Genomic DNA, 115,343 nt, shown 5'->3' on the forward strand with positions numbered 1-115,343 from the left:
GCGCCACCGGATCGAGAGCGTCGAGCAGGACGAGACCTCGGTCACCGTGCTCGCCCGGGGCCCGGGCGGGCCGGTCAGGTTCCGGGCCCAGTGGCTGGTCGGCTGCGACGGCGCCCGCTCGGTGGTGCGCCGCGCGGTGAACGTGCGCTTCCCGGGCCGGCCCCGGGTGGACCGGCTGTTGTGCGCCGACGTCAAGGTACGGCTGCCGCGCCGGATCACCGCGACCGCGCTGGTGCCGCCGGACCCCTCGCTCGCCGACGAGCCCGCGAGCCCGGACCTCGGCGAGCCGGCCACGCCGTGGTTGTTCGTCGACCCGCCCTTCCACCGCGGCGGCACCGTGCTGGCCCAGCCGCTGCCGGACGACGTGTGGCGGCTGACCTGGCAGTTGCCGATGGCACACGGGGTGGCCAAGGCCGCCGAGGAGACCCGGGTGATCCCGGTGACGGGCGATCCGGCCGACCCCAAGCGGATCGCCGCGCGGGTGCGTTCGGTGCTGCGCACCCTGGACGCGCTCTCGCCCGAGCCCGACGCGTCCGAGGATCCCGCGCACGACCTGCTGTGGAGTGGCGAGTACGAGGTGCATCAGCGGCTCGCCCGACGATTTCGGGTCGGCCGGGTGCTGCTCGCCGGCGACGCCGCGCACCTGGTCCATCCCTCCGCCGCCGACGCGGTCGAACTCGGCTTGCAGGACGTGCGCAACCTGGCCTGGAAGCTGGCCTTCACGCTGCGGGGCTACGCGCCCATCCGGCTCCTGGAGACGTACCACGGCGAACGCCGGGGCGCCGCCCGCCGTCGGCTCGCGCTCGGGGAGGACGCGCTGCACTTCCTCGCGCCCGCGAGCCCGGCGCAGAAGGTCGGCCGCCGGTTGACCCTGATGGGCGCGCGCGGCAAGGGCACCACGCTGCGCCGGCTCGACCCGCGCGGGCCGGCGGCGAACCCGTCCGGCCCGGACTACACCGGCTCGCCGCTGCTCACCCCCGGCCCGGGCGTGGGCGAGTGGATCCGCGACGTCGAGGTGTTTCGCGCGGACGGCGCCGAGGGGTGGCTGAGCGAGTGCCTGGACCGCGGGCTGGTCGTGCTGCTGATCGCCCCCGGCATACAGGTGTGGCACGGCGACGGCTGGCGCGAGGCGGGCCTGATGCCGAGGCTGCGCGGGCGGCTGGACAAACTCGCGGCGCCCGCCGAACTGGTGGTCACCCCGGACTACCCGGGCGCCACCGCCCACACGATCCTGCTGATCCGCCCCGACGGCTACATAGCCGCCCACCTGCCCCCCGACCACCTGGACATCCTCGAGGAATCCATCGACCGGGCCCGCGGAGCCGGCCACTGACGCCGCCCCGGCCCCCAGCCCGCGAATCGGCCGCAAAAAGGCCCCCTGACCTGCATGTTCGCAGATCGGAGGGCCTTGGTTCGGCCGGCCGGCGGATGAGTCGGCCTTTACGCCGGGTTCTGTCTCCCGGGAGCCTTGCGGCGCCCGGGGAGGCGGCCATCCATCTACGACTGCCGTTGCCGACAGCCTCCAGCGGTCTACCCGCGAACTCGGGCGGGCCGCCCTCGAACGTTCGCGCAGAGCACGTTTGACGGTGCTCCTCTTGACCTTGCTCCGGGTGGGGTTTACCTAGCCGCCCGAGTCACCTCGGGCGCTGGTGGTCTCTTACACCACCGTTTCACCCTTACCGGTCGTCCGAGGACGCCGGCGGTCTGTTTTCTGTGGCACTGTCCCGCGGGTCGCCCCGGGTCGGTGTTACCGACCACCCTGCCCTGTGGAGCCCGGACGTTCCTCGGCGGAACCCTCCGAGGAGGAATCCCGACGCGGCCGCCCGGCCGACTCATCCGCCGTGTCGTCCATCCTAGCCGGGGCGAAGCGAACCCTTCGCCGGGTGTCGTCGGCCTCGGTGAGCCGCACCCGCACCCGCTCGCCCAGGCCCAGGCCCGGCCCGTCGAAGCGGGCCCGGACGGCCGGCTCCGCGAGTTGGACCGTGCCGCCGTCGCCGCGCTCGTTGAGATCCACCACCACCGCGTCGAACACGTCGCCGACGTGGTCCGCCAGCACCACCGCCTCGACCAGCGAGACCGCCTCGCGCTCGACCTCGTGGGCCCGGCGGTCACCGGTCTCCATCGCCTTGGGCAATTCGTGCAGCCGCGCGCCCACCCACTCGGGCACCTCGACGCCGGCGACCAGCGAGACGCAGATCTCGCCCGCGTACCGGTCGACCAGGCGCCGCAGCGGCGCGGTCACGTGCGCGTACTCGTCGGCGACCGCCGCGTGCCCGGCCTGCTCGGGCGCGCCCGTGTCGAACGCGGTGTAGCCGGCTCCGCGCAGCAGCCCGGTGGCCTCCTCCAGGAACGCGGCGTGCCGGGGGTTGTCGGGATCGAGCGAGCGGATCACCGCGCCGTAGGTGGCGCCCTCGGGCCACGCCACGTCGAGCGCGCGCCCGACCCGGCGGACCCGGTCGAGCGCCTCGGGCGCCGGCTGCGGCAGAGTGCGCAGGACACCGATGCCGGCCCGGGTCATCAGGTCGGCGGCGGCGATCCCCGTGAGCAGCGAGATCTGCGCGTTCCAGCCCTCGGCGGGGATCGGCGCACGGTACTCCAGCCGCCACGAGTCGCCGTGCTCGACGATCTCCTGCTCCGGGATCGGCAGGCTCACCCCGCCGCGTTCGATCTCCAGCCCCTCGCGCAACCGGCCGATCTCGGCGAGCAGCGCCAACGGCTCCGCCGCGGATCCGCTCTCGATCGCCCGCTGCACACCGGGATAGTCGTATCGGGCCCGACTGCGCACCAGCGCGCGGAAGACGTCGGTGCCGACCAACTCGCCCGACGCGTCCAGGTCGAGCACCCACACCAGGGCCGGCCGGTCCCGCCCCGGAAGCAGGCTCGCCGCCGCCTCGGACAGCGCCGGCGGATGCAGCGGGATGCGCTCGTCGGGCAGATACAGCGTCTCCACCCGGCGCATGGTCTCCGCGTCCAGCGCGCCGCCCGGGGTGACCCACGCCGCGACGTCGGCGATCGCGTAGTGCACCCGGTAGCCGCCGTCCCGACGGGCCAGGTGCATCGCCTGGTCCAGGTCCATCGACTCGGCCGGGTCGATGGTCAAAAACGGCGACGCGGTCAGATCCCGCCGGGTGTGCGTGGGCCCGCGCCGCACCGCCGCGTCGGCCTCCGCCAGCACCTCCGGGGAGAACGCGCCCGGCAACGCCAGATCGGTGCGCAGGCGGGCGAAACCCGCCCGCAGGAGATCACCGTCGGCTGACCTGATGTGGAGATGGCGACGAGGCACGCACCGAGCTTAGGAAAGATCCGCTGCGCCGAGAAGGACTTTCCCGGCTTTTCGCCCGCGCGCCCAAAGCGCCGGCGACACGTTCGGTCGGGGTCGTCCCCATAAACTTGGTCGGTCGCCCCGCCGTCCGCCAACCCGGTCGGCCACCCTGCCGTCCGCGTCGCTTGGAGTTGCGCCCGTGCTCGTGTTGTTGCCGCCCTCCGAGGGCAAGGCCGCTGCGGGGACGGGCCCCGCGCTCGATCTCGCGGGTCTTTCGATGCCGGAACTGAACTCCGTGCGGCGGCAGGTGCTCGACTCGCTGATCACCCTGTGCGAGGGCGACGAGCGCAAGGCTCTGGAGGTGCTCGGGCTCGGCCCGAAGCTGCGCGGCGAGGTACTGCGCAACCTCGACCTGCGCGAGGCCGCGACGCTGCCGGTGGCCGGGCTGTACACCGGAGTGCTGTATGACGCGCTGGACCTGTCCTCGCTCACCGGCGCGGCGGCGGCGCGCGCGGCCGGTTCGATCCTGGTCTTCTCCGGACTGTGGGGCGTGCTGCGCCCGACCGACCGGGTGCCGCCCTACCGCTGCTCGATGGGGGTACGGCTGCCCGGTATCGGCGCGCTCGCCGGCCAGTGGCGCACGGTGACCGCGCCCGTGCTGCCCAGACTCGCGGGCGACGACCTCGTCCTGGACCTGCGGTCGGCGGCGTACGGCGCGGCCTGGAAGCCGGTCGGGGCGGTGGCCGAACGCACCGCGACCGTGCGGGTGCTGCACGAGCGCATCGTGGACGGGGTGGCCAAGCGGTCGGTGGTCAGCCACTTCAACAAGGCGACCAAGGGCCGGATCACCCGCGACCTGCTGGTCTCCGGCGCCGAACCGCGCAACCCGGCCGAACTCGCCGACGCGCTGCGGGAACTGGGCTGGACCGTGGAGGCCGCCGAACCGAAGCAGGCGGGCACCCCCTGGGCGCTGGACGTCGTGGTCGCCGCGGTCTGACCCCTCACCCCGCCGCCGGTCCGTCCCCGGTCTCCCGGGTGTCCTGCTCGACGACCTTCCTGGCATCGTTTCCGGTGCACCCCACGACAAGTGGCACGAGGGCGATCGTGATACGCCGTCGGTCCCACCTTGACAAAACCGGGGAGCTTCATGATCCTGACGCTTCCTCCGCAGACGAAAAACAAAGCATTTCGTCCTACTTTCGGACGATCCGCGCGTCACGTCAGACGGAGTGGACGACCCGACATCCATGGGGGATGAGTGAGTTACCCGCCGCCGCCCGGCCAGGACCCTAACCAGCCGTACGGCCAGCCCCAGTACGGGCAACCGCCCTATCCGGGTCAGAGCCAGGGCCAGGGCCAGTACCCCGGTCAGTACCAGCAGCCCCAGTACCCGCAGGGGCAACCGGGCCCGTACGGACAACCGCAGTATCCCGGCGCCTATCCGCAGGGCGGCGGCTACCCGCCCCCGCCGAACCAGAGCCGCAAGGGTCTGTGGATCGGCGTCTCGGTGGTCGCCGTGCTCGCGATCGTCGGCGTGCTCGTCGCCGTGGGACTGTCCGGTGACGACGACGACAAGAAGTCGACGGCCTCCTCCACGTCGTCGGCCACCGGCACGAGCGCCCCGAAGTCGGGTTCGCCGACCCCGTCGACCAAGGCGACCAAGCGCACCGTCGCGCCCGAGCCGTCCGACGACGACGCGACCACCGGCCCCGGCCCCGGCACGCGCGGGCTGGGCGAGGACAACTTCCTCACCACGATGCACCGCCTGATCCCGGGCACGAAGTCGACGGCGGACGCCGAACTGGTCTCGCAGGGCAAGCAGGCCTGCTCCGACCTCAAGTCGGGCAAGTCCCTGCTCGACACCGCGATGAAGGTGACCGCGGTCAGCGGCGTGTCGGAGAAGGGCATGCTCGTCGGCGGCGCCATCGCGGCGTTCTGCCCGGAGCAGTCGGGCAAGGTCTCCTGACCCGCCCCGCCGCCCGAACGCCGGCCTGAAAACCGGCCCGGACACCTGCGATCCCGGCCCGCGATACGCACGAGTGAATCTCGCGGGCCGGGCGTTTCCCCTTCACGATCACGTCGTTGACCAGCCTGCCGAACCTGGTCGGCACTACGTGGAGGAACGAACGCAGTGAAGAACATGAAGAAGATCGCCGCCGTCGCGGCCCTGGCCGGCGGCATCGCGGCCATGGGCGCCGGAATCGCCAACGCGAGCGCCGACGCGGACGGCGCGGCGGTCGGCTCGCCCGGTGTGATCTCGGGCAACAACGCCGAGGTCCCCGTGCACGTGCCGGTCAACGTCTGCGGCAACACGGTCGACATTCTGATCGCCGTGCTCAACCCGGCGTTCGGCAACGTCTGCGTCAACGCCGGCTGACCCGCCGCCCCGGCCCGCCTCCTTGGCCGGTGGCGGCGCAACCGCCCCGTTCCCGGTGTTCCGGGAACGGGGCGGTCGTCGTTGTGAGCGCCGCACCGAACACAAGCGCTCCGCGATGTACATTTCTCGCAGGCTCGCGGCGTCTTACTCGTGCCATTCCGTGCCGTTCCGCGCTGGTCCGGTCATCTCCGAACCCGGTCGGCAGAGGGACGCGGGCGACCCGCGATGATGGGGATTGCCCGGACGGGTCTTTCGCGTTGTATACGCAGAGGCGCCGTGTGGGGCGCGCACGAAACGCACGCGGAAGAAGGGGTTCCATGGAGCGAATGGGCAGAATGGCCGGATGGCTGCGCCGTCGACCGCGCGAGGATCCGGACACCGTTCGCGACCGGCGGGCCGGACTGCTCATGGACGTGGTGGAGCGCGGTTGGCCCGTCTGTCCGGCGGCGCACCCGGTGGGCTTCGGCTGCTCCTGCGATCGGGTCGGCTGTCCGTCGCCGGGCATGCACCCGGTCTCCTTCGCCTGGCAGACCCAGGCGTCCACCGACCCCGTACAGGTGGCGCGCTGGCTGGAGCTGTATCCCGACGCCAACTTCGTGACCGCGACCGGCACCGGCCACGACGTGCTCGACGTGCCCGCGCGGGCCGGGGAGATCGCCCTCGCGGTGTTCGCCGAACAGGGCATCGAGATCGGCCCGGTGGCCTCCTGCGGCCCCGACCGCACGCTGTTCTTCACCGCGACCCGAGGCACCCCCGCCGACGAGGACGAGTGGTGGCCCTGCGAGTTGGACTGCCACCCCGAGACGCTGGACGCCCACCCGGGGCTGCGCTGGCACTGCCGGGGCAGCTACGTCCTGGTGCCGTCCTCGCAACATCCCTCGGGACAGCCGGTGCGCTGGATCCGGGGCCCCGAACTCCCGCTGCCCGACCCGCTGCGGGTGCTCGACGCCCTCACCGACGCGTGCGACACCGTGGGCGCCGCGGCCGCCGACGGACACTGGTCCTAGCGACCGACACGGCGGCCCGCGGTCGGCGGCCGTCCCGCTCACTCCCCCTCGGCGCCGACCAGGCCGTACACCCAGCCGACCAACTGCACCTTGCCACCGGCCTTCGGGACCACCGCGACATACTCCGAGAGCCGGTGCTCGGTGACCGACCGGCTCGGCTTGCCGGCCAGGAACGCCAGCGTCGACGGGTCCACGTCACCGAGTCGGCGCGGAGGTTGCACGGTGAGCTTGATGCTGTGCTGGAGCGCGAACAACACCAGCGCGCCACCGTCCGCGGTACGCACCGCCAGCGGCGGGAACTGCGCCGCCGGGCTGTCGACGGCCTGCCGGACGTAGCCGTCTCCGATCGGCTCGTCCCGCTGCTTGCGCAACTGCGCGGTGTACGGGTCGGGCCCGAACAATTCGGCGCGGGTCTTGCCGTCCTTGAGGAACTCGGCGAGCACGGGGGCCAGTTCGCCGGGCGAGGCGGCGAGTCCGGCGGCGGTCGGCGAGACCTGCTCCAGGTAACCGGACGAATCCCGCTTCAGCGCGGGCAGTTCGCTCTGCAGCGTCGGCCCCCACGCCGCCTGCCACACCGCGTCCGGGCCCGCCCGGAGGAAGACCAGGAACTGCGGCTTGGCGTTGTTGAAGTTCGGGGTGTTCCGCACGGCGAACCACTTGGGCCAGCCGACCACCTTGGGGATCAGGAACTCCGGCCGCTCGTGCAGGATCGGGGCCCGGCCCAGATTGCCGTTCGGGTCGGTGAAGGCGAGGATGCGCAGACCGGCCTGGTCGAGCGCGCCGAGCGAGCCCGTCTCGGCCCGCGCGTTGAGCGGGAGATCGCGGTTCGCGTACGCCTGGTTGTTCTGCACCTCGTAGTCGTGCAGCACCTCGGCGGCCTCGTGCTTGTCCAGCGCCGCGACGGGCGTGCTCGCGCCGCTGACGGTGACACAGCCGGTCGCGGCGAGCGCGGTCGCGAGCAGGGCGGCGACCGCGGCCGGCATGCGGGATATGCGCATCGGTAGTCGGCAACTCTTCCGGGGGAGCGGGCAGGAGGAGATCTCGCGAAACCATACTGCCCGCGCCCCGGCACACACCGCGCCCAGGGCCTAGGCCAGGGTGAGCACCTCGGCCCCGGTGTCGGTGACGACCAGCGTGTGCTCGAACTGGGCGGTGCGCCTGCGGTCCTTGGTGACCACGGTCCAGCCGTCGTCCCACATGTCGTAGTCGTGGGTGCCCAGGGTCAACATCGGCTCGATGGTGAAGGTCATCCCCGGCTCCATCACGGTGGTCGCCCGCTCGTCGTCGTAGTGCGGGATGATCAGGCCGGAGTGGAACGAGGTGTTGATGCCGTGGCCGGTGAAGTCGCGCACCACGCCGTAGCCGAAGCGCTTCGCGTAGGACTCGATGACCCGACCGATCACGTTGATCTGCCGACCCGGCTTGACCGCCTTGATGCCCCGGTTCAGCGCCTCGCGGGTGCGCTCGACGAGCAGCCGCGACTCCTCGTCCACGTCGCCCACGAGGTAGGTCGCGTCGGTGTCGCCGTGCACGCCGCCGATGAACACGGTGACGTCGATGTTGACGATGTCGCCGTCCTCGAGCCGGGTGGTGTCGGGGATGCCGTGGCAGATCACCTCGTTGATCGAGGTGCAGATGGTCTTCGGGAAGCCCCGGTAGCCCAGGCAGGACGGGTAGGCGTGGTGGTCGAGCACGTACTCGTGGGCGACCTTGTCCAGCGCGTCGGTGCTCACCCCGGGCGCGATGTGCGCGGCGGCGGCCTCCATGGCGCCCGCCGCGATCCGCCCGGCGATCCGCATGCGCTCGATGGTCTCGGCGTCCTGCACCTCGGGCCCGGTGTACGGGGTGGGGGCCGGCTTGCCGACATACTCCGGCCGCGGGATGTCGGCGGGTACGGAGCGGATGGGGGTCGGCTTACCGGGTACGAGAATCGCCATAACCAGCGAGTGTAGCCGGCGCCGCGACCGAGCCGGCGGGTGATCCGGTCGGCGACGGCATCGAGTGGGTGGAGGACGGCCGTGAGGTTCAGACTGTGGCGCAGGCCCGAGGGTCGCGCCGGCGAGTGGTACTACTGCGTCAAACACGGCAAGGTCGAGGAGGGACCCGACTGTCCGGCCCGCGACCGGCTCGGCCCGTACGCGACCCGCGCCGAGGCGGCGAACGCGTTGGAGACCGCCAAGACCCGCAATCAGGCGTGGGAGAACGACCCGAACTGGAACGACCCCGGACGCCGCTGAGCGGGCGGGCGGCCGGCGGCGGGCGGGTCACTCGGCGGGTTCGGGCACCCGCCCGCCGCCGACGGTGAGCACCCCGGGCAGTTCGGACAGGCCCGACACCAACTCGCCGGGCTCGCCCGCCCCTTCCAGGAGCAACACCACCGCCGCGGCCCTCGGCTCGGTCGCCGGCGCCTCGCCGGCGTCCTCGGCCGGCTCGCGCTCGCGGTTGTGCACAGAGACGTCCACCACGGTGAATCCGGCGCCGGTACAGGCGACCAGGACCGCGGACAACACGCCGTGTCCGGGCAGGTAGGAGACCCGGATCTCGGCCGCCCGGTCCCGGGGGCCGCCGATCCGGCGGATGATCGGCGGATAGCCGTAGACGACCACGAAGTGCAGCGTGGTGACCCCGATCGCCAGGTACGGCAGGCCCGCGCCGCAGGCCATGCCGATCGCGCAGGTGAGCCAGACCACCGCGGCCGTGGTGAGGCCGCGCACGGTGTCGCGGCGGACGAAGATCAGGCCGCCGCCGATGAAGCCGATGCCGGAGACCACCTGCGCGGCGATCCGGGAGGGGTCCCAGCCGACGTGACCCGCGGGCAACACGTCGGCGAAGCCGTATTTGGAGATCTCCATGAACAGCGTGGTGCCGACCCCGACCAGCGCGTGGGTGCGCAGTCCCGCGCTCTTCTGCCGCACCTCGCGCTCGACGCCGATGACGCTGGAGAGCACGAAGGAGAGCAGCAACTCGGAGAACTGGGTCCACCCCTGACTCGCGCCGATCCCCTCCGACCACGCCGCCAGGGTCGTTCCGGAATGCACGCGCCCACCTCCTCCGCCCGGGACCGGGGTCCCGGGGCTGCTCGATCTTCTTCCTCTGCTCGCACGCTATGACTCCATACGGAGCGATGGGTCACGGACGAGGTTCGGATACCGCGATCGAGGGAGGGGTGGGCGAGGAAACGTCAGGCGCGCGAGCGAGTCGCGGTGCGCGTGCGAGTCGCGGTGCGCGTGCGAGTCGCGGTGCGCGTGCGCGAGGCGGTCGTCCTGGCCACGGCCTTGCGCGGACGCGACGTGGCCGTCTTGGATACGGCCTTTCGAGGACGCGAGCCGGCCGTCTTGGAAACGGCCTTTCGCTGGGACGCGGCCTTTCGGGGACTCGATACCGCCTTTCGGGTACCGGATACCGCCTTTCGGGGACGCGAGGCGGCCGGTTTGGACACCGGGCGCTTTCGCGTGGCCGCGGCCGACGCGAGCGCCGCCGCGGTGTCGACCGTACGGTCGTCGACCGTTTCGGTGTCGCCGTTGCGCTGGATGTAGCGAAGTGCGGTCAGCGCCTCGCGCTTCGTCTCATAGGGCGCGGACTTGATGACGGTCGCACCGTTGGCGGCGGTCAACACGAATCCGAACTTGCCGGAGCGTCCCTTGGTGACGATGAATTTGGCCGGCACGACATCTCCTTGGGAGAGAAGAGAAAGTTTTCTCCTCCACGGAAACATGGTTCGTCCCGGTTGTCATATATAAGGGGTATTTAGGGGTGAATCGACCTCCGCAGCCGAAAACCACTGTGACCTCGACTGCATCCGGGCGCGGACCCCGTGTTCTCTTCGGTTTCGGCCGGCAGGATCGCGCCCATGACAACCCCCTCGTCCCCCAAGCGTGACCCGCGCGACCTGCCGAACATCGACGATCTGGTGGTCGGCGTCCTCGGCGGCACCGGTGAGCAGGGCCGCGGCCTCGCGTACCGCCTGGCCGTCGCCGGCCAAAAAGTGATCATCGGCTCGCGCAGCGCCGACCGTGCCGCGTCCGCCGCGGCCGAACTCGGTGCCGGAGTGCGCGGCGCCGACAACGCCACCTGCGCGGCCGAGAGCGACATCGTGATCATCGCCGTGCCCTGGGAGGGCCACCGCGATCTGCTGCTCTCCCTCACGGGCGAGCTCGCGGGCAAGATCGTGGTCGACTGCGTGAACCCGATGGGCTTCGACAAGCAGGGCGCGTTCGTGCTCGACGTCGAGGAGGGCAGCGCCGCCCAGCAGGCCGCCGCCGTGCTCCCCGACTCGACCGTCACGGCCGCCTTCCACCACGTGTCCGCGGTGTTGCTGCTCGACCCGAACGTGGAGTCGCTCGACACCGACATCATGGTGCTCGGCGACAAGCGCGAGGCCACCGACGCGGTGCAGGCGCTCGCGTCGCGGATCCCCGGCATGCGCGGGGTGTACGCCGGCCGGCTGCGCAACGCGCGGCAGGTCGAGGGGCTGACCGCCAACCTGATCTCGACCAACCGCCGCTACAAGGCACACGCCGGACTGCGCGTCACCGACGTGTGAGCCGGCCCGGCCACGCCCGCCCGACGCACGAACGGCGTGCGGCCCCGCGCATCCGAGGATGTGGGGCCGCACGCCGTTCGTGCCTTTCGGGGCCGGAGCCGAGGGCGCCGGGGGGCGCCCGGGGATCAGACCTGGGCGGCGCTCCAGGTCTGGAGCGGGCGGGTGACCAACTCGCCGGCGCCGTTGTCGATCGCGTCCCGCAGACCGCCGAGCACGTGGGAGACCATGCCGGCGGTGACCGGGTCGGTCAGCACGTGCTGTACGTCGGCCTCGACGCCGAGCCGGGTGTGCACCTCGGGCACGGCGATCTCCGGGCCGGAGACGACGAAGTTGCCCAGGTCCCGCAGCAGCGCCTTGAGCTGGATCAGCGCGCGGATGCCGCCCTGGGGACCGGGCGAGGCGGACATCGCGACGATCGACTTGCCGGTCAGGACGCCCTGGGCGTACGGACGCGAGGCCCAGTCCAGCGCGTTCTTCAGCACGCCCGGCAGGCTGCGGTTGTACTCGGGGGTGGAGATGATCAGGCCGTCTGCCTCGAGGATCGCCTCGCGCAGGCGCACCACGCCGGCCGGCGGGTTCGGCTCCAGGTCCTGGTTGAAGTGCGGCAGTTCGTCGAGACCCTTGAACACCTCGATCTGCATGCCCTTGGGCGCGAACGGCTGGAGGGCGTTCAGCAGTGCCGTGTTGAAGGACTCGGCGCGCAGCGAACCGGAGATGGCAAGGATGCGGGACATGGGTTCCTCCGTGGATGGAGAGAGGGTGCCGGGTGGGGCGGGAAGCGATGTTGTTGAACGTTTAACAATGTAGCGCGCGCTTGTTGTGGATTCAACTTCCGGTCGTGGGCCGCCTCCCGGGTCGCCCCGCGGGCCGTCCCCGGGTCGTCGTCCCGAGCGGCGGCGGGTGGTGCGGCGAGGTGCCGGGTGGGTGCCGGCCGGGTGGTCGTCGGGAGCGACAATGGAGCCGCGTCGCGCCGGAAAGCGCCGCGACCGAGGTCCGTCCGCACCCGTCTGGAGCCCCCGCCATGCCCCGCATCGTCGTCCTCGCCGTGATCGTGTGCGTACTGGCGCTCGCCGCCGCCGTGGTGGCCTTCGTCAACGGGAGCTGGCTCGGCCTGCCGTTCGTGCTCCTCGCCGCACTCGACGGCAACATCGCGTTCTACTACCTGCGCAGGCAGCGGGTGCGCCGCGCGCGCGACCTCGCCGCGCGGGCCTGATCCCCGCTCCCGCCGCCCACTGGCCGTCCCCCGTACGGGTGGATGCCGGAGCCGGATGGTGTGTCGGCATCGAATTCGAACAAAAGTTCGGGCTACGCTTCGATCCGACGTTGTCCACAGGCGTGCGCCGGTCGTGCCTCCGTGTCGGTGCGACGGGTTAGCGTTCAAGGTGTGAAGCGAACACCACAGACCGGCAAGGCGGCATCCATGGCTGGACAGGATCGCGAGAAGGCGCTCGAAAACGCCCTCGCCCAAATTGAACGACAGTTCGGGAAGGGCTCGGTGATGCGCCTCGGCGACGAGGTGCGCGCACCGATCGAGGTCATTCCCACCGGCTCGATCTCGCTCGACGTGGCGCTGGGCATCGGCGGACTCCCGCGTGGCCGGGTCGTCGAGGTCTACGGCCCGGAAGGCTCCGGCAAGACGAGCCTCGCGCTGCACGCGATCGCCAGCGTCCAGCGAGCCGGCGGCATCGCGGCGATCGTCGACGCCGAGCACGCGCTCGACCCGGAATACGCCAAGAAGCTCGGGGTCGACACCGACGCCCTCCTGGTCTCCCAACCGGACACCGGTGAGCAGGCGCTGGAGATCGTCGACATGCTGACCCGCTCCGGCGCGGTCGACATCATCGTGATCGACTCGGTGGCGGCGCTCGTGCCGCGCGCCGAGATCGAGGGCGAGATGGGCGACTCGCACGTGGGTCTCCAGGCCCGACTGATGAGCCAGGCGCTGCGCAAGATCACCGGCGCGCTCAACCAGACGAACACCACCGCGCTGTTCATCAACCAGCTGCGCGAGAAGATCGGCGTGATGTTCGGTTCGCCGGAGACCACGACCGGTGGCCGGGCGCTGAAGTTCTACGCCTCCGTCCGCCTCGACATCCGGCGGATCGAGACGCTCAAGGACGGCACCGAGGCGGTCGGCAACCGCACCCGGGTCAAGGTCGTCAAGAACAAGCTCGCGTCGCCGTTCAAGCAGGCCGAGTTCGACATCCTCTACGGCATCGGGATCAGCCGCGAGGGCGGCCTGATCGACATGGGCGTGGAGCACGGCTTCGTGCGCAAGTCCGGCGCCTGGTACACGTACGAGGGCGACCAACTCGGTCAGGGCAAGGAGAACGCGCGCAAGTTCCTGCGCGACAACCCCGACCTCTCCGACGAGATCGAGAAGAAGATCAAGGAGAAGCTGGGAGTCGGCCCGCGGGTCGACGCACCGGCGGAGGCGGAACCCGAGGAGGGCTGAGTCCGTGGTTCGCCCTGCCGGCGAGTGGTCGAACACGTGGGGAGACGGGTCCGCCGACGGATCCGTCTCCCCAGCGGCCCGGCCCCCCGTCGACGCCGCCGAACTGCGAGCCGCGATGGCCGCCATCGAGGCCGCCGCACCCTCGGGCGCCGACACCGGGGCCGGCGGCACACGCGGTGGTGGCGGCGGGCGGCGGGCCCCGGGAGCCGGCACCCGCCGGACCCGCGCGGCGCGCCGTGACCCGGAGCAGCACGAGGCGGGCGAACAGGATGCGGTCGACGACGGCTCGGGGGCCGACGTCACGGGCACGGATCGACGCGCTCGCGGTCGTGGGACCGGGAGTGGTCGGGCGAAACGCGACAGGCGGGCCGGGACTCGGGGCCGGGCCCGTCGTGACACCGAGGACTCGGAGCGGCCGGCCGACGAGGACGCCGACGTGGCTCCGGAACCGCTCGCCGATCCGGAGGCGACGGCGCGGGCGATCTGTCTGCGGCTGCTGACCGGGCGCGCGCGCACCCGGGCCCAACTGGCCGACGCGCTGCGCCGCCGGGAGGTGCCCGACGAGGTCGCGGAATACGTACTGGGCCGCTTCACCGATGTCGGTCTGATCGACGACACGGCCTTCGCCGACGCGTGGGTGAGCACCAGGCATACCGGCAAGGGGCTGGCCCGACGGGCACTGGCCCAGGAGCTGCGCCGACGCGGGGTGGACGCGGTCGTGGTCGACGAAGCGGTCGCGCGACTGGAACCCGAGCAGGAGTTGGAGACCGCCCGGGCCCTGGTCGCCCGCCGGTTGCCGGGCACGCGCGGCCTGGACCGGGACAAGCGAATCCGCAGGTTGGCGGGCATGCTCGCGCGCAAGGGATACGGCGAGGGATTGGCCGTGCGGGTCGTCCGCGAGGCGCTCGACCACGAGGCCGAGGCCGACGAGAACGACGACGCGGCCGAGACTCCGTGGCGCGCCTGGGACGGACCGGCTTGATCCCGCCCCCCGCCACGTCGTCCGGTGACCTAGCCTGGGAGCGTTGTCCGAGCCGTCGGGCCGTCACAAGCGTGTCCGCCGGCACCGTTGCGCTCCAGCCGTCCGCTTGAAGGGCCATCCGCCTTGGCGATCAGTGTGTTCGACATGTTCTCGATCGGGATCGGCCCGTCGAGCTCCCACACGGTGGGTCCGATGCGCGCCGCGCGGATGTTCGCGCAGCGGCTCAAGAGCGAGGGCGTCCTCGACCGGGTCGCCTCGGTCCGGGTCGAGCTGTACGGCTCCCTGGGCGCGACCGGGCACGGGCACGGCACCCCGCGCGCGGTGTTGCTCGGACTGGAGGGCTACTCGCCGCGCACGGTCGACCCGGAGGAGGTCGAGCCGGAGTTGGCCCGGATCCGCGAGTCGGGGATGTTGCGGCTGCACGGCGTGCACGAGATCGCCTTCGACGGCGACCGCGACCTGGTGCTGCACCGCCGCAAGGCGCTGCCGTACCACGCCAACGGGATGACCGCGTGGGCCCGGGACGCCGACGGCGCCGAACTGCTGAGCAAGACGTACTACTCCGTCGGCGGCGGCTTCGTCGTGGACGAGGACGCGGTGGGCGCGGACCGGGTCAAGCCCGACGACACCGTGCTGCGCCATCCCTTCCGCACCGGTGACGAGTTGTTGCGGCTGACCCGGGAGACCGGGTTGTCGGTGTCCGCGCTGATGCTGGAGAACGAGAAGGCCTGGCGCACCGAGGCGGAGATCCGGGCCGAACTGCTCGAGATCTGGCAGGTGATGCGCGGGTGCGTCGAGCGCGGCCTGGCCACCGAGGGCATCCTGCCGGGCGGTCTCAAGGTGCGCCGTCGCGCCGCCCGTACCGCCCGCACGCTGCGCGCCGAAGGGGACCGGCCCACGCACGCGATGGAGTGGGTCACCCTGTGGGCGATGGCGGTCAACGAGGAGAACGCGGCGGGCGGCCGGGTGGTCACCGCGCCCACCAACGGCGCCGCCGGGATCATTCCGGCCGTGCTGCACCACTACGTGGAGACCGTCCCGGGCGCCGACGACGACGGTGTGGTGCGCTTCCTGCTCGCCGCGGGCGCGATCGGCATGTTGTTCAAGGAGAACGCCTCGATCTCCGGCGCGGAGGTCGGCTGCCAGGGCGAGGTCGGCTCGGCCTGCGCGATGGCCGCCGGCGGTCTGGCCGAGGTGCTGGGCGCCACCCCCGAGCAGGTGGAGAACGCCGCCGAGATCGGGATGGAGCACAATCTCGGGCTGACCTGCGACCCGGTCGGCGGCCTGGTCCAGATCCCGTGCATCGAGCGCAACGGCATGGCCGGGGTCAAGGCGGTCACCGCGGCCCGGCTGGCGCTGCGCGGCGACGGCCGGCACCACGTGTCGCTGGACAAGGTCATCAAGACCATGAAGGAGACCGGCGCCGACATGAAGACCAAGTACAAGGAGACCGCCCGGGGCGGCCTCGCGGTGAACATCATCGAGTGCTGAGTCTCGTCGCGTGCCCGCTCGCGCGGTACACGATCGTATCGACGGGGTCAGGTGTGCTTCCGGAGACGAGGGGTAGGCGTGCGCCCGTGAATGACGAGAGTGGTCCCCTCCTGGTGCAGGTGTCGGCGGTTGGAGCCGGTCATACGTTGGTGACCGTGCACGGCGAGATCGACATGGACAGCGGTCCGATCCTGGACGACGCGCTGAGTCGACAGGTGTCGGCCGAGCCGAGCCGTCTGCTTCTGGATCTGTCCTCGGTCGCCTTCATCGACTCCTTCGGCCTGCGGATCCTGGTCCGCGCGGAGCGGCGCGCACGGGAGGCGGGCGGCTCGCTGCGGTTGATCGCGCCGACGCGCGCGGTCGAGCGGGTGTTGCGGCTGACCGGCTTCACGCTGATGGTCGCCGTACACGAGACGGTGCGCGAGGCGCTGGACGCCGAGGAGGCCCCGGTCGGGCGCGAGTAGGCCGCGCCACTGTCCGATACGCGCTGCGCTGTGAGCGGAATCGGTACCTGGCATGATCAAAGTCCGGTCGAGGGGTGGCCGGATTCGATCATGCACGCCACACTTGGAATGTCCGCGCGCCGGATGTTTCTGCTGTCGCCCGAAGGCCGTGGACCTGTGGCCGTCCCGTCGAGCGCGAGCCCGACGGGACGGCCGCCGCATGTCCGGGGCCGGGGCGGGGGCGGGTGAGGCGACCCCGCGCCGGGATCAGCCCAGGGTGCGTTCGAGGAACCGAGCCATCGTCGAGCGATACTCGCGCGCCTCGGGGAGCAGTGCGGTCAACTCGCCGGCTCCGTGGACGAAACCGTCCCAGCGCTTGCTCTCGACCGCGACGCCGGCTTCCTCCAGGCGCTTCGCGTAGGCCTCGCCCTCGTCCCGCAGCGGGTCGTACTCGGCGGTGAGCACCAGCGCGGTGGGCAGCCCGGCCAGGTCCTCGGCGTGCAGCGGCGAGGCCAGCGGGTCGGTGGCCTCGCTGCGCGGGCTGGACAGGTACTGCGCGACGGCGAACTCCAGGCCGGCGCGGGTGAGCAGGTAGCCCTCGCCGTTCTCCGTCACCGACGGCTGCGCCAGGGTCAGGTCCAGGATCGGGCAGTCCAGCACCTGGGCCACCGGGGTCGGCTGGCGGCGGTCGCGCAACATCAGGGCGCAGGCGGCGGCCAGGTTGGCCCCCGCGCTCGTCCCGCCGATGGCGACCTTGTCCGCGTTGACACCCAACTGGAACGCGCGCTCCTGGACCCAGATCCACGCGGCGTACGCGTCCTCCAGGGGCCAGGGGAACTTGAACTCGGGGGCCGGGCGATACTCGACCGAGACCACCACCGCGCCGCTCTCCGCGGCGATGTGCGCGCAGTGGCTGTCCGACGCGTCGACCGAGCCCAGCCACCACGCGCCGCCGTGGAGGTACACGTAGCCTGGACGACCGCCCTTCGGCGCGGGTCCGGCCGGCGTGTACACGCGGGCGGTGATCTTCCCCGGCTCGGGCTCCTTGACGGTGATGCTCACTTCCCGCGTCGTCACATCTTTCGGCGCGGGCTCGACGGACGCGAGGATGGTCGTCTCGAGACCTTTGTTCGACGCGGCACGACGCTCCGCCAGGGGCAGGTCGGCCGGAAGGGGCGGCGCGGCGGCGACAGCGTCGAGGATCGGCTGGATCTGCGGTGCGACGGGCATGCGACTCCTCCGAACGGAACTACGAAGCAGCACAGTAGAACTTCACGCCCGGAGTTGACAGAGCGTCAGAAGCCGAGCGCGTGACATAGGCCACACAGAAACGGAACGAAGGGCGTCAACCGTCCCAGTTGCCCCCAGCGTTCAATAGACGAACCCAACGAGGAGTACGTGTTGACCGTCATCGACGAACCCCGGATACCGGGCGCGCCCCCGTCCGGACCGGGCCGGGGCGCATCCGACGAGCGCGTGTCGGGAGCCCTGTCGTTCGTGGAGCGCGGCCTTCGCCTCCTGTGGCGACCGCTGGCCGTCTACGCCGCCACCGCGCTGGCGCAACTGCTCGTGCTCTCGTGGATGATCCCGCCGGGCGGACCGAGTCTGCGGGATCGGCTGTTGCAGTGGGACGCCCACTGGTACGTGGACGTCGCCGCGCACGGCTATCCGGACAGCTTCACGTACACCCCCGAGGGCGACCTCACCGGGAACACGCTCGCGTTCTTCCCGCTGTATCCGGGCCTGGTCCGGATCGTGCACTACCTGACCGGCACCGACTACGAGACGGCCGGTCTGATCGCCGGGCACCTGGCCACCGCCGCCGCGATGTGTGTGCTGTACGTGTTCATGACGCGCCTGTACGACCGGCGCGCGGCGTTGGTGATGGTCGTCCTGGTAGGCGGCGCGCAGCCGATGTCCGTGGTGTTCTCGATGGCCTACAGCGAGACGCTCTTCCTGGCGCTCGCGGTGGGCACGCTGCTGGCCGCGCATCGCCGGGCCTGGCTGACCGCGGGCCTGCTCGCGTGTCTGACCAGCGTGACCCGACCGGCGGGCATCGCGGCGATCGCCGCGCTCGGGGTGGCGGCGCTGATGGAGATGTGGCGGCATCGGCGACTGATGTCCGCGCCGATCGCGGCGTGTGCGATCGCGTGCATGGGGATGCCGCTCTACCTGTTGTGGGTGGGCGAGCGGTTGGGCGAGATCGACGCCTGGTTCACCATCCAGGACGCCGGGTGGGGCACCAAGTGGGACAACGGGGACGCGGTCCGGCACTTCCTCACCGACACGCTGCGCAACGGCGACCAGTGGATAGCGGTCAGCACCGCGGTGCTGATCATCGCCGCGGTGGTCGGCTCGCTGGTCGCGCTGAACCGGCGCATCTGGCCGCCGCTGGCGGTGTACGGGTTGTCGATCCTGGTGATGACCCTGTGTCAGAGCAACTACTACCACTCGAAGTTGCGGCTGATGATCCCCACGCTGCTGTTCTTCGTACCGTTGGCGACGGTGTTGGCGCGGGCGCGGACGCGCACGGCGGTGCTGGTGCTGGGCGGGGCGTGCCTGTTCGGGATGTGGTACGGCGCGTACATGCTGACCACGTGGCACTACGGAATCTGACCGTCCCTCGACCCGCCCGCGGCCGGCGCGTGCCGTGCGGGGTGCCGGTCGCCTCGGAGTGCGCCGATCGACCCGGGATTTCGCTGCCGCGACTGTTGTGACCGGCATTCGGGTGATGGCCGAATGGTTGGGCATTTACCGACGATTAGCATCCATTCCCGTGACAGAACACCACAGTGCCCGGATGTTTCGGGACACGACCGACGTGGTCGTCCTCGGCGCCGGGCCCGCCGGACTCGTCCTGGCGAACGCCGGTCCCGGCGCGGGCGCTGATCGCGGACCTCGTGCACGCCGACCCCGAGCCGCCGGCCCGCTATTCGGCGCGCTGCCTGGCGTACATCCGGCGGACGCGGGAGTTCTCGCTGTGGATGACCCGGCTGCCGCACCGCATGCCCGGCTCGGACGACGAGACGTTGTTCCGGGACTGGTCGCGCCGCTCGCGTGTCGAGTCGCTGCGCACCTACGGGCGCGGCAGGACTGGTTCACCGAGAACCGCGTCGGCGTGTGACGAGATCCATCACGACGAGGGAGTCCCTTTGACGACCACGCAGCCGCCGGCGAGGACGAACGGTCGTGACGACACGGCCCGCCTGAGCGCGGCGATCGACATCGTCCGACACCAGGACACCGCGACGCTGCTCGCGCTGCTGTTGCCGGACCTGGCCGGCCCCGAGTTGCGCGCGCTCGTGGGTCGTTGCCGTTTCGCGCACGCCGGGCTGCTGGTCTGCCCGCCGAGCGTGGCGGAGGTGCGCGCGGAGCTGGCGGCGCACGGACTGGACGCGGACGAGCCGCGGCGGCCCAGCGTGGTGGTCCGCGAACGGCTGGCGTTACGACACCGGCGCGACGTCGCCGATCTCGACGTGGGCATCCTGCGCCCCGCCGTGCGGGGTCTCGACGGCGAACGCCGGGCGGTCGAGGTGTTCGTGCTCCCCGTGCCGCCGGGGTCGGGGTTGGCGGACATCGCCGCCCACGAGCGGGATCGCGAGCACGAGGCGCATCTGGCGTTCGAGGTCGAGCGGCCCGATCCGCTGGTGCTGCGCGGCCTGTGTGCGACGTTCGCCCGGCACGGCGCGTTCGCCGACGGCGGCGGGTACAACCCGCACGAGGACGGCACGGTCTTCTACTTCACCGCTCCCGCCGACTCGAAGGCCGGGTACGGCCGCCTGGAGCTGTACGCGGGCGGCGACCACCGGCAGGTCCTTGCCGCCCACCTGGCGGAGTTCCGGGCCCGGCAGCCCGCCGAGACGCCGCTGCGGCTGTCGACCGGCGCCTAGCCGACCCGGGCCCTGGCGACGGGTACGCGGCTGGTCGGCCGACGGCTCCCCGGGGCCGGTCGTCGCCTGGGACCTGCACAACACATGATGTGCGATGTCGGGGGGCCGGGCTGCGGCTCGTCGACGCCTCGCCGCTGCCGTCGAGCGCGAGTGTGCTGCACGTCCGCAGGGCCGACGCGTCACACCCCTGAGACCGGGGACGGGCCCGGGTACGGCGAAAGCCCCGGCCGGGATCGGCTCGGGGCTTTCGGAAGCTTGGTCCTCCGCGTGGTCCGCCCGGATTCCACTGGCGGGCACGCTGAAGGCACTCGCTACTATGCCACACCCTCGACGCCGGGGTCAAACCTTTGTTCGATCCGGGGTCGGGCGGCCTGCTCCCGGGGCGGGTGCCGGCGGGGCCGCCCCCCGTCAGCGCAGGTGTGCCGTCTCGTTGAAGACGCGCAGCGACGCGTTGCCGTCGGACCACCACTGGACCGCGCTGATCGCCGCCGCCGACAGCTCCATCCGGAACATCGACTCCGCCGGTGCGCCGAGGGCGATCCGGACCAGGGTCTTGATCGGCGTCACATGGGTGACCACGAGCACGGTGCGGCCGGCGTACCGGGCGATCGTCTTGTCCCGGGCCACCTCGACCCGGCGCGCCACCTCGGTGAAGCTCTCGCCGCCGGGCGGGGCCGCGTCGGCCGAGGTCAGCCACGCGTCCAGGGCGTCCGGGGTGCGCTCGCGCGCCTCGGCGAAGGTCAGCCCCTCCCACGCGCCGAAATCGGTCTCCCGAAAGCCCGGCTCCTCGCGCACCTTGAGCCCGAGCCGCTGCGCCACCGCCTCGGCGGTCTGCCGGCAGCGGCCGAGCGGCGAGGACACGATCGCCTCGACGGTGCCGCGTTCGGCCAGCGCCTCGGCGGCGCGCGCCGCCTGCCACCGGCCGCGCTCGGACAACTCCGGGTCGGCGCCGGTGCCGGAGAAGCGCTTTTGCGGAGTGAGCGCGGTCTCGCCGTGGCGCAGCAGGACCAGGGTGGTCGGGCGGCCCAGGTCCGGACCCCAGCCGGGAGCGGTCGGGCGCACCTTGGCGGACGCGGTCGGCACGGTCGGCCCCGGTTCGGTGGCCGGCGCGGCCTCGGCCGGCCCGGCCGCCGCGAACGCGGTGGAGTTCTGCGGGGTCCAGGCCCGGCCCTTGGCGGCCGCGTCCATCGCCTCGTTGGCCAGGCGGTCGGCGTGCTTGTTCCGCTCGCGCGGGATCCACGTGTAGGTGACCTGCCCCGGCGGGTGGATGCCCCGGGCCTTGGTCGCCAGGTCGCGCATGTCGGCGTGCTTGATCTTCCAGCGGCCCGACATCTGCTCGACCACGAGCTTGGAGTCGGCCCGCACCTCCACGGTCGCCGTCGGGTCGATCGTGTGCGCGGCGGTCAGCCCCGCGATCAGGCCCCGGTACTCGGCCACGTTGTTCGTGGCCACTCCGATCGCCTCGGCGATCTCGTGCAGCACCTCGCCGGTGTCCGCGTCGCGCACCAGCGCGCCGTAGGCCGCCGGGCCCGGGTTGCCCCGGGAGCCGCCGTCGGCCTCGACAACGAGCCTCACAGGCCCGACTCGGCGGTGCGGACGAGGATGCGCCGACAGTTCTCGCAGCGCACGATCGCGTCCGGTGCCGCGGCCCGGATCGCGCCCAGGTCGGTGATCCCCAGCTCCAGCCGGCAGCCCTCGCAGCGGCGCTGGAACAGCGGGGCCACCGCCACGCCGTGCGACTGCTCGCGGATGCGCTCGTACAGCTTGATCAGGTCGGCCGGGATCGCGCTCGCGACCACCGTGCGCTGCTTGCCGGCGGCGTCCGCCTCGGTGTCGATCTCCGCCTCGGCGGCACCCCGGCGGGCCTCGGCGGCGTCCCGGGCGGCCTGCGCCTCGTCCCGCTCGGCGACCAGCCGGCCCAGCCGGCCCTGGATCTCCTCGCGGCGCTCCATGACCTCCAGGACGACCTCCTCTAGGTCGCCCTGGCGCTTGGCGAGCGAGGTCACCTCGCGCTGCAGGTTCTCCAGGTCCTTGGGTGAGGTGACGTGGCCGGAGTCGAGCCGCTTCTGGTCGCGCTCGGCGCGGGTGCGGACCTGGTCGACGTCCTGCTCGGCCTTGGCCTGGTCGCGGGCCGCGTCGCTCTCCTCGGTCTCGGCGGCGACCACGAGGTCGCGCAACCGGGCGAGCTGCGAGCCGAGGCGGTCGATCTCCTCGTTCTCCGGCAGCGTGCGCTTCTTGTGGGCGAGCAGGTCGATTCGCGAGTCCAGGGCCTGGAGGTCGAGCAGGCGGAGCTGGTCGGCGGGCGCGGCGTTCAGCGGGGGCTCCTTGGATACGGCTCGGGTGGATACGGCTCGGGTGGGCGGGAGGTCGTGTTCCCACCCGGCCACCCGGTGCGTGCGGTGGGTGGGTTCGGGTGCTGCGGGTGCGGGTGCGGGTGCCGCGGAGGACGGACGGGTCCGGGTGGGCCCGATCATGCGCGTCGCGGTGCCCGGTCGCGGTGTGGCGGTGTGTACGGCGGTGTTCAGGGATGCGGTGTGTGGAACGTCCATGGGTCGGTGACTAGTTCCGAGACGTGGGTTTCCACCGTAGTACCGCCGGCGGTCAGTGCACGGGTGAGTTCGTCGGCCGCGTAGCGCAACCACGGCCACTCGGTGGCCCAGTGTGGGGCATCGAGCAGCGCGGGGCCGCCGGCCTCCAGCGCCTCGGACGCCGGGTGGTGGCGCAGGTCGGCGGTGACGTAGACGTCGGCGCGGCTGCGCCGGACAGCGGCGAAGAGGCTGTCGCCCGCGCCGCCGCAGACCGCGACGGTACGCACGAGGCGATCCGGGTCGCCGGCCACCCGCAGGCCCGTCGCGGTGGCGGGCAGCGCTCGGGCGGCCCGGGCGGCGAACGCGGCCAGCGTCTCGGGGGCGGCCAACTCGCCGATCCGGCCGATGCCCCGGCACTCGCTCGGATCCGCCGGGGCCGGGTCGAGCGGCGCGGTGACGGTCAGCCCGAGGGCCGCGGCGAGTGCGTCTGAGACCCCGGGGGCGGCCGAGTCGGCGTTGGTGTGCGCCACGTGCAGCGCGCAGCCGCCGGTGATCAGCCGGTGTACGACGCGCCCCTTGAACCCGGTCGCGGCCACCGAGTGCACGCCGCGCAGGAAGAGCGGGTGGTGGGTGACCAGGAGGTCGGCGCCGCGCGCGAGCGCTTCCTCGGCGACCGCCAGGGTCGGGTCGACGGCGAACAGCACCGAGCGCACCTCGGCGTCCGGGTCGCCGCAGACCAACCCGACCGCGTCCCAGGCTTCGGCCCAGTCGGGGTGGTAGATCCGTTCGAGGGTGGCGACGACGTCGGAGAGCTTGGGCACGAAGGGAGGTTACCTCTCCGCGTCCACCGCCCCGATTCGGGCATCCCGGACGAACGGCAACGGAGCACACCGGAATGCCTGTCGGTTGGGTGAAGTCGGCCCCATCCGAAGCGTTTGTGCGGTATGCAGGCTCGCACTGTCGTACGACGCGAGGGGGACGACGACGATGCTGCACTGTCTGCTGTGCGGTACGCCCTATCTTGAGACGGACGCGTACTGCCCGGGCGAACAATGCGGCACCGACCTGCACGGTCAGCGGATGGGCGATCCGGCCTGCGCGGTACAGGCGTGGTGCGAGCCCCGTCGGATCACCGCGGCTCCCGGCGAGACGGTGATGGTGACGCTGACCCTGCGCAACACGGGCAGCGTGTCGGACGTCTACGACCCGGAACTGCCCCGCGACGCCGCCCGGCGGATCGGCCTCGATCGCCCCGGGCCGCCCGAGTTGCAGCCGGGCGAGGTCCGGACCTGGACGATCGTGTACACGGTGCCCCCGGACGTGGCGGACCAGCTCGCGCCGAACGGGATGTTCGGCCTCGGCGAGGTCGGCGCGGACGGCGGCGGCAGCGCGTTCGAGGAGGACTCCCGGGTCGTCGAGGAGAACGACGTGCCGGTGCGGGTGGTCTCCGCCCGGGACATGCGGGTGGCGGCGTGCGCTCCGTTCTCGGTACGGGTGGTCGCCGCCTGCGCCGGCGCGGGGGCGTGGGGCGCGGCGGGGGCGGCCGCGGGCGCGTCGGTCGACCGCGAGCACCGGAACGGGAATCGGCGGACGAAGGTCGTCGCGGCCGTGTTCGCCACGGTGGCCGCGATCGTGGTGGCCGTGGTGGTGGGCATGGCGATGGCGGATTCGGACGACGCCTCGCCGGCGGCCAAGACGAGCCCGACCACGTCCGTGCCGGAGTCGACGGGCCCGACGCCGACCGCCGGGCCGACCACCGAGGCGCCGGTGACCGGCACGCCGGACGCGAGCGAGTCGGCCGCGCCGAGCACGAGCGCGCCCACCAGGCTGACCGTGCCGAACGTGGTGGGGATGAGCGAGGCGCAGGGCGTCGCGCTGCTGCGCGAGAAGGGCTTCCGGGGCAGCGTCCGGGGCAGCGGCGGCACGATCGTGTCCACCGATCCGGCCGCCGGGACGAAGGTGGACCGAGAGCGGGCGGAGATCGTGGTGGTGATGTCGGGGGCCAGGACGACCCCGCCGCCGACCGGCTCCGCGCCGATCTCCTCCCCCACGGCAACCGCGCCGGCGACGGCCACGGTGCCGCCGCTGATCGGCGCGTCGTCGTCCGAGGCCGAGTCCCGGCTGCGCGGGGCCGGCCTGGTGGCGGACATCGTGCGGGTGCCGACCGCCGATACGCCGGAGGACACGGTCGTCGACTGCGCTCCGGGCGAGGGTTCGAGGGTTCGGCGCGGCTCGACGGTGACGGTGAAGGTGGCGACGGCACCGAGCACGGGGTCGCCGGCGCCGCGCTGACGGCGGGGCGATCCGGGAAGGGTGGACTCGGCCCGGTGGACACGGCGGGCCCCTGGCCGCGTCCCTGCGCCATGCAATAGCTTGCTTCAGTCAAGAACAGGTGAAAGGAGCTTGCTCATGCTGGATCTCACCGGCGCGTCCGCGATCGTCACCGGCGGGGCCTCCGGACTCGGCGAGGCCACCGCCCGCCGGCTCGCGGCCGGCGGCACCTCCGTGGTGATCGCGGACAGGAACGAGGAACGCGGCAGGGCGGTCGCCGCGGAGATCGGCGGGATCTTCGTCGCCGCCGACGTCACGCAGGAGGAGCAGGTACAGGCCGCGGTGGACGCGGCGGTCGCCGTCGCGCCGCTGCGCGCCCTGGTGTCCTGCGCGGGCACCGGCATGGGCGCGCGCACCGTGGCCCGGGACGGCACCCCGCACGCCCTGGCCGCGTTCGAGTTCATCGTCCGGCTGAACCTGATCGGCACGTTCAACGCCGTCCGCCTGGCCGCGGCCGCGATGGCCTCGGTCGAACCGCAGGCCGACGGCGAGCGGGGCGCGATCGTGTGTACCGCCTCGGTGGCCGCGTTCGACGGGCAGATCGGCCAGGCCGCGTACGGCGCCTCCAAGGCCGGCGTGGTCGGTCTGACCCTGCCGGTGGCGCGCGATCTGTCCGCGATCGGCGTACGGGTCAACACCATCGCGCCGGGCACGATGGACACCGCGCTGTTCGCCGCCGCGCCGCAGGCGGTCAAGGACACCCTGGGCGCGCAGGTGCTCTTCCCCAAGCGCATGGGCGTGCCCGACGAGTTCGCCTCGCTCGCGTACGAACTGCTTACGAACAGCTACCTCAACGCCGAGGTGATCCGGCTCGACGGCGGGATTCGCTTTCAGCCGAAATAGCGGTAATCACTGCGAACCGGGAGGATTCGCACGCCGATCGGCATCAATGGTCGGCACGTCCGTCCCCATGGTGTTGGGATGGGGTCGTGAGCGATCAGACCTCCGCGTGGCAGCGCCCCCTGCCCCTGCACCTGCCCGGCCTGGCGCCGCCGATCCGCCGCGACTGTGCGCTCGGCGGCGTGGTGCTCGCGGGCGCGTTCGTCCTGCTCTTCACCCGTTCGTATGTAGTCTGGAGCGTGTGGGACCCGAGTCCGTGGCTGCGGCTGGCGCCGCTGCTGCTGCTCGCCGTCGCCCAGTGCCACCGCAGTTCGTCGCCGCGCTTCGCGCTCGCCCTCGGGCTTGTCGGCGAGGGGGCGGACACCGTGCTCGGGCCCTCGATCGGCGGCCTGATCATGTGGTCCGACGTGCTGTACGCGGTCAGCGTGTACGGCAGTTCGCGGCTGGCCTGGCGGTTGTTGTACGGCAACCTGGCGTTCCTGGTGGTGAGCACGATCACGATCTGGGCGACGACCCGCAGCTTCCGGGTCTTCGTCCTCGCCGTCTTCTACATCGGCCTGGTCGCCATCTCCCCCGCGCTCACCGGGTTCTCGGTGCGCGAGCACCGGGAGAAGGCCGAGGTGGAGCGGCTGCGCTCCGCCCAGACGGCGCGGCTGGCCGAACTCGACCACCAGGCCGCCGTGATCGCCGAACGTGCCCGGATGGCCCGCGAACTGCACGACGTGATCGCCAATCACCTGAGCGCGGTCGCGGTCCAGTCCACCGCCGCGCTGTCCGTGAAGAGCCTGGACGAGGCGCGGCTGCGCGAGACCCTGGAGGTGATCCGGGAGAGCAGCGTGCAGGGGCTCACCGAGATGCGCCGGATGATCGGTCTGTTGCGCTCGGAGAACACCCCCGAGGAGCCGGTGTCGGTGCCTCGCCTGGCCGAGACCGATCGACTGGTCGAACACGTGCGCCGGGCCGGACTGGTGGTGGACATCGAGATCGTCGGCGTGGTGCGCGAGTTGCCCACCCCGGTCGACCTCGCGGCCTATCGGGTGGTCCAGGAGACGCTGACCAACGCCCTCAAGCACGCCACGCCGCAGCGGTTGCGCCTGGTCTTCGCCTATCGCGCCGATGATGTGGTGATCACCGGCGAGAACGGGATCGACCCCGAACACGTCACCGGGCTGCCCGGCGCGCGGGCCGGTCTGGTCGGCATGTCGGAGCGGGTGTCGTTGCTCGGCGGCCTGTTCGAGGCGGGCCCGCGCGACGGCCGGTGGCATCTGCGGGCCGAACTGCCGTGCGGTGACGACGTGGTGCTCGATGCCGGAATCGACAACGCCCCGACGGGGCCGAAGGGTGGGACCGGGTGAGCGACGCCGAGACGCTGCGGGTGCTGGTCGCGGAGGATCAGGCGGCGGTCCGGGCGGGGCTGGTCCTGATCCTGGACGCGGCGCCGGGCATCGAGGTGGTCGGCGAGGCCGCCGACGGCGAGGACGCGGTGGCGCTGGCCCGGACGTTGCGCCCGGACGTGGTGCTGATGGACGTACGGATGCCGCGCCTCGACGGGATCAGCGCCACCCGGGAGTTGACCGCGGCGGGCTTGGACGTGCTCGTGCTGACCACGTTCGACCTGGACGAGTACGTATTCGGCGCACTGCGCGCGGGCGCCGCCGGGTTCCTGCTCAAAACGGCCGACGCCGCCCGCCTGGTCGAGGCGGTCCGCCTGGTCGCGCGCGGCGACGGCTTCGTCGCGCCGGAGGTCACCCGTCGGCTGATCCACGCGTTCGCGAGCCCGCCCTCGACCCGGCCGACGGACGGCCCGGAAGTCCCCGCCGAGGCCCTGGCCTCCCTCACCCCGCGCGAAAGCGACGTCCTGGCCTGCCTGGGCCGAGGCATGTCGAACCAACGCATCGCCGCACACCTGGACATGGCCGAGGCCACCGCGAAGACCCACGTGAGCCGCATCCTCACCAAACTCGGCCTCAACAGCCGAGTCCAAGCCGCCATCCTGGCCCAACAGCGCGGAATCGCCGAGTAGGCCCCACTCGACACCGAGTTCTGCCTTTCATGGCTGCGGGACGCCGGTACGGGGCCGCCTGGGCACCGGGGGCGGGCCGCCGGCGGCGTGCGGGGCTTCGGGCTTGGGGTTCCCGGCGAGACGGGCGCGTTGGTCGGCGAAAGCCGGCCGGCCGGCAGCGGGGGCGGGGAGGGGACTCGGGACGAGTCCTCCGGGCAGCCTTCGCAAATGGGCCGGGCGTTCCCGGCGGGCGCCGCGCTTTGGGTTGCGGGTGGCCGGTGCGGGGTGTGTCCGAGTCGGTGATGGGCCGCCGCCAGCGTTCGGGGCTCCAAGACTTGGGCCTTCGGCGAGACAGGCGCGTTGGTCGCCGAAAACCGGCTGGCAACGGGGGCAGGGAGGGGACTCGGGTCGAGTCCTCCGAGAAGGCTTCCCGAATGGGCCGGGAGTTCCCGGCGGGCGCCGCGCTTTCGGTTGCGGGTGGCCGGTGCGGGGTTTGTCCGAGTCGATGATGGGCCGCCGCCGGCGTTCGGGGCTCCAAGACTTGGGCCTTCGGCGAGACGGGCATGATGCTCACCGAAAACCGGCTGGCAACGGGGGCAGGGAGGGCGCTCGGGTCGAGTCCTCCGGGCAGCCTTTCCGAGTGGGTCGGGCGATTCCGGCGGGCGGTGGCATGTGGGTGGCGAAGGTTCACGAACCCGGATTGCGCGGGGTGCCGGAGCCTCAACGTGAGAGAAAACCGCAGGTCAGTGCCAGCGGTGGCTGTTTCGGGCGCCTCGGGATCCGGTTTCGGCGCTCGTTGGCCTCTGTGTGGTCGCAGTACCCGAAGCCGAGCCCGACCGGGCAGTTTCGGCCTCCTCACCGGCACTGAGGGGGCCAGCGCACGCGAAACCGGCACTCGACGCCCGCTTTTCCATCCCGACACCACAAAACCGCAGGTCACCGAAGCTCGAAGCCCCGCAACCACCCATCGCGATCCGGTTTCGAGCCCCAACCCCTCCCCACACCCCCTCGAAGGGCCCCGACCCACCCGAAGGCTCCCCGGAGGACTCGACCCGAGCGCCCTCCCGCTCCCCCGTTGCCAGCCGGTTTTCGCCGACCAACGCGCCCGTCTCGTCGGGGGCTTCGGGTCTCGGAGCCCCGAACGCCGGCGGCGGCCCACCACCGACTCGGACAGACCCCGCACCGGCCACCCGCAGGCAAAAGCGCAAGCCTCGGTAGTACCGGCTCGCGATCGGACCGGTTTCCGCTCGCCTGTGCGCACCTGCGGCCCGAACTTGCTGCTCGCTCGATTGGGCCAACCTCTGGCGTGTGGGGGTGGGTCGGTGGGTGGGCTGAGCTGTGGGGATGGTGCCCGGACGGGAATATGCAGATGAACTGACCAACCGGTCCTCAATGTGGGTCACTTCACTCAATTGGGTGAAGGGAGTCGCAACCCGTTGAGGTGGCCCGAATGCCCTGCGTACGGTCATGCCGTCCCGTCGGGGGGAGTGATCCGAGGCGGGGCGGCCGCGTCGGCGACCGGGGCACCCGGTCGCTCGACAACCGTTTCCGGGCATCGGTCGACGGGCGCGTGACGCGTCGTCGGCCGGGGCGCGAGGGCACTGTCGAGGGGGGAAGTCCAGGGATGGCGACGACGACTCGTGGGAACCGGGCGGAGCGCACCGGCGGTCACGACGCGCCGGGTACGAACCTGGTCGACCGCGTCCGTGCGGCGCTCGATCGCGATGCGGTCGGTGCCCGGGAACAGGGAACCGGCCGGGCCGCGGCCGATGCGTGGGACGTGCGCTCCGACGACTTCTGGTGCACCGTACGGCCGCCGGGCCACGCGGCTCGCGCACAGGGCTGGAAGATCCATGTCAGCGCGCGGACCGGGGACGCCTCGCACGTGCTCGGCCGGGTGTGCGACGTGTTGTTGCCGCGCCGGGTGGCGTTCAGGTTCGCCGGTGACCTGGAGCGGCTGCGGATGCTCAACTCCCTTGAGGCGGACCGGGCTTCGGCGGGCAAGTTCATCACCGTCTATCCCGACGACGACGAGCAGTTCATGGAACTGGTGGACGCGCTCGACGAGGTCACCCGCGAGCTGACCGGCCCGGGCATCCTCTCCGACCGGCCGTGCCGACCCGGCAGCGTGGTGCACTACCGCTACGGCGGGTTCGGCCGTCGGGCGGTGCTCGGCAACGACGGCGGCTATCGCGCGGTGCCGACCGATCCCGGCGGGTCGGCCGTGGACGACGCCCGGGAGGCGTGGTTCACTCCGCCGTCGTGGGCGCCCGATCCGCTGGTACAGCGCGCCCGTTCGGCGCCGGTCGTCGCGTCCGCGCCGGTGCCCCGGCGGGCCGAGGTGCTGATCGGCGGTCGATTCGCGGTCACCTCGGCGCTGCGGCACTCCGCCAAGGGCGGCGTGTTCCTGGGCAAGGACACCACCGACGACGCCGACGTCGTGGTCAAGCAGGCCCGCGCGCACATCGAGGTGGACCGCTCCGGGCGGGACGCGTGCGCGGCGTTGCGGCACGAGGCGGTGCTGATGCGGCGGCTCGAGCACACCGGCGTGACCCCTCGGCCCATCGCGCTGCTCGAAGAGGCCGAGACGATCTTCCTGGCCCAGGAGCGGGTGCCGGGCGAACCGTTACGTGCCTGGGTGGTTCGGCATGCCGCGGATCCGGACGTACCGTGGGCGCTCGCTCGGCCCCTCGTCGAGGACCTGGTCGGGCTGGTCCGGACCGTGCATGGCGAGGGTCTGGTGATTCGTGACCTGTCGCCGACGAATGTGCTGGTCGGGCCGGACGGCGCACTGCGGCTGGTGGATCTGGAGTCGGCCGCCGAGATCGGCGCACCGGCCGGCGCTGCGGGTACGCCCGGCTATCGGGCGCCGGAGCAGCGGCCGGGCGTCGACGGCAGTCATCGCGCGCATCCCTCGGCCGACCTGTACAGCCTCGGCGGCCTGTTCTTCCTGCTCGCCACCGGCGCCGACCCGGCCCTGCCCGAGGACGTGGGCACCACCCGCGACACGGTGGAACGCCTGGGCGCGTGGCTGGAGTTGGCTGCCCGACACGGCGCAACCGCACGGCGCCTGGCCCCGGCGATCCGCGGCCTGTGGCACGGGGACCCGGCGCAACGCTGGTCGGCGGAGCGGGTGTCGTCCTTCGTGGCGGGACTCGGGGGCGGGGTTGGGGCGGACGCGGTCCACAATGTGCGCTCGGGCTCGGGCGACGGGCCGAGCGGCGGCGCGAGGAGCGGGCCGACCGACGGCACGAGTGGCGAGCCGCACGACGGGGCGAGCCCCCAACCGAGCGACGGGACGCCGCCCGGCGCGGGTGGCGTCCCTCGTTGTGGGGGCGGCCTCGCCGGCGGCGGCGCCGAGGGGCGTACCGGATGTGCCGCTCGGCAGGATGTGCCGGATGGGCCTCGGCCGCATCCGGATACCGAGGGTGACAAGGTGCCGCCGCATCCGCAGCCGCCCGAGGACGATGTGCTGCTTCGGGACGGGCTCGCGCACCTGGTGGCCACGATGACGCCCGGGCGGGAAAATCGGCTGTGGCCGATGACGGCCGGCGCGGCGGCGATGGATCCGTGCAGCGTGCAGTACGGCGCGGCCGGCGTGCTCGGCGTACTGGCCCGGGCCGCGCACACCACCACGCTCGAACCTCGCCTGCGCTACACCCTGCACCGCGCGGTCGAGGACGGCGCCCGCTGGCTGCGCGATCGGGCGGCGGCCGAGCCGGTGGTATTACCCGGGCTGCACTTCGGGCGTTCCGGCACCGCCTGGGCGCTCCACGACGCGGCGGCGCTGCTCGGCGACGCCGAACTGGCCGCCGGTGCCGCCGACCTCGCCCTGCGCGTACCGATCGCCTGGCCCAACCCGGACGTGTGCCACGGCGCCGCCGGGGCCGGTCTGCTCCAGGTCCGGATGTGGCGGGCCACCGGCGACGAACGTTTCCGGCAGCGCCTCGTCGCGTGTGCCGACACGCTGCTCGGCGCCGCCCGGCAGGCCGGCGGCCTGACGCTGTGGCCCGTGCCGAAGGACTTCGACTCGCGCCTCGCCGGCGCCGCGCACCTGGGTTTCGCGCACGGCGTCGCCGGGGTGGGTACGTTCCTCCTCGAAGCGGCCCTGGCCACCGGCCGCGAGGGCTACCTCGACGGCGCCCGGGCGGCGGCGCACAGCCTCGCCCGCAGCGTGCGCGTCGACGGCGACGGCGCGTGGTGGCCGCAGGGGCCGGGCGATCCGGCCGGGGTGCGGCCGGCGTACTGGTGCAGCGGCTCGGCCGGCGTCGGTACGTTCCTGATCCGGCTGTGGCGGGCCGACCACGATCCGCTGCACCGCGACCTGGCCGAGCGGGCCGGCGCTGCCGTACATCGCGCCCGGTGGCATTCGGGCACCACCGCGTGCCACGGCCTCGCGGGCAACGGGGAGTTCCTGCTCGACCTGGCCGAGGCGTCGGGCGAGCCGATCCATCGGGCGCGGGCCGCCGAGCTCGCCGATCAGCTGCGCGTCCGGACCGCGATCGTCGACGGCCTGCGGGTGCCGGCCGACGAGACCGCCACGGGTGTGTCCGCCTCGTACGGCACCGGCACCGCCGGTGTCCTCGGCTTCCTGCTCCGGCTCGGCCACGGCGGAGCGCGGTTGTGGTTGGACGGTGAGGAAGCGTGAGCACCATGGTGACGACTCGACCACTGCGCCGGATCGGTTGGTCGTTCGCGGCCGACGGCGGGCACGCCGCGTGCCTGGCCACGCCGGGCGACGGCACGTGGCGGGTCGAGTCGTGGTCGTTGCGGCCGGGGCGGGCCAGTGGCGCGATCCCGGTCGGCACCGGCACACCCGAGCGGCTGCACACCCAGTTGCTCGCCCTTCCCGACGGTCGGGTGCTGGCCTGCCGACACGAGCCCGGGCGGCACGAGTTGGCCCTGCTCGAAGCCGACGACGCGGGCAGCGAACGGCACGTGACCACGGTGCGGCTGCCGGGCCTGCGGCTGCTCCCCTATCCCGGTACGGACGCGCTCGCCCTCGCCCTCGGAGCGGACACGACCCCGTCGACGACGGTGTGGCTGGTGCGCGAGGACGGGCGGTTGGACCCCGTCGCCGAGCTGTCGGGGCTGTACAGCGGCGGAGTCTGGCTCGACCCGAACGGCGGCCGGCTCGCCCTGGACGAGGTGCGCGGTGGCCGGATCAAAACCGTCGCGCTCGACCTGGCAACGGCGACCGTGCGCCCGTTCCTGGAGCTGACCGACGAGAGCAACGACCGGCTCCTGCTCGCCGATCCGGTCGGCGGCCTGCTGGTGATCGCGAGCGACGCGCCGGGCTCGGACCGGCTCGGCTGGATCCGGCTGCCCGCCGATCGCACGCAGGCACCGGGCCGGGTGCGTTTTCCCGAGGTCGTACACGTGCCCGACGCGCAGGTACGCCCGATCGCGATCGCGCCGGACGGCCGCCGGGTGGCGGTCCAGCTGGACCGGGGGGCGATCTCGCGGCTGGCCGTGTGGACCCCGGAGGAGGGCGAGCTGGTCGAGGCGCCCACGCCGGACGGGTGTCTGGGCGCGGTCGGCCGGTGGACCGAACAGGGGTTGCGGATCCCGTTCTCCGCCCCGGATCGGCCCAGTTGCCTGGCCCGGCTCGACCCGTCCCGGCCGGGGTCGTGGCGCCAGGACGGCGAACCTGGCCCGTTCGTCGGGTTCGACGACGCGGACCGGCCCCAGTGGCGCCCGGCCCATCTGGAGCTGCTGGTCGGCGGGACCGGTCCGGTCGAGTCGATCGTCTACGGCGGCTCCGACTGGCGGTGCGCCGAGCACGTCCTGCTCGCCCTGCACGGCGGCCCGGCGGCGGCGTGGCGGTTCGAATTCGATCCGCTGCTGCAACGGCTCGCGGCGGCGGGCATCGCGGTGGTGGCGCCGAACCAGCGCGGCAGTACCGGATACGGTGCCCGCTTCGCCCGCGAGCCGCACGGCGCGTGGGGCGGCCCGGACTTGGCCGACATCACCGCGATCGGCCGCACCCTGGCCGCCGAGCGGGCCGCCTTCGGCCGCGCGCCGGCCGCCCTGTTCGGGGTCGGCTACGGGGGCTACCTCGCGCTGCTCGCCGCGTCGCTCGCGCCGGGTGCGTGGTCGCGCTGCCTCGCGGTCGCGCCGTTCCTGTCCGGGCCGAGGCTGATCGCCGAGGCGTCGCTGCCGATCCGCGCGCTGATGACCCGGCTCGGCGGCGACACCGAATACGTCGACGACCAGGGGCCGCGCGACGTGCTCGCGGTGTGCGCACGCATCGCCGTACCGCTGCTGTTCGTGCACGGCGACCGGGACGACACGATCCCGGTCGGCCAGTCCAGGGCGCTGCGCCACACGCTGCTCGCGCACGGCCGGGTCGAGGGCGCCGACTTTCGCTATCTGGAGCTTCCCGGTCTCGGCCACGAGGCCCTGGCCGGGGACGGGGCACCCGATCTCCACGCCCACCTCGCCGATTTCGTACAAACCGGCCGGTTGTGACGACAGGGGGAATCGCCCCGCACCACCCGTCGCGAGCAACCGCTCGCGGCGGCACGTCCCGAAGGAGATTCACCATGGAGCACGTCGAGACCGACCTCGCCGCGCTGCAGCAGCTTCCCGAGACCGAGTCGGTCGAACTGGGCGGGCACGGCGGCAACGGGTGTCAGGTCACCTGCCTGCTGATCACCTGACTGCGTCCCGCCCGCGGATTCGATCGGGTCGGCGGGTTGTTCGACGAGTTCGGCCGGCTCGATCGGATCGGCAACTACAAACCCGGGGCCGGGAGTTCCTGTCGAGATCAGGAACTCGCGGTAGCCGCGCTCCGATCAGCACCGCAATCCGGGCGACCGACGCCCGGCGGGCACGCCGCTCGCCCGCGGTTTTCCTCCGCGACGGCGACGGCGGAGGCGGGGGCGCGGCTGCCGCGCCGGTCCGCTGCGCTCGACGGTTCCGCGCAACCGAGGAGGCACGCCGTGGTCGACGTCCCGATAGCCGCGCAGGCGCTCCCGGCGGGCGCGCCGCGGCCGACGCCGACGGATCACACCGGCACCGGGATACGCGGGGCGCTGCGGGCGGCGCCCGGGGCGACGGTGACCCTCGCGCTCGCCGTACCCGCCGGATCGATCGCCGCGCTGTTGTTGCCGGCGGCGGTGGCCGGCTCGGTGGACGCGGTGGTGCGCGGCGACTCCGCCTCGGGGCCGACCGTACGGCTGATCGCCGTCCTGGTTCTCGGGCTGCTGGCCGCGTTGCTCGCGGAGATCGCCGGTTCGGGGCTGACCGCCGAACTCACCGCGCGCCTGCGCCGCCGGCTCGCCGTGCACGTCATCGACCTGGGCACCGGGTCGCGGAATCCTTTGCCCGCCGGTGACGTCACCTCGCGGCTGGTCGGCGCCGCATCCGACGCGGCCGGGCTCGTCCCGTCGCTGCTCGGCTCGCTCGGCGCACTGGTCACCTCGCTCGGCGGCATCGTCGCGCTGGCCCTGATCGATCCGTGGCTCGCGGTCGGCTTCCTCGGCGGGGTGCTGCCGGGGCTGCTCGTGGTGCGGGTCTTGATGGCACGTGCGACCGATCCGTTCACCCGCTATCAGGCGCTACAGGGCGCGTTGGCCGGTCGGTTGACCGATGCGCTCGCGGGGGCGCGGACGATCCGCGCGTGCGGCACGCGCGATCGGGAGATCGCCCGGATCCTGGCCCCGCTGCCGGACCTCTCGACCGCCGGACGCGGCATGTGGCAAGCCCAACGCAGCGCCGCCGTCCGAGTGTTGCTGCTCGCGCCGCTGGTCGAACTGGCGGTGCTCGCGACGGCGGGTTGGTTGCTCGCCGAGGGGCGGATCCTCCCGGGGCAGTTGGTCGCGGCGGTCGGATACGCGGCGCTCGGTCTGGGATTCCTGGAGCAGATGGAGGCGCTGGTCGGGGTGGCGCATGCCCGCGCGGGGCGGGTACGGGCGGCCGAGTTGCTGGCGATCGAGCCCGCCGGGTACGGCACCGCACGCACTCTGCCGCCGGGGGCGGCGAACTGGTCTTCCGGGGCGTGCGGGTGCGGGTGCCGGAGGGGGAAGCCGGCTCGGGTGAGGGTCGGGCGGTGCTCGACGGGATCGACCTGACGGTGCCGGCGGGGGCGTGTGTGGCCCTGGTGGGGGCGTCCGGGTCGGGCAAGTCGACACTGGCGGCGTTGGCGGGGCGGCTGCGCGAACCGGACGAGGGCGAGGTGCTGCTCGACGGCCTGCCGGTGACCCGGTTGGCGCGCGGCGAGTTGCGGCGGGGCGTCGCGTACGCGTTTCCGCGCCCGGTCCTGATGGGGGCCGATCTGGCGGAGGCGCTGTCGTACGGACGGCCCGGGGCGGATCCGGAGGCGGTGACCGGGGCGGCCCGGACGGCCCACGCGGACGACTTCGTCCGCCGACTGCCGGCCGGCTACGCGACCCGGACCGACGGCCTGAAGCTGTCCGACGGCGAGGTGCAACGACTCGGCCTGGCACGTGCGTTGATCCAGGACGCACGGGTCCTGGTGCTGGACGACGCGACCGGCGGCCTGGACACGGTCACCGAACACCACATCCACGAGGCCTTCCGCACGGGTCTGGCCGACCGCACCCGAATCGTCGTCGCCCACCACGCCACGGCAGCGGCCGACGCCGACTTCGTGGCCTGGCTCGAAAGCGGCCGCATCAAGGCCCTCGGCCCCCACACGGAGCTGTGGAGCGACCCGGCATACCGCGCGGTATTCGCCAGGGAGGAGCGGACGTGACGGGGGCGACGGAGGACGGGACCGAGGCCCGGGCCGAGGCGGAGCGCGAGACACGCACGGGGGCAGGACCGGGGTCTTGGGACGGGACCGAGGTCGAGGTAGAGGCCGGATCCGGGACGGGCGACCGGGGTGGAGTCGACATCACGACCGGGCCCGAGGTCGACGCCCCCGTGGCGACCGCCGGCGGGGCCCGAGCACGGGACGCGTTCGGGCTCCGGGGTGAGGGCCCGGCCGGGGGGCGAAGTGGTGAGCGGGCCTGGTGTTCGGCGGTGTCGGTGCATGCGACGCGGATGGTCGAACCACGCGCGAACGCCGCGCGCCCGGCGCCGAATGCCACCGACGACAGGACGGAATCCGGCGAACCGGCCGGGACCGAAGGGGGAAGCCGGATGACGGACGACGACCGACGAGCCGACGACCGCGACGGGCAAGCCGGCCGCCGCCGACGAGTGGTCATCCCGGTCTGGGACCTGGGCGGCCTTCCCGCCGAACCGACCGAGCGCATCACCGTTTCCGACGAAGGCGGCCGCGAACCGACCCGGGCCACGGAGACCCGGTCCGCCCGCCGCCTGGTGCTGTGGTCGGGCACCACATCGCATGTCACCCAGACTCCGGTCCGGGTCGACCCGGACGAATCGCCCGACCGTCCGGGACGCCGACGAGCGCCTCGCCCCGGCCGCACACACCGCGCGGCGGCGCCGCATCGGGACGCCGTCGAGGGGCCCGCGCCGGACGCGACCGAGGCGGCACCGAAGGGCGGAGGCGGGTGGCGAATCCTGCGCGCCGGCCGACGACGGGAGACGGCGGTACGGGAGCCGGCCACCGACGACGCACCGACCGCCCCTGCCCATGCCGAAGTACAGGACCCGCCGAACGGGGAAGGTCGGCGGCGACTCCCGGACAACAGCCGACGGCCGGAAGGCCCGGCCTCGGCACGGGCGTCGGCCATGGACGACTCGGCGCTCGACTCGACATCGGCGGCGGACTCCGCCCGTACCGACCCGGAAGACCCGCCCGGCCCCCGGCGGACCGACGACCAACGGGCGCCGGCGGCACCGGAGTCCGGCCACAGCGACGGCTCCGCTTCCGAAGCAGAGCCCACGCCGGCCGAGCCGGCACAACGCCCTGTCGCCGCACGCCGCCGACGAATCCTGCGCACAGGCCGACGCCAGATGCCGGCGGCAATGGAGGAAGCCCCGCTATCCGCCTCGAACTTGAATGCGAGCCTCACGCAAGGCAACACGGCAGGAACACCCGACACGGGCCGACACCGAGAACCGGCGGCCGAGGAAGACCCGGCTTCCGCCTCGAACCCGGGCATGGATTCCCCCCGACGCGACGTGGCACGCCCACCCGACGCAGACCACCACCGGCACAGGCCACACACGAACCCGCACCGAGAACCGGCGGCCGAGGAAGACCCGGCTTCCGCCTCGAACCCGGGCATGGATTCCCCCCGACGCGACGTGGCACGCCCACCCGATGCCGAGCATCACGGGTACAGGCCGCGTACGAGCCCGCGCCGGGACACGGCGGCCGAGGAAGCCCCGGCTTCCACCTTCAACCCTGGCGCGCACTCGCCCCGAGGCGACACGGCACGCACACCCGACGCAGACCACCACCGGCACAGGCCACACACGAACCCGCGCCGAGAACCGGCGGCCGAGGAAGACCCGGCTTCCGCCTCGAACCCGGGCGCGGACTCCCCCCGACGCGACGTGGCACGCCCACCCGATGCCGAGCATCACGGGTACAGGCCGCGCACGAGCCCGCGCCGGGACACGGCGGCGACAGGGGAAGGCTCCGCCTCGAACCCGGGCGCGGGCTCCTCCCGAGACGACTCGGCACGCACACCCGACGCAGACCGCCGCCGGCACGCGCCGCGCACAGACCGGTACCGGGAAGCGGCGGCGGGCGAGGAAGGCCCGGCATTCGCCTCCAACCCGGGCGTGGGCTCCGCCCGAGACGACACGGCAGGAACGCCGACTCCCGGCCGTCGTCGGCGCGTCCTGCGGATGGGGCCGCGCCGGGAGTCGGTGGGCCAGGGGGTTTCGGCGGATGCTTCGTCCTCGGGCGAAGAGCCCGCGCACGGTGACGCGGCACGGGAGGCCGACGGAGACCGGCGGCGTCCGTGGAGTGTGAAGCGGCAACCGGAGTCGGTCGCACCGGGGTTGGGCCCGGACGACGAGCCGGTGTCGGCAGTACCTCCGCAGGTCGGCCCGGGCGACTCGGCCGATGCGGGACGGCGGCGGATCCTGGGCGGAGCGGGCGGGCAGCGGCAGCGGGTGGAAGCCGGGCTTCCGGACCACGCGATCGGTTCGGGGGAGGTTCGTCCGGGACGGCGCCGGCGGGTTCGGGGTTCGAAGCCGGCGGGCGAGATACCGGCCGGGGGGCCGCCGGCCTCGGGCTCGGCCGAGGCCGGCCCCAGCGGCGGCGAGGGTCCGGGCCCGCGTCGTCCGCACCCGATCGACCCTCAACCCCGAGCCGCCGCCCCGGGCGACGAAGCCGCGATCGGGGAGGCGCCGCCGGCGCCCCCGCCCGACGCCCCCGCGCGCAAACCCCGCCGACATCGGCGCGTGGGCCGTGCCCCTGCCCCCGATCCGGCCCGGGCCGAGGATGCCGACCGCCCAACGCCCGCCCGGCGAAGCGGCGGTGGCCGACGCCGCAAGCCGCGCAAACAATCGGTGCGCGGCATCCGAAACCCGCTTGCGCGCAACGCACTTCCCGAGGATCGACTCGACGCACCACCCGATGACGGCGTGGCACGCTCCTCCCCGCCACCGGACGCCCCCTTCTCAACGCCCCGGTCCGCAACGACCGGCGCTCTCGATCCGTCGACCGGCGTTCATGACGGGGGAGTTGGCCGGCCGCTCGCCCTCCCCGCACCGAACCGGCCGAACGAGCCCGGCGGCGGCCGGTCCGGCCGGGGACCGGCAGCACATGATCCGCGCGGAGCGATCGCCGACACGGCGGCGCGCGACGCCGCAACGCCCGACGCCGCAACGCCCGGGGCCGCCGTACCGCTCGGGGCATGCCCCGACGCCGAGGAGGCGGCGCCGACACCGCCCCGACGCGCAACCGCCCCCGAGCGGCGAAGGCGGCACAGTGCCGGGCCCTACGGCGGCGGACTGCGTGCCGGCGGGGGGTTGTTGGTTCGGGCGTTGCGGGAGCGGCGGGCGGCCTTGCGGCGGGTGCTGGGGTGGTCGGTGGCCGAGGGAGTGCCGACGTTGTTGTCGGGGGCGTTGCTGGCCGCCGCGCTCGATCGTGGGTTCCTGGTCGGCCGGCCCGGTGTGGGGTTCGTGCTCCTGGGCGTACTCGCGTTGGCGATGCTGATTCGGGCCGCCGCCACCTATGCGATGTTTCCGCATCTGGCGGATGTGGTGGAGCCGTTTCGGGACACCCTGGTCCGGCGGGTGGTGACCTCGGCGGTGCTCGACGCGACGTCGGGACGACCGGACGCGGGACGCGACGCCGACGCGGCGGTGGCCCGGCTCACCGAGCAGGTGGAGAGTTGCCGCAACCTGGCCGCCTCACTGCTGCGCACGCTGCGCCGGCTCGGCGTGACCATCGTCGCCGCCCTGCTCGGACTCGCTCTCCTCACACCCGTGTTGCTTCCCCTCGTACTGATCCCGCTCGCCCTCGCGGCCTGGTTGTTCGTCCGCCTGCTGCCGCCGCCGGCCAGGCGACGGCGCGCACTCGTACTCGCCGACGAGCGCGTCGCGGTCCGCACCGTCCACGCCGTGGCCGGGCTCCGGGACGTGGTGGCCTGCGGCGCGCAGGAGCGGGTGGCCGCCGAGATCGGCGCCGCCGCCGACGCCCAGGCGCACGCGACGAGACTGCTCGCGCGCGCCTCCTCCGCACGCCTGCTCGTGGTCGCCCTCGGCGGCCGACTCCCGCTGGTGGCCGTGCTGATCGCGGCCCCGTGGCTGGTCCGCGACGGCATGCTGAGTACCGGCGAGGTGGCGGGCGCCGCGCTCTATCTGGCCCGGCATCTGGAGCCCGCCGTACGCGCCGCGACCGCGACCGTGGACGGCGCGTTGCCGGCACTCCTCGTGGTCGCGGGCCGGTTGGCCCAGGCGGGCGCGGCGGCCCCCGACCCGGCAACTCCCGGCGGGGCAACGCCGGACACGGCGGTCCACGCCCGACTTCCGACCCCGACAACCCGTTCCGCCGCCGACCCCGGCCCCCTCGTTCTCGACCGCGTCACCTTCGCCTACGGCCCGTTCGCCGAACCGGTGGTGCGCGACCTGTCGATGACCGTCGACGTCGGTTCGCACCTGGCCGTCGTCGGCCCCGGCGGGATCGGAAAATCCACCCTCGCGGCGCTGCTCGCCGGCTTGCTGACGCCCGATCAGGGCACCGTGTCGCTGGCCGGCCGCCCGCTCGCCGCGCACCCGGAGGCCACGTTGCGGAACACGATCGCGGTGGTCCCGCAGGAGGCGTACGTCTTCGCCGGCTCCGTCCACGAGAACCTGAGCTACCTCGACCCCGACGTGGCCCGGGCCGACCTGGACCGTGCGGTGCGCCTGGTCGGTGCCGCCGAACTGGTCGCCCGGCTCGGCGGCTACGAGGCCCACCTCGCCGACCCGGGCACATTGTCCGCAGGGGAGCGCCAACTGATCGCGCTGGCCCGGACGTACCTCTCCCCCGCCCGCTTCGTCATCCTCGACGAGGCCACCTGCCATCTGGATCCGCCCGCCGAGGCGCTGGCCGAAGCCGCGTTCGCGACCCGGGCGGGCGCCCTGGTGGTGATCGCGCACCGGATCGACTCGGCCCGCCGTGCGGACCGCATCCTGCTCATGGACGGCAACCGGCCGATCCCGGGCACCCACCACGAACTGCTCGCCCGCGCACCGCTGTACCGCGACCTGGTCGGCGCGTGGGAGCACCGACCCGCCGACGCCGGCGGCTGGTTCGAGAAGCCGACCAGGATCACGGAGGGAGCACGGCCCGGGGTCAGCCCGCGTACCCGTCCAGGATCTCCGTGAAGCCGTACGGCACATGCGGCCCGAAGAACAACTGCTCCACCACGCCGACCCCGACCCGACCGGCGCCGGTCAGTTCGGTCACCCGGATCACCTGCTGCTGGTGCTGGCGGTCGAACCGGAGCGGATCCACCTTGTCCAACTCCCAGCTCTCGTAGCCGACCTTCAGTTCGCCCTGCCAGACCCCGTGCCCCCACTCCGGGTGCAGATAGCCGAGCCCGGCGAGCAGCCCGCGGGCGCCGATCGGCTCGATCCGGTACGCGAACGGCTCCCCGTTCTCGTCGGTCATGTGGAACTCGCCGCCCCGGATCCGCCGCGTGCCCGGCACCCACGTGAGCGCGTGCCGATGCGGCGTCAGCCTGGCGAACGCGGGCTCGTCCTCGGGCAGCGGTACGGCGGCCGGGTCCGGTGCCGCGCCCAGCGGCGTGGCCGCCACCCGCTTTCCGTCCACGTGGTACATCCGCCCGTCCGCGCGCTCGAACGAGGCCCACAGGCTGACCTCGTCGGCCCAGTGGATCGGCGTCCACAACCACAACATCGGATTGAACGGTTTGGGCGCGCCCTCCTCGCGCTCCCCGACCGGGCGTACCCCCCACGAGCGGTCGCGGGTGCCGAGCGTGGTCGCCGGGTCGATCTCGAGGACCCGCCCGCCGGGCAGCGTGACGGTGCCCGACCAGACGCCGAGCTGGGTCAGCCGGGTCGAGTCCATGATCACGTGGTGCCCGTTGCGGGTGGTGGTGCGCTCCTCCTCGATCGCCGCGGCGCGGGCCGTGAAGGTCAGGTCGCAGCCGAGGCCGTGCTCGTTCGGCTCGACGTACAGGCGCAGCACCTTCAGCGGCGTGCGGACCTCGATGCCGATCGGGCCGACGGTGAGGTCGAATCGGTCCAGCGGTGCCCGCCGGGACGCGTGCAGGCTGTGCTGGACGCCGTCGATCCCGATCGTGAAGTGCGCGTCGGCGACGAACCGGTTCGGGTACAGGCCGTGCGAGGCGGCGAAGTAGAACCCGCCGTCGCGGTCGTAGCCGTTGAACCAGTAGCGGTCGTAGGCGTTGCGGTCCGAGGTGGCGGGTGTGGCCACCGGTTCGGCGGTCTGGTGGATCGGGAAGTCGTCGGCGGAGGTCAGCACGGGGAACCCCTTCTCGGTGCGGCCCGAGAGGCGACCCCTCGCGGCACGACACGTGTCAACGGTGCGGGCGAAAGGCGGGGCCGGGGGTGCTTCCGCCACCCCCGGCCCCGCGCTTCGGAGTCAGCGCGGGTCGCGCTTGAGGAACAGCAGGTCGTCCGCGGTGTACCCGGCGCCGAGCTTGCGGTCGGCGTAGTGCGCGGAGAGGACCTGGTCCAGCTCCTCCGGCGTGAAGGTGGCCTGCTTGGAGTCGAACTTGGCCTGGAGAGTGGGGCGTTCGATCACCGCGACGAAGCCGCCGTGCACCACGAACGCCTGCCCGGTGACCTGTTCGGCGGCCGGGCTGGCCAGGTACGCGACCAGCGGCGCGACGTGCTCGGGCGCCAGCGGGTCCAACTCGCCCTCGGCCAGCGCGCCCGCGCTCTCCCCGAACACGTGCGTGGTCATGCTCGTACGCGCCCGCGGGCAGATCACGTTGGCCCGGACGCCGTACTTGACCAGCGCATTGGCCGTGGACATGGTCAGGCCGACGATCGCCGACTTGGCGGCGGCGTAGTTCGGCTGGCCGGCCGAACCGGCCAGCCACGCCTCGGACGCGGTGTTGATCACCCGTGCGTACACCGCGCCGCCGGTCGCCTTGGACTTCTCCCGCCAGTACTTCGAGGCGTGGTGGGTGGTGTTGAAGTGGCCCTTGGCGTGCACGGCCAGGACCGAGTCCCACTCCTGCTCCGTCATCGAGAAGATCATCCGGTCGCGCAGGATGCCCGCGTTGTTGACCACGATGTCGATCGAGCCGAAGGTGTCGATCGCGAGTTGTATCAGCTTGCCGGCCGCGTCGAAGTCGGAGACGTCGCCGCGGTGCGCGGCCGCCTTGCCGCCGGCCGCGACGATCTCGGCGACGACGTCGTCGGCGGGGTTGGGGCTGCCTTCGGGGGCGAAGTCGTTGATCACGACGGCCGCGCCCTGCTTCGCGAGTTCGAGGGCTTCGGCGCGGCCGAGGCCACGACCGGCGCCGGTGACTACGGCGACCTTGCCATCCAGCGACGTGGTCATGCGGATTCTCCCGTGGGGTCGGTGGCTTTGCTGCGGTCGCGTGTGGGTTGGCTTGGGCAGTGGTCTGCCCACCCGCCCACCCGATGCGCCGGGTGGGCGGGCTGCGGATTACGGCGCCGCTTGGTGTGGGCTTAGGGGTGCTGCCGGGTGCCGGCGGTGCGGTTCGTCAGAGGGTGACGATGGTGCGGATCGACTCGCCGCTCTTCATCAGGTCGAACGCGTCGTTGATGTCGGCGAGGGTGAGGCGGTGGGTGATCATCGCCTCCAGGTCGAGCCGGCCGGCGCGCCACAGCTTGGTGATCCTGGCGTACTCGGAGACGATGTCGCCGCCGCCGTAGATGCTGCCGATGATGCGCTTCTGGTCGAAGAACAGCTCGAACATGTTGAACGAGACGTTGTCGTCCATCGCGCCCGCGCCGACGATGATCACGTCGCCGCCGCGGCGGGTGAGCTCGTACGCGCTGCGGGCGGTGAACGACTTGCCGACCACCTCGAAGACGTAGTCGAAGCCCTGGCCGGCGGTGAGGTCGCGCTTGGCGTCCGCGGCCTGGTCCGGAGTGATCGCGTGCGTGGCGCCGAACTTCTTCGCCCACACGTGCTTGGACTCGGCCGGGTCGATCGCCACGATCTCGGCGGCGCCGGCCGCGCGCAGCCCCTGGATCACCGCGATGCCCACGCCGCCGGCGCCGATCACCGCGCAGGACGCGCCCGGCTCGATCCGCGCGCTGTTGAAGACCGCGCCGACACCGGTGGTGACGCCGCAGCCGATCAGCGCCGCGATCTCGTAGGGCACGTCGTCGGCGACCTTGACCGCGCACGGCGCGGCGACGACGACCTCCTCGGCGAAGGTGCCGGTGCCGGTGAAGCCGTACGACGGGGTGCCGCCGAAGGTGAAGTTCTGGTTGCCGGCGTTCATGAACCCGGCCAGGCACAGGTTGGACTGGCCGCCGCGGCAGTAGTCGCAGGCGCCACACGGCGGCGCCCAGCAGATGATGACCCGGTCGCCGACCGCGACGCTGCTCACGCCGTCGCCGACCTCGACCACCTCGCCGGCGCCCTCGTGGCCGGGTACGAACGGCGCGGGCTGGGGCAGGACCCCGGTCATCGCGGACAGGTCCGAGTGGCACACGCCGGTCGCGTGCAGCTTGACCCGCACGCGCCCCGGGCCCATGCCCACCGCCTCGACGTCGTCACGAACGTCGAGCTTGTCCTGGCCGGTCTCGTGCAGAACCGCTGCGCGCATGGGGGCTCCTCGTTTTTCCTGCACCAATACTTGGCTCGGTCAAGAACTATAACGTGTTCTCGTTTTGACTCAAGACCAATGACACGGTCAAGGTATCCGCCCCCGCTGTGGGACGAAAGGCATTGCAGGTCCCCCAACGAATCCCCACCCCTGTACGTCACATCACATGGCAGCCGAGGGGCGGACGGAATGGGAGCACGGATGACGGGCACATCGGAAGGCGGCGAGGCCGACGGCACGGCGTTGGCCCGGCTGTTGGCCGCACGCGGCTCGGCGCTCAAGGGCTACGCGTACCTGCTGTGCGGCGACGCGGCGCTCGCGGAGGACCTGGTCCAGGAGGCGCTGGTGCGGGCACTGGGCAGCCGACGGGCCCGGTCGGTGGAGCATCTGGAGTCCTACGTCCGCAAGGTGATCCTGAACCTGGTGATGGACGGCACACGCCGGCGCACCCGCTGGTTGCGCATACGCCCGCTGTTCGTGATGCCGACGGAACCCACCGAGGACGAGGGTTCGACCTCCGCGGTCCGGCTCACCGTTCGCGACGCGCTTCTCGGCCTGTCCCCGCGGCAACGCGCGTGCGTGGTCCTTCGCTACTACGAGGATCGCTCGGTCGCCGGGATCGCCGAGGAGTTGGGGTGCGGCGAAGGCACCGTCAAGCGCCACCTGCACGACGCCAGGCGGACACTCGCGGACATGCTCCGCGAACTCGACACGACAGCGGAGAAGGTGGGTCATGGAGTCTGAGGAAGAACGCATCACCGGCGTGCTGCACGAGTTCGCGGCCGGCGCCGGCGCGCTGACCCTGCGCGCCGACGACATCGTGCACACCCGTCGGCACCGGACCCGCCGGCGTGCATCGCTCACCGCGGCGGCCACGCTCGCGGTCTGCGCGGTGGTGGGGACGACGGTGGCGGTCGGCGCGGGCCGCACGGACGGGGGAGAGCATCCCGCGGCGAGGCCGTCGAAGACCGCGGAGCCGGACATCGTGCACGGCCCGCTCACCTTCGAGTGCGGAAAGCCGCTGCCGGTGCGGCCGGTGACGGCGCTGCCGGGGATGTCGCTGCGGATCGTATCGGTGGAGAATGATCCGCCCGTGTGGACGACTCCGGAGATCACCTACGAGATCCAAACCGCGTTGCCCCCGAATCTCGGGCCCACCCACGTCCGCGGGCGCGCGCTGATCCTGCGGGACTCAATCATTGTGGGTGGACCCTTCGTCCCGACGCCACCCGGAGCACCGGCGCCCATGGGCAAGTGGACGTCTTTCGGCCCGATCACGGATAAACCAGGGCAGGCATTGAATATCGTCGAGCAACTGCCGGACACGTTGTGCGGCACGACGACCTGGTCCGCGATCCGCGCCGACCCGGCGCGATACCGGATCGCCGTCGTGACCACCGCCTACGGCGAGACGGGAAAACCGGCACCGGACAGTCCGCTGCTGATCGCCGAGACCGGGATCGGGGGGCACTGACCCCGACCGGACGACAGCGAGCCGGGCACGGGCGCGAGGCGGAAGCGATCCGCCCCGCGCCCGGAACGCATCGTCAGGCGCCGTACTCCACCACCGTGTCGGACAGCACGATCGCCTCGTCGCGTTCGACGGCGCAGGTGTTGATCAGCAGCCTGCCGTCCTCCTCCCAGACCTTCACGCGCATCGTCTCGCCGGGGAAGAAGATCCCGGCGAACTTGGTGCGATAGCGCTTGACCCGCGAGACGTCGCCGCCCAGGACGTTGTCCACGACGGCCTTCAGGGTCAGCCCGTACGAGCACAGGCCGTGCAGGATCGGGGTGTCGAAGCCGGCCGCCTTGGCGAAGTCCGGGTCGGCGTGCAGCGGGTTCCAGTCGCCGGACAGGCGGTACAGGAGCGCTTGGTCGGCGCCGGTGGGCACGTCGATCGTGTGGTCGGCCGGGCGCTCCGGCACCTCGATCTTCGTCGCCGGCCCGCGCTCGCCGCCGAAGCCGCCCTCGCCCCGGACGAAGATCTCGGCGCGGGAGTCGTACAGCTTGGTGCCGTCCTCGAGTTCGGCCGACGATTCGAGCACGATCACCGCGGCCTTGCCCTTGTCGAAGACGTCGGCCACCCGGCTGGTCGCCTTGACGCCCTTGGCCTTGGCCGGCAGCGGGTTGTGCACCACGATCTCCTGGCCGCCGTGCAGCACCGCGCGCAGGTTGATGTCGATGCCGGGCAGCGAGGAGAGGCTGCCGCCGACCTTGGTGCCGGCCACGGTCGCGAACGTGGGCAGCACGTGCAGGTTCTTCTCGTACGTGTAGCGCAACTCGTCCGCGCCGGTGGCGGGCGTGCCCGCGCCCAGGCCCAGGTGGTAGAGGATCACGTCCTTGTTCGACCAGGCGATCTCACCCGTGCGGGGCTCTGCTCCGGTGGCCTTCGCGGCGTCGATCGGCATGGTGTCTCCTCTGGTGTGGCTGTGATGATGACCGGTGACTCGGGACTGCGATGGCACCACCCGCCCGGGCCGCGCCATCCGCCCAAAACTAGAACTCGTTCTTTTTACATGCAATGATCGGCCATTCGCCCGGCTGCGGCCGGGATCACGTCACCCCGGGAGCCGTCATGACCGCCGCCGCCCCCGAAGCCGCGGACGCCGCCGCCGAGCCGCCGCCCGTACCGGCCGACGTACTGCGCGAATTGCGCCTGACCTGGACGCCGCGCCCGGACCCCGACAGCGCGGGCCGCGCGGCCCGACACCGCCTTGCCGAGGCGACCCGCCGCCTGATCGAGGCGGTGAAGACGGTCGACCCGCACGACGCCGAGGCCATGCTCGAAAGCGTAGCTGACGATGTATCAGATTTGGCGGATCGCATTGCCTCATTGACCCGTGTGGGCGAGCGCACACCGACCTCGCGCGACCTGGCCCTGCACGAGCGCAGCCCGTTCATCGGCGCGGCGAACCCGATCGCACCGCCGATGTCGATCACCGGCGACGGTCCGCTGGTGCGCGCGCATGCGACCTTCGGCGCCGCGTTCGAGGGCCCGTACGGGCGGGTGCACGGCGGCATCGTGGCGGCGGCGTTCGACGAGGTGATGGGCTGCGCCCAGTCCGGTGCCGGGGCGCTCGGGATGACCGTGTCGCTGACCGTGCGGATGCGGCGGGCGACGCCGCTGTACACGCGGATCGACTACGAGGCGGGCGTCACCCGGGTCGAGGGCCGCAAGGCGTGGGTCACCGCGCGCTCGTACGCCGACGGCGAACTGGTGGCGGACGCGGAGGCGTTGTTCATCCGGGCGGCGCGAGCCTGATGCGGCGTGGGCCGGTGCCGCCGGGGCGGGGCCCGACGCACGGGGCGAGGCGGGATCGCGTCGGGGTCGGCGCAGCGGCCGCGCACGGACCCATGGCCCTCCCGGGCCCGAGTCGGGACCGATCCGCCGGGCGGGACCGGCCCGCCGGGCGGTCGCTCACGCGCGACGGCGTCGGGGGCGTACAGCTCGTACGCCCCCGACGCCCCGCTCAACCGGCCCTCATCCCGCCGTCGACCCGGCCGTCCACGTGCCCGGTCCCCGTGGGCGGGGCTACTTGAGCGCGATCCGGTCGAACAGGATCAGGCCGTCCTCGAACAGCGACAGGCCGTCGATCTTGGCACTCTTGCCCTGGACCGCGGCGGCGAAGGACTTCTCGTAGGCGAAGAACGGGACGTCCTTGACGATCTCGGCCTGCACCGTCTGGTACGCGGTCTTGCGCACCGCCGGGTCGTCACTGTTGCGGGCGTCGTCGAGCGCCTTGTCCACCACGGGGTTGTTCCACTTGGTGCGGTTCTCCGACCCCTTCGAGTGGGTGAAGTTGTAGAGCACCGGCTCCGGCTCGTCGAAGGTGATCACGAACTCCGAGGCCTGGAAGTCGTTGTTGATCATCACCTTCTGGATGTAGGCCGCTCCCTCGAGGAATTCGGTCTTCATCGTGATGTTCTTCATGTTGCCGATCTGGGTGAGCCAGTATTCGGCGGTCAGTCGCGCGCTGGCGCTGCTGTTGGTCGTGTATGTGAAGTTCAACGACTTGCCCTCGGCGGCCAGTTCGTCGAGCAGCTTCTGCGCCTCGACCCGGTTGTTGGTCGCGTACACGGCCTCCGGGTTCGCGAACGGCGACGCGGGCTGGAACAGGCCCTTGAGGGTCTGGCCCGGCGAGCCCTGGATCGTCTGGTTGCGGTCGTCCGGGTTCATGATCAACGCGAACGCGCGGCGTGCGCGCGGGTCGTTGAACGGCGGCTTGGACGTGTCGAACATGGTCATGAAGCCGCCGCTCTTGGGGTCGAGCGTGACCGTCATGCCGTCCTTGCGGGCCTGTTCGGTGGACGGGAAGTGCGCGGTGGTCATCAGCTGGGCCTGGCCCGAGGACAGCGCGGCCAACCGCTGCTTCTGGTCCATCACCGGCTTGAAGATCAATTCCTTGAGCGCGGGCTTGCCCTGGCTCCAGTAGGAGTTGTTGCGCTCCAGCGTGAGCTGCGAGTCGCGCATCCACGACTTGAGCTTGAACGGGCCCGCGCCGACCGGCTTTTGCGCGAACAGTTTCGGGTCGGACCGGATCGCCGTGGGCGATCCGATGAACGCGAGGTTGTGCGCCACGACGAGGTCGAAGTGGGCGTTCGGCGCGGGCAGCGTGACCCTGACGGTCAGCCCGTCGACCGCCTCGAATTTCATTCCCTTGACGGCGGTGAACTGTACCGACCGGTTCGCGGGATCGGCGTGCCGCTCCCAGTTGAACTTCACCGCCTCGGCGTCCAGAGCGGTGCCGTCGGAGAACTTCACGTTCGGCTTGAGCTTGATCGTCCACACCGAGTTGCCCTCGGCGGCGGTCGCGCTCTCCGCGATCTGCGGTTCGGCTTTGCCGGTCTTGGGGTTGATCCAGAAGAGCATGTCGAACACGGCCGCGGCCTGGTTGCCACCGGTGAGGGAGGACACCGTGGTCATGACCGGGTCGATGCCCTTGGCCTCCTGGGTGATGAGCACCGTCATCGAGCCGGAGGCTCCGCTGCCGGCGTCGTCGTCGCCACCGCAGGCGGTGGCGCCGAGCGTCAGGCCGACGAGTCCCGCGACCACGCCGGATCGGCGCAGCAGGCGGGTGGAGAGGGGTGTGGAGTTCACGGTTCGCACGGGACGCTCCTGCGTTCGGGAAGCACAAGGCACGCCGTCCCGGGAGCGGGGTGGCGTCGTTTCCTTGATCCAGACGTGGATGTACGGCCACGGTAAGGAGAAATCTGACGGGCCGTCAAATAACAATTCGGCACCGTCCGTGACGGTACCGCACCCCCAATCCCCAATTTCCACCGCCTGATGTGACGCTCCGTCAGCACACCTGGACCCTGTGCCGGGAGCACAACCCATCCTGGCCACCGACCGGACAGGACCTCCGATCGAGCGCCTTCCAGGACGATGAGCCGACGCCCGACGAATACCCCACCCGGGTCCCGAAGGCGGCCCAACCCCCGAAGCCGGCCATCCACTTCCTGGCGCTCGATCACCGGAGCCCACGCAATCATCACCCACGACCGGCAACCCAGGACATCCACACACATCACCCCAGCCCCAAGCCCGCAACGACAAGCGAATCACCACACGGGGCGGACGCGCTCGCCGCACGGGCAGCGCGGCCCGGACACCAAACCGGGCGGCGTGCACAACGCGGGTCTGGACGCAGCCGGCGGCAACGAAATCCACATCGGCACCCCCGCGACGCCTACCGCGCCGACGCCGTGAACTCGGGCAGCCAAGATCCGCACTGCGGACGGATGGACGTCAAGTAAAGCGCGGCGTCGGCACGGCGACGCAAGGAAAGCACCGCACGCGGGTCGCAAAAACCGGCAGTCACCACCCAAGCGAGTCACCAAAAGGGGACGTCGCGCCGGTCGTCCGACCCAGCCGCGTCCCCGTCCCCGTCCGCATGGTGTCCTGTTCTGTTGCGACGTGCCGCGAATACCGATTCGGCAGCCGGGGCCGAACCTGGGTCGGAGTGGCGCGATGTGGCCCGTGCCGGCTGTGGCCCTGCTCGGGGCCGGATGCGACTCGGGCAACTCCGATGGCTCGTCCACCGCCCGGAGTGCTGCGGTGTCGTCGCCCGCCGGCTCATCGAGCGGGTGGGGCCCGGACCCGACCTCGTCGGGCACGACGCCATCCGGTCCGCCGACACTGCCGGGTGACGGCGCCCTCGTCACCGATGCGCCGCAGTCGCCGCAGAGCCGCCCACCACGCGGGCGCCGGGTGCGCCCTACGCCACGACCACCACCGGGGTGACGGAACGTCGAGGGCAAGCACTACCGGACGCTTTCGCACTCGGCGCCATGCATGCGCCCACGAGCGGAAACCGGTGCGCGGCGGTCAGCGGATAGCCGTCACGGCGCGCGCGCCGGCGCACCCCACAAGGCCCGCCCATGCCGCCGGGTGCAGGGCGAGCACCGGGGAGTCGACCACCTTGCTGTCCCTCAATCCGACCACGGCCCCCCGAACCGCAACCTCGACGCAGTTCTCTCCCCCGCTGTAGCTGCTGGTCGTCCATCCCCCGCGAGCTTCCATGCCGTCCCCAGTTCCGCGAGCCTACGTGCAACGAGTTGCATCGAGTCGTCCGCACCGAGCGCTGCTGCCTGAAGTCGATCGTAAGCGAACGAATACGCAGCGATACAGGCCGGCCGTGAAGTCCACAAAGCCCCTGACAGGGCTTCCGTATAAACGACTCGTCTGTCTCCGAAGTCGAACAGTGTGAACGGGCCCGCCATACCGGGGTGTCCGCCGGAACTGAGAGGCAGCACTTGAAGTTGCACGTGAGGCAGGGGCAACACCGTGACAAGCAAGTCGGCAAGTTGGGCCCGCAGCACCGCGTCGCCTCCAAGGGGCCGGTGCAAGACGGGTTCGTCGATCAGGAACAACAGCACGCGCGACCCGTCGGGAAACGCTTGGAGGTCGGCAAGTCGCCCGGTGCGCTTTCGCGCCCGCCGAATCACCTCGTCCTCGGGAAGCGCGGGCAAATAGGCGCGGATCGCTGCGACCGCGTATTCGTAGACTTGGAGAGGCCCAGGGATCAGGCTGGATTCGTAGGCGCGCGTGACGACTGCACGCTGCTCCGCTTGAACGAGTCGATTGATGCGGGCGTCGGAACCTTCACTCGGATCGGTGCGCCACCATCCGGACTGCTCGCCTTCGTGCAAACCCTCGATGACGTCGATGATCCGAGCGCTTGCGACTTCATCCTGAAACCGCCGCGAGCCGACTGGCGGCGCGAAACCGAGCATGGTGAGGGGCAACCCGAACAGCGCCTCCAGGACTGTCTGGTAGTCACTCGACGACCAAGGGGGCTCCGCACTCTCCCAGCGCCGAACCTGACGCATGCCGACCCCGATTCGGAGCCCGCATTGCGCCGCCATGTGCTCGAACGCGTCGGCCAACCGCTGCTGCGAATGCCATCCGCGATCGGCACACAGGCTAACGACCTCGGCCGAGGTGTTCGGCCGATTCATGAGTGTTCACCGATGGCGAATGGTGGCGATCGGACGGCGATGGCAACCAGACGGCGCGAGTGAAAGTCGACCGACCGCCTCTTCCGGTCAGGGCCGGAGGCCCTTGAGGGTCAAGTCGACCAGGCTGTCGGCGTATTCGGGGGTCAGGGGGCCGCTGCGGAGCAGCCAGCGTTGGTATAGGGGGGCGTAAAGCAGTTCCAAGGCGAGGTCCAAGTCCAGGTCGGGGGCCAGTTGGCCGGCGCGTTGGGCGCTGCGTAGGCGCTCCTTCTTGGCCTCGTCCACGGGGGCGGCCATTTTTTCGTGATAGAGCCTGGCCAGCTTGGGGTCGTTGATGATCTCGGCGTTGAGTGCGCGAATCGGACCTTCGAAGGCGGGATCGGCGAACTCCGCGACGGTCTCGCGCATCAGGTATTTGAGGTCCGTCTCGAGATCACCCGAGTCGGGCAGCACGATGCCCTCCCCCGGGTCGCTCAGGGCGAGGAATGCCTCAAAGACGACCTCACCCTTCGAGCCCCACCAGCGGTAGATGGTCTGCTTGCCGACACCCGCCCGCGCGGCGATCGCCTCGATGGAGAGCTTGGCGAAGCCCAGTTCGGAGACGAGTTCGCGGGCGGCGGTCAGGATTGCCCGACGGGATTGTTCGCTGCGCCGGGACGGATTCGGCCTGCCGCCGGACCCACCCTCGGCACGCGCGCCCTCCGCGCTGCGGTCACTGCTGTCGTCGATGGTCATGGCCTCAATATAGCGCAAACGCGAGACGATACGTCTCGTCTTGACATCCCACCATCGAAGATGCATGCTTCAGTACAACGCAGCGAGACGCAACGTCTCGTCTCACGACGTAAGGAGTTGTCACCCATGTTCCGCGCCCAGCCCTCCGTCGCACCCTTCGCCCACCGGTTCACCGACGAGTTCTCGGTCCTCGACACGCGGACCACAGGTGGCTCGGCTCCGCGGATCACCGCCGAGGTCGTGGCGAGTACCACCAAGGCTGCTCCGCCGATCGCGTCGCCTCGGCCGCAGCTTCGACGCGCTCGGCGCGTCGGCGTCCCCCAACCACCTCGGACCGGTCGTCGCACGGCGGCCTCGTCCGGCTACCGACCCAGGTGAACCCGATGACGAGAGCCACAGAATCCACACCGGCCGCCCACGACCTCACCGACCCCAGCCACTTGGAAGAGAGCACGCGCATGACCACCACCGCACTCCCCACCACACCCGCTGCCACAGCGACCCAAGCAACCACCACCGCCGCCGCCATCTCCCGCGACCCCCGCGTCTGGTTCATCACCGGTGCCTCTCGTGGCCTGGGCCGTGCGTTCGCCGAGGCCGCGTTGGCCGCCGGTGACCGGGTCGTGGGCGCCGCGCGGGATGTCACCCCGCTGGCCGACCTGGTCGCCGCGTACGAGGACCGCTTGCGGCTCCTGACCCTCGACGTCACCGACCGCAACGCGGTGTTCCGCGGCGTGGCGCGCGCCGTGGCGGCCTTCGGTCGGCTCGACGTCGTGGTCAACAACGCGGGCGCGAGCCTGATCGGCATGGTCGAGGAGGTCACCGAGGCCCAAGTCCGCGCCCACTTCGACGTCAACTTCTTCGGCGCCCTGTGGGTGAGCCAGGCCGTACTCCCCTATCTCCGCGAACAGGGTTCGGGCCACATCGTTCAAATCAGCTCGATGGGCTCGGCCGTGGGCTTCGCCGCCACCGGTCTCTACAGCGCGAGCAAGGGCGCCCTCGACAACATGTCCGGCGCGCTGGCCATGGAGGCGGCGAGCTTCGGGGTGAAGGTGACCCTGGTCCAGCCCGGCGGCTACGAGACCACGCTGTTCACCCAGGGCCTGACCATGACGACCGAGAACGAGGTGTACGCGCCGCTGCGCGCCGAACTGGCGGAAATGTGGGGGGAGTCGAAGGACGCCGACCCGGCGAAGGCAGCCGCCCTGTTGCTGCGCATCGTCGACATGGCCGAGCCGCCGCGTCGGATCATCCTGGGCGGCGCGGCCTACGACATGATCGCCGATCTCGACCGCGCCCGTCGGGAGGAGGTGGCCCGGTGGGAGGAGCTGAGCCGCGAGGGCGACTGATGCCTCGGATCGGCCACCGGCGCGGCGGCCACTGGTCCACCTCTTCGGAATTGGCTCCTGACGGCAGACCACTCGGCCAGTACGGTCGGCATCATGGGTGCAGAACGTCGCGGTTTGCTGTTGGGCATGGCGGCCTACGTCATGTGGGGCCTGTTTCCCCTCTTCTGGCCACATCTGAAGCCTGCGGGCCCGGTCGAGATCCTGGCCCACCGGATGGCCTGGTCGCTGCTGTGCATGCTGGTCCTGCTCGCGGTGCTCCGGCAGTGGTCGTGGATCCGCGAATTGGCGCGCACCCCCGGCAAGTTGATCACCGTGACGGTGGCCGCCGTGATGATCTCGATCAACTGGGGCACCTACATCTACGGCGTCAATCACGACCAGGTCGTGGAGACCTCGCTGGGCTACTTCATCACGCCGCTGGTACTGATCGGCATCGGTGTCGTGGTCCTCGGCGAGCGCCTGCGCAGGATTCAGTGGGCCGCGGTGGCGCTGGGGGTCGCGGCGGTGGTGGTCCTGATCGTGGCCTACGGCCGGGTCCCGTGGATCGCGCTCACGTTGGCCGCGTCGTTCGCCACCTACGGCTACGTCAAGAAGCGGATGAACCTCCCCGCGATCCACTCGCTGGCGGTCGAGACGGCGGTGATGTTCCTGCCCGCGCTCGGCTACCTGACCTGGTTGGCCTGGACCGGCGAGGGCACGTACGGGCACGAGGGGGCGCCGCAGGCCCTGATGCTGATGGGCGCGGGCGTGATCACCGTGATCCCGCTGCTGTGCTTCGCGGTGGCGGCCAACTCGGTGCCGCTCAGCTCGATCGGCATGCTGCAATACCTGGCCCCGATCATCCAGTTCGGGATCGGCGTGGCGGTCAACCACGAGCCGATGCCGGCCGCCCGGTGGGCGGGCTTCGGTCTGGTGTGGGTCGCCCTCGTGGTGCTCACCTTCGACGCGATCCGCCAGTCCAGGCGCGAGCGGGTCGACGTTCCGCCCACCGCGATGGCGGCCGAGGCCCCGGCCGTCATCGAGCCCCGGGATCTGCCGGTGTCGGCCGCACCGGAGCGGGAGGCAACCTCGTGAGCGTCGAACAGTTGCGGCTGGCCGTCTACCGGGGCTTCGCCGACACGGGGCGGGCGCCCTCGGACGCGGAACTGGCGGCGACGCTGGGCGTGTCGGAGTCGACCGTGCGTGCGGGGCTGCGGGCCCTGCACGAGCAGCGGCACATCGTGCTGCGCGACGACGCGATCGTGATGGCGCATCCGTTCAGTGCGGTGCCGCTGGGCTTCTCGGTGATGGGTCGGCACACGCTGTGGTGGGGCGGTTGTGCGTGGGATTCCTTCGCCGTGCCGCACCTGGTGGGCGAGGAGGTGCTGGTCGCGACCCGATGTCCGGGGTGCGAGGGGGGCGCTGGCCTGGAACGTGGGCGTCGACGAGCCGCCGAAGGGCGACGAGGTGGCGCACTTTCTGGTCCCGATCACGATGTTGTGGGACGACGTGGTGCACGCGTGTGGCAACCAACGGTTGTTCTGCGACGAGGGCTGTGTGGACCACTGGCTGGCCCGCACCGGCCAGACCCGCGGCTACGTCCTCGACCTCACCAAGCTGTGGCGCCTGGCCGAACACTGGTACGAGGGCCGCATGCACCGAGGCTATGAACGCCGAGACCCGGCATCGGCAGCCACATACTTCACCTCGGTGGGCCTCCAGGGCCGGTTCTGGGGCCTGTGACACCTGCACACACCGGACCATCCCCGCGGCCGGGGACCGGCCGACGGTCAGTTGTCGGCCACCGCGAGCGTGACGCCGAAGCCGGCGATGACCGTCCCGGTCGACACATCGAGCGCGCGCCGAAAGCGCGGCCGTCGCAGCCTCGCACGCAGGCTGTTCGCGCCGAGGATGATCGCCGCGAACCACACCATCCCCTCGATGTCGTGGACGAGGGCGAGCAGTATCCCGAAGGCCAAGTGCGGGGCACCGGAGGGAATGAACTGCGGAATCATCGCCATGTAGAAGACACCGACCTTCGGATTGGTCAACGACGTGAGCACGCCGCGCCCCCACGCCGACCACAACCCGGGCGCGGCCTTGGCACCGCCTGCCGAGGCGGCCTCGACGTCGACGTCGGTGTAGCGATTCACCCACGCGGCACGCAGCAATCCGTAAGCAAGCCAAAGCAGGTAGCAGGCACCGACGATGCGCAGACTCGTATAGGCAACCCGAGAGGTGGTCAACACCGCGGAGACCCCAGCCGCCGCAGCCGCCCCCCAAACCAGCGTCCCGGCCCCTATGCCAAGCGCCGTCGCGAACCCGTGCCGCTTGCCCCGAACCAGCGCCGCCCGCAACACGATCGCGGTATCCGGCCCAGGAACGACCGTCAACAGCCCCGCAACCAGGGCGAACGAGGCAAGGTAAGAGAGGGCATCCATGAGGACATGCTGCCGGCCGACTCAACCCCCCGGCCGAGCGGTACCGGAAGCTGCCGCATAGTCACGACGCGGCACACTCACCAAACAAGAACGGCGGCTGCGCAAGACCGCCCGACCCGGTCCACGGGCCCACAACGCAGGCCCGAGCCCGCCAACCATCCACCTCGGCCAAGGCGAGGCTTCCCGAGTGAACCGGGCTGTCCCTGGCGGGCGTTGTGCTCTCAGTCGCGGGGTGCCGGTACGGGGCCGGTCCGAGCCGGTCATGAACCGCCGACGGCGGTCGGGGCTCGGAGAGTTGGGTCCCGACGAGAGGCTGCATTGGCCGACGGAACCCGGCTGGCAACGGGAGAGCGGGACGGCGCTCGGGCCAGGCTCTCCGACAGCCCTTCCCGAGTCGGCCGGGCGCTTCCGGCCCACATTGCGCTTCGGTTGCGAGGTGGCCGGTCCGGGGCTTGTCCGAGTCGGAGATGGGCCGCCGCCGGCATTCGGGGCTCCGAGACGGGGAGCCACGGCGGGGCGGATCCGTTGGTCGCCGAAAACCGACCGGCAGCGGGGAGCGGGAGGGCGCTCAGGTCAGGCTCTCCGACGGCCCTTCCCGAGCGGGCCGGGCGCTTCCGACGCGCGCTGCGCCTTGGGCTGCGGCGTGGCCGGTCCGGGGCTTGTCCGAGTGGGTGATGGGCCGCCGCCAGCGTTCGGGGCTCCGAGCCCCGAAGCTCCCGACGAGACGGGCGTATTGCTCGGCGAAAACCGGCCGGCAGCGGCGGAGTGGGTGGGCCGGCAGGTCGAGTCCGCCGGGGAGCCTTCCCGAGTGGGCCGGGCGCTTACGACGCGCGCTGCGCCTTTGGCTGCGGGGTGGCCGGTCCGGGGCCGTCCGAGTCGGAGGTGGGCGCCGCCGGCATTCGGGGCTCCAAGGCTCGAAGCTCCCGACGAGACGGGCGTGTTGGTCGACGAAGACCGGCCCGCAGCGGCGGGGACGGAGGGCGGTCGGGTTGAGTATTCCGGGGGCTTTCCGATCGGGTCGGGTGGTTTGGGGGTGCGGTGGGTCTGGGGTGCGGAGGGTTCACGAACCCGGATCGCGTGGGGTGCTGTTGCCTTGGTGTGAGAGAAAACCGCAGGTCGGTGCGGCGGGCGCCTATTTGGGGTGTGCTTCGGGATCCAGTTTCGGACTTTGCTGGGCGCTTCGGGTCTTCGCGACGGCCCCTGTGGGGTGCCGGTGTCCGAGCCGGTTCCGATGGGGCGGTTTCGTGCGCTCCGCCCCTGCGTTGAAGGGGCGGAGCGCACGAAACCGGCACTCGGCGCCTGACTTTCCATACCGGCCACGCAAAACCGCAGGTCGCCGAAGCTCGAAGCCATCAACCACCCCGCCGGGATCCGGTTTCGAGCCTCAATGCCTCCCCGATGCCGGCGAAACGCCCTGACTCACTCACTCGGGAAGGCTCCACGGCGGACTCGACCCGACCACCCACCCTCCCCGTCGCTGCCGGCCGGTTTTCGCGGAGCAACGCGCCCGTCTCGTCGGGAGCTTCGGGTCTCGGAGCCCCGAACGCCGGCGGCGGCCCACCACCGAGTCGGACAAGCCCCGGACCGGCCACCCCGCAGCCCAAGGCGCAGCGCGCGCCGGAAGCGCCCGGCCCACTCGGCAAGGGCCGTCGGAGAGCCTGACCTGAGCGCCCTCCCGCTCCCCCGCTGCCGGCCGGTTTTCGCCGACCAACACGCCCGTCTCGTCGGGAGCTTCGGGTCTCGGAGGCCCGAACGCCGGCGGCGGCGGCCCATCACCGACTCGGACGAGCCCCGGACCGGCCACGCCGCAACCCAAGGCGCAGCGCGCGTCGTAAGCGCCCGGCCCACTCGGGAAGGGCCGTCGGAGAGCCTGACCCGAGCGCACTCCCGCTCCCCGCTGCCGGTCGGTTCGGCGACCAACGGATCCGCTTCGCCGTGGCTCTCCGTCTCGGAGGCCCGAACGCCGGCGGCGGCCCACTACCGACTCGGACAAGCCCCGGACCGGCCACCCCGCAACCCAAAGCGCAGCGCGCGCCGGAAGCGCCCGGCCCACTCGGCAAGGACACCCGGAGAGCCTGACGCGAGCGTCCACCCGCTCCCCCGCTGCCCGCCGGTTTTCGGCGACCAACGGATCCGCCTCGCCGTGGCTCTCCGTCTCGGAGCCCCGAATGCCCGCGGCGGCCTGCCGCCGGCTCGGGCAGGCTCTGCGCCAGGTAGCTGCGGCCGCGAGCGCGACGTCCGCCGAAAGCGCGCCGTCCGCTCGGGAGGGCCCGGAGGGGCCGTCACGGGCGGTCGTCTGCCCCGCCGTTCCGGCCGGCTTCGCTTCGGCGGGCGACGTGCCCGTCTCGTCGGGTGCTTCGGCCCTCGGCGCTTGGGTCGTTGTCAGCCCTCTCGGGATATCAGGGACAGGATGTGGGTGCGGCCTCGGTCGGCGAAGGCTGTTTCCAAAGTTTTGCGGTCGGATTCGGTGAAGGGGCGGTATGGGGTGGTTGCGCCGTTTCGGGGGTCGCGCCACCAGATGGGGTCGGGGGCCGTGTGCCAGGCCTGGCGGGTCAGGACTCTGGTGAGGATCTTGTTCGTGCTGGTTTGCGGGAGGGCTTCGGCGATCCGGATGTAGCGCGGGTGCCAGGCGCGGGACAGGTCCGGCTGGGCCTCCAGCCAGTCCGCGAAGGCCGCCGGGTCGAAGGTGGCGCCCTCGCGCAGGACCAGGGCCGCCATCGCCTGGTCGCCCGCCGCCTCGTCGGGCACGCCGTAGACCGTCGCCACCGCCACGTCCGGGTGCCGGGACAGGATCCGGGCGACCGGCGTCGCGCCGAAGTTCTCCCCGCCGACGCGCAGCCACTCCCCCGTGCGGCCGGCGAAGAAGACCAGGCCGTCCTCGGTGCGGTAGGCGAGGTCGCCGCTCCAGTACCAGCCGTCGCGCATGCGCTGCGCGGTCGCCGCCGCGTTGTTGTAGTAGCCCTCGAAGGTGCCCGCGCCGCCGACGTTGACCAGTTCGCCGACCGCCGCCTCGGGGTTGGTCATCCGGCCCGCCTCGTCGAAGGCGGCGGGCGGGCATTGCTCGCGCGTGTCCGGGTTCAGGATCCGGATGTCGCCGTTCGGCCGGCCCAGCGCGCCCGGCGGCATGTCCGGGACCGGGCTGAACGACAACCCGCCCTCGGTCGAGCCGAACCCGTCCCGCACCGTGCAGCCGAAGCGCCGGGCGAAGCGCTCGACGTCCTGCGGCCCGCCCTCGTTGCCGAACACGCGCGTCAGCGGATTGTCCGCGTCGTCGGGGCGCTCCGGCGTGGCCAGGATGTACGACAGCGGCTTGCCCACGTAGTTGGCGTAGGTGACCCCGAACCGCCGCACGTCCGGCAGGAATCCCGACGCGGAGAACCGCCGCCGCAGCACCAGTTCGGCCCCGGCCGCCAGCGCCGGCGCCCAGCACGTGACCACCGCGTTGGAGTGGAACAGCGGCATCGCGCAGTAGGCCACGTCGGTCCCGCCCAGCCGCTCCATGGCCACCACGCTCGCCCCCTGCCCGGCGATCTTGCCCTGCGAGCAGACCACCGCCTTGGGGTGCCCGGTCGTCCCGGACGTGAGGATCAGCATGAACGTGTCCTCGACCCCCGGCCGCTCGACCGGCGGCTCGGCCCCCGCGTAGGGCTCCAGCGCCCGCGCCCAGGCCGGATCGTCCACGCACAGCAGCCGGTCCGCCGGGAAGTCCGGCGCGGCGTTGCGCAGCTGCTCCAGGTGCGCCGCGTCGGTGAGGACGAGCGAGCAGTCGGTGTGGTCGATGTCGCGCGCCAACTCCGTCCCGACCCGGGTCGGGTTCAGCCCCACGATCACCGCGCCGGACAGCGCCGCGGCGCCGAGCAGCAGCGGAAACTCGGGCACGTTCTCCAGCATCACCCCGACGTGCCACGGTCGACCCTCGACCCGCAGCGCCCGCAGCAGGGCGGCTCTGCGCGCGGATTCCGCGACCACCTCGGCCCAGGTCCACACCCGGTCCTCGTCGCGCAGACCGGCGCTGTGGTCCCCGGCCCGCTCGCGCAGCAGTGCGTCCAGTGTGATGCTCCAACGTCCAGACACGACAGGGCTCCTGACGGGCAGACAGACAGACGGACGGGTGGACAAACCAACCGACACACCTACATGGCACGATCAAGCTTCTGCTTCGCGCAACCTAACCCGCGTGCGCGCGGATCGGAAGACGGCCAAGATCGATACCGGACCGGAACCACACCGAATGTGGCCTCGCTTGCCCGCACGTGACGCGTCGGACAGATTGAAGCCGTACGCATCGGGGGAGGCAGGCATGGACATGAGTATGGATTCGGGCATACCAGGCAGAATTCGCAGCGCGCTTTTCCTTGACTTTGACAATATTTACAGCGGACTGCGGGAGACGGACCGCGCGTCCGCGGAGATTTTCGCTCGCAAACCGTCCCAGTGGTTGGAGTGGTTGGAGAACGAGGCAACCGAGCGCGGCCTGCGCCGATCGTTGCTCGTCCGCAACTGCTACCTCAACCCGGTGATGCACGACCGTTACCGGGCGTTCTTCACGCGGTCGGCCTTTCGCGTGATCGACTGCCCGCCGCTGACGGGCCGGGGCAAGAACAGTGCCGACATCCACATGGTGATGGACGTACTCGACACGCTCCAGCACTCGACCAGGTTCGACGAAGTGATCATCATGAGCGCCGACGCGGACTTCACTCCGGTCCTGCTCCGGCTGCGCAGCCACGACCGACGCACGATGGTGATCGCCAGCGGTCCGGCCGCCCAGGCGTATGTCGCCGCGGGCGACGTGGTGATCAGCGATCAGGAGTTCATCGAGCGGGCGCTGCGCGACGAGATCGACGTGGCGCCGGCCGACGAGGGGGTGCGCGAGCAGGTGATGGCGCACGTACGCGAGCAACTCGACGGCTCCGAGGAGCCGATCGTGCTCGCCACCCTCGCCCACTCGGTGCTGCAACAGGTCGGTCGCGAACAGGTCACCCGCACCCGCTGGGGCGGGGCGGCCACCTTCTCTTCGCTGCTCGAACTGATGCTGGAGCAGGGCACCGACGAGAAGTTGTCGATCAGTCGGGTCCCACCCGGGTACATCTACGACCGCACCCGGCATCAGCCGCCCTCGGCTCGCCCCAACGGCCAGGGTCGGATGGACCACCTGCGCGAGCCGGTCCGCGACCTGATCGACCGGGTGGCCACGGTCACCGGCGCACCGCGGCTGTCCCCGGAGGAATACCACGTGCTCTTCGCGGAGTTGCACGCCGAGGTCAGCGAGAACGGCTTCCAGGGCAACCAGACTTCGGGCGCGGTGCGCGACCGGTGTGCCGAGCGTATGCAGACCATCGCCCGCAAGGCGATCGCGTTCGTCACCACGGGCCTGGTCTACTCCGGCTACTGGTCCTCCACCGCACACCCGGTCGCCTCCGCCGACGACCTCGCCGTCGCCTTCCTGCGCAACGTCGAGACGTTGTGCGCCAACGCCCGCCTCTACCTCAACGACACCGAGCGCGCACTCCTGGCCGAATGGCTGCTCGGCACCGCGAACACGAGCCACGCGAACACGAGCCACACGACCACGAACCACGCGGGAGCCGCGAACCAAGCGCCCGCCGCCCCCGCCCCCGCCCCCGCCGGCCCCGCCGCCGCCGGCCTCTCCACCGTCCCCGGTACCAACGGCGCATAGCCGGTCCGGCGGGTGCGACCCCGAGGGCGCACCCGCCGGACCGAAAAGGCGGCCCGCACCGGGGCCACCCGCGCTAGAACTGCCCGCGCCGGTACAACCCCACCACCGCGGCGCCGCCGAGCCCGATGTTGTGGGTGAGCCCGACCTTGGCGTCGGCAACCTGGCGGGCGTCCGCCAGACCGCGCAGCTGCCAGCTGATCTCGGCGGCCTGGGCCAGCCCGGTGGCGCCCAGCGGGTGGCCCTTGGAGATCAGCCCGCCCGAGGGGTTGACCACCCAGCGCCCCCCGTACGTGGTGGCGCCCTCGGCGACCAGCTTCCCGCCCTCGCCCTCGCCGCACATGCCCAGCGCCTCGTAGGTCAGGATCTCGTTGATCGAGAAGCAGTCGTGCAGCTCGATCACGTCGACGTCCTCGATCCCGAGGCCGGACTGCTCGAAGACCTGCCGGCCGGCCGCCGCCGACATCGGCTTGCCCACCACATCGATGCAGCTGTTCGAGGCGAAGCTCTCCTCGGTGTCGGTGGTCATCGACTGGGCCAGGATCTCGATCGCCTGCTCCTCCAGGCCGTGTTCGCGCACGAAGCGCTCGCTGACCACGACCGCCGCGGCGGCGCCGTCGGAGGTGGGCGAACACTGCAGCCGGGTGAGCGGCGAGTGGATCTCCTTGGCGGCCAGCACCTCGTCGAGCGAGTACTCGACCTGGAATTGCGCGTACGGGTTGTTCACCGAGTGCCGGTGGTTCTTGACCCCCACGTGCGCGATCTGCTCGGCGGTGGTGCCGTAGCGGGCCATGTGCTCACGCGCCGCGTTGCCGAAGATCTGCGCGGTCGGCGGCGCGGTCATCGAGAACCCGTGCGCGTCGCCCATGATCTTGTAGTGCCGTGCCACCGGCGACGTGGAGAAGTCGCCCTCGCCGCCCCCGCCGAGCGAGCCGCGCTTCATCTTCTCGAAACCGATCGCGAGCACACAGTCGTTCAGCCCGCCGGCGACGAACTGACGGGCCATCATCAGCGCGCTGGAGCCGGTGGCGCAGTTGTTGTTCACGTTGTAGACCGGGATGCCGCTCAGGCCCAGCTCGTACACCGCACGCTGACCGGCGGTGGACGCCTGGAAGCAGTAGCCGACCGGGGCCTGCTCCACCTTGTCGTAGCCGACGCCCGCGTCCGCGAGCGCCTTGCCGCCGGCCTCCTTGACCATGTCCCAGTACTGCCAGTCACGGCTCTCCGGCTTCTCGAATTTGGTCATGCCGACGCCGACGATGAACGCCTTTTGTGCCATGTCGCCAACTCCTACGGAAACGGATCGGAACGGAGAAGAGAAACGAAAACGGAAACCCGAAAGAATCAGCCAACCAACGGCAGGACCTACTTCTCGCTCGGCTGCGGGTCCCTGGGCAGCCCGAGGATGCGTTCGCCCACCACGTTGAGCTGGACCTGCGTGGTACCGCCCGCGATGGTCAGGCAGCGGCTCATCAGGAAGCCGAACGCCGCCTTCTGCCCCTCGCCCTCGTCCACCGCGCCCAGCGGACCGAGCAGTTCGAGGCTCAGCTCGGACTCGCGCTGCTGGTGCGGGGTGCCGACCAGCTTGCGTACCGACGCCCCCGCGCCCGGCTCCAGGCCGGACAGCCGGGCCAGCGTGGTGCGCAGCTCGATCAGCGCCAGCGAGGACGCCTCGGCCACCAGCGCGCCCAGGCGCTCCCGGAAGCCGCCGTCCACGAACTCGCCCGCCGGGCCGTTCACCGCCGCGACCAGATTCGCGATGCCGGCGCCGAACGAGCTCCCGGCGCCCATGTGCACCCGCTCGTTGCCGAGCGTGTTGCGGGCCACCTGCCAGCCGCCGTCGACCTCGCCGACGACCATCTCGTCCGGGACGAAGAGGTCCTCGAGGAAGATCTCGTTGAACATCGCCAGACCGCTGATCTCCTTGAGCGGACGGATGTCCAGGCCCGCCGAGGCCATGTCCACGATGAAGTACGTCAGCCCCTCGTGCTTGGGCTTGTCCGGCGAGGTGCGCGCGAGCAGGATGCCCCACTGCGACTCACGGGCCCGCGAGGTCCACACCTTCTGGCCGTTGATCAGCCAGCCGCCCTCGGTCCTGGTCGCGCGCGTGGAGATCGCGGCCAGGTCGGAGCCCGCACCCGGCTCGGAGAACAGCTGGCACCACTGGATCTCGCCGCGCAGCGTCGGCGGCGCGAACCGCTCCTGCTGGGCCGGCGTCCCGTACGCGATCAGCGACGGGATCACCCAGTTGCCCATGGTGATGTCCGGCAGCCGCACACCGAGCGCCTTCATCTCCTGTTGGATCACCAACTGCTCGACCGGACCGGCCCCGATGCCGTACGGCTTGGGCAGGTACGGCGCCGCGTAGCCCAACGGGGCGAGCCGCGCGCGCTGTTCGGCCCCGGACTCGCCGGCCACCTCGGCCAGGATCGCCCGCGCGGTGTCGCGCAGCCGCTCCGCCTCCTCGGGCAGGTCCAGGACCAGGTCCCGGCGCGCGCCGGCGCTCGCCAGCTCGGTCACCCGCAGCCGCCAGTACGCGGCGGGCCCCGCGTACTGACGCAGGGTCAGCCCCCGGCGCAGGTAGATGTGCGCGTCGTGCTCCCAGGTGAAGCCGATGCCGCCGAGGATCTGTACGCAGTCCTTGGTCGTGGTGAAGGCCGCCTCGATCGCATACGTGGCGGCGATCGCGGCGGTCAGCGACCGGGTCGGCGCGTCCGAGCCCGCGTCGAACGCGCGCGCCGCGTCCCAGGTGACCGCGCGCGACTGCTCGACCCGCACCAGCATGTCCGCGCACAGGTGCTTGATCGCCTGGAACTGCCCGATGGGGCGGCCGAACTGCTCGCGCACCTTGGCGTACTCGGTCGCCGTGTCGAGCGCCCACGCGGCCACGCCACAGGCCTCGGCCGACATCAGTACGGCCGCCAGGTCGCGGGCCAGGGTCTCATCCACACCGGCGAGCACCCGCGTGGCCGGGACCACGGTGTCCACCGTCACCTCGGCGCCGCGCCGGGTCGGGTCCACGCTCTTGAGCGCCCGGACGTCGACGTCCGGCGCGTCCACCGCGACGTACACCACGTCACCGTCGGCTCGGCGGGCCGCCAGCACCAGCACGTCGGCGAGCGCCCCGCCCAGGATCGGCGTGGCCACGCCGCTCACCCGCAGCCCGCCCGCCTCCTCGGCGGCGGTCACGGTGCCGGGTCCGGCCGCGACGGCGCCGATCAGCGTGCCGTCGACCAGACCGGGCAGCAGCTCCTTCGCCGCGTCGCCGCCGTCGGCCTGCAGCAGCGCCGAGGCCAGGACGGTGGGCAGGAACGGGCCGGGGAGCATGCCGAGGCCGGCCTGTTCGAGGGCCACCGCGGTCTCGACCAGGCCGTAGCCGGCGCCGCCGAACTCCTCGGCCACATGCATCCCGAGCAGGCCCTGCTCGGCCAGGGCCGGCCAGTGGCCGGGGCGCTCCTCGCCGTCCGCCTCGAGGACCCGGCGCACCTCCTGGATGGGTGCAACACGTTGCACCCATCCACGTACCGATTCCGCCAGGGAGCGGTGCTCCTCCGTGATGCCGATGGCCATATCGCGCCTTCCATGACTTCCGTGACTGGGTCCAGTACTTGCGATAGTAGAACCCGTTTCAATTGTTGGGGACCCCGATGTGGCCCCCGACACGGTGGCGCGGGGGCGGCTGCGGCAGCATGGGGTCCGGCCGGCCGACGGCGGCCCGGCGGTGTACCGACCCGGCCCGCGTGGTCCGACCCAGGAGATCCCGACATGAGCACCATCGACCCCGCCGTGCGGGCCGCGTTCGAGGCCGCCACCGGATTCATGCCGGTCGACGAGGGCGACGCGCTGTACGCCGCGGCGGTCCAGGCGGCCCGGGTCGGCCCACTGGTCGAACTGGGCACGTACTGCGGCCGCTCGACGATCCTGCTCGCCGCGGCCGCGCGCGACGCCGGCACCGTGGTGGTCACCCTCGACCACCACCGCGGCTCCGAGGAGCAGCAGCCCGGCTGGGAGTACCACGACCCGAATCTGGTCGACGCCGAGTTGGGCGTGATGGACACCCTGCCGACGTTCCGCCGCACGCTGTATCGCAGCGGACTCGAACCGTATGTGGTGGCCCTGGTAGGCCACAGCCGGACCATCGCCCCGCTGTGGAACACCCCGGTGGGCATGGTCTTCATCGACGGCGGCCACACCGACGAGCACGCACAGGGCGACTACGAGGGCTGGGCCCCACACGTCGCACTCGGCGGACTGCTACTCATCCACGACGTGTTCCCCAACCCGGCCGACGGCGGCCAGGCCCCACACCGCATCCACCAACGCGCACTCGCCTCCGGCGCGTTCAAGGAACTCCCGGCCCAAGGCTCCCTACGAATCCTCCGCCGCGCAGCAAACGGAATCTAACCAACCACCCCAAACAGCCCACCCCACCCAAAAAGCATCACCCCCGCCCACCCCCGAGGCGCGTCAGCGCCCACGACCCAGGCCACCCACGCGATCGACGCGCGAAGCGCGGAGAGCGGCGGAGCCGCCGCTTGTTTTTTCAGGCTGGGCGACCCGGAGCGAAGCGGAGGGGCGCACAGCCGCGAGCGGGGTGCCGCTTTTCTGCGGAGGAGCGAAGCGGGGGAGCAGAAAAGCGGTGCCTCGCGAGCCGGCGCGAAGCGCCCAACAAAAAGCCGCCGCCGCCACCACGACATCGCCCGCCCACCTCGTCCGGCCCGCGACATCGCCCGCCCTGCCGGGTTCGGGTCGCGGCTTGGGCTGCCTGTCCGGTTCAGGTCGCGATGTCGCTACCCCTGCCCGGTTCGGCTCGCGACATCATCACCCCTGCCGGGTTCGGGTCGCGGCTTGGGCTGCCTGTCCGGTTCGGCCCGCGATGCCGTCTACCCACCCGGTTCGGCCCGCGACGTCGCCCGCCCGTCCCGTTCGGGTCGTGGCTCGGGTTGCCTGCCCCGCTCGGATCGCGACTTCGCTCGCCCCCATTCACCCCACCCCATCCACCCACCCCGCGCCACGATCAGCCCGCCCCCCGCACTCGGCCCGGCCCCCCGAACCCCTCCCGGCGCCACCCCACACCCACCCCGGCACGATCCCCCGTCGCCTCCGCCTCGACCCGACGTCCCATCGGTGCGCGATCCGCGTGCCCACCACCCCGCTGCCCCATTGCCCGGCGTCAAGATCGATTCGAGCCTGATTCGATTCCCGAAAGCAATCCGATCCGGTCCCGCGCGGGTCCCGTTTACTGGGACAATGCCCATCCGGAAGGACGCGGGGGGATGGTCATGTCCGATCAGCATCAGCACGACGACGGGCCCGGCGAACCCGCGGCGGACGCCGAGCGGTTCGAGACGGTCTGGGACCGGACGGCCAATGGCGGCGTGGGCGGCTGGGTGCGCCGCCGGGTCACCGCAGGGCCGACCGCCGTGAACCCGGGCGCGCCACCGCGTCCGCATCACGAGCCCACCGCCCACCTGCCGGCCGCCACGCCGCCGGCGCGGCCCGGCACGCCGCCGCACACACCATCCGCGTCGCCCGACGAGCAGGACACCGTCGACAACCCGGCGGCGGCCCGCGGCATGCCCGCAGGCCCGCCACCACCGGGGTGGCCGGTTTCCGCCCCGCCCCCGGTGTCCACCCCGCCCCGGGTGTCCCCCCAGCCGCCCGCCGTCACCCCGCCCTCGGTGCCCGCGCCGCCTTCGCGCCCGCCCGTGTCCCCGGATTCGTCGGCGCCGACCGCGGACTGGTACCGGCAGGACCCCGGGCACACTCCCGTCCACGGCGTGCCGCCGGCCCGCGACGTCCCGGTCGCCCCGGACTGGTACCGCGGCGCCACCCCGCCGGCTCCCGGCCCGCTCTCGCCCACCCCGCCCGGCCCCTCGTTCGAGCGCACCCTGCTGTTCATCGTGGCCGCGGTCGTCCTGGTCGCCGCCGTCGGCACCCTGTTCGCCCTCAAGCCGTGGGCGGAGGACGACAAGAAGCCGGCCGCCCACGGCTCACCGAGCGTGGAATCCACCGCCGGCTCGCCCTCCTCCTCCGGCGACGCGGCGGGCGCCCCGCCGGGCGCCCCGTCCACCCCGCCGCCGGCCGGGCAGACCACGATCACCACCACCCCGCCACCCGCGAGCCCCACGCCGGACGGCCGCGGCCAGGCCGCCGCGTTGGACACCCTGCTCTCCCGCAGCGGTTCGTCCCGGCAGTCGGTGATCGACGCGGTGAACAACGTCGGCTCCTGCTCGTCGCCGGCCGCGTCCCGCTCCGCGCTGCTCGATGCCGCCGCGCAACGCGACCAGTTGGTCACCCAGTTGGACGCGATGCGCTTCGACGGCGTCCCCGAACTCCAGGCCGCCGTACCGACGTTGCGCACCGCGTGGACCGCCTCCGCGCGCGCCGACCGATCGTTCGCCGCGTGGGCGCAGTCCGCGGCCGACTCGGGCTGTCCGGGCACCCGGGCGCTCTACGACGAGGGTGCCGCGATCAGTTCCGAGGCGTCCACCGCGAAGAAGTCGTTCGTGACGACCTGGAACGCCGTCGCCTCGCGCTACGGCCTCACGTCCAGGAGTGAACTTGACCTCTGACCGCCGCGACGATCACGGCCGTCCCGACGACCCCGGCCCCCGCTACCGCCCGTACCCGGCCGCCGCCGACCCGTTCGGCCACGCGCAAGCGCAGGAGGCCCGGATCGAGACGGCGTACGACCGCCTGCGTCGCCGTCGGCGGATCACCCTGACCGTGGCCGCCCTCGCGCTGGCCGCCGCCGGCGCCGGCACCCTCGCGGTGGCCTGGCCGAGCGGGCACGACGCGGCGCGTACCGAGGCCGCCCACACGCAGTCGGCGACCGCGGCCGGCGACCCGCCGAGTACGCCCCGCGCCGCACCGGCCGGCGGCGCGCCCGCCCCGAACGCGACCGGCTCGACCGGCGAACCACCGCCCGCCGCCCCGGCGGAGCCCCCCGCGACCGCGGCCGTCCCGCCACCGCCCCGCGCCGGCGGCGGCGGACTCCCGCTGTCGGGGCGGGTGGTGGTGCTCGACCCGGGCCACAATCCGGGCAACGGCGGCCATTCCCGCGAGATCGACAAGCAGGTGTACGCGGGCGGGCTGACCAAGGAGTGCGACACCACCGGCACCGAGACCAACCAGGGTTACACCGAGGCCGAGTTCACCCTGGACGTGGCACACCGTGCGAAGCGGTTGCTCGAGGCCCAGGGCGCCACGGTGGTGTACACGTGGGAGACCGAGGCGTGGGGGCCGTGCGTCGACGAGCGGGCGGCGCGGGGCAATACGGCGAAGGCGGACGCGGTGGTGTCCATCCACGCCGACGGCGGTCCGGCCGGCGGACGCGGCTTCCACGTGATCCTGCCCGCCGCGGTCAAGGACAAGACCGTGGACACCACGCCGATCCTGGCGCCCTCGCGCGCCCTCGGCGGCCTGCTCGCGAAGGCCTTCCGGGCGGCCACCGGCACCTCCCCGGCCACCTACCTGGGCACCGAGGACGGGCTGGTCACCCGTACCGATCTCGGCGGGCTGAACCTGTCCACCCGACCCAAGGTGTTCATCGAATGCGGCAATATGCGCAACGCGTCGGACGCCGCGCAGTTCACCGACCCGAACTGGCGCGAGCGCGCCGCGTCCGGGATCGCGACCGGGATCACGGCCTATCTGTTGAAGGGGACGTGAGCCACGAGTCCCCCGTCCCCTAGGGTCGTTGCGATCGTCCCGACGCGCGTGCGCGGCGGTGACGCTCCCCGGTTCGCGACGTCCACACGTGCCGGGCACCGCCGGACGGTTCCCGGCCGGGCCATGGACCATCGCGAGCCGCACGATCGGGCCCGGCGCGAGCCGTCCACGCACCGCACGTCGCTCGGCGCACCCCGCGCCGTCGGCGTCACGTCCCCCTCCGTATCGCCAAAGGAGCAACGTTGAACCGGAAAGGGATCACGAGGGGCGATGCGATCGTCATTCTCGCGATCGTCCTGATCTTCATCTTCTCGTTCTTCAAATACTACGAAGTCAGCGCCACCTCCCACGGCAGCAGCAGCATCGGCAGCGACGACGGGGACCTGCTCGGCGGCGGCCGCAGCGAGTCCAAGAGTTGGAACGCCTGGACGGTCGACTTCTACCCGCTGATGCCGGCCGTCGTCCTGGTGCCGCTGCTGGCCGTGCTGCTCCTGGTCATCGGCCGGTTCACCGCGCAGCCGGACAAGCCGGCCCTGGGCCTGGCCCCGCGCCAGTGGGCGATCGCGTTCGGCGTCTCCGGCGCGATCAGCGGTTTTTTCGCCCCGTTCGGGGCGGGCGGCATGATCGGCGACATCGTCGAGGACTCGGCCCCGTCCCGCTTCGCGGTCGATTCCGGACCCACCGTCTTCGCCTGGCTGATGATGGTGGCCGGACTGGTCGCGGCGCTGTTCCTGATCATCGGCGACCGCATCCCCAGCCTGGCGTCACCGCTGTTCAGCCCGGTCCCGCAACAACCGTGGGGCTATCCGCCGAACGCCACCGGCGGCTACCCGGCCCCGCTCGACCCGAACACCGGCCTGCCGATGGCGATCGACCCGAACACGGGCTACCCGCTGCCGAACGCCACCGGCGGCTATCCCGCGCCGCCCGGCTACCCGGCGACGGGGATGGGCACCGCCGCCGCGCCGATGGCCGGCGTCCCCGCGCACATGCCGCCGCCGGACCCGTCCGGGTCGACCGCCGCGGTCCCCGAGGCCGCGCCCGGCACCGGCGCGCCGGGCGCCGTCGAGTCCGGCACCGGCCCCCAGTCGGCAGCCGAGACCGGCGCACAGCCGCCGGAGTTCGCCCAGTTCTGGTTCGCCGTGCCCGAGGCCCGACCGCTGGCCCCCACCGAGGGCCTGTCCAAGGAGCCGGTGGCCACCTTGCGAACCGGCCAGTGGTACCTCGCCGTCGCCCCCCACCCGGGCGGCGTCCTGGTCGATGCCGACGGCGTCCGCGGGGTCCTGAGCGACGTCTCCGGAATCCAACGCGGAGAATGACGGTATGTCAGGCCCCGGTGCCGGTGCGGGCGACCGTACCGGCACCGGGCCGCGGCGCGACGGCTGCCGTCCGTCGCGACACGCGTATGTCCACGCAGTACGAAAGCCCCGTCAGGGAGGAGCACGATGCCACGCAAAGGCGTCACCCGAGGTGATCTGATCGTCGCGGTGGCGGCGATCGGAGTTCTGGTCTTCTCGTTTCTCCCCTGGTACACGGTGACCGCCAAGGGCAGAGATCTCACCGAGGGCACCACCCACTACTCGGCGTGGATCGGCGACTTCACACCGCTCGCGCCCGCCGTCGTGCTGCTGTCCTCGATCTCCCTGGTGTTGCTGCTGATCGGCCGGTACACCTTCCGTCCCGGCTCGCCGCCGACCGAGATCCAGTTCGCCGGGGTCGCGCTGCGGCAGTGGGGCGTCGTGCTCGGCGTGGCGTCGGCGTGGAGCGCGGCGTGGGCCGTGCTGGGCGCGGACGGCGGCTACGACAAGCTGGCCCGCACCGCGCAGCGGATCGCCCGCGCGGGCGGCGACTCGCAGGCGACCGTGGACGCCACGCACGGCTACGGCGCGTGGGGGCTGGCCGGGTTCGCCGTGTTGCAGGCTCTGTTGCTGCTCACCGTGGACCGGATCGGCGGGCTGAACGTGCCGCTGGTGCGCCCGCGCGAGGCCGGCTGGCCCGGCTACCCCGGCGGCGGCTTCCCCGGCGCGCCCGGCGGCTATCCACCCGGCCCGCCCGGAACCGGCGGCTTCCCGGTGCCGCCTCCGGTCGCGCCGCCCGTGTACGGCCCGTCGGGCAACACTCCTCCGCCGCAGACTCCGCCCATGCAGCCCCCGGCGATGCAGCCGCCCGCGGTGCAACCTCCGGTGCTGCTGCTCAAGTCGGACGATTCCGCAGCCGATCGGGCGATCGGCGCCGACCGGGTGCCGGCCGCCATGGGCGGGGACGCCCGGGACTCGGCGGCGGACTCCGGCGATCCGGGCACGTTCGAGCAGTACTGGCTGGCCGTGCCCGAGCCCCGCACGCTGCAACCGCTGGACGTCTCCGGCGACGCCCCGGCCACGCTGCACCCCGGGGTCTGGTACCTCGCGGTGGGCGTGCGCGACGGCGGCATCGTCATCGATATCGACGGTCGTCAGGGTGTGTTGACCGACCTGACGGGTATTCAGCGCGGCGAATAGACATCAGTGGAAAAAGCCCCCATACGGTGTGTCGTATGGGGTCGGGGTACAGATCGTTCCCCCGTCTGGCACAGTGTCCCCGGACCAATGCACCGAGGACGCGCGGGGGCGATGTCGGTGGCACGACTTGGGTCGCCCCCGTACGCTGTCGGCGCCCATCCCCCTCGGGAGGAGTATCAGTGGACGTCAGAAAGCTCTCGCGTGGCGACGCGGTCATCGGGGTCGCCGCCGTGCTCATCTTCATCTTTTCCTTCTTGGACTACATCGGGTCCAAGGATGTCACCGTCGGTGGCCGGACGTACTCGGCCAGCGTGAACGCCTGGTCCGGTGACATCGCTCCGACGATCTTCGCGGTCGTGCTGACCCCGATCATCGCGGCCGTGCTCTACATCCTGGGCGGGCTGCTGCCGCAACTGGGCGAGCGCCAGATCCTCGGACTGACGGTACGTCAGTGGGCGCTGCCGCTCGCGGTGGTCTCGCCGATCAACGCTCTCTGGTCGATCAACCGGGCCGGTGACGGCGCCGAGATGAAGTTCGGCGGCATCATCATCATCCTGCTGGTGCTCGTGCTGGCTGCGACGATGGTCGCCGTCACCCTCGTACCCGCCCTCCAAGCGCCGCTGCTCGGCGCGGGTGGTCGGGGTCCGGGTGCGGGTCAGCCCGGCCCCTACGGCGCCCCGCAGGGTCAGCAGCAGTTCGGCGGCGCGCCCTACGGCGGCCCGCAGGGCCCCCAGGGTCAGCAGCCGTACGGCGGTGCCCCGCAGCAGGGCGGCTTCGGCGGCCCGGCTCCGCAGGGTCCCCAGGGGCCGCAGGGCGGCTTCGGCGCCCCGGGCCCGCAGGGCCCCGGCGGTGGGCAGCAGCCCGCCCCGGGCGGTGCGCCGTTCCAGCCCTTCTGGTTCTCGGTGCCGGACTCGCGCCCGATGCTGGACGAGCACACCAACCAGGAGAAGGGCGTGCTGAACACGGGCGTCTGGTACCTGGCGGTGGCCGAGCACCCGAACGGCCTGCTCGTCGAGGTCGACAACGTGCGCGGCGTGCTCCAGAACACGATGGGCATCCAGCGCTCGTGACACCGGTGCTCCCGAGGAACCGGTGATGCCGAGACCCCGCGAATAGACGCAGGCAGGGGCGTCGTCCACTTCGGACGGCGCCCTTTCGCCTGCCCGCGGGCGGGTGGGCCGGGTCGCCGGGGGAGGCGGCCTCCCCGAAAAGTAAAACGTGTTCTAGTCTGCGGAGGCGATTTCCCGCGCCGCGTCACGCCGCGTCGCGCGGTTCCGTACGACTTCGGGCAACCGTGGGCAAACATGGAGGTACCGCCATGAGGCTGGGTCTGACGTTCGGGTACTGGGGCCGAGGCCCGTCCGCCGACTTCGTCGAGACGGCGCGCGAGGCCGAACGCCTCGGCTTCGACTCGGTCTGGACCGCCGAGTCGTGGGGCTCGGACGTGTTCACCCCGCTGACCTGGATCGCGGCCAACACCTCGCGGATCGCACTGGGTACCGCCGTCACCCAGATGACCGCCCGCACCCCCACCGCGACCGCGATGCACGCGCTGACCCTGGACCACCTGTCCGGCGGGCGGATGATCCTCGGCCTCGGGCTCTCCGGGCCGCAGGTGGTCGAGGGCTGGTACGGGCGGCCGTTCCCGAAGAGTCCGCTGACCTTCACCCGCGAGTACGTGGACGTGATCCGGCAGGTGCTGCGCCGCGAGGGGCCGGTGGTGGCCGAGGGCCGCTACGCGCAGCACCCGTACGCGGGCGACGACGGCAGCGGGCTCGGCAAGCCGCTCAAGTCGATCACCCACCCGCTGCGCGCGGATTTGCCGATCTTCCTCGGCGCCGAGGGGCCGAAGAACGTGCACCTGACCACGCGGATCGCGGACGGCTGGCTGCCGTTGCACTGGGCGCCGACCCGTCCCGAGGTGTACGCGGACGCGCTGCGGGACAAGCCGGCGGGCTTCCGGATCGCGCCGATGGTGCAGGTGGCCCTCGGTGACGACGTCGAGCAGGCGATGTTCCCGATCAAGGCGGCGATGGGCTTCTACGTCGGCGGGATGGGCGCGAAGAACAAGAACTTCCACGCGGACCTGATGCGCCGGTTCGGCTATGCCGAGGAGGCGGACCGGATCCAGGAGTTGTTCGCGGCCGGCAAGCGCGACGAGGCGATCGCGGCGGTACCGAGCGCCTTCGTCGACGAGATCGCGCTCGTCGGCCCGGCGGCCCGGATCCGCGAACGGTTCGCCGCGTGGGCCGCCGACCCGCATGTCACCGACATGATCGTCACCACCCGCGACCCGGGGGCCCTGCGGCTGATGGCCGAGTTGGTGTCCTGACGCGGGGTTGTGATGGCCGGTGTGGGGGTCCGGGTTGGGTTTTTGGGTTGGGTTCCCGGGTGGGGTTCTCGGGCGGGCCCCGGGTTGGTTCTCGGGTGGGGTTCTCGGGCCGGGCCCCGGGTTGGTTCTCGGGTGGGGTTCTCGGGTCGGGTTCCTGGTCTACGTGACCGTTGACATGCACAGTTCCTGTCCTCGGGAGGGCAGCGGATAGTAGACCGGGGACCGGCCGGGGCAGGTGGTGCCGGTGGGTGAGGGCATCGGATGGATCTCGTCGACGCGCAACCGGCTCTGGCCGTTCCGTGAGAAGGCGCCCTGGCACGGTACGAGCGCGGCCAGGAAGGCCCACTGCCGCCCGTCGCGCACCTCCGCCGGCACACACTCGCCGGGGCGGAAGATCCGCTCCAGGCACAGCGCGGGCTGCCCGGGGGCGATCGGCCACCGGCTGCGCCCGTCGGTGCTCATGCAGTCCGCCGTGCCGCCGCCGGCCGAGGTACGGGCCAGCACCCGCTGTCGCGCCGCCGGATCCTCACAGGGCAGCGTGCGTGGTCCGACGGGCTGCCAGGTCGGCGATCCGTCGCCGGCGAAGTCCACACAGGCCCCGACCTGTACCGAGGCCACGAAGGCCGCGATCGGATCGCCGGAGCTGCCTGCGGTCGGCACCCCGGCGGGCCCCACCGCCCCGCGCTCCCGATCCTCGCGCCCCCGCTCGTAGGCGACCCCGGCCAGCAGCCCGCCCACCAGCGCGATCACCACGAGAGCGGCCACCAGTACCCAACTGGCCCCACCACCTTCGTGCACCTCGGCCGGCTCGGGCACGTCGTAGGGGTCCTGCCGATCGTCGCTGTCGTCGATCCGCGGCACCATGGCCTGGACGATCTTGGCGAGTTGCATCGTTTCGGCGGTTTCGGCGGTCTCGCGGGCGCCGGTGGTGTCGGGTTCGGGCGGTTTCGACTGGGTCGACGCGGCGGGTTTCGGGTCCGATTCGGAGTCGCCCGAGCGTCGCGGTTCCGCCGGATCCGGGGTCACGTCGGCATCGGCCGCGGCCGAGTCGACGGGCTCGTCCCGGTTGTCCGGCTCTTCTTGCTCGGGCGGCTCGGGCGGCTTGACCGGCTCGGCCGACCCGCGGCGGTCCGCGAGGGGTACGGTCGGCGGGTCGCCGACCAGGCGGCCGCGGCGGTGGTACGCGTCGATCAACTCCAGGGCGGCGCCCGGGAGCCACGAGGCGGCCCCGTAGGCACCCTCCCGAGCCGTCAACGCCCCGGCGGCCCCGTCCAGCAACTCCCGTGCGGTGGGCCGATCTTCCGGATCCCGCATCAGGCAGGACCGGATCAGGTCGGCGATTTCGGCCGGTACATCGGCCAGTTCGGGCTCACCGGTCGCCACGCTCCGCCGAATCGCCGCCTCCCCCACACCGGAGTGCGGGGCATGGCCGGTCGCCGCGAAACACAGCAGCGCACCGAGCGCGTAGACATCGGAGGCCGGTACCGGCTCCTCCCCACGCGCCTGTTCGGGCGCGAGGTAGCCGGGCGCGGCGAGCGGGGCATCCGGGCCCGCGCCCGTGATCCCGAATCCGGTCACCCTCGGCCCGTCGGAGGCCACCACGATCTGCGCGGGCCGCAGGTCACCGTGGACCAGCGACGCCTGATGGATCGTTCCCAGCCCCTCGGCGATCCCGGCCGCGAGCCAGCGCACCGCGTCGGGCGTCAGCGGTCCACACGAGATCACCAGGTCGGCGAGCGACGGCGCCGGCACGTACACCGAGGCCACCCACGGGTTGCGGGCCGCTCCGCCGCTGCCGATCACCTCGACCACGCCGGGCCCGCGCACCTTCTGCGCGCGCTTGATCCCCTGCTGCTCGCCGTACAACATCCGCACGGCCATCGGCCGCCCGGCACCGGTCCGCGCCAGATACACCCAGCCGGGGCTACCGACCCCCAGCAGCCCCACCACCGTGTAGGGCCCTATTCGATCCCCAGGCTCCAACCCAGCCGCCATACCCACCTCGTCACCCGAACAACCCAGCCCCCTGGTCAAACCCTATTGCCGCTCTCGAATGTCCTGAGACCACGGTCACCCGACCCGACGGGGACACGTCGGTGTGGCGGAACCGGGAGCGGCGCGATCGGGCGTTGGGGTGGGGTTGTGGAGGGTGGGACGAGGCGGGGTGGGACGAGGCGGGGCGGGGTGGGACGAGGCGGGGCGGGGTGGGGTGGGTGGAAGCGATGGGAGGCGCGCGGGGTGGAGGCGGCAGGGCGGGGGTGTGGTGGGTGAGGGGTGGGGGAGTGAGGGTGAGATGTGGGTGGGTGGGGTGGTGAGGTCGGGTTGCGGGTGGGGTGGGTGGCCCGGGTCGTGGTTCGGGCGGGGTGGGTGAGCGATGTCGTGGTCGCGGCGGCGGCTTTTTGTTGGGCGCTTCGCGCCGGCTCGCGGGGCACCGCTTTTCTGCTCCCCCGCTTCGCTCCTCCGCAGAAAAGCGGCACCCCGCTCGCGGCTGTGCGCCCCTCCGCTTCGCTCCGGGTCGCCCAGCCCAAAAAACAAGCGGCGGCTCCGCCGCTCTCCGCGCTTCGCGCGTCGATCACCACCTCGACCAGGGTCGTGGGCGCTGACGCGCCGACGGGATGCACCAACGACTCGGCTCACCGGGCAAGGCCCGTGTCGCGACAGTGGCCGCCTCGGGAGTGGCCCGCGTCGTGTCGCGAGCCTGGCCTCCCGCCCCTCACCCCCGTGGCGCGTCAGCGCCCACGACCCTGGCCGCCCACGCGATCGACGCGCGAAGCGCGGAGAGCGGCGGAGCCGCTGAGTTTGGGTCGGATGGCCCGGAGCGAAGCGGAGGGACAGCCGGCCCCGAGCGAGGGGCCGCTTTTTCTCGGAGGAGCGAAGCGGGGGAGAGAAAAAGTGGTCCCTCGCGAGCCGGCGCGAAGCGCCCAACAAAAAGCCGCCGCCACCACCACGACCCCGGCCCACCCGACCCGCTCACCTCACGACCCCGGCCTCACACCGCGCCCCCACCCCGCAACCCAAGCCGCGTCACAGCCCACACGACCCCGCCCCCCGACCCGCTCGCCCCTCGACCCGCGACCTCGGCCCCCCGCCCCGCAACCCGAGCCGCACCACAACCCACACGCCCCCGCCCTGCTCCCCCGCGACCCAGCACCCCACCGCGCCCCACCCACCCCGCAACCCCAGCCGCGCCACACCCAACACAGCCGCGCCACCTCAGCCCTCCCCCACTGACCCAAGTTCGCCGGCCCACCCCCTAGGCCCGCCAACCCCCACGACCCACCCGCCGCTCAGCCCCTGACGCAGATGTCCGACCCGCACCGCACCTGCGCCGGGTCCAGCCCCACCGGCAGCCCATCGCCCTCGAAAGCCGTAGGCGCTCCCCCGAACACCGCCGTCGTCGCCGGTTCGCCACCAAGGGCCGCGGTGGCCAGGATCATCGCGCCCGCTGTCCAAGCCGTGCGCTCCACCGGCCAGATGGCGTCGTCCTCGAAGACGTAGCCGGTCCAGTACAGGCCGTCCTCGTGGCGCAGGCGCTGGATCCACGAGACGATCTCCACCGCCCGGTCGCTCTCGCCCAACGCCCACAGCGCGATGGCCAGTTCGCAACTCTCCGCACCGGTCACCCACGGGCGGTCGGAGACGCACCGCACGCCCAGGTCCGGCACCACGAAGGTGTCCCACGCGTCCTTGATCCGCCCGTTAGCGGCCGGTCCGCGCAGCGCGGTGCCCAGGATCGGGTAGTACCAGTCCATCGAGTAGCGGCTCTTGTCCAGGAAGCGCTCCGGGTGCGAGAGCACCGCGTGGCCCAGTCGACCGGCCGCCAACTCCCAGTCCGGCTGCGGCTCGCCGAGGTGTTCCGCGATGGCCAGCGCGCAGCGCAGCGCCTGGTACATGCTCGCCGACCCGGTGAGCAGCGCGTCCGGTACCGGCACGCCGTGTTCGTCCCGCTTCCAGCGGATCTCGCCGCCGGGAGCCTGGAGTTCGAGGATGAAGCCCATCGCCGCGCGCAGCTTCGGCCACATCCGGACCAGGAACTCCTCGTCCCCGGTGAGCAGATGGTGGTGCCACAGGCCGACCGCGAGGTAGGCGGTGAAGTTGGCCTCCTTGTTGCGGTCGGTCACCTCGCCGTCGACGTACGCCGCGTACCACGAGCCGTCCGGCTCCTGGCGGCTCGCCAGCCAGCGATAGGCCCGCTCGGCCTCGTCGTGCCGGCCGGCCACGTCGAGCGCCATCGCGGCCTCGGTGTGGTCCCACGGGTCGAGGTGTCCGCCGACGAACCACGGGATCGACCCGTCGGGCCGCTGTACCGCGGCGATGCCGTCGATCGTCGCGGCGACCTGATCGACGGTCAGCACGCCTTCCAGGGCCAGCAGTTCGAGCGCCGGCTCGGATCCCGGCCGGGCGAGGCTCATGCGCCCGCCCCATCGAGCATCCCGTCGGGAGCGGCGGCCCCGGCTTCGGTGTCCGTCTCCCCCGTCGGCCGCGGCTTGGTGGCGTAGACCACCAGGCTCTTCCCGATCAGCGGGTCCAGCGCCTTCTCCGCGAGCCGCGTGGCCAGCGGGCGCTTCATGATGTCCCAGACCAGGAGCTTGTGCCAGGCCCGGACGGGGAGCGCCTTGTCGTTGTCCACGCCGACCGCGCACTTGATCCACCAGTACGGCGAGTGCAGCGCGTGCGTGTGGTGCGTGCCGTACGGCCGCAGTCCCGACTCGCGGATCCGGGCGGCGAACTCGTCGCCCTTGTAGATCCGGATGTGCCCGCCCTCGACCTCGTGATACGCGTCGGACAGCGCCCAGCAGATCTTCTCCGGCCCGTAGCGCGGCACCGTCATCGCGGCCAGCCCGCCCGGCTTGAGCACCCGGAACAGTTCGCCCAGCACACCCTTGTCGTCCGGGATGTGCTCCAGGACCTCGGAGATGATCACCCGGTCGAAGCTCGCGTCCGGGAAGGGCAGCGCCAGCGCGTCACCGACCATCGCCTCGGCGCGGGCCCCGGCCGGGACCTCGCCGGCTGCCCGCATCGAGGCGAACATCGCGTCGACCTCGGCGATGTCCTTCGCGTTCCGGTCCAGCGCGACCACGTCGGCGCCGCGCCGGTATGCCTCGAAGGCGTGCCGGCCACCGCCACAACCCATGTCCAGGACCCGATCCCCGGGGGCCAGGGGAAAGCGGGAGAAATCCACGGTGAGCAAGTCGGCGACTCCGTCTCGTAGTGCGCGAACCGGTTGCGGGGGCGCCCGGCGAGGATGGGCTGTGGTCAGCTGTTTCCGGATCCGACGGCGGGCGGCGCGGACGACGCCGGCGGACGATGCGGCGCGGCACCGCCCGTCACCGGGCCACCCGCCGACACCCGCCCGAACGGCGACCGGCCGAGCAGCACGTCGCTCGCCCGCTCGGTCAACCCGCGTCGCCCCGCACCGGCCGTACTCGGCGCGATGGGACCGGCCGCGAGCGCCGCCCGATACCGCTCCACGGTACGCACCGCCGTATTGCGCCACGTGAACCGTTCGAGCACCCGGGCGCGGCCCGCCTCGGCCAGCCGGGCCCGCAGTTCGGGGTCGTCGAGCAGTCGGCCCAGTGCCGCGCGCAGCGCCTCCGGGTCGCCCGGCGGCACCGCCAGGCAGGTCACCCCGTCCGGCCCGGCGACCTCCGGGATCGCCCCGCCCGTACTCGCCACCAGCGCCGTCCCGCACGCCATCGCCTCGGCGGCGGGCAGCGAGAAGCCCTCGTAGAGCGACGGCACGCAGGCGATCTCGGCGCTGCGGATCAGGTCGACCAGTTCGTCGTCGGTGAGTTCGGACACGAAGCGGATGGTCGAGCCCAGCCCGAGCCGCTCGATCGCGCGCAACACCGGGCCGTCGCCCTTGGGCCGGCCGACCACCACGAGTTCGAGCCGGTCGTGTTCGGCGCGCAGCTTGGCCAGCGCCTCGACCAGGTGGATCAGGCCCTTGAGCGGTACGTCCGCGCTCGCCGTGGTCACGATCCGACCGGGCACCTTGGCCACCGAGGGGTCCGGCGCGAAGCGGTCGGTGTCGGCGCCCACCGGCACCACGGTGACCCGACTGGGCGAGACGCCCAGGTGGTCGACGATCTCTGCCTTGGACGAGCCGGAGACGGTGACCACCTCGGTCAGCCGGGCGGACACCCGCTTTTGCATGGTGGTGAACCCGTACCAGCGGTGCAGCGTGGCCTTGCGCCGCAGCGTGGTGGCCTCGCCGATCTCCAGCGCGCGGTCCACCGTGATCGGGTGGTGGATCGTGGTGACCAGCGGGAACCCGAGCCGGGGCAGCGCGAGTTGCCCGTAGCCCAGGGTCTGGTTGTCGTGCACCACGTCGAACTCGCCGCGGCGGGCCGCCAGGTGCCGCCACGCGCGCAGCGAGAAGGTCAACGGCTCCGGAAAGCCCGCGGTCAGCATGCCGCCGACCTCGAGCACGTCGATCCAGTCGCGATACTCGCGCAGCCTGGGCAGCCGGAACGGATCCGGTTCGCGGTACAGGTCCAGGCTGGGCAGTGTGGTCAGCTTCACGCCCTCGTCCACGACCGCGTACGGCGGGCCGGAGATCACCTCGACCTCGTGTCCGAGCCTGGTGAGTTCGCGGGAGAGGTGGCGGACGTAAACTCCCTGTCCGCCGCAGTACGGGTCGCCCCGATACGCCAGCAGGGCGATTCGCAGGGGTCGCTCCGGGGAGGTCCGCGCCGGGCCCACCTGGGCGTTCACAGCGGATGCGGTCTCCCGTGTCACGAATGGCCCCCTATCGCTGCCCTCGTCGGAGCATAGTAGTCGCGTAATCTAGAACAGGTTTCAGTATGTGCTCGTCGGAGACCAGCCAAGATACCGCCGGGTACCTCCTGCGACGCACACCGCGTGACCCGTAACACACCGCCCGGCGGACCGCCGCGCATCGAGAGGCTGACATGACGACGTATACGAAGGCCGACCGGGCGCCGCTGACCGAGCGCCAGGAGGCACGCCGCCGCCGCATCCTGCGCGCGACCACCCAACTGGCCGCCCGAGGCGGTTACGAATCGGTGCAGATGCGCGAGGTCGCGGAGCTGTCCGAGGTGGCGCTCGGCACGCTGTACCGCTACTTCCCGTCCAAGGTGCACCTGCTGGTGGCCACCATGTACGACCAGCTGGATCAGCTGCACGGCCAGTTGCGCCGCCGCCCGCCGAAGAGCGCCGGCGCGCGTGAGCGGGTGGTGGACACCCTGCTCCGGGCGTTCAAGGGGATGCAGCGCGAGCCGCACCTGACCGAGGCGATGATGCGGGCGCTCCAGTTCGCGGACCGCTCGGTCGGTGCCGAGGTGGACACGGTCAGCCGGGAGACCACGTCGATGATCCTGGAGGCGATCAGCGGCGACGAGCCGCCGAACGAGCCGACCACGGAGGAATTGGCGGTGATCCGGGTGATCACCCACACGTGGCACTCGTCCCTGATCGCCTGGCTGAACGGCCGCGCCTCGATCGCCCAGGTCCGCACCGACATCGAAACCGTCTGCCGGCTGATCCCCGAGGACTGAGGCCCGGCCGCCGCGAGGGCGCCCGGCCGGGACCGCTTCGGCCCGGCCGGAGCACTCGCGCTAGTCCTCCGGCGGGAACACGGTCGCGCCGGAGGTCGCGTCCACGATCGAGATGGCCTCGACCGGGCAGCTCTCGGCCGCCTCCAGGATCGCGTCCGAGGCGTCCGTCTCTCCCGCCGTCGGGTGCGACTGCCGACCCGCGTCCAGCTTGAAGTCGTTCGGCGCGCTGCCGATGCACATGCCCGACCCGATGCATACGCTCCGGTCGACCTCGACCCGCCAGCGATCACCCATCGATACTCCTCTTTCGCTCGGCTCTTGCGTCCGCCCGCGCGGCCCGCGGCCGCGACGGTCAGATCTGCGCGTCGTAACCCGCGGGCAGCGCGATGGACTTGGCCTCGGTGTACGCGTCGAGCCCCTCGATGCCGAACTCGCGTCCGATGCCCGAGTTCTTGTAGCCGCCGAACGGGCCGAAGAAGTCGAGGCCGAACGTGTTCACCGAGTACGTACCGGTCCGGATCCGCCGGGCCACGTCGATCCCCTTCTCGATGTCCGTCGTCCAGACGCTGCCCGAGAGGCCGAAGTCGGAATCGTTGGCCAGGGCGATCGCCTGCTCCTCGTCGTCGTAGGCGATCAGCGCCACGACCGGGCCGAAGATCTCCTCCTGGGCGATCCGCATCGAGTTGTCCACGTCGCCGAACAGGGTGGGCTCGACGTACCAGCCCTTCTCCTGCGCCTCGGGACGACCGCCGCCGGCGAGGATCTTGGCGCCCTCCTCCTGGCCGATGCGGATGTAGTCGAGCGAGCGCTGCTGCTGGCGCTTGGCCACCAGCGGGCCGACCTGGGTGTCGGCCGCCATCGGGTCGCCGACCTTGAGTTCGCCCACCCACGCGGCGAAGCGCTCGGCGATCTCGTCGTAGCGGGCGCGCGGGGCCAGGATCCGGGTCTGCGCCACGCACGCCTGGCCGTTGTTCATGTACGAGTTCGGCAGCAGCGTGGTCGCGGTGTGCTCCAGGTCGGCGTCGGGCAGGATGATCGCCGCCGACTTGCCACCCAGTTCCAGCGTGACCCGGGTGAGGTTGCGCGCGGCGACCTCCATGATCCGCTTGCCCGCGCCGACCGAGCCGGTGAACGCGACCTTGTCGATGCCGGGGTGGCCGACCAGGTACTCGCTGACCTCGCGGTCCGCGGCGACGATGCTCAGCACGCCGTCGGGCAGGCCCGCGTCCCGGCAGATCTCGGCCAGGATGTACGAGTCGAGCGGCGTCTCGGGCGAGGGCTTGAGCACGACCGTACAGCCGGACGCGATGGCCGGCGCGAGCTTGGCGGCGGTGACGAACTGCGGGACGTTCCACGGCACCACGGCGGCCACCACACCGACCGGCTCGCGGCGCACCAGCAGCGGGTTGAGCAGGCCTGTGCGCTTTTCCTCCCACCGGTACTCGCGGGCGATCTTGGCGACCGTGTCGTAGATCATCCCGGCGCCGATGGCCTGCGCGAACAGGCCCCAGCCGACCGGCGAGCCGTTCTGCGAGGCGACCACCTCGGCGAGTTCCTGTGATCGCGTCATGAAGCCGTCGCGGATCTTCTCCAGGATGGTGATCCGCTCGTCCAGCGACATCCGCGGCCACGGGCCCTCTTCGAACGCCTTGCGCGCGGCGGCGACCGCGGCGTCCACGTCGGCGGTCGACGCGTGCGGGACACGCGCGATGACCTCTTCGGTGTGCGGCGAGACGACCTCGATCGTGTCCGTGCCCAGCGGGTCGACCAGCTGTCCGCCGATGACCAGTTGGCTGTGCTCCACGATATCCGTCATCACGGTCCTCCTCGGTGCGCACACGCTGCGCGCGGTACAGGGGCTTGCGGTGGGGCTTGCGGACGTTGAGCAGAACTCCGACTAGAACAGATACCAGTTCGCCGATGAGGGAACAACGGATTCACGGCTCGAATGAGACTGGAGTCTCACCGGCTGACAGGTAAGGATCGTACGTGCCGGATCTCGATCTGACGACCCCTCAAATGACCGGCCCGGTGGTGTATGAGAGAACGTGTTCTATGGTGATCATCGGAGCCGGACGCCCATCCGGCGGCCGTTGGGCGCCGCTTCGAGAACCGTCGAGAAGGAGGCCGCCCATGACCACCGCGTCCGATCGCCCCATTCCTCCCGTGCCGGATGCCGATGCCGCCGGGTCGGCTGCCCGTGCCGATGCGCCCACCGTCGCCGATCTGGGCAACGGTGTGTGGACCGTGCCGGTTCCGATCCCGAACAATCCGCTCGGCTGCACGCTCGTCTACGTGCTCGAAACCGACGCCGGGCCGGTCCTGGTCGACGCGGGCTGGGACGACCCGATCTCCTATCGCGCCCTCGTCGACGGCCTGGTCGAGGTCGGCACCTCGATCGAGGACGTACACGGCGTCCTGGTCACCCACGCCCACCCGGACCACCACGGGCTGTCGGAGAAGGTGCGCGAGGTCTCCGGCGCGTGGATCGCGCTGCACGCGGCCGACGCGCAGCAGGTCGAGCAGATCAACGCCGCGCCGCGCGCGGCCTGGTTGCGGCACCATCTGGAGGTGCTGACCCTGGCGGGCGCGCCGCAGGAGGCCGTCGACGCGCTGACCGCGCTGCGGACCCGGGGCGCGGACGACGGCACCCGGCCGCGTCTGCGCTACGCGGTGCCCGACCGGGAGTTGGTGCACGGCGAACTCGCGCCCGCGCCGGGTCGGGCGGTGCGTACCGTGTGGACGCCCGGGCACACCCCCGGCCATGTCTGCCTGCACCTGGAGGACGGCGACGGTCGGCTGCTCTCCGGCGATCACCTGCTGCCGTCGATCACCCCGCACATCGGGCTCTACGACGATGCCGAGGAGGCCGATCCGCTCGGCGACTTCCTCGCCTCGCTGACACGTGTCGCGCGGCTGCCGATCACCGGCGTACTGCCCGCCCACGAGCACGTCTTCACCGACGCGGCGGGCCGGGCCGCCGAGGTGGCCCGGTTGCACGAGGTCCGGCTCGCCGCGCTGCACGCGCGGCTGCGCGAGCGCTCGCTGACCCTGTGGCAGATCGCCGAGGGCATGGACTGGAACCGCCCGTGGGCGCGGTTGGGCGCGCAGAACCGGCAGTTGGCGCTCAGTGAGGCCGCCGCGCACCTGCGCCACCTGGTCAAGCGGGGCCGCGCCGCGGCCGAGGCGCATGGCGACCCGGTGCGCTACACGGCCCTGTGACCCCCGGGGCCGACAGGGCACCCGGGTAGGGTTGGCCGGGACTTGCGGCGGGCCTGTCGAAGGGCCTGTCGGCGGGTCCGGTCCGCGGTCGGTTCCGCGGTCCGCACCGCGATCCGATCCGATCGGATCCGCTTCGCTCCGATCGGCGTTCACGAAAGGCCATGCATGCCCTCCCCCCGACGCCGCAGGCGCGCCGCGGCGGCCTCCGTGCTCACGACGGCGCTGTTGTGCTCGGCTTGGACGGGGGGCGTGGCCTCGGCCGACACGCCGACGCCGGTGCCGCCCGCGCTGTACGGGAAGACCGACCCGACCACGGACGGCGTCTACCGGCAGTCGTTGGCGATCATGGCGCTGGCCTCGACCGACACGCGGCCGGCGCCGACCGCGATCGAGTGGCTGCTCGGACAGCAGTGCGCCGACGGCGGGTTCACCGCGTATCGGGCCGATCCGGGCGCGCCGTGCGACGCCGCGCGTGAGGACACCGTGGCGACCGCGACCGCGATCGAGGCGTTGCGGGCGCTGCGGACGTACGACGCGCGGGTGGCCCGGGGGGTCGACTGGCTGCGGTCCAAGCAGCTCGCCGACGGCTCGTTCGCGAGTGTGCCCGGGCCGAACGCGGTCGGTGACGCGACCGCGACGGCCGCCGCGACGAGCGCGATCGTCACGGCCGGCACCTCGCCGGAACTGCTCCGTACGCCGCAGGGGCGCACCCCGACGGACGCGCTCGGGGCGGCCCAGTCGCGCTGCGGCGCGCCCGCCCCGGACCGGGGGGCGTTTCCCGGTGGGCCGGGCGCCCCGGTCGACCCGCTGCTGACCGCGCGCGCCGTGCTGGCCCTCGGCTACGGCACCCAGCCGGCCGTGGCCGCCCCGTCGATCGCGGTCACGCCGCTGACCTGCCCCGGCGCCGAGCCGAACCGGCAGGCCGCCGCGCAGGCCGGCGCCGCGTGGCTGGCCGCCAAGCTCAAGGCGGGCGGCAACCACCTCGGCGGCCCCACCGACTTCGCCGCCACCGCGACGGCGGTCCAGGCCCTGGCCGCGACGGGCCACCCCGCGGAGGCGGGCGCGGCGGCCGACTGGCTCGCGGCGGGCGCCAAGACGATGGCCGGCAACGACCCGGTCCGCCTGGCGTCCCTGATCCTGGCGGCCGTATCGACGAACCGCACGGCAACCACATTCGGCGGCCTGAACCTCCCAAGCCTCCTCCGAGACACCGGCCCGGCCCCAACCCCCACCGCCGACATGGCCAACACGAGCAACCTGATCAACGGCCCGGAAGACCACACCCTCCGCAACACCCTCGCCGCAGTGATCGCGGTCCTACTGGCCGCCACATTGATCATCGGCATGCGCCGAACCCGCCCCGAAGACTGACCCACCACCCAACCTGCCCGAAGCGCCACCCACCCAACTGGGACGCAAGCCACCCGCCCAAGCCACCCAGCCCAGCCGGCGCTTGAGGCCAAGTAGCCCGGCCGACACTTGAGGCCACCTCGGCCGAAGGCCAGGTCACCCAGCCCAACCGACACATAACCCCATCCCAGCCAGACACGCGCAACCCAGCCCGGCCGGCGCTTGAGGCCAAACAGCCCGGCCGGCACTTGAGGCCACCTCGGCCGAAGGCCAGGCAATCCAGCCCGGCCGGCGCTTGAGGCCACTCAGTGCCGCAGCCCCGACCGCACCACCTCCCCCTCCATCACCCGCACCTCGTCATCGGTGAACACCCGCGACCGAATCAGGAACCGCCGCCCGGTAGGCGCCTCGACCGAGAACCCACCACCGCGCCCCGGAACCACGTCCACGGTCAAATGGGTGTGCCGCCAATACTCGAACTGCGCCGCCGACATATAGAACGGCTGACCGGCGACCCATCCGAGCAACACATCCGCATCACCGACCAGGAACTCCCCACGCGGATAACACATCGGCGACGACCCGTCACAACACCCACCGGACTGGTGAAACAACAACGGCCCATGCTCCACCGCCAGTTCCGCCACCAGCTCGGCCGCGGCCCCGGTGATCGCGACCCGCTCGACCGCCCCGCCCTCCACGTCCGACACCACCGCACCTCCTCCTCCGCAAGCCGCCGCACTCGCCACCGCGGCTCAGAAGAACCCGAGCTTCTTCGCCGAGTAACTCACCAGCAGATTCTTGGTGTTCTGGTAGTGCCCCAGCATCATGCGGTGCGTCTCCCGCCCCAGCCCGGAGGCCTTGTACCCGCCGAAGGCCGCATGCGCCGGATACGCGTGATAGCAGTTGGTCCACACCCGCCCGGCCTTGATCTCCCGCCCGAACCGATAGGCCCGCGTCGCATCCCGCGTCCACACCCCCGCGCCCAGGCCGTACAGCGTGTCGTTGGCGATCCGCAACGCCTCGGCGTCGTCCCGGAACGTGGTCACCGACACCACCGGACCGAAGATCTCCTCCTGGAAGATCCGCATGTCGTTGGTGCCCTTGAAGATCGTCGGCTCGACGTAGTACCCGTCCTCGAAGCCCTCGACCGTCTTGCGCGCACCACCGATCAGAACCTCGGCGCCCTCCTGCCGACCGATGTCCAGATACGACAGGATCTTCTCCAACTGATCGTTGGACGCCTGCGCGCCGACCATCGTCGCCGGATCGAGCGGATTGCCTTGGACGATCGCCCGGGTCCGCGCCAACGCCCGTTCCATGAACCGGTCGTAGATCGACTCGTGGATCAGTGCCCGGGACGGACACGTACAGACCTCGCCCTGGTTGAGCGCGAACATCACGAAGCCCTCGACGGCCTTGTCGAAGAAGTCGTCGTCCTCGTCCGCCACGTCGGCGAAGAAGATGTTCGGACTCTTCCCGCCGAGTTCGACCGTCACGGGGATGATGTTCTGCGAGGCGTACTGCAGGATCAACCGACCCGTGGTGGTCTCGCCGGTGAACGCGACCTTGGCCACCCGGCTGCTGCTCGCCAGCGGCTTGCCCGCCTCGAAGCCGAAGCCGTTGATCACGTTGACCACACCGGGCGGGAGCAGGTCGGCGATCAGCTCGATCAGGACCAGGACGCTCACCGGTGTCTGCTCGGCCGGCTTGAGCACGACGCAGTTGCCCGCCGCCAGCGCGGGGGCGAGCTTCCACGTGGCCATCAGGATCGGGAAGTTCCACGGAATGATCTGCGCGACCACGCCGAGCGGTTCGTGGAAGTGGTACGCGACGGTGTCCTCGTCGATCTGCGAGATCGACCCCTCCTGGGCCCGGATCACACCCGCGAAGTAGCGGAAGTGGTCGACGGCCAGCGGGAGATCCGCGGCCAGCGTCTCGCGGACCGGCTTGCCGTTCTCCCACGTCTCGGTGACCGCGAGGCGTTCGAGGTTCTGCTCGATGCGGTCGGCGATCCTGAGCAGGAGCAGCGAGCGTTCGGTGACGCTGGTGCGGCCCCAGGCGTCGGCCGCGGCGTGTGCGGCGTCCAGGGCCAGTTCGACGTCCTCGGCCGTGGAGCGGGCCACCTCGCAGAACGGCCGGCCGGTCACGGGGGTGATGTCGTCCATGTACCGACCCTGCACGGGCGGCACCCATTTACCGCCGATGTAGTTGTCGTATCGCGGTTCGAACGTGACGATGCTGTCCGGTTGGCCGGGCTGACTGTAGACCACGCGAGCCTCCGCTTCCCTTGCCGTGCAATGGGCATGACGGACCGTCGGCGACACCCCCGACCTCGGAAAGCGGGCCTGGCCGCCTTCGGCCGACGGTAGTCGCTCGGCCGCCGATGGTCACCGGGTCCGGGAAGAAAAGCGAACACGAACGCCCGAGTCGGGCCCGTACACACGCAGGCGGCGAACCGGCCCGGGCAACGAGGTCGACCGGGCCGGTTCGCCGCTCCCGCTCAGCCCTCGGCCGACGCCTTCCGCACCGCCACGCACGCGTTCGACGTCACACCCACCTCGGGCACACCGCTGCGCCCTCGACCGATCGCTCCCGAACCACGGCCCCGAGCGCTGCCCATCCCGCGCCGGAGGCCGTCCATGGCCAGTCGCTCCCCGCCGCCGGCGACTCAGCCCGCGGGCGGACAACCGTCACGCGCCGCGTTACCGGCCGGCACCGCCCGCAACAAGCTTTCCGAAGGCGGTAGTTCCGCCCCGCCACGGACACTCAGCAGGTAGTCGACCGTCCCCGTCGCACACGTTGCCGCGTAACTCACGCCCGACCCCTTGCCCGAAGGGGTGGCGACGATCTTCCCCGGTGCCTGTGACCCCCGCCCCAGCCGATCCTCGAGATCGGCGAACCCGCCGCGACGCACCTCCAACCGAAGCACGGGCATGCCGTCCCGCCTGTCCCGTTCCGAAACGACACAGTCCTCCCACGGCGGATCCCGCCCCGACCAGGTCTCCACCCAGGTCGGATGCGCACCGAGATCCACCCCGGCAAGCGGCACCCCGCACAACGTCGCGCCCGCCGACAGGGGACGCGGCGCGACCTCACCGCGCCCGACGGGCGCCGGCAACCCGGGCAGCCCGCAACCCGCGCGCCGTCGAACGGAGTTGGTCAGGCGCACCATCGTCGAGGCAATGCGCTCACGATTACCGGCCCACCCGGGAGCCATGAACCGATCACGGCCGACGCTCTCCTTGGTGATCCACGGAATCCGAGGTCACTCGATCCATGCAATAGCCGCGCGGGCCACAGCGTTCGACGCGCCGAACCACAGGCCGACGGACTGCCCGCGGAGCAGGCCGCCCAACCGATCGGGGCTGTACTTCGAACGGCTCGGCCACCCGTGGGGCCGGATGCGGGAAGGGAGTCGGGGCGGGGTCGGGCAGACTGGGGGCATGTCTGTGGTGAAGATCAATGCGTTGACTGTGCCCGCCGAGATGCGGGAGACCCTGGAGCAGCGGTTTGCGTCGCGTGCCGGGATGGTGGACTCGCAGGACGGGTTCGAGTGGTTCGAGTTGTTGCGGCCGGTCGAGGGGACCGACAAGTACCTCGTGTACACCCGCTGGCGCAGCGAGGAGGACTTCCAGACGTGGATGGCCGGGACGATGCGGGCCGCGCATGGTGGTGGTGACGGTGCCGAGCGGCCCAAGCCGGCCTCGACCGACTCGGCCCTGTGGTCCTTCGAGGTGATCCAGAGCACCGGGCCGAAGGGCTGACCCGCCCGGGGGTTGGTCGGAAGTCGGCCGTCCGCACCCCCAAGTGGTCTTCGTGTGTCCGCCGGTGGCTCGAAACCGGACAACGACCGGGGCGGGGCCGGCTGTTGCGGGGCCGACTCGGCCAGACCCTCGACCGGTTCGATCATCCGACGGTCCGCCACTCGCAGGTAGCCTTGGCCCATGCCACGCTACGACTACCGCTGCCGCGCCTGCGATGTGACCTTCGAGGTCAACCGCCCGATGGCCGCCGCCAACGACCCGGCCACGTGTCCGGCCGGTCACGCCGACACCACGAAGCTGCTGTCCACGGTCGCGGTGACCGGCGCCGCCTCCGCCTCCGCCCCCCGCCCCGCCGGGGGTGGCGGAGGAGGCGGCTGCTGCGGCGGCGGATGCTGCGGCTGACCCGCTGACGACCGACGCCCGGGGCCCACGACCGGCGGGTCCCAGCGCTCAGCGGTCGGCGCTACACGGGAGGACGACCCACTGCGCGGGTTGACCGGTGAGGTCGGCGATCACCTCGAAGTCGCCGTCGTAGTGGAGCACGGCCAGGCGGTGCTGTTCCGCCGTGGCGCCGATCAGCGGATCCGGAAGGGAAAGAGCCCGGTGAAACCCGGCGTCGAGCGCGTGCCGTTGGACCTCCAGCGCGCGGATAGCGGATAAAGGTCTCCTCGTTGCTGTACACGTGGTCGAATGCGTGGAGCCAGGTGCTGATCACCGAGCCCGCTCCGGCGCGTGGCTCGAAGGGTTACGCGGCCAGCGCCTTCGGGGTTTCCTTGTCGCATTCCCAGTGGGCCAGGGCCGAGCGGTCGAGGAGAATGATGCCGGCGCCGGCGGCGAGGGCTTCGGCCTTGGCGGAGAAGCAGCCCGCCGTGGTGGCCAGCAGAAGCGGCCCTGGGCGTTCCTCGGCGGCGTCGAGGGCGGAGACGAAGTCCTGGACCACGCCGCCCGCCACCGGGCCCGGGCCGTCCGCGCTGCGACAGCGCAGCACCGCCGGTGTCCCGTCGCCGCGCCTGGCGTGGATGTCCACCGCGTACGCGTCCTCGACCACCCGCACCGTCTCCACCTCGGCCAGGCCGTCCCGCTCGCACAGTTCGGCCACATGCTCCGCGAGCCGGGCCGGGTCCATCCGGTCCAGGCGTGCCTGCGCGTCGCGCAGCGCGCGGTCGTCGCGATACTCGATCGGCTCGTCGGCCCTGGGCCGGTATCCCGCCAGCCAGATCACCGAGGCCAGCCCCGCCGCGGCGCAGATGTACACCACCATCATGCCGTCGGACTGGTTCACCCGAACACCTTCGAGGACGAACCAGACACCGATGGCGAGGAGTTCGAGCCCGGCGACCAGGATGGCCAGATTGAGGTAGGCCCTCACCGTCGTACGTGCCATGTCCGTCGTCCCCCGGTGACGCATCGGCCGGTCGTACCCGTGTCGTTCACGTTGTCCCGAACTCGTTTCGAGCCGAACTGCCCTGATCCGAACTGCCCTGACCCGAGCGGCCCGACCGAGCTTCGGCCGCACCGTCGTTGTCCTGTCGCCATCCCGACGATCGGGAACCGTCACCCGGTTCCCGACTCCCGCCACAACCGGACGAGACCCGGACCACAACCGGACCACGACCGGACGACAACGGGACACCCTACGAAGGTGCCCTCACGCGCCGTCCGGCAGGTTGGTCCAGCCACGGCCGTCGGCCCTGCCGTACCACCCACTCGCGGCCGTGGTGCCGCCGTCCACCGGGATCAGATGACCCGTCACATACGACGATGCGGCACCGGCCAGGAAGAGCACAACCTTCGCGTAGTCATCGGGTTCGCCGAATCGCGCCAACGGGACCCACGAACCGATCAACGCCGGGTCGCGATCGCGCAATTTGGCCTCGTATGTCGTCTGCGGCGTGTTGGCCATGTCCGGGGCGATCGCGTTGACCCGAACCCCCTTGCGCGCCACGTCGACCGCGAGCGACTTGGTGAACGCGATGATCGCGGCGTTGTACGCGGAGTAGACCGGACACCCCGGGATGCCGCGCAGCGCCTCGACCGTCGACACGTTGACGATGCTCCCCCTGCCCCGCTCGATCATCGACGGCAGCACCGCGTGCGTGACCCGCAGCACGTGTTCGAAGTTGATCGCGTGCAGCGCCCGCCACTCCTCCTCCGTGCTGCGCAGGAACGTGGTCGAGGGCCGGTAGTCGCCCACGTTGTTCACCAGGACGTCGGCGCCGCCCGCCGCGAGCGCCGCGTCGCGCAGCCGCTCCACCGTCGCCGGCTCCCGGATGTCGCCGAGGACCACCTCCACCCGCCCGCCGGCCGCCTCGATGTCCGTGCGCGCCTGCTCGGCCCAGTCCGCGTCGATGTCGTTCAGCACCACCAGCGCGCCCGCGCGGGCCAGCAGCCGGGAGACCCCGCCGCCGATGCCCGCGCCGCCTCCGGTGACGATCGCGACCTGGCCGGCGAGGGGTTCGGGGTCGAGCATGGGTGGTGCCTCCTCGGCGGATATGACGATGCGTCAGATCTGCGCATGCTCCCCCAGGTCGGCCACGAGGTCAACGCCGAATCCGGCCCAAACGATCTTCGCCGCATCCCCGGCCCCGGCCGCGCCGATCGGGCCCGGGGTTCGCGAGCAGGCAGGATGGGGCAACGAACGAAACCGGTGCGTCCGACCCCGTCGGCACGCGACGACGGAACGAAGGGATCACATGGACATCAAGGTCGAGGACGTCCCCGCGCGGCACCGCTTCGAGGCCCGGGTCGACGGCACCGTGGCGGGCTTCGCCGAGTACATGACCACCGACACCCTGATCGTGTTCACCCACACCGAGGTGGACCCGGGTTTCGAGGGCAAGGGAGTGGGCGGCGCCCTCGTCCGCGGCGCCCTCGACCTGGTCCGCGCCGGCGAGCACAAGGTGCTGCCGCTGTGCCCGTTCGTCAAGGCGTGGATCGGCAAGCACCCGGACTACTTCGACCTCGTCTACGACGCCCCGCCGAGCAAGGTCACCGACTGACGCCCCGGCCCGACGGCGGCTCCCGGTCCCGTATCCACCCGAACCGCCCGCGCCGCCGCACGATCCGGCACGATCCCCCTCCCTCGGTTGGGCGTACATAGAGCCGCGCCGTAGGCTCGACTCCCGTGAACAGCCTGCGCATGATCGACACCTGGCCCGTCGGGAAGGCCGCCGCGGCCGTGGTCACCCGCGATGGGGTGGTCAAGGGCGAGCACGGTCCGATGGACGAGCCGTTCCGGCTCGCCTCGGTGACCAAGTTGCTCACCGCGTACGCCGCGCTCGCCGCGATCGAGGAGGGGGCGATCGAGCCGGACGACGCGGCCGGGCCGCCCGGATCCACGATCCGCCACCTCCAGGCGCACACGTCGGGCCTGGCCTTCGACGAGGACCGGGTGCTCGCCGGTCCCGGCCGCAAGCGCATCTACTCGAACACCGGCTTCAACCTGCTCGGCGCCACCATCGAGAAGGCCTGCGACATCCCCTTCGGGGAGTACGTGCGCCAGGCGGTGTTCGCCCCCCTGGGCATGACCGAGACCACGATCGGCGACTCCCCCGCCGCCGGCGGCGTGTCCACCGTGCGCGACCTGACCCGGTTCGCCGCCGAACTGCTCGCCCCGCGCCTGCTCGCGCCGGAGACCGTACGCGCGGCCACCACCGTGGCCTTCCCCGGCCTGGACGGCGTACTGCCGGGCTACGGCACCCGGCGGCCCAACGACTGGGGCCTCGGCTTCGAGATCCGCGGCACCAAGTCGCCGCACTGGACCGGAACCACCAACTCGCCCGCCACATACGGCCACTTCGGCGCGTGCGGCACCTTCCTGTGGGTGGACCCGGAGCTGGACGCGGCCTGCGTCTGCCTCACCGACCGCGAATTCGGCCCCTGGGCCGCCGAGGTCTGGCCGATCCTGAACGACGCGGTGGTCGCCGAACTGCGCTGAGCGCAAGCGCACCCCTTCGCCCGGCTCGTCCTGCGCCGCCCGGGCCGGCGCGGCGCATACCGTCGACTCGTGGTGTTCTCCGTGCTCGCGGCGCTCGCCGCCGCCCTCTGCTACGGCGTCGGAACCGTACTGCAGGCCCTGGGCGCGCGGCGGACCGCCGGCGCGTCCGGACTCGATCCCCGGGTGTTGACCCGGGCCCTGCGCCAGTGGCCGTTCGTGCTCGGCACCGGGCTCGATCTGGCCGGGTACGCCTGCCAGTTCGTCGCGCTGCGCGAGTTGCCGGTCTTCGCCGTCGAGGCCGCCCAGTCGGCCAACCTCGCGGTCACCGCGGTGTTGGCCGTACCGGTCCTGGGCGCCCGACTGCGCGGCCCGGAGTGGGGCGCGGTCGCCGCCGTCTGCGCGGGCCTGGCGCTGCTCGGCGTCTCCGCGGGGCACGAGGGCCCGGCCCGGACCCACACCGCCTTCCACTGGTCGCTGCTCGCCTGCGTCGCGCTGCTCGGCGCCGCCGGATGGGCCGCCGCCCGGCTCGCCGAACCGTGGCGCTCGCGCCTGCTCGGCCTGCTCTCCGGACTCGGCTTCGGCCTCATCGCGTTGGCCACCCGGGTGCTGACCGACCTGTCCTTCCCGGGTCTGTTGCGCTCCCCGACCGTCTACGCGCTGGGAATCGGCGCCGCGCTGACCTTCCTGCTGTACACGATCGCGTTGCAGGGCGGCGCGGTCACCTCGGTCGCCGCCGCGCTCGTGGTCGGGGAGACCGTACTCCCGGCGGGCGTCGGCATCGTCTTCCTCGGCGACCACAGCCGCCCGGGCCTCTACGGCCCGCTCGCGCTGACCGGTTTCGTGTTCGCCGTCGCGGGCGCGATCACGCTGTCCCGCTTCGCCGAGGGCGAACCCGACTCGGCGGGGAGGCCTGCGGGCGACGAGGTGCCGCCCGACACCACCGACCGGCCCGGATAACGCGTTCGGCCCCCGTCGCCGTCGCGACGGGAGCCGACTTCCCGAGACCACCTGATCCGAACGTCACCCACCGGGACGCCCCGACCGGTCCGCTCACTCCTCCGGTTCGATGATCTGGTAGTCCAGTTCACCGATCGAGTGCGCCAGTTCGGCGGGGGTGTACACCGCGCCGTCGTAGACGAACGCGGGCTCGATCGCGGTCTCGGTCAGCCCCTCGGCGCTGGTGTCTTGCACGACGATGGCCCAGCCGATGACGGGGCACAGGACGGGCTCTTCACCGGACCTGGTCACCTCGACGTCCCACCCGGGTTCGGCCGGGGCGAGATTGACGACGCTGCGGCGGGTGTAGCGCATGGCGGGACTCCTCGGCTGCACGTGAACCGGCGGTCTGCGCCGGTTCGAACAAGCCTATGGTGCCGGTGTGACTGCTGGGGTCACGGGGCGTGGGCAGCGCGAAGACCCGCAGTCGTACGGCCCGCCGACCCGGGCGTGTGCGGCCGGTCGACCGGGGTAGGTACCGGCGGAACACGCCCGGTGGATGCCGCGCGCCCGCGAGTTGCCGGGTCCTCGGGACGAGCCCAGGAATGCCCGCGACCCCGCGCCTGTTGACAGGCACGTACACGCAGCACGGGGCACGAACGTTTGGGAGGACGCATGGCCACGGTCGCACTGACCAAGGAGAACTTCGAAGAGGTCGTATCCGGCGACGGCCTGACCGTGCTGGACTTCTGGGCGGCCTGGTGCGGACCCTGCCGGTCGTTCGCGCCGACGTTCGAGAAGGTCTCGGAGGCCACGCCCGACGTCGTCTTCGCGAAGGTGGACACCGAGGCGGAGACCGATCTCGCGCAGGCGTTCTCGATCCAGTCCATCCCGACCGTGATGCTCGTCCGCGACGGTGTCGTGGTCTTCTCGCAGCCGGGCGCCCTGCCCGAGGCCGCGCTGGTCGATCTGATCAAGCAGGCGCAGGGGTTGGACATGGACGAGGTCAAGCGCAAGATCGCCGCGGGCTGACCGACCACGACATCGGGCCCTTCCTCCCGAACCACGCCGTTTGCACCTTCGGCACGGCAGAGGTCTACTGGAGGGAACGAGAGGGGCCCGCACGGAGAGACGCGGAGAAGCGGTCGATGTAGGGCCGCGCACCGCGCAATCAGGATCCACGAGAAGTGGATGGGCCTCTCTCGGTTCGGTGGCCACGGTCACCTGGAGCAGGCGACACGGAAGCCCGTCGGATCACATCCGACGGGCTTCCGGGCGTTCACGCCCCACCCGGGGTGGCCGACCCACCCGGCGATTCCGTCGGCCGGCCGCGCCCCGCCGCCGGTCGCGCCCGCAGGTGCGCCCGCAGCGTGGCGATCTCCTCCCGCAGCCGCTCGGAACGGGCCGGCTCGCTCGGGTCCGCGCGCGGGATCCGCCCCGCCACCAGCGCCAACTGGGCCTCCTCGATCTCGCCGATCAGCACCCGGACCGGCCGCGGCCGACCGTTGCGCACCTGCCGACGGCCGGCCCGCCGCGGCAACAACTCGGCCTCCTCGGGCCGGATCGCCCCGGTCCCGGCCTCCTCGGCGGCCACCTCGCGAAACCTGGCCAGATAGTGCCGCCGCGCCGACCGGTACACCAGCATCGCGACCACGAAGTCGACCCCGACCCGGGCGAGCATCCCCCGCCACCCCGGCGGCAGCGGCGCGTTGAAGAACCAGTGCATCCCCATCGCGAGCAACCAGCAGCCGAGCGCGACCGACACCCGCCGGGCGAGCGGCCGACCGTCGCGCGCGACGAGGTAGCCGACACCGGTACCCGCGACCGCGCTCATCGCCCAGTGCGATCCCCACCCGGTGATCCCCACCCGCGCCGCGAAGGACGCGTCCACCGAGGCGCCCGGGTCGGTCGCGCCGTCGAGCAGGATGGTGTTCAGCGCGTACAGGAGGTTCTCCATCACCTGGAAGCCGAGGCCGACCAGCGCCCCGAACACCCAGCCGTCGATCGGCGCGCGGATCATCGCGGACCCGATCAGCGCGAGGATCAGCAGGCCGCAGAGCTTGAGCGTCTCCTCGTTGACCGGCGCGGTCACCGCCGCTCCCCACCTGTCCGCGAAGTCGACGCCCCGGGTCTTCGCCCAGATGCCGCCGAGCCCGGTATTGGCCAGGATCGCGCACCCGGTCGCGGCGGTCATCCCCCACGCGACGCAGGCGATCGAGCCGGCGTGCGGGGGCGCGACGACCGGTCGGATCCGGCGCGGCAGCAGGTAGCCGACGCCGAGGGTGAGCAGGAGCAGAAAGCCCGCGAGGGCCGTCGCGGCCGGGAAGACCCGTACCGTGTCCCGGTATTCGTGCACGATGACGCCGAGTCCGAACAGGCACCCCAGGAGTGCCACCCCCGCGGCGACCGGAGCCGAGGGCTCGCCGGCCGGCCGGACTCCGCCATCCCTCACGCGGCCTCCTCGGTGAACGTCAAGGAGCGCAGTACATCCGCCACCTGAGCCCACTGCGGATCGGCGCTCGCCTGCGGCGCGAGCGCGATCAGCCGGATGGCGAAGGCGTCCTCGGGGCCGGGATAGATCACCGCCTGCCCGGTGTCGCCGTCGCGGGCCAGGGTGCCGACCATGCCCCGGGCCCCGGCGTGGGCGACCAGCGGTCCCGGGTCACCGAGTCGGGCATGCCGGTCGCCGACCCGGAGCGTGTCGCGCAACCCGGTCCACAGCGCGTCGGCGTCCTCGGTCCGGGGCAGCGAGATGTACGCGACCGACAGGTCCACGTCACCGTGCCGCAGCACGAACAGCCGCGAGGGTGTGGTGGCGGCCCGGTCGAGGATCCAGCCGGCGCCGACCCGGAACCACGCGCGGTGGTCGTCGTCCGGTCCGACCCGGAACACCGTGCCCGCCCGGACCCGCCGGTCGCCCGAGATCCACGAGTCGACCAGCGGCCACCCGCCGGTGAGCAGCACCAACACGGCGGCGACCGCGAGCGGACCCCACCAGCGAGCCCGCCGCGGCCCGGGGAGGATGCGGGCGTCGGTCATGTCTCCAACGTCCGCCGAACGGCACGATTCCGCCCGACGAACATCGGCCGTCGGGCGGAATCGATCCCTCGAAAGGGTTGGCCGAAGCGTCGGGTCAGAGACCGAACTCGACGGGGGCCAGGTCGAGGGCGAAGCACGCGTCGCGCACGACCGCCTGCTCGGTCTTGTCGAAGTGGCCGTCGGCGCCGCCGATCACGATGCCGATCTGGATCACCGCGCGCGCCTCGGTCGGCTTCTTCTTCACCTTGGCGATGTCCTGGAGCACGGACACCTTGCCCAACTCGAAGTCGGCGGTGAGCTTGGCCAGATAGGCCTCGAAGCGCTGTTCCAGGTCGCTCGCGGCGAAGTTGCGCAGCACGTCGTTGCTCGTGATCAGCGCGCTCACCCGCTGCCGCTCGGCCGGGTCGATGGAGCCGTCGGCCGCGGCGACCAGGGCGCACATCGCCATGCTCGCGTCCCGGAATCCGCCGCTCTTCAGCTCGTTCTTCTTCGCTTCCAGCTGCCCCTGCATCGTTTGGGCGGACTGCTTGAACTTGTCCCACAGAGCCATGGGGATCCCCCTGCCTCGCGTACATACGCGTAGATTTCGAGCCCTCAATCTACAGACTCGTAGAAGATACCCGTTGCCCGGGCATCCGCAGAATCCATTCTGCGGGGGCAGCCCGCCAAACGGGGCGGCGCCACACCGGCCGGCGGCCCCGCCCGGTCACCACGAGGCCGTTGGCCTGCTCCGGCGACATGAACGCGGGCGAGCCGACGGAGACGCCCGTCGTGGTCAACGCGGTGGCGTCCGCCGCCCGGGCGATGCCGAAGTCGATCACGCGGGGACCGTCGAGGGTGAGCAGTACGTTGGAGGGCTTGAGATCGCGGTGCACGAGCCCGTCGTGCACGCCCACCAGCGCCGCGGCCGGCCCCGCGCCCAGCGCCCGCACCGTCTCCTCGGGCAGCGGCCCGGCCAACCGAACCGCCTCGTGCAGCGACGGCCCGGCGATGAACCGGGTGACCAGCCGCGGGCGCGCCGCCTCGGCGTCGGCGTCCGGCACGGTCGCGGTCCACGGTCCGGCCACCCGGCGGCCCGCCTCGACCTCGCGCCGGAACCGCACCCGGAACTGCGAATCGTCGGCCGGTTCCGGCCGCACCACCTTCACCGCGACCAGGCTCCCCGCCCGGTCCGCCCCGGGTACACCCGACCCATCCCGCCCGCGCCCGGATGCCGCAGCAGGCGGTACCCCCCGATCACGACCGGATCGTCCTGCGCCAACCCCCGCACACCACACCCCCGTCGGGTCGGGCGATCGCCCGACTTCATCACCCCCGAACAATACGATCACCCGGATTCGGCGGTTGGCCGGCGCACGCGGCAGGCTCGCACCGTACGTGCGCGGCGGCACACCCCCTCCGGACAGCCGAACGCCCCGGGGTCCGGTCGAGCCGGTCCCCGGGGCGATGCGGATGCGGGTCAGGCCGCGAGGGCGCTCTTGACCTTCCACTGGTCGTAGCTCATCTGCCAGTTGCCGAAGCCGTTGCCGGGCTCGGTGGTCTCGGTGTTGGTCGAGCCCTTGACCACGACCGGGTCGCCGACCTCGACCCGGTTGAAGAACCACTCGGCGTCCGAGACGGTCATCCCGACGCAGCCGTGGCTGGTGTTGGCGACGCCGATGTTGGCGGTGTTCCACGCGGCCGAGTGGAAGAAGGTGCCGGAGGAGGTGAAGTGCACCACCCACGGCACGTCCGGAAGGTTGTAGCTGTCACCCAGACCGACCGTGGTCGAGTCGAGGGTCTCCTTGGCGTTCTTGTTCAGGATCACGTGCGTGCCGCCGCGCGTGGGGAACTCGCCGGAGCCGGCCGACACCTTGATCGTCTTGACCGCGACGCCGTCCTCCATGATGGTCAGCCGCTTCTTCGGGACGTCCACCTCGACGACCCGGTTGGTGCCGACGGTGAAGGTGCTCTCGTAGTCGCGCGCGAAGTAGGTGCCGGGGCCGCTGGCCACACCGCCCAGGTTCGCGTTCAGGGTGACCTTCGTACCGCTGGGCCAGAACTCGCGCGGACGCCAGTCGACCCGGTCCTTGCCGGAGATGTCCTTGGTCCAGCCCCACGAGCCCTCGACGTTCGGCGTCGTGGTGACCTTGAGGTTGCGCTCGACCTCGGCCTTGTCCTTGACCGCGTAGTCGAACATCACCGACACCGGCTGTCCGACGCCGAAGGTGCCGCCGTTGGCGGGCCGCAGGGTGACCTTGTTCACCGTGTCGGCCTTGAGCGTGCCGAACTTCGTGGTGGCCGAGGACTCCGCGCCCTTCTTGCCCTTCGTGGTCGCGGTCACCGTGTAGGCGGCGCCCGGCACGGTGCGCGTGGTCGAGGTCCAGGTGCGGCCGTCGGTCCCGATCGTGCCCTCGATCGCCCGGTTCTGCGCGTCCACGACCCGCACCGAGGTCAGCGTCCCGGAGTCGGCCGTCACGGTGACCGGCTTGCCCGGTGCCACGCCCTGCGTGCCGTCGGCCGGATCCACCGTCACCCGCGCCGGTGTGTCCTTCGCCTCATTGTCCGCGTCGCCCGGCTTCGCCTGCGCCGCGTCCGACTTCGTCGCCTTGTCGGCCCCTCCCGAGCCGCATCCCGTGAGCACCACCGCGGCCGCGACGAGCGGCAGCGCGACGACACGAATTCCCTTGCGGGAGCCGGATATCAGGGGCTTACGCACGTGCGACCTCACGAGGGGTGGACGACCGGGGATCGTTCAACACTAACAATGTGGAGCAATTCCCCGTTCCCGCACGCGGTGTGACGGTTTCGACATGATCCGGACGCAACCGCTCGGTCCGGCACGGCACGAAGCCGCGCCCGGGACAAATCCCGGACGCGGCTTCGGAGTTCACGCGCCTCTCGCGCGGCGGTCGAGCGCCGCCCGAAAGCGACTACGCGACGGCGGTGCGCCGGCGCTGGGCCGGGGCGCCGGTCGAGCCGCCGGAGCGGCCCGCGTTGCCGCCGGACGCGGCGGCCGACGGACGCCGTCCGGTACCGCTGCCGCCGCCCTGGCCGGGCCGACGACCGCGACCACGACCGCCGCCGGCGCCACCGCGGCGCGGCGACTCGGCGGCCGGCGAGGAGATCACGACCGGGACGCCGGAGGGCACCTGCGCGCCGGTGACGCGGGTCAGTTCCTCGTCGCCCGAGCGCACCTGGATGGTCTCGGCCTGGATGCCGGCGATCATCATCAGACGGGCCATCTCGCGGCGCTGGTTCGGCGTGACCAGCGTCACGACGCTGCCCGACTCGCCGGCGCGCGCGGTACGGCCGCCGCGGTGCAGGTAGTCCTTGTGGTCGGTCGGCGGGTCGATGTTGACCACCAGGTCCAGGCCGTCCACGTGGATCCCGCGCGCCGCGACGTTGGTCGCGATCAGCGCGGTGACGTGCCCGCTCTTGAACTGCTCCAGGGTGCGGGTGCGCTGCGGCTGCGACTTGCCGCCGTGCAGCGCCGCGGCGCGCACGCCGCTCTGCAACATCTGCCGGGTGAGCCGGTCCACCGCGTGCTTGGTGTCCATGAACATGATCACCCGGCCCTCGCGGGCGGCGATGTGCGTCGCGGCGGTGTGCTTGTCGGCCTCGCTCACGTGCAGCACGTGGTGCTCCATCGTGGTGACCGCGCCCTGCGACGGGTCGACCGAGTGCACGACCGGGTCGGAGAGGAAGCGCTTGACCAGCCGGTCGACGTTGCGGTCGAGGGTGGCCGAGAACAACATCCGCTGCCCGTCCGGCTGCACCTGGTCGAGCAGCGCGGTGACCTGCGGCATGAAGCCCATGTCGGCCATCTGGTCGGCCTCGTCGAGCACCGTGATGCCGACCGCGTCCAAGCGCGCGTCGCCGCGGTCGATCAGGTCCTTGAGCCGGCCCGGGGTGGCCACCACGACCTCGGCGCCGTTGCGGAGCGAACTGGCCTGGCGACCCAGCGACATGCCGCCGACGACCGTGGTCATCCGCAGCTGCACCGAGGTGGCGTACGGCATCAGCGCGTCGGTGACCTGCTGGGCCAGCTCGCGGGTGGGCACCAGGACCAGCGCGAGCGGCTGCTTGCTCTCCGCGCGACGACCGGCGATCCGGGCCAGCATCGCGAGACCGAACGCGAGCGTCTTGCCCGAGCCGGTCCGGCCGCGGCCGAGCACGTCCCGGCCGACCAGCGCGTTGGGCAGGGTGGCCGCCTGGATCGGGAACGGCTCGGTGACCCCGTTGCGGGTGAGCGCGGTGAGCAACTGCTTGGGCATGTCCAGGTCGGCGAACGCGGCGACCGCGGGCAGCGACGGGGTGGTGCTGACCGGCAGCGCGAACTCGGCGACGGGCGCCGCGGTCATCGGCTTGCGCCGGTTGCCCGACGGGGCGCCGCCGCGGCCGCGACCGCCGCCGCCGCCGTAGCCGCCCCGGCCGGAGCCGCCGCCGCTGCGGCCGTAACGATCGTTGGAGCTGGAGCGGGGGGTGCGATTCATGGAGAACCTTCCTCGATGCGGCGCGTATCGAGGACGTCTCCGCACGGCGGGTAGCCGCGCAAGGAGTCGCAAGAACGAGCCGGAGTACCTGAACTGAAGAACCGACGTGGTGACTCGGGTCACTCGCGTCGAGGTGTTGCGCAACGGTCGGGCGCCTGCCGAAGAGCGGCGGCCGATGTGCCGGACCGTGCGAGGCCGCGCGACGAGGTCGCGTCGGGCAGGGTCCTGAACGGCGGATGTCGGGCATCCGCCCTGGTGGTGCGCCGTGGCTTTCCCGGGTTCGGGAGTCGCCGACCGGGACGGCCGGCGGCCACGGGAAGGGCCCGCACCGTGTGGCGCGGGCCCTCGCTGCGTGACCGAAGCCACGCCCATGAGCGAAATCAGACGATGTTGATGTTCTCCGCCTGCGGGCCCTTCTGGCCCTGCGTGACGTCGAAGGAGACCTTCTGGCCTTCCTGGAGCTCACGGAAGCCCTGAGCGTTGATGTTCGAGTAGTGGGCGAAGACGTCGGGGCCGCCACCGTCCTGCTCGATGAAGCCGAAGCCCTTTTCGCCGTTGAACCACTTCACGGTGCCAGTAGCCACGTATCTTCCCCTTCGGGGCAGTACCGGGATCCCGCACCCTGCGAGACCCGAATCGTTGCTGATTACCCCGCCCGGAGTTGGACACCGGAAAAACAAAAGTGCACCTGTTGGCTACAACCAGCAGGCGCACAGAAAATTCCATGGGAACCACAGCAGCAATTAACGTTAGCACGCCGGACCACCGGGCCGGCGGGATCGTCTCGATCTTGTCCGAACCGCCCGCCGGCGACCGGCAGGACTCGATCACCGCGCCACGCGCACCGGCCCGCCGGTCGACGCCGGGTGCGACCATGGACGCTCCCCCGCCAGTCCCCCAGCCCCCGAAGGGTTCGCGTGTCCTCCTCCTCCGGCATCCCCGCGTCCGACGACTCGGTCCAGCCGATCCCCCTCTCCCCCATCGGCACTCCCCTCACCCTCGAGGACATCAGCGCACCCGGCGGCTGCGGCGACGGTTGCGGTTGCGCCGGCGGCGGCATCGACATCGACGCCGACCTGCTCGACGCGTTCGTCACCGAGCAGGTGCTGCTGCGCCTCGAATCCGAGCCGGCCTTCCTCGCCCACTCCATCGCGGCGCTCGCCGCGGCGGACGAGATCGATGCCGAACTGGCCGAGGAGATCGAGGAGTTGGAGTCCGACCCGGTACTCCTGCTCGATGTCCTCGGGGCAACCCGGCAGACCCTGCCGGAGATGGAGTCCGACGCCGTCGTCCTGCTCTTCCGCTACGTGATCGACCATGTCGCGCTCGGCCCGGAGGAGTTGCCGCTGGAGGACCGCGTACGGATCGAGTGGCGCGTGCCGCCGATCGAGCGTTGACCCGCGATCCCTCCCGGACGAGGCCGCGCGCCTCGTCCTACGGCTCGGCCCGCCCGTTCCCGGCGCCCTCCGGGAGCGGGCCGGGGGCCGTCGGCGCGAGTGCGGTCCCGGCCGGCGGCCGGGCCGGGTCCGGCCGCCGGCGGCTCATGAACGCGAATCCGGCGCCGAGGCCGATCAGCGCGGCCGAGACGTGCCCGATCGTGGTGAAGTCCGGCAGGTCGCCGTACCACCGCACGGACGAGAACGGGTACAGCAGGCAGCCGAGCGCCCACAGCGGCCGCAGCAGTCCGGGCAACAGCGGGGTGACCGCCGCTATGGCCGCCATCGAGGCGTAGCTCACCCCGTAGTCGAGCGTGTACCGGGTGTCCTCGGGATACGTGCCCGAGTGGATCGCCGCGATCAGCACGGCGGCGGTGAGCAGCGTCGCGCCCACGTGTCCCAGGAGCGTGACGCCGACCGCACGCACCGTGCCGATCCGGCGCTCCAGCACCGCCATGCACACCCCGATGCCGAACCCGATCGTGGTCACGTTGCCGAACAGGGTGCCGTGCACGTCCGCGACCAGCAGGCTGCCCGCCATCGCGCGAAACGGATGGTGGTCCAGGTTGTCGAGGTTGGTGCTGATGTCCGCCAGGAGCCGGTCCGCGGCCGGTTCGGACATCAGGCCGCCGACCACGATCCCGTTGATCGCGAGCAGGATCAGCACGACGAAGGTCGCGGGGCTGCGCCGCGGGTATCGGGCGACGCCGCGCAGCCGACTCGCGAGGTTCCGGGTCACGGTGCGTTTCTCCTTGGGCCGGCGCGGGGACACGGCGCGAACCACCATGCTGCATCACCGGCCCGGGACGCCGTGTCCCGACCCCGGAATCGGCGCGGGCGGCGCACGGGGTTGGGGCGGGTGACGGCGGCTCGACACACCCCCCGCCGGGTGCGGCAGGATCGCCCTCGACGATGCCGGGACGAGGGAGATGGCGTGACTGCGGTGGGTCGGGTGGCGGACCGGTACGAATTGGTGGAACAGCGTGGCCGTGGTGGGCTCGGGCGGGTGTGGGCCGCGCGGGACTCGGTCGAGGACCGCGAGGTCGCGGTCAAGCTGCTGCACGGCCCGCCCGACGAGGCGGCCGCGACCCGGTTCGTGGAGCGCACGCGGGCCGCCGCGCCGCTCGATCATCCCGACCTGGTCGCGGTGTCCGACGTCGGCCTGACCGGCGACGGCACACCGTTCCTGGTCACCGAACTGCTCACCGGCCGCGACCTGCGTACGGTACTGCGCGAGGGGCTGCCCGAACTGCCCGCCGTGTCCCAGGTGTTGGACTGGACGGCGCGGATCTGTGCCGCCCTCGACCACGCGCACCGGGCCGGCGTGGTGCACGGCGACCTCAAGCCGGCCGATCTGTTCCTGACCGCCGATGGCGGGATCCGCGTCCTGGACCTCGGCCTGGCCGACCGGCTCGGGGCGGTCTCCGCGACCGGCACCGCCCTGATCGGCACCCTCGCCTACACCGCACCCGAACGCCTGCGCGGCCGCCCGGCCGAACCGGCCGCGGACCTGTACGCACTGGGCTGTGTGCTGCACGAACTGCTCACCGGGACACCGCCGTTCGCAGCCGAAGACATCGCGGCCACGGTGTACGCCCAGCTCGAACAGGTCCCGGAGGCCCCGGATCGGCGCCGCCCCGACGTGCCGCCGCACGTGAGCCGCCTGGTCCTCGACCTGCTCGCCAAGGATCCGGCACAGCGCCCGCCGACCGCCGCCGAGGTGGCCCGCCGCCTGACCGACACGACCCCGCCGCGCCCCGAGCCGACGCCCACCTCGACGACCGTGCCGCCGACCTCCGCCGAGGTGCCGCCCACGGCCGCCGACGTGCCGCCTGCCTCGACGGAGGCACCGGCGACGCCGACCGAGGCGCCGCTGACGCTGACCAAGACACCGGCCGCGTCGGCCGAGGCGCCGCCGACCCCGGCCGAGGCGCCGCCCGTCCCCGGCGAAGCGGGTGCCGCTTCCGCCGCCCCGGCCGCGCCGGCCGACCTGTCGCGCCGGCCCGCGCCGCCGCCGCTGCCCCCGGCGCCGCCGCGTTTCCCGCCCGGCTCGCCCGCCGCCTCGGGGTTCGCCGTCCCGGCCCCTTCCGCCCCCGCCGACGACGACGAGGCCGGGTTGCGCCGGGCGGTCGCGGCCGGCGACCCGGACGCCGCCGTGCAACTCGCCTACCACCTGGCCGACACCGGCCGAGAGGCCGAGGCCGAGGCGCTGTACCGGGATGCGCTGGCCCGCAACCACCCGGAGGCCGCCAACGACCTCGCCGATCTGCTCGCCGCACACGACCGGCACGCGGAGGCCGAGGAGTTGTACCGCCGGGCCCTCGTCCAGGGCCATCCCGACGCCGCGAACAACCTCGGTCGGCTGCTGCTCCGCCTCGGCCGCGCCCCGGAGGCCGAACACCTGTTCCGGCACGCCGCCGCGCGGGGCCACGACGACGCCGGGCACAATCTCGGCCTGCTCCTCGCCAACACCGGTCGGCTCGACGAGGCCGAGCAGTGGTTCCGGCACACCTACGCCCAGGGCCACCCGGACGCGACGGTCAACCTCGCCGGCCTGCTGGCCGCGAAGGGCCGGATGAAGGAGGCCGACAAGCTGTACCGGCGCGCCCTCACCGAAGGGCACCGCGACGCCTCGATCGGCTACGCCGGCCTGTACGAGCGCCGGGGCCGCGTCCGCGAGGCGGAGGAGATGTACCGCCGCGCCTTGGCCGAGGGCCACCCGGCGGCGCCCGGCCAACTGGCCCGCTTCCTCGACACCCTCGGCCGGGGCCGGGAAGCGACGTGGCCGCGCTCGTAGACCGGCCCGCCGCGAACGCGCGAACGCCACGCACGACGCCCCCGCCGGGGGCCTGTCGTGCGTGGCGAACGGGTGACGAGACGGGTGTGACGCGCCGTTACGGCATGGTCTCGTCGCGGTCGGGGCGGCGGTGCGCGCCGGTCCCGGTCCGGTAGGCCTCCTCGTCCCGGGCCTGCCACTCCGCGACGCTCTCGCCGCGGTAGCCCTGCGCCGCGTCCCAGCGCACGGTCAGCGCGAACAGGACCACCAGGTCGAGCGCCACCACGATGGTGGACCAGACGGGGTGCGCGGCCAGGAAGCCGATCTCGCCGATGATGTTCAACATCACCAGCACCGAGCCGGCCACCCTGGCCCAGGTCGCGCCGGTGAGCAGCCCACCGCCGATGAGCAGTTGCAGCCCGCCGAAGATCAGCAGGATGACGCCCCAGGTGTTGTAGTTCCAGACCAGCAGCTCACCGGAGCGGGTGACGAAGTACCCGTCCGAGAACAGGGCCGTGAACCCCTGGAAGAGGTTGAGGACACCCAGGACGAGCAACGTGCAGGCGGCGAACGCCACCCAGCCGGTCCAGGCGCTCGCCCTGCGGGTTGTGCTGTTCATGGCCTACTCCCAACCCCGGCCGGACGGCCGGGCGGATGTGCCCGATTTCCATTCGGCGCCACCCGCTTGCCCGCCGTCGCGCGGACGGCGACCCGACGAGTCGGCGCTCTCGCACCTTGACACGCCGAGACATAATTTGCACCTTTTGTCCAATCCGAGTAGATCTCCGGATTTCATGGAACCCGCACGGGACGAACGCGGCCGTGAACGAGGAGAGGACACCGGTGATGTCCGAGTCAGCCGAGCAGGTCCGGACCGGGCATCCGGTGCGCTTCACCCTGGCCTGCCTCCTGGTGGCCCTCGCCTGTCTGCTCGCCCCGGTGGCGGTGACCGCCGGGTGGGCGCGGGGCGAGGTGGCCGACACCGACCGCTTCGTCACCTCGCTGGCCCCGCTGTCCGGGAACACCGCGGTACAGGACGCGGTGTCCGCCCGACTGGCCACGGCGGCCGTGCAGGCGGTCGACGTGGGCGGGCTGACCGACTCGCTGCGCGAGGCGCTCGGCCTGGGGCCGAACAACGGCTCCGGGCCGCTGTCCGGCTCGCTGCAGAGCCTGCTGGCGGGCGTGGCCGACCAGGCCGCGCGGGCGTTCGTGGCGAGCGACGCGTTCACCGTGATCTGGCGGGACGCGCTCCGGATCGCGCACGCGTCCGCGCTGGACGTACTCGAGGGCCGGGACAGCGGGACGGTGAGCGCCACGAACGGCGAGGTGGTGCTCGACCTGGGGCCGATGATCGATCAGGTACGGCAGGGCCTGGTGGGTCGGGGTTTCGCGTTCGCCTCGAACATCCCCGACACCGACCGCCGCTACGTGCTGGTGCACCGCGAGGGGTTGCGCACCGGGCAGGACGCGTTCCGATTCCTGGACACCGCGGGCATCTGGCTGCCGATCGCGGTCGTGGCGATGTTCGTCCTGGGCGTGTGCCTCGCGCCGCGTCGCAGGCGCGTGCTGCTGTGGGCGGGCGTGGGCACCGCGCTGACCCTGCTCGCACTGGGCATCGTGCTCGCGGTGGCCCGACGGACCTACCTGGACGACCTGCCGCCGGACGTCTCCCGGGACGCGGCGGCGGCGGTCTACGACGCGCTGGTGAGCTTCCTGCGCCGGACCACCCGCACCCTGGGCGTGGCCGCCGTCGCGCTCGCGATCGCGGCCTTCCTGGCCGGACCGGCCCGGCCGGCGAGCGCGATCCGGGGCGCCTTCGCGGTCGCACCGGACCGGACGGGCGCGGCGTTGGCCCGGCACGGGTTCGGCACCGGCTCCGTGGGCGCGTTCGTGGCCGCGCACCGGGGGCCGGTGTACGCGGTGACCGGCCTGTCGGGCGGTATCTGGCTGTGCGTGTGGAACGACCCGACGGTGTGGTCGGTGTTGCTGATCGTGGTGGTGGTCGTCGCGGTGGTGGCGGTCCTGGAAACGGTCGCGGCGGCCGGGACACGCCGGGAGGTCGGGGCCGCGCGGTGAGTCACGGCGGGCCGATGCGACTCAGGGCTGACCCGACGTCTGCCCCGTGCGCCGGAACTCGGACGGGGACTGCTGTACGCGTCGGGAGAACAACCGGGCGAAGTAGGCCGGATCGTCGTAGCCGACGTTGCGGGCCACCTCGTGGATGGACTGGTCGGTGGCGAGCAGCAGTCGTTTGGCCCGGGACAGCCGGGTGCGCACGATGTACTCCTTGGGCGTGGTGCCGGTCGCCCGCTGCATCTCGCTGCGCAGACCCGCCTCGTCCAGGCCGAGCCGCCGGGCGTGCTCGCCGACGGTCAGCGGCTCGGTGGCGTGCTCGTCGAAGTAGCGGACCACCCGCGAGCCGTCCTCGTCGACCCGGATCGTCTTCAGGTCGATGATCAACTGGTGCACGATCGCCGAGGTGACCACCTCGCGGTTCGGCGCGCCCGGCTCCACCGCGGTCAGCAGCCGGTCGAAGCCCTGCCGCAGCGGCCGGACCCCGCCGAGCGACATCACCGGCTCGGCCCGGTCCAGGAACCCCAGGTCCTCGTACGCCGCCGCGGTCGGTCCCTCGAACAGCACCCAGTGCTCGCGCCAGCCCGTCGGGTCCGGGCTGTAGGCGTGGTACTCGCCGGGGAAGAGCAGGAACGCCGCGGGCGCCTGGACGGGGATCCGCGGCGCGTGCCGGTTGCCCGAGCGGAACCAGCCCGATCCCCCCGTGATCAGGGTGAGTTGATAGCAGCCGAGCACCCGGCCCTCGAACTGCATCGCGGTGACCTGTTGCCGGCCGACGCCCAGGCACACCAGGCCGAGCCGCTGGTGCTCCTTGGCGGGCGTGAGGTAGCGCGCGAAGATCATGGTGCGCCGATGGTACGGCGGCCGGACGCCGTCGCGAAGCGGTTCCTCACGCCTTGACCCCGCCCGCGACCAGGTCGGTGCGCCAGAACCGCTGGAGCGACCGGAACGCGGCGACCAGCGGCAGCACCGAGACCAGCGCGCCGACCACGACGAGGTTGGCGTGCGGCTGGTTGGGATCGCTGTTCCAGGCGTTCAGGCCGAGCGTGACCGGCCACAGGTGCTGGTTGTTGAGGGTGATCAGCGGCAGGAAGAAGTTGTTCCAGACGGCGACCAGTTGGAACAGGAAGATGGTCACCAGCGCGGGCGACATGATCCGCAGCCCGATGGTGCGAAAGATCCGGAACTCGCTCGCGCCGTCCAGGCGGGCCGCCTCGATCAGTTCGTCGGGCACCGACGCCTCGGCGTAGGTCTTGGCCAGGAAGACGCCGAACGGGCTGACCGCGGCGGGCAGCAGCACCGCCCAGATCGTGTCGACCAGATGCACCTTGGACAGCATCAGGTAGATGGGCAGCGCGAGCATCGGGGTGGGGATCAGCACCGCGCCGAGGATCACCGAGAAGATCGTGCCCCGGCCGCGAAAGTCGTACTTGGCCAGCCCGTAGCCGGCCATCGCGGCCAGGAAGGTGGCGACGAGGCCGCCGCCGACCGCGTACAGCACCGAATTGAGCACCCAGCGCAGGAAGATGCCGCCGTCCTGGTCGAACAGTTGGCGCAGGTTCGCGCCCAGGTTCCAGTCCGCGAACCAGAAGCCGTTGCTGCCGAACAGGTCGCTGGACGACTTGGTCGAGGAGACCAGCAGCCACCACACCGGCATCAGGAAGTAGGTCGCCACCAGGAACAGGAACGAGGTGGTCAGCACCTGCGAACGCATCGGCGCGGTACGGCCCTTGGCCGGCTTCGGCGCGGGCGGCGCGACCTGTGCACGGGCCGGGCTCGCGGGCTTGTCGGTCAGTGTCGTCACAGCGAGGACCTGCCGTTCGTGAGCCGGGCGGAGATCTTGAGCACGGCGAAGGACAACACGCACGTGCCCAGCGCGAGCAGCACCGAGACGGCGGCGCCCTGGCCGTAGTCGTTGTTCTCGACGGCCTTGTGGTAGGCGGACATGATCGGCGTGTAGTCGGCGTCCAGCGACGAGGTCAGCGGGCGCAACACGCGCGGTTCGGTGTAGAGCTGGAGCGTGCCGATCACGGAGAACACGGTGGTCAGCGCGATCGCCGGGGCGACCAGCGGCACCTTGATCCGCCACGCGGTGCGCCACGGGCCGCACCCGTCCAACTCGGCGGCCTCGTACAGCTCCTGCGGGATGGCCTGGAGCGCGGAGTAGATGACCAGCATGTTGTAGCCGGTCCAGGTCCAGGTGACCACGTTGGCGATGGACCACAGGACCGCGTCCTCGCCGAGGAAGTCGGACGGCAGGCCGACCGCGTCCAGCATGCTCACCACCGGGCTGGAGCGCGGCATGTACAGGAACGCCCACAAGATGGTGGCGACCACGCCGGGGATGGCGTAGGGCAGGAAGTAGGCGGTGCGGAAGAAGCCCTTCAGGCGCGCCGACTTGGCGTCGAGGAGCAGCGCGAGCACCAGGGCGAGACCGAGCATCACCGGCACCTGGATCGCGCCGAACAGCAGCACCCGGCCCACGCCGTGCCACAGCGCGTCGTCGTGCAGCGCCTTGGTGTAGTTCTCGAACCCCGCGTACACCCGCTTGGGCGGGGTCAGTCCCAGGCCGGAGCGCTGCATCTTGTGCAGGCTCTCCACGATCGCGTAGCCGACGGGGACGGCGTACATCGCGGCGAACAGCACGCCGAACGGGGCGAGGAACATCAGGGGCGCGGACCGCCGGCGCTTGCGCCGCGGGATCGGTGCGCTCAAGGGCGGGCTCCCGGTGGATGGGACGGGTGGATGTGGATGCGGGTGGGGGGCGGGCCGACGGCGACCCGCCGCCGCGCGGGGTGACGCGCGGCGGCGGGGCACGGTGCGGACGGCCCCCGGCGTCGGGGTGGTGTCGCCGGGTCAGCCCGCGGCGGCCTTCAGGCCCTTGTCCTGGATGGCCTTGATCGTGGTGCCCTGGACGCCGGTCAGCGCGTCGGCGAGCTTGCCGTTGCCGGCTCCGGCCTTGCCGACCCGGTCGGTCAGGTCGGCGGAGACCTGGGTCATCGTGGGACCCCACTGCCAGCCGGTGGGGGCCTGCGCGGCGGAGTCCTTGAAGATGTCGTAGATCTTCGCGTTGCCGAAATAGGCGGACGGCTGCTGCATCGCGTCCAGGGTCGCCCCGGCGGTCGCCGCCGGGTAGATGCCCGCGTCCTTGACCAGCGTGGTCAGGCTCGCGGGGTCGCTGCTCATCCAGTCGGCGAAGGCGACCGCGGCCTTGGTGTTCTTGCAGCCCTTGAGCACGGCGGTGCCGGAGCCGCCGATGTTGCCGGTGACCTTGCCGCCGGCGTCCCACTGCGGCATCGGCGCGACGGCCCACTTGCCCGCCGCGTCCTTGGCGTTCTCCTCCAGGAGCGCGGTGAACCAGACGGGGCCGACATAGCTGGCCACGCTGCCGTCGCCGAACCGCTTGTACCAGTCGGGGGTGAAGGTCGGGTCCGAGGAGACGGCCTTCTTGTCGAGCAGTTGCTGCCAGTACTGGGTGACCTTCTGCGTGCCCGGTTCGGTCATCGAGACCTTCCAGGTCTCGCCCTCGGGCTTGAACCAGCTGCCGCCGTTCTGCCACGCCATGCCCGCGTACCACCACGGGTCGTTGCCGCCGAACGCCGAGTAGGCCACCGACGGGTCGGCCGCGTGCACCGTGTCGGCCTGCCGGGCGAACTCGTCCCAGGTCTTGGGCGGGGTCAGGTTGTGCTTGGCGAACACGTCGGTGCGGTAGAACATCGCGACCGGGCCGGTGTCCACGGGGATGCCGTAGGTCTTGCCCGCGACGCTCATCTGCGACCAGGCGCCGGCGGAGTACTTGGCCTTGACCGCCGAGGCCTCCTTGTCCACGTCCTGGAGCGCGCCTTCGACCAGGAAGCTGGGCAGCGTCTCGTAGCCCATCTGGGCCAGGCACGGCGCGTTGTTCGCCTTCACCGCGGCGAGCATCTTGGCGTAGCCGCCCTTGGAGCCGGGCTCGACCTTGTTGTAGCTGACCCGGATGTCGGGGTGGGACGCGTTGAACGCGCTCACGGCCTTCTCATAGGCCGGGTTCCAGCCCCAGAAGTCGAGCTGTGCGGTGCCGCCGGACGCCTTGTCGCCCTGGGCCGCCTTGTCGGCGCCGTCCTTCTTGTCGCCGGAGTCCGAACCGCAGGCGGTGAGCGCGGTGAGCGCCGCGACGGTGACCGCGACGGCTGCGCGGCGGGCCGTCTGGCGGCCTCTGCGGGTGCTGGCCCACATGGGTGGCCGTCCCTTCGGGGAATGGGCGGGGCTCGACGGAGCCCGGCACGTGATCGGAGGCGGGGATGCAGCGGAGAGCGATGCGGTGGTGGGGAGAGCCGGTGGAGGCTGTCTGGCCGCCGATCATGTGCCCTGCCCGAGAAGGCGTCAACGGGTTGGCGCGCGGATCGTGCTTTTGTCGAGGTGATCCGCAAGAAAAGTCCAAGTGCATGGTCACCGAATGGCAAGGTTGGGGAACCAGAGAGTATCCATCCAGGTCGGAGCACCGGAGACCCGGGTCGACGGGTCCGGAAAAGTCCACGACGCCGTGCAGAAGAGTGCATGTCCGGGCCGTGCGGCTCGGGCACGATGATCCGGACCCACCGCACCGGATCTGCATCGAGGAGCGTCTTGACCACCCCCAGCCTCGTCCCGAGTCGAGACGGCTTCACCCTCGACGGCAGGCCGTTTCGCATGCTCGCCGGTGCCCTGCACTACTTCCGCGTCCACCCCGCGCAGTGGGACGACCGGCTGGCCCGACTGCGCGGGTTGGGCCTGAACACGGTCGAGACGTACGTCGCCTGGAACCTGCACGAGCCGACCCCGGGCACCTTCGACTTCACCGGCGGCAAGGACCTGGTCGCGTTCCTGCGCGCGGCCGAGCGCCGGGGCCTGAAGGCGATCGTGCGACCGGGCCCCTACATCTGCGCCGAGTGGGAGTTCGGCGGCCTGCCCGCCTGGCTGCTCAAGGACCCGGGGATGCGGCTGCGCTGCTCCCACCCGCCGTATCTGGCCGCGGTGGACCGCTGGCTGGACGCGGTGATGCCGCTGGTCGAGCCGCTGCTCGCGGAGCACGGCGGGCCGGTGATCGCCCTCCAGGTGGAGAACGAGTACGGCAGCTACGGCAACGACGTGGCCTATCTGCGGCACCTGGTCGACGGAATGCGCCGGCGTGGCGCGAACGGGCTGCTGTTCACCTCCGACGGGCCGACCGAGCCGATGCTCCAGGGCGGCACGGTGGCCGGGGTGCTGCCGACGGTGAACTTCGGCTCGCGCGCCGACGAGGCGTTCGCGGCGCTGCGGCGCTGGTCGCCGGACGGGCCGCCGGTGTGCATGGAGTTCTGGAACGGCTGGTTCGACCACTGGCGCGACCCGCACCACGTGCGGGACGCGGCGGACGCGGCGGGAGTGCTCGACGACA

94 protein-coding genes, 1 other RNA gene and 3 pseudogenes (2 of these 98 cut by a window edge) are annotated in these 115,343 nt (G+C 72.0%); 51 read left to right on the plus strand and 47 right to left on the minus strand.

What is annotated here, in order from left to right:
- Positions 1-1,333: the 3' portion of an FAD-dependent monooxygenase gene (locus tag B4N89_RS07195; protein WP_078975021.1), read on the plus strand. The gene continues 377 nt to the left of window position 1, outside the view; the window shows 1,333 of its 1,710 coding nt (coding positions 378-1,710); its start codon lies off the left edge, out of view; its stop codon occupies positions 1,331-1,333.
- 92 nt (positions 1,334-1,425) lie between these two features.
- On the opposite strand, the gene rnpB is transcribed toward B4N89_RS07195, so the two are convergent.
- Both rnpB and B4N89_RS07205 read right to left on the minus strand, forming a co-directional pair.
- Positions 1,426-1,835, minus strand: an RNA gene (gene rnpB / locus B4N89_RS07200) — RNase P RNA component class A.
- An 80-nt stretch (positions 1,836-1,915) separates the two neighbouring features.
- Positions 1,916-3,076: pseudogene (locus B4N89_RS07205) on the minus strand (RNB domain-containing ribonuclease); the annotation flags it as partial.
- A gap of 385 nt (positions 3,077-3,461) precedes the next feature.
- On the opposite strand from B4N89_RS07205, the gene yaaA reads away from it, so the two are divergent.
- The 4 genes from yaaA (at position 3,462) to B4N89_RS07225 (ending at position 6,646) form a co-directional block, all read left to right on the plus strand.
- Positions 3,462-4,259: a peroxide stress protein YaaA gene (gene yaaA / locus B4N89_RS07210; protein ID WP_078975022.1), complete on the plus strand. Its 798-nt coding sequence runs from the start codon at positions 3,462-3,464 to the stop codon at positions 4,257-4,259.
- A 261-nt stretch (positions 4,260-4,520) separates the two neighbouring features.
- Entirely contained in the window at positions 4,521-5,228 is a 708-nt protein-coding gene (locus tag B4N89_RS07215) for a DUF732 domain-containing protein (protein WP_078975023.1), read from the plus strand.
- A gap of 174 nt (positions 5,229-5,402) precedes the next feature.
- Positions 5,403-5,639, plus strand: a complete 237-nt coding sequence (locus B4N89_RS07220) for a chaplin (RefSeq protein ID WP_078979171.1) — start codon at positions 5,403-5,405, stop codon at positions 5,637-5,639.
- A gap of 317 nt (positions 5,640-5,956) precedes the next feature.
- On the plus strand, positions 5,957-6,646 hold the full coding sequence (locus B4N89_RS07225) for a bifunctional DNA primase/polymerase (protein WP_201260802.1): 690 nt from the start codon (positions 5,957-5,959) through the stop codon (positions 6,644-6,646).
- Between the two features lie 38 nt (positions 6,647-6,684).
- Here B4N89_RS07225 and B4N89_RS07230 read toward each other — a convergent pair whose 3' ends face one another.
- Complete coding sequence (locus B4N89_RS07230) at positions 6,685-7,644, minus strand: hypothetical protein (protein WP_143657883.1); 960 nt, start codon at positions 7,642-7,644, stop codon at positions 6,685-6,687.
- A 90-nt stretch (positions 7,645-7,734) separates the two neighbouring features.
- Positions 7,735-8,583: a type I methionyl aminopeptidase gene (gene map, locus B4N89_RS07235; RefSeq protein ID WP_078975026.1), complete on the minus strand. Its 849-nt coding sequence runs from the start codon at positions 8,581-8,583 to the stop codon at positions 7,735-7,737.
- Positions 8,584-8,664: 81 nt separating this feature from the next.
- Here map and B4N89_RS07240 point away from each other — a divergent pair, with 81 nt between their 5' ends.
- A complete protein-coding gene (locus tag B4N89_RS07240) occupies positions 8,665-8,883 on the plus strand; it encodes a hypothetical protein (protein ID WP_235618506.1) in 219 nt (72 codons plus the stop codon).
- Positions 8,884-8,910: 27 nt separating this feature from the next.
- On the opposite strand, the gene B4N89_RS07245 is transcribed toward B4N89_RS07240, so the two are convergent.
- Complete coding sequence (locus tag B4N89_RS07245; protein ID WP_078975027.1) at positions 8,911-9,684, minus strand: MgtC/SapB family protein; 774 nt, start codon at positions 9,682-9,684, stop codon at positions 8,911-8,913.
- 143 nt (positions 9,685-9,827) lie between these two features.
- Positions 9,828-10,361 (minus strand): YegP family protein, encoded by a 534-nt coding sequence (locus B4N89_RS07250; protein ID WP_078975028.1) that lies wholly within the window; start codon positions 10,359-10,361, stop codon positions 9,828-9,830.
- A 135-nt stretch (positions 10,362-10,496) separates the two neighbouring features.
- Between B4N89_RS07250 and npdG the strand changes: the two genes are divergently transcribed.
- A complete protein-coding gene (gene npdG / locus B4N89_RS07255) occupies positions 10,497-11,189 on the plus strand; it encodes an NADPH-dependent F420 reductase (protein WP_101897013.1) in 693 nt (230 codons plus the stop codon).
- A 125-nt stretch (positions 11,190-11,314) separates the two neighbouring features.
- Here the strand turns inward: npdG and B4N89_RS07260 are convergent, their stop codons facing one another.
- Positions 11,315-11,923, minus strand: coding sequence for an NADPH-dependent FMN reductase (locus tag B4N89_RS07260; RefSeq protein WP_078975030.1), 609 nt, complete (start codon positions 11,921-11,923; stop codon positions 11,315-11,317).
- A gap of 287 nt (positions 11,924-12,210) precedes the next feature.
- On the opposite strand from B4N89_RS07260, the gene B4N89_RS07265 reads away from it, so the two are divergent.
- The 5 genes and pseudogenes from B4N89_RS07265 (at position 12,211) to B4N89_RS07285 (ending at position 16,581) form a co-directional block, all read left to right on the plus strand.
- Positions 12,211-12,402, plus strand: coding sequence for a hypothetical protein (locus B4N89_RS07265; protein WP_078975031.1), 192 nt, complete (start codon positions 12,211-12,213; stop codon positions 12,400-12,402).
- 207 nt (positions 12,403-12,609) lie between these two features.
- Positions 12,610-13,623 (plus strand): annotated as a pseudogene (gene recA / locus B4N89_RS07270) (recombinase RecA); the annotation flags it as partial.
- Between the two features lie 25 nt (positions 13,624-13,648).
- On the plus strand, positions 13,649-14,626 hold the full coding sequence (locus B4N89_RS07275) for a regulatory protein RecX (RefSeq protein WP_235618507.1): 978 nt from the start codon (positions 13,649-13,651) through the stop codon (positions 14,624-14,626).
- A gap of 123 nt (positions 14,627-14,749) precedes the next feature.
- Positions 14,750-16,117, plus strand: a complete 1,368-nt coding sequence (locus B4N89_RS07280) for an L-serine ammonia-lyase (RefSeq protein ID WP_078975034.1) — start codon at positions 14,750-14,752, stop codon at positions 16,115-16,117.
- 149 nt (positions 16,118-16,266) lie between these two features.
- Complete coding sequence (locus tag B4N89_RS07285; RefSeq protein ID WP_078975035.1) at positions 16,267-16,581, plus strand: STAS domain-containing protein; 315 nt, start codon at positions 16,267-16,269, stop codon at positions 16,579-16,581.
- A 246-nt stretch (positions 16,582-16,827) separates the two neighbouring features.
- Here B4N89_RS07285 and B4N89_RS07290 read toward each other — a convergent pair whose 3' ends face one another.
- Positions 16,828-17,790 (minus strand): alpha/beta hydrolase, encoded by a 963-nt coding sequence (locus tag B4N89_RS07290; protein ID WP_078975036.1) that lies wholly within the window; start codon positions 17,788-17,790, stop codon positions 16,828-16,830.
- A gap of 168 nt (positions 17,791-17,958) precedes the next feature.
- Between B4N89_RS07290 and B4N89_RS07295 the strand changes: the two genes are divergently transcribed.
- Positions 17,959-19,176, plus strand: coding sequence for a hypothetical protein (locus tag B4N89_RS07295; RefSeq protein WP_235618508.1), 1,218 nt, complete (start codon positions 17,959-17,961; stop codon positions 19,174-19,176).
- Positions 19,177-19,460: 284 nt separating this feature from the next.
- The gene (locus tag B4N89_RS07300) at positions 19,461-20,450 is read left to right on the plus strand and encodes a hypothetical protein (protein WP_201260803.1); all 990 of its coding nucleotides are present in this window, start codon (positions 19,461-19,463) and stop codon (positions 20,448-20,450) included.
- Positions 20,451-20,858: 408 nt separating this feature from the next.
- Here the strand turns inward: B4N89_RS07300 and B4N89_RS07305 are convergent, their stop codons facing one another.
- The 3 genes from B4N89_RS07305 to B4N89_RS07315 form a co-directional block, all read right to left on the minus strand.
- Positions 20,859-22,025: a bifunctional RNase H/acid phosphatase gene (locus B4N89_RS07305; protein ID WP_078975037.1), complete on the minus strand. Its 1,167-nt coding sequence runs from the start codon at positions 22,023-22,025 to the stop codon at positions 20,859-20,861.
- Positions 22,022-22,765, minus strand: coding sequence for a zinc ribbon domain-containing protein (locus B4N89_RS07310; RefSeq protein ID WP_078979174.1), 744 nt, complete (start codon positions 22,763-22,765; stop codon positions 22,022-22,024). Before B4N89_RS07310 ends, B4N89_RS07305 begins: the two co-directional genes overlap by 4 nt.
- 206 nt (positions 22,766-22,971) lie before the next feature.
- Positions 22,972-23,799 carry a Nif3-like dinuclear metal center hexameric protein gene (locus B4N89_RS07315; RefSeq protein ID WP_078975038.1) on the minus strand — a complete coding sequence of 276 codons (828 nt, stop codon included), beginning with the start codon at positions 23,797-23,799 and terminating at the stop codon, positions 22,972-22,974.
- Positions 23,800-23,965: 166 nt separating this feature from the next.
- Here B4N89_RS07315 and B4N89_RS07320 point away from each other — a divergent pair, with 166 nt between their 5' ends.
- The 10 genes from B4N89_RS07320 (at position 23,966) to B4N89_RS51215 (ending at position 41,858) form a co-directional block, all read left to right on the plus strand.
- Entirely contained in the window at positions 23,966-25,270 is a 1,305-nt protein-coding gene (locus B4N89_RS07320) for a PASTA domain-containing protein (protein ID WP_078975039.1), read from the plus strand.
- Positions 25,271-25,387: 117 nt separating this feature from the next.
- Entirely contained in the window at positions 25,388-26,152 is a 765-nt protein-coding gene (locus tag B4N89_RS07325; RefSeq protein ID WP_201260804.1) for an SDR family NAD(P)-dependent oxidoreductase, read from the plus strand.
- 86 nt (positions 26,153-26,238) lie between these two features.
- The gene (locus B4N89_RS07330; RefSeq protein ID WP_201260805.1) at positions 26,239-27,504 is read left to right on the plus strand and encodes a sensor histidine kinase; all 1,266 of its coding nucleotides are present in this window, start codon (positions 26,239-26,241) and stop codon (positions 27,502-27,504) included.
- Positions 27,501-28,172, plus strand: coding sequence for a response regulator (locus B4N89_RS07335; RefSeq protein ID WP_078975040.1), 672 nt, complete (start codon positions 27,501-27,503; stop codon positions 28,170-28,172). The genes B4N89_RS07330 and B4N89_RS07335 overlap by 4 nt, the downstream gene beginning before the upstream one ends.
- Before the next feature lie 1,603 nt (positions 28,173-29,775).
- Positions 29,776-32,799: a class IV lanthionine synthetase LanL gene (gene lanL, locus B4N89_RS07340; RefSeq protein ID WP_078975041.1), complete on the plus strand. Its 3,024-nt coding sequence runs from the start codon at positions 29,776-29,778 to the stop codon at positions 32,797-32,799.
- A gap of 5 nt (positions 32,800-32,804) precedes the next feature.
- Positions 32,805-34,622 carry an alpha/beta hydrolase family protein gene (locus B4N89_RS07345; protein ID WP_235618898.1) on the plus strand — a complete coding sequence of 606 codons (1,818 nt, stop codon included), beginning with the start codon at positions 32,805-32,807 and terminating at the stop codon, positions 34,620-34,622.
- Positions 34,623-34,696: 74 nt separating this feature from the next.
- Positions 34,697-34,813, plus strand: coding sequence for a VenA family class IV lanthipeptide (locus B4N89_RS50660; RefSeq protein ID WP_201260806.1), 117 nt, complete (start codon positions 34,697-34,699; stop codon positions 34,811-34,813).
- 282 nt (positions 34,814-35,095) lie between these two features.
- Positions 35,096-36,226, plus strand: a complete 1,131-nt coding sequence (locus B4N89_RS07350) for an ABC transporter transmembrane domain-containing protein (RefSeq protein ID WP_161500657.1) — start codon at positions 35,096-35,098, stop codon at positions 36,224-36,226.
- On the plus strand, positions 36,205-36,870 hold the full coding sequence (locus tag B4N89_RS07355; protein ID WP_161500658.1) for an ATP-binding cassette domain-containing protein: 666 nt from the start codon (positions 36,205-36,207) through the stop codon (positions 36,868-36,870). Before B4N89_RS07350 ends, B4N89_RS07355 begins: the two co-directional genes overlap by 22 nt.
- Before the next feature lie 3,206 nt (positions 36,871-40,076).
- The gene (locus B4N89_RS51215) at positions 40,077-41,858 is read left to right on the plus strand and encodes an ATP-binding cassette domain-containing protein (protein WP_235618509.1); all 1,782 of its coding nucleotides are present in this window, start codon (positions 40,077-40,079) and stop codon (positions 41,856-41,858) included.
- Here the strand turns inward: B4N89_RS51215 and B4N89_RS07370 are convergent.
- The 3 genes from B4N89_RS07370 to B4N89_RS07380 form a co-directional block, all read right to left on the minus strand.
- A complete protein-coding gene (locus tag B4N89_RS07370) occupies positions 41,827-42,981 on the minus strand; it encodes a hypothetical protein (RefSeq protein ID WP_078975046.1) in 1,155 nt (384 codons plus the stop codon). The two genes, B4N89_RS51215 and B4N89_RS07370, sit on opposite strands and share 32 nt — an antisense overlap.
- Before the next feature lie 120 nt (positions 42,982-43,101).
- Positions 43,102-44,031: a 3-oxoacyl-ACP reductase gene (locus B4N89_RS07375; RefSeq protein ID WP_078975047.1), complete on the minus strand. Its 930-nt coding sequence runs from the start codon at positions 44,029-44,031 to the stop codon at positions 43,102-43,104.
- Positions 44,032-44,197: 166 nt separating this feature from the next.
- Positions 44,198-45,274 carry a Zn-dependent alcohol dehydrogenase gene (locus B4N89_RS07380; RefSeq protein ID WP_078975048.1) on the minus strand — a complete coding sequence of 359 codons (1,077 nt, stop codon included), beginning with the start codon at positions 45,272-45,274 and terminating at the stop codon, positions 44,198-44,200.
- A gap of 201 nt (positions 45,275-45,475) precedes the next feature.
- Between B4N89_RS07380 and B4N89_RS07385 the strand changes: the two genes are divergently transcribed.
- Entirely contained in the window at positions 45,476-46,018 is a 543-nt protein-coding gene (locus B4N89_RS07385) for an RNA polymerase sigma factor (protein WP_078975049.1), read from the plus strand.
- Positions 46,008-46,748: a hypothetical protein gene (locus B4N89_RS07390; protein ID WP_078975050.1), complete on the plus strand. Its 741-nt coding sequence runs from the start codon at positions 46,008-46,010 to the stop codon at positions 46,746-46,748. The genes B4N89_RS07385 and B4N89_RS07390 overlap by 11 nt, the downstream gene beginning before the upstream one ends.
- A gap of 73 nt (positions 46,749-46,821) precedes the next feature.
- Here B4N89_RS07390 and B4N89_RS07395 read toward each other — a convergent pair whose 3' ends face one another.
- Positions 46,822-47,682 (minus strand): MaoC/PaaZ C-terminal domain-containing protein, encoded by an 861-nt coding sequence (locus B4N89_RS07395; RefSeq protein WP_078975051.1) that lies wholly within the window; start codon positions 47,680-47,682, stop codon positions 46,822-46,824.
- A 167-nt stretch (positions 47,683-47,849) separates the two neighbouring features.
- Between B4N89_RS07395 and B4N89_RS07400 the strand changes: the two genes are divergently transcribed.
- Positions 47,850-48,536: a PaaI family thioesterase gene (locus tag B4N89_RS07400; protein WP_143657885.1), complete on the plus strand. Its 687-nt coding sequence runs from the start codon at positions 47,850-47,852 to the stop codon at positions 48,534-48,536.
- Positions 48,537-48,806: 270 nt separating this feature from the next.
- On the opposite strand, the gene B4N89_RS07405 is transcribed toward B4N89_RS07400, so the two are convergent.
- From B4N89_RS07405 to B4N89_RS07415, 4 genes are all read right to left on the minus strand, one after another.
- Complete coding sequence (locus B4N89_RS07405) at positions 48,807-50,372, minus strand: ABC transporter substrate-binding protein (protein WP_235618510.1); 1,566 nt, start codon at positions 50,370-50,372, stop codon at positions 48,807-48,809.
- Between the two features lie 1,230 nt (positions 50,373-51,602).
- Entirely contained in the window at positions 51,603-51,797 is a 195-nt protein-coding gene (locus B4N89_RS07410) for a DUF397 domain-containing protein (RefSeq protein WP_078975054.1), read from the minus strand.
- Positions 51,707-52,735 (minus strand): DUF5753 domain-containing protein, encoded by a 1,029-nt coding sequence (locus B4N89_RS50665; RefSeq protein ID WP_143657886.1) that lies wholly within the window; start codon positions 52,733-52,735, stop codon positions 51,707-51,709. Before B4N89_RS50665 ends, B4N89_RS07410 begins: the two co-directional genes overlap by 91 nt.
- Before the next feature lie 87 nt (positions 52,736-52,822).
- Positions 52,823-53,467 (minus strand): TetR/AcrR family transcriptional regulator, encoded by a 645-nt coding sequence (locus B4N89_RS07415; RefSeq protein WP_078975055.1) that lies wholly within the window; start codon positions 53,465-53,467, stop codon positions 52,823-52,825.
- Positions 53,468-53,850: 383 nt separating this feature from the next.
- Between B4N89_RS07415 and B4N89_RS07420 the strand changes: the two genes are divergently transcribed.
- The 3 genes from B4N89_RS07420 to merB all read left to right on the plus strand — a co-directional run bounded on the left by B4N89_RS07420 (position 53,851) and on the right by merB (position 56,538).
- Positions 53,851-54,816: an SDR family NAD(P)-dependent oxidoreductase gene (locus tag B4N89_RS07420; protein WP_321170680.1), complete on the plus strand. Its 966-nt coding sequence runs from the start codon at positions 53,851-53,853 to the stop codon at positions 54,814-54,816.
- A 93-nt stretch (positions 54,817-54,909) separates the two neighbouring features.
- A complete protein-coding gene (gene rarD, locus B4N89_RS07425; RefSeq protein WP_078975057.1) occupies positions 54,910-55,890 on the plus strand; it encodes an EamA family transporter RarD in 981 nt (326 codons plus the stop codon).
- A gap of 339 nt (positions 55,891-56,229) precedes the next feature.
- Positions 56,230-56,538 (plus strand): organomercurial lyase, encoded by a 309-nt coding sequence (gene merB / locus B4N89_RS07430; RefSeq protein ID WP_268812470.1) that lies wholly within the window; start codon positions 56,230-56,232, stop codon positions 56,536-56,538.
- 47 nt (positions 56,539-56,585) lie between these two features.
- Here the strand turns inward: merB and B4N89_RS07435 are convergent, their stop codons facing one another.
- A complete protein-coding gene (locus B4N89_RS07435; protein ID WP_078975058.1) occupies positions 56,586-57,236 on the minus strand; it encodes a LysE family translocator in 651 nt (216 codons plus the stop codon).
- 2,382 nt (positions 57,237-59,618) lie between these two features.
- Complete coding sequence (locus B4N89_RS07440; protein ID WP_235618511.1) at positions 59,619-61,310, minus strand: long-chain-fatty-acid--CoA ligase; 1,692 nt, start codon at positions 61,308-61,310, stop codon at positions 59,619-59,621.
- Positions 61,311-61,548: 238 nt separating this feature from the next.
- Between B4N89_RS07440 and B4N89_RS47595 the strand changes: the two genes are divergently transcribed.
- The gene (locus B4N89_RS47595; protein ID WP_235618899.1) at positions 61,549-62,916 is read left to right on the plus strand and encodes an NYN domain-containing protein; all 1,368 of its coding nucleotides are present in this window, start codon (positions 61,549-61,551) and stop codon (positions 62,914-62,916) included.
- 73 nt (positions 62,917-62,989) lie between these two features.
- Here B4N89_RS47595 and B4N89_RS07460 read toward each other — a convergent pair whose 3' ends face one another.
- Positions 62,990-64,192, minus strand: coding sequence for a lipid-transfer protein (locus tag B4N89_RS07460; RefSeq protein ID WP_078975061.1), 1,203 nt, complete (start codon positions 64,190-64,192; stop codon positions 62,990-62,992).
- Between the two features lie 86 nt (positions 64,193-64,278).
- On the minus strand, positions 64,279-66,483 hold the full coding sequence (locus B4N89_RS07465; protein WP_078975062.1) for an acyl-CoA dehydrogenase: 2,205 nt from the start codon (positions 66,481-66,483) through the stop codon (positions 64,279-64,281).
- 195 nt (positions 66,484-66,678) lie between these two features.
- Between B4N89_RS07465 and B4N89_RS07470 the strand changes: the two genes are divergently transcribed.
- The 7 genes from B4N89_RS07470 (at position 66,679) to B4N89_RS07500 (ending at position 75,417) form a co-directional block, all read left to right on the plus strand.
- Positions 66,679-67,317, plus strand: a complete 639-nt coding sequence (locus B4N89_RS07470; RefSeq protein WP_078975063.1) for a class I SAM-dependent methyltransferase — start codon at positions 66,679-66,681, stop codon at positions 67,315-67,317.
- Positions 67,318-68,195: 878 nt separating this feature from the next.
- A complete protein-coding gene (locus B4N89_RS07475; protein ID WP_143657888.1) occupies positions 68,196-69,488 on the plus strand; it encodes a hypothetical protein in 1,293 nt (430 codons plus the stop codon).
- A complete protein-coding gene (locus tag B4N89_RS07480) occupies positions 69,478-70,587 on the plus strand; it encodes an N-acetylmuramoyl-L-alanine amidase (protein WP_235618512.1) in 1,110 nt (369 codons plus the stop codon). Before B4N89_RS07475 ends, B4N89_RS07480 begins: the two co-directional genes overlap by 11 nt.
- Positions 70,588-70,829: 242 nt before the next feature.
- Positions 70,830-71,906 carry a hypothetical protein gene (locus B4N89_RS07485; RefSeq protein ID WP_078975065.1) on the plus strand — a complete coding sequence of 359 codons (1,077 nt, stop codon included), beginning with the start codon at positions 70,830-70,832 and terminating at the stop codon, positions 71,904-71,906.
- A gap of 126 nt (positions 71,907-72,032) precedes the next feature.
- Positions 72,033-73,085 (plus strand): hypothetical protein, encoded by a 1,053-nt coding sequence (locus B4N89_RS07490; RefSeq protein WP_078975066.1) that lies wholly within the window; start codon positions 72,033-72,035, stop codon positions 73,083-73,085.
- A gap of 179 nt (positions 73,086-73,264) precedes the next feature.
- Positions 73,265-74,155 carry a hypothetical protein gene (locus B4N89_RS07495; protein ID WP_078975067.1) on the plus strand — a complete coding sequence of 297 codons (891 nt, stop codon included), beginning with the start codon at positions 73,265-73,267 and terminating at the stop codon, positions 74,153-74,155.
- 248 nt (positions 74,156-74,403) lie between these two features.
- On the plus strand, positions 74,404-75,417 hold the full coding sequence (locus tag B4N89_RS07500; protein ID WP_078975068.1) for an LLM class F420-dependent oxidoreductase: 1,014 nt from the start codon (positions 74,404-74,406) through the stop codon (positions 75,415-75,417).
- 159 nt (positions 75,418-75,576) lie between these two features.
- Here B4N89_RS07500 and B4N89_RS07505 read toward each other — a convergent pair whose 3' ends face one another.
- The 4 genes from B4N89_RS07505 to B4N89_RS07520 form a co-directional block, all read right to left on the minus strand.
- Positions 75,577-77,412: a serine/threonine protein kinase gene (locus B4N89_RS07505; RefSeq protein WP_078975069.1), complete on the minus strand. Its 1,836-nt coding sequence runs from the start codon at positions 77,410-77,412 to the stop codon at positions 75,577-75,579.
- A 1,292-nt stretch (positions 77,413-78,704) separates the two neighbouring features.
- Positions 78,705-79,829 carry a prenyltransferase gene (locus B4N89_RS07510; protein ID WP_101897016.1) on the minus strand — a complete coding sequence of 375 codons (1,125 nt, stop codon included), beginning with the start codon at positions 79,827-79,829 and terminating at the stop codon, positions 78,705-78,707.
- The gene (locus tag B4N89_RS07515; protein WP_078975070.1) at positions 79,826-80,608 is read right to left on the minus strand and encodes a class I SAM-dependent methyltransferase; all 783 of its coding nucleotides are present in this window, start codon (positions 80,606-80,608) and stop codon (positions 79,826-79,828) included. Before B4N89_RS07515 ends, B4N89_RS07510 begins: the two co-directional genes overlap by 4 nt.
- A gap of 65 nt (positions 80,609-80,673) precedes the next feature.
- Positions 80,674-82,158 (minus strand): glycosyltransferase family 4 protein, encoded by a 1,485-nt coding sequence (locus B4N89_RS07520; RefSeq protein ID WP_414646359.1) that lies wholly within the window; start codon positions 82,156-82,158, stop codon positions 80,674-80,676.
- A 173-nt stretch (positions 82,159-82,331) separates the two neighbouring features.
- Between B4N89_RS07520 and B4N89_RS07525 the strand changes: the two genes are divergently transcribed.
- Positions 82,332-82,937: a TetR family transcriptional regulator gene (locus B4N89_RS07525; RefSeq protein WP_078975074.1), complete on the plus strand. Its 606-nt coding sequence runs from the start codon at positions 82,332-82,334 to the stop codon at positions 82,935-82,937.
- A gap of 60 nt (positions 82,938-82,997) precedes the next feature.
- On the opposite strand, the gene B4N89_RS07530 is transcribed toward B4N89_RS07525, so the two are convergent.
- Entirely contained in the window at positions 82,998-83,231 is a 234-nt protein-coding gene (locus tag B4N89_RS07530; RefSeq protein WP_078975076.1) for a ferredoxin, read from the minus strand.
- Between the two features lie 58 nt (positions 83,232-83,289).
- Entirely contained in the window at positions 83,290-84,753 is a 1,464-nt protein-coding gene (locus tag B4N89_RS07535) for an aldehyde dehydrogenase (protein WP_078975086.1), read from the minus strand.
- Between the two features lie 317 nt (positions 84,754-85,070).
- Here B4N89_RS07535 and B4N89_RS07540 point away from each other — a divergent pair, with 317 nt between their 5' ends.
- Together B4N89_RS07540 and B4N89_RS07545 are read left to right on the plus strand one after the other, a co-directional pair.
- Positions 85,071-86,159 carry an MBL fold metallo-hydrolase gene (locus B4N89_RS07540; protein ID WP_235618513.1) on the plus strand — a complete coding sequence of 363 codons (1,089 nt, stop codon included), beginning with the start codon at positions 85,071-85,073 and terminating at the stop codon, positions 86,157-86,159.
- A gap of 165 nt (positions 86,160-86,324) precedes the next feature.
- Entirely contained in the window at positions 86,325-87,530 is a 1,206-nt protein-coding gene (locus tag B4N89_RS07545; RefSeq protein WP_078975088.1) for a prenyltransferase/squalene oxidase repeat-containing protein, read from the plus strand.
- A 284-nt stretch (positions 87,531-87,814) separates the two neighbouring features.
- On the opposite strand, the gene B4N89_RS07550 is transcribed toward B4N89_RS07545, so the two are convergent.
- Both B4N89_RS07550 and B4N89_RS07555 read right to left on the minus strand, forming a co-directional pair.
- Positions 87,815-88,210 (minus strand): DUF779 domain-containing protein, encoded by a 396-nt coding sequence (locus B4N89_RS07550; RefSeq protein WP_201260966.1) that lies wholly within the window; start codon positions 88,208-88,210, stop codon positions 87,815-87,817.
- 54 nt (positions 88,211-88,264) lie between these two features.
- A complete protein-coding gene (locus B4N89_RS07555) occupies positions 88,265-89,782 on the minus strand; it encodes an aldehyde dehydrogenase family protein (RefSeq protein ID WP_078975093.1) in 1,518 nt (505 codons plus the stop codon).
- Between the two features lie 1,173 nt (positions 89,783-90,955).
- Between B4N89_RS07555 and B4N89_RS07560 the strand changes: the two genes are divergently transcribed.
- A complete protein-coding gene (locus B4N89_RS07560) occupies positions 90,956-91,276 on the plus strand; it encodes an antibiotic biosynthesis monooxygenase family protein (protein ID WP_078979181.1) in 321 nt (106 codons plus the stop codon).
- Positions 91,277-91,456: 180 nt separating this feature from the next.
- On the plus strand, positions 91,457-91,678 hold the full coding sequence (locus tag B4N89_RS07565; RefSeq protein ID WP_078975095.1) for an FmdB family zinc ribbon protein: 222 nt from the start codon (positions 91,457-91,459) through the stop codon (positions 91,676-91,678).
- 343 nt (positions 91,679-92,021) lie between these two features.
- Here B4N89_RS07565 and B4N89_RS07575 read toward each other — a convergent pair whose 3' ends face one another.
- Positions 92,022-92,660 (minus strand): restriction endonuclease, encoded by a 639-nt coding sequence (locus tag B4N89_RS07575; protein WP_161500661.1) that lies wholly within the window; start codon positions 92,658-92,660, stop codon positions 92,022-92,024.
- 264 nt (positions 92,661-92,924) lie between these two features.
- Positions 92,925-93,746, minus strand: a complete 822-nt coding sequence (locus B4N89_RS07580; RefSeq protein WP_078975099.1) for an SDR family NAD(P)-dependent oxidoreductase — start codon at positions 93,744-93,746, stop codon at positions 92,925-92,927.
- A gap of 223 nt (positions 93,747-93,969) precedes the next feature.
- On the opposite strand from B4N89_RS07580, the gene B4N89_RS07585 reads away from it, so the two are divergent.
- The 3 genes from B4N89_RS07585 to B4N89_RS07595 all read left to right on the plus strand — a co-directional run bounded on the left by B4N89_RS07585 (position 93,970) and on the right by B4N89_RS07595 (position 96,170).
- Positions 93,970-94,275, plus strand: coding sequence for a GNAT family N-acetyltransferase (locus tag B4N89_RS07585; RefSeq protein WP_078975101.1), 306 nt, complete (start codon positions 93,970-93,972; stop codon positions 94,273-94,275).
- A gap of 125 nt (positions 94,276-94,400) precedes the next feature.
- A complete protein-coding gene (locus B4N89_RS07590; protein ID WP_078975102.1) occupies positions 94,401-95,213 on the plus strand; it encodes a serine hydrolase domain-containing protein in 813 nt (270 codons plus the stop codon).
- 69 nt (positions 95,214-95,282) lie between these two features.
- Positions 95,283-96,170 (plus strand): hypothetical protein, encoded by an 888-nt coding sequence (locus B4N89_RS07595; RefSeq protein ID WP_101897017.1) that lies wholly within the window; start codon positions 95,283-95,285, stop codon positions 96,168-96,170.
- Between the two features lie 93 nt (positions 96,171-96,263).
- On the opposite strand, the gene B4N89_RS07600 is transcribed toward B4N89_RS07595, so the two are convergent.
- Positions 96,264-96,524: a hypothetical protein gene (locus B4N89_RS07600; protein WP_078975104.1), complete on the minus strand. Its 261-nt coding sequence runs from the start codon at positions 96,522-96,524 to the stop codon at positions 96,264-96,266.
- 288 nt (positions 96,525-96,812) lie between these two features.
- Between B4N89_RS07600 and trxA the strand changes: the two genes are divergently transcribed.
- The gene (gene trxA, locus B4N89_RS07605) at positions 96,813-97,181 is read left to right on the plus strand and encodes a thioredoxin (protein ID WP_268812471.1); all 369 of its coding nucleotides are present in this window, start codon (positions 96,813-96,815) and stop codon (positions 97,179-97,181) included.
- A 247-nt stretch (positions 97,182-97,428) separates the two neighbouring features.
- Here the strand turns inward: trxA and B4N89_RS07610 are convergent, their stop codons facing one another.
- From B4N89_RS07610 to B4N89_RS07640, 7 genes and pseudogenes are all read right to left on the minus strand, one after another.
- The gene (locus B4N89_RS07610; RefSeq protein WP_143657889.1) at positions 97,429-98,601 is read right to left on the minus strand and encodes a PrsW family intramembrane metalloprotease; all 1,173 of its coding nucleotides are present in this window, start codon (positions 98,599-98,601) and stop codon (positions 97,429-97,431) included.
- On the minus strand, positions 98,598-99,188 hold the full coding sequence (locus B4N89_RS07615; protein ID WP_078975110.1) for a hypothetical protein: 591 nt from the start codon (positions 99,186-99,188) through the stop codon (positions 98,598-98,600). Before B4N89_RS07615 ends, B4N89_RS07610 begins: the two co-directional genes overlap by 4 nt.
- 94 nt (positions 99,189-99,282) lie before the next feature.
- On the minus strand, positions 99,283-99,738 hold the full coding sequence (locus B4N89_RS07620) for a tellurite resistance TerB family protein (RefSeq protein WP_078975112.1): 456 nt from the start codon (positions 99,736-99,738) through the stop codon (positions 99,283-99,285).
- A 151-nt stretch (positions 99,739-99,889) separates the two neighbouring features.
- Positions 99,890-100,497, minus strand: a pseudogene (locus tag B4N89_RS07625) (serine/threonine-protein kinase); the annotation flags it as partial.
- A gap of 150 nt (positions 100,498-100,647) precedes the next feature.
- Entirely contained in the window at positions 100,648-101,886 is a 1,239-nt protein-coding gene (locus tag B4N89_RS07630) for a L,D-transpeptidase (RefSeq protein WP_235618515.1), read from the minus strand.
- A gap of 214 nt (positions 101,887-102,100) precedes the next feature.
- The gene (locus B4N89_RS07635; RefSeq protein ID WP_078975113.1) at positions 102,101-103,663 is read right to left on the minus strand and encodes a DEAD/DEAH box helicase; all 1,563 of its coding nucleotides are present in this window, start codon (positions 103,661-103,663) and stop codon (positions 102,101-102,103) included.
- 380 nt (positions 103,664-104,043) lie between these two features.
- A complete protein-coding gene (locus B4N89_RS07640) occupies positions 104,044-104,247 on the minus strand; it encodes a cold-shock protein (protein ID WP_020554660.1) in 204 nt (67 codons plus the stop codon).
- Positions 104,248-104,580: 333 nt separating this feature from the next.
- On the opposite strand from B4N89_RS07640, the gene B4N89_RS07645 reads away from it, so the two are divergent.
- Positions 104,581-105,060 carry a hypothetical protein gene (locus tag B4N89_RS07645; RefSeq protein ID WP_078975115.1) on the plus strand — a complete coding sequence of 160 codons (480 nt, stop codon included), beginning with the start codon at positions 104,581-104,583 and terminating at the stop codon, positions 105,058-105,060.
- Positions 105,061-105,097: 37 nt separating this feature from the next.
- On the opposite strand, the gene B4N89_RS49660 is transcribed toward B4N89_RS07645, so the two are convergent.
- On the minus strand, positions 105,098-105,838 hold the full coding sequence (locus B4N89_RS49660) for a rhomboid-like protein (protein ID WP_161500662.1): 741 nt from the start codon (positions 105,836-105,838) through the stop codon (positions 105,098-105,100).
- Between the two features lie 195 nt (positions 105,839-106,033).
- Here B4N89_RS49660 and B4N89_RS49665 point away from each other — a divergent pair, with 195 nt between their 5' ends.
- The gene (locus B4N89_RS49665) at positions 106,034-107,896 is read left to right on the plus strand and encodes a protein kinase domain-containing protein (protein ID WP_161500663.1); all 1,863 of its coding nucleotides are present in this window, start codon (positions 106,034-106,036) and stop codon (positions 107,894-107,896) included.
- Positions 107,897-107,993: 97 nt separating this feature from the next.
- On the opposite strand, the gene B4N89_RS07655 is transcribed toward B4N89_RS49665, so the two are convergent.
- Positions 107,994-108,494 carry a DUF7144 family membrane protein gene (locus tag B4N89_RS07655; protein ID WP_078975119.1) on the minus strand — a complete coding sequence of 167 codons (501 nt, stop codon included), beginning with the start codon at positions 108,492-108,494 and terminating at the stop codon, positions 107,994-107,996.
- A 227-nt stretch (positions 108,495-108,721) separates the two neighbouring features.
- Between B4N89_RS07655 and B4N89_RS07660 the strand changes: the two genes are divergently transcribed.
- Positions 108,722-109,951, plus strand: coding sequence for a hypothetical protein (locus B4N89_RS07660; RefSeq protein ID WP_078975121.1), 1,230 nt, complete (start codon positions 108,722-108,724; stop codon positions 109,949-109,951).
- Positions 109,952-109,972: 21 nt separating this feature from the next.
- On the opposite strand, the gene B4N89_RS07665 is transcribed toward B4N89_RS07660, so the two are convergent.
- The 4 genes from B4N89_RS07665 to B4N89_RS07680 all read right to left on the minus strand — a co-directional run bounded on the left by B4N89_RS07665 (position 109,973) and on the right by B4N89_RS07680 (position 114,163).
- Positions 109,973-110,791: an AraC family transcriptional regulator gene (locus B4N89_RS07665; RefSeq protein WP_078975123.1), complete on the minus strand. Its 819-nt coding sequence runs from the start codon at positions 110,789-110,791 to the stop codon at positions 109,973-109,975.
- Between the two features lie 46 nt (positions 110,792-110,837).
- On the minus strand, positions 110,838-111,752 hold the full coding sequence (locus tag B4N89_RS07670; protein WP_078975125.1) for a carbohydrate ABC transporter permease: 915 nt from the start codon (positions 111,750-111,752) through the stop codon (positions 110,838-110,840).
- Positions 111,749-112,615: a carbohydrate ABC transporter permease gene (locus B4N89_RS07675; RefSeq protein WP_078975127.1), complete on the minus strand. Its 867-nt coding sequence runs from the start codon at positions 112,613-112,615 to the stop codon at positions 111,749-111,751. Before B4N89_RS07675 ends, B4N89_RS07670 begins: the two co-directional genes overlap by 4 nt.
- Before the next feature lie 189 nt (positions 112,616-112,804).
- Complete coding sequence (locus tag B4N89_RS07680; RefSeq protein WP_078975129.1) at positions 112,805-114,163, minus strand: ABC transporter substrate-binding protein; 1,359 nt, start codon at positions 114,161-114,163, stop codon at positions 112,805-112,807.
- A gap of 390 nt (positions 114,164-114,553) precedes the next feature.
- On the opposite strand from B4N89_RS07680, the gene B4N89_RS07685 reads away from it, so the two are divergent.
- Positions 114,554-115,343: the start of a glycoside hydrolase family 35 protein gene (locus B4N89_RS07685; RefSeq protein WP_078975131.1), read on the plus strand. Its footprint extends 998 nt past the window's final position; only the first 790 of its 1,788 coding nucleotides appear in the window; it begins with the start codon at positions 114,554-114,556; the stop codon falls past the right edge of the window.

The sequence above is a fragment of the Embleya scabrispora genome (assembly GCF_002024165.1).
Lineage (GTDB): Bacteria > Actinomycetota > Actinomycetes > Streptomycetales > Streptomycetaceae > Embleya > Embleya scabrispora_A.

Excerpts from the sequence above, each read along its gene's own strand:
- B4N89_RS07230 (WP_143657883.1), bottom strand. The coding sequence starts at position 7,644 with ATGCGCATATCCCGCATGCCGGCCGCGGTCGCCGCCCTGCTCGCGACC.
- B4N89_RS07525 (WP_078975074.1), top strand. The coding sequence starts at position 82,332 with ATGACGACGTATACGAAGGCCGACCGGGCGCCGCTGACCGAGCGCCAG.
- B4N89_RS07410 (WP_078975054.1), bottom strand. The coding sequence starts at position 51,797 with ATGGAAGCTCGCGGGGGATGGACGACCAGCAGCTACAGCGGGGGAGAG.
- B4N89_RS07655 (WP_078975119.1), bottom strand. The coding sequence starts at position 108,494 with ATGAACAGCACAACCCGCAGGGCGAGCGCCTGGACCGGCTGGGTGGCG.
- B4N89_RS07545 (WP_078975088.1), top strand. The coding sequence starts at position 86,325 with ATGCCCTCCCCCCGACGCCGCAGGCGCGCCGCGGCGGCCTCCGTGCTC.
- B4N89_RS07580 (WP_078975099.1), bottom strand. The coding sequence starts at position 93,746 with ATGCTCGACCCCGAACCCCTCGCCGGCCAGGTCGCGATCGTCACCGGA.
- B4N89_RS07510 (WP_101897016.1), bottom strand. The coding sequence starts at position 79,829 with ATGAGCCTCGCCCGGCCGGGATCCGAGCCGGCGCTCGAACTGCTGGCC.
- B4N89_RS07290 (WP_078975036.1), bottom strand. The coding sequence starts at position 17,790 with ATGCCCGTCGCACCGCAGATCCAGCCGATCCTCGACGCTGTCGCCGCC.
- B4N89_RS07635 (WP_078975113.1), bottom strand. The coding sequence starts at position 103,663 with ATGAATCGCACCCCCCGCTCCAGCTCCAACGATCGTTACGGCCGCAGC.
- B4N89_RS07575 (WP_161500661.1), bottom strand. The coding sequence starts at position 92,660 with ATGGCACGTACGACGGTGAGGGCCTACCTCAATCTGGCCATCCTGGTC.
- B4N89_RS07620 (WP_078975112.1), bottom strand. The coding sequence starts at position 99,738 with ATGGCTCTGTGGGACAAGTTCAAGCAGTCCGCCCAAACGATGCAGGGG.
- B4N89_RS07665 (WP_078975123.1), bottom strand. The coding sequence starts at position 110,791 with ATGATCTTCGCGCGCTACCTCACGCCCGCCAAGGAGCACCAGCGGCTC.
- rarD (WP_078975057.1), top strand. The coding sequence starts at position 54,910 with ATGGGTGCAGAACGTCGCGGTTTGCTGTTGGGCATGGCGGCCTACGTC.
- B4N89_RS07600 (WP_078975104.1), bottom strand. The coding sequence starts at position 96,524 with ATGCGCTACACCCGCCGCAGCGTCGTCAATCTCGCCCCGGCCGAACCC.
- B4N89_RS07585 (WP_078975101.1), top strand. The coding sequence starts at position 93,970 with ATGGACATCAAGGTCGAGGACGTCCCCGCGCGGCACCGCTTCGAGGCC.
- B4N89_RS07390 (WP_078975050.1), top strand. The coding sequence starts at position 46,008 with ATGGAGTCTGAGGAAGAACGCATCACCGGCGTGCTGCACGAGTTCGCG.
- map (WP_078975026.1), bottom strand. The coding sequence starts at position 8,583 with ATGGCGATTCTCGTACCCGGTAAGCCGACCCCCATCCGCTCCGTACCC.
- B4N89_RS07385 (WP_078975049.1), top strand. The coding sequence starts at position 45,476 with ATGACGGGCACATCGGAAGGCGGCGAGGCCGACGGCACGGCGTTGGCC.
- B4N89_RS07505 (WP_078975069.1), bottom strand. The coding sequence starts at position 77,412 with ATGGCGGCTGGGTTGGAGCCTGGGGATCGAATAGGGCCCTACACGGTG.
- B4N89_RS07540 (WP_235618513.1), top strand. The coding sequence starts at position 85,071 with ATGACCACCGCGTCCGATCGCCCCATTCCTCCCGTGCCGGATGCCGAT.
- B4N89_RS07225 (WP_201260802.1), top strand. The coding sequence starts at position 5,957 with ATGGAGCGAATGGGCAGAATGGCCGGATGGCTGCGCCGTCGACCGCGC.
- B4N89_RS07265 (WP_078975031.1), top strand. The coding sequence starts at position 12,211 with ATGCCCCGCATCGTCGTCCTCGCCGTGATCGTGTGCGTACTGGCGCTC.
- B4N89_RS07675 (WP_078975127.1), bottom strand. The coding sequence starts at position 112,615 with ATGTTCCTCGCCCCGTTCGGCGTGCTGTTCGCCGCGATGTACGCCGTC.
- B4N89_RS07325 (WP_201260804.1), top strand. The coding sequence starts at position 25,388 with ATGCTGGATCTCACCGGCGCGTCCGCGATCGTCACCGGCGGGGCCTCC.
- B4N89_RS07220 (WP_078979171.1), top strand. The coding sequence starts at position 5,403 with ATGAAGAAGATCGCCGCCGTCGCGGCCCTGGCCGGCGGCATCGCGGCC.
- B4N89_RS07490 (WP_078975066.1), top strand. The coding sequence starts at position 72,033 with ATGCCACGCAAAGGCGTCACCCGAGGTGATCTGATCGTCGCGGTGGCG.
- B4N89_RS07435 (WP_078975058.1), bottom strand. The coding sequence starts at position 57,236 with ATGGATGCCCTCTCTTACCTTGCCTCGTTCGCCCTGGTTGCGGGGCTG.
- B4N89_RS07415 (WP_078975055.1), bottom strand. The coding sequence starts at position 53,467 with ATGACCATCGACGACAGCAGTGACCGCAGCGCGGAGGGCGCGCGTGCC.
- B4N89_RS07470 (WP_078975063.1), top strand. The coding sequence starts at position 66,679 with ATGAGCACCATCGACCCCGCCGTGCGGGCCGCGTTCGAGGCCGCCACC.
- B4N89_RS07420 (WP_321170680.1), top strand. The coding sequence starts at position 53,851 with ATGACGAGAGCCACAGAATCCACACCGGCCGCCCACGACCTCACCGAC.
- B4N89_RS07345 (WP_235618898.1), top strand. The coding sequence starts at position 32,805 with ATGGTGACGACTCGACCACTGCGCCGGATCGGTTGGTCGTTCGCGGCC.
- B4N89_RS07660 (WP_078975121.1), top strand. The coding sequence starts at position 108,722 with ATGTCCGAGTCAGCCGAGCAGGTCCGGACCGGGCATCCGGTGCGCTTC.
- B4N89_RS07375 (WP_078975047.1), bottom strand. The coding sequence starts at position 44,031 with ATGACCACGTCGCTGGATGGCAAGGTCGCCGTAGTCACCGGCGCCGGT.
- B4N89_RS07500 (WP_078975068.1), top strand. The coding sequence starts at position 74,404 with ATGAGGCTGGGTCTGACGTTCGGGTACTGGGGCCGAGGCCCGTCCGCC.
- B4N89_RS07565 (WP_078975095.1), top strand. The coding sequence starts at position 91,457 with ATGCCACGCTACGACTACCGCTGCCGCGCCTGCGATGTGACCTTCGAG.
- B4N89_RS07530 (WP_078975076.1), bottom strand. The coding sequence starts at position 83,231 with ATGGGTGATCGCTGGCGGGTCGAGGTCGACCGGAGCGTATGCATCGGG.
- B4N89_RS07380 (WP_078975048.1), bottom strand. The coding sequence starts at position 45,274 with ATGCGCGCAGCGGTTCTGCACGAGACCGGCCAGGACAAGCTCGACGTT.
- B4N89_RS07465 (WP_078975062.1), bottom strand. The coding sequence starts at position 66,483 with ATGGCCATCGGCATCACGGAGGAGCACCGCTCCCTGGCGGAATCGGTA.
- lanL (WP_078975041.1), top strand. The coding sequence starts at position 29,776 with ATGGCGACGACGACTCGTGGGAACCGGGCGGAGCGCACCGGCGGTCAC.
- B4N89_RS47595 (WP_235618899.1), top strand. The coding sequence starts at position 61,549 with ATGGATTCGGGCATACCAGGCAGAATTCGCAGCGCGCTTTTCCTTGAC.
- B4N89_RS07460 (WP_078975061.1), bottom strand. The coding sequence starts at position 64,192 with ATGGCACAAAAGGCGTTCATCGTCGGCGTCGGCATGACCAAATTCGAG.
- npdG (WP_101897013.1), top strand. The coding sequence starts at position 10,497 with ATGACAACCCCCTCGTCCCCCAAGCGTGACCCGCGCGACCTGCCGAAC.
- B4N89_RS07395 (WP_078975051.1), bottom strand. The coding sequence starts at position 47,682 with ATGCCGATCGACGCCGCGAAGGCCACCGGAGCAGAGCCCCGCACGGGT.
- B4N89_RS07250 (WP_078975028.1), bottom strand. The coding sequence starts at position 10,361 with ATGTTTCCGTGGAGGAGAAAACTTTCTCTTCTCTCCCAAGGAGATGTC.
- B4N89_RS07615 (WP_078975110.1), bottom strand. The coding sequence starts at position 99,188 with ATGACCGACGCCCGCATCCTCCCCGGGCCGCGGCGGGCTCGCTGGTGG.
- B4N89_RS50660 (WP_201260806.1), top strand. The coding sequence starts at position 34,697 with ATGGAGCACGTCGAGACCGACCTCGCCGCGCTGCAGCAGCTTCCCGAG.
- B4N89_RS50665 (WP_143657886.1), bottom strand. The coding sequence starts at position 52,735 with ATGAATCGGCCGAACACCTCGGCCGAGGTCGTTAGCCTGTGTGCCGAT.
- B4N89_RS07260 (WP_078975030.1), bottom strand. The coding sequence starts at position 11,923 with ATGTCCCGCATCCTTGCCATCTCCGGTTCGCTGCGCGCCGAGTCCTTC.
- B4N89_RS07475 (WP_143657888.1), top strand. The coding sequence starts at position 68,196 with ATGTCCGATCAGCATCAGCACGACGACGGGCCCGGCGAACCCGCGGCG.
- B4N89_RS07320 (WP_078975039.1), top strand. The coding sequence starts at position 23,966 with ATGCTGCACTGTCTGCTGTGCGGTACGCCCTATCTTGAGACGGACGCG.
- B4N89_RS07680 (WP_078975129.1), bottom strand. The coding sequence starts at position 114,163 with ATGTGGGCCAGCACCCGCAGAGGCCGCCAGACGGCCCGCCGCGCAGCC.
- B4N89_RS07535 (WP_078975086.1), bottom strand. The coding sequence starts at position 84,753 with ATGACGGATATCGTGGAGCACAGCCAACTGGTCATCGGCGGACAGCTG.
- B4N89_RS07560 (WP_078979181.1), top strand. The coding sequence starts at position 90,956 with ATGTCTGTGGTGAAGATCAATGCGTTGACTGTGCCCGCCGAGATGCGG.
- B4N89_RS07400 (WP_143657885.1), top strand. The coding sequence starts at position 47,850 with ATGACCGCCGCCGCCCCCGAAGCCGCGGACGCCGCCGCCGAGCCGCCG.